Source organism: Salinivibrio sp. AR640, from assembly GCF_001995405.1.
Taxonomy (GTDB): Bacteria; Pseudomonadota; Gammaproteobacteria; order Enterobacterales; family Vibrionaceae; genus Salinivibrio; species Salinivibrio costicola.
The window spans coordinates 1-115,343 of sequence record NZ_MUFD01000005.1 but is presented as its reverse complement, the minus strand read 5'-3'; the positions used below and the strand labels follow the sequence as shown (position 1 = coordinate 115,343).

The window sequence follows — 115,343 nt, the reverse complement described above, 5'->3', positions numbered from 1 at the left end:
AATAAGCCCCGTCGGTCGCACCACTTGATCGATGATGTCTGACCCTGATTTCTCTTGCTCATAATTGCCCGGTGTCGCCGAGACATAAACTGTCTGTGGGGCAAGTGCTTCAAACTCATCAAACTTAAGTGGCCGGTTATCCAGCGCCGACGGTAAGCGAAACCCATAATCGACCAGTGTTTCTTTACGTGATCGATCACCTTTATACATGGCACCAATCTGAGACACAGTCACGTGAGATTCGTCGATAATCAGCAAGCCATCAGCCGGCAAATAATCAAATAGCGTCGGCGGCGGCTCGCCTTGAGTCCGGCCACTCAGGTAACGTGAGTAGTTTTCAATCCCGGAACAATACCCCAGCTCGTTCATCATCTCGATATCAAACTGCGTGCGCTGAGTTATCCGCTGCTCTTCCAACAACTTGTTATTTTCAAGCAGCGTTTTTTTGCGATCAGCAAGTTCCACTTTTATCTGCTCAACCGCTTCCAAGATACGCTCTCGCGGGGTGACATAATGCGTTTTGGGGTAAATGGTACAGCGTGGCATATCTTTGACGCTGACTTGACCGGTCAATGGGTCAAAAACGCTAATGGTTTCAACTTCGTCATCGAAAAGCTCAACTCGGATCGCGTCTTTGTCTGATTCGGCGGGGAAAATATCAATCACTTCACCGCGAACTCGGAATGTGCCGCGCTCAAATGCCAGATCATTACGGGTATATTGGAGTTCCGCGAGACGCTGTAAAATAGTGCGCTGATCCAGAATATCACCGCGCCGGATATGTAACATCATTTTCAGATACGCGTCGGGATCCCCCAAGCCGTAAATGGCCGATACCGACGCCACAATGACGACATCACGCCGCTCCATCAAGGCCTTAGTTGCCGAAAGCCGCATTTGTTCAACCTGATCATTGATTGACGCGTCTTTTTCGATAAAGGTGTCGGTTGAAGGCACATAGGCCTCTGGTTGATAGTAGTCGTAGTAAGAAACGAAATACTCCACCGCGTTATCCGGGAAAAACTCACGCATTTCACCATATAACTGAGCCGCTAGGGTTTTATTGGGCGCCAGTATCATCGTGGGTCGATTCAGTTCCGCAATCACATTGGCCATCGTGAATGTTTTACCTGAGCCCGTTACCCCCAATAATGTTTGATGCGCGAGCCCCGCATCGAGCCCCTCACATAATCGGTGAATGGCTTCAGGCTGATCGCCCGATGGTTGAAAAGCAGAATGCAGCGAAAACGTTTTACTCATGAGGCTGTCCTGTTGGGTCGTCTGACCAAGTCATCTTATTGTCCTGACTCACCTGACGGAGTCAACGACTCTGACTGCTTACTGGTTGCGTGTAAAATGCGATCTTTTTCGCGTAGAGTTCTTGATCTGAAAATCGGACCTAGGTAACCTGTCGGTCCTCTTTTGGAACCCTTACCCCTCCTTCCCGCAAAAAAATCGCAACATTCAATGATCATCACTGTATTTATCCCCGATACTCAATGACTGACGAAAAAATAATCTGTGCATAATATTGACATTCCGCCTTCGTCATACTCATGCGCACTTACCCATAAAAAATCAATAAAATCATAACCATAAAAACACAAAACAATTTCTTGATTATCGATGTTTTGCATAAAATCAACCATGTAGCGAGTTTATCAAGATTCACACACATGGTTATCCACAGAATCTGTGGGTAACCACTGAAAGCCCTTGCCTTACTGGGGTGAATAAAAGTCAAGTCCAAGTTCGCATCAATGCTTAATCGATCGCCATTGTGGTGCTTTTATCAACGCCAACGGCTAGCTTTTCAGCAGTCAGTTGAAAAGATGGATTTTCTTAGGGTTGATGAGTTGACACTTTTTCAGGGGCTCGCTAAGATTCGCCCCGTTCTCAAGGCAATTCCCCCATAGTTCAGTTGGTAGAACGGCGGACTGTTAATCCGTATGTCACTGGTTCGAGTCCAGTTGGGGGAGCCAACCTTGAAATCAAAAAGAATACATCAGTAAATCGATTCCCCCTTAGTTCAGTTGGTAGAACGGCGGACTGTTAATCCGTATGTCGCAGGTTCGAATCCCGCAGGGGGAGCCACTTCCTTCGTTTTAATTTTACTCTTTCCAAGTCACTGTCTGATCTGCTTCGCAGATTATGTCGCAGGACTGGGCGTCCCCGTTCAATCCCGCAGGGGGAGCCACTTCCTTCGTTTTAATTCTACTCTTTCCAACTCATTGTCTGATCTGCTTCGCAGATTATGTCGCTATTCAACCAAACGCTATTTAACCAACGTTGACTGAGCTGTCTGCGTAGCTTCGACTATTCTCTCCCGAAACAGCATTCTCATATTGATCGCCCCTTCTGTTCTACCACTACCCTTTACTAAGCCGGTCGCAAATCAAGCGTCACTGATAGCTTACAGCGGGTCAGGCAAAAACCCTGCTTGATGGCGGTTGTTATAGCCGCTTCAAAGGTCGATAATAGGCAGATCACAAAAACACTAAATGATTAAATAGCATGGTTGAGTATTTGTTGCTATTAGTGGGCACTGTCTTGGTCAATAACTTCGTTCTGGTGGAGTTTTTGGGCCTGTGTCCATTTATGGGCGTATCAAAAAAACTAGAGACAGCGATTGGCATGGGCTTAGCCACAACCTTTGTGCTGACCCTGGCATCGGTGAGCTCGTACCTGGTTGAAACCTATATCCTCATTCCGTTAGATCTTGGCTACTTGCGCACACTGAGCTTTATCCTGGTCATTGCCGTGGTCGTGCAGTTCACTGAGATGGTGGTACACAAAACCAGCCCTACGTTACACCGGTTATTGGGCGTTTTCTTGCCACTGATCACCTCAAACTGTGCGGTGTTGGGTGTTGCTTTGCTCAACGTAAAACAGCAGCACAGCTTTATTGAATCCATCATTTATGGTTTTGGTGCGGCTTGTGGTTTCTCGCTGGTGTTGATTCTATTTGCCGCGATGCGTGAGCGTATTGCCGCGGCTGATGTGCCGGCTCCCTTCCGGGGCGCGTCTGTTGCTATGATCACCGCAGGTCTGATGTCGCTCGCCTTTATGGGCTTTACTGGATTGGTGACCTTATCATGAGTGGAATCGTGATCGCAGTGATTGTTATCGCTGCCCTCGCCGCTATTTTCGGCGCAATTCTTGGTTTTGCCTCGATCCGCTTTAAAGTCGAGGCCGATCCCATTGTCGATCAAATTGATGCCATCCTGCCACAAACGCAATGTGGCCAATGTGGTTATCCTGGTTGTCGACCCTATGCCGAAGCGATTGCTAATGGCGATGAAATCAATAAATGTCCCCCTGGCGGGCAACAAACCATCGAGAACCTCGCCAACCTGATGGGCGTTGAAGCGACAGAATTGGCGCATGATGAAGAAAAAAGCATCAAAACCGTTGCCTTTATCCATGAAGAAGACTGCATTGGCTGCACTAAATGCATTCAAGCGTGTCCTGTTGATGCGATTGTCGGTAGCACTAAAGCCATGCATACCGTGATTGAACAAGATTGCACTGGGTGCGATCTCTGCGTAGCACCCTGTCCGACCGATTGCATTGAAATGATCCCCGTCCAGGACACACCAGAAACCTGGAAGTGGCAGCTCGACCAAATTCCGGTAGTAAACATAACCGACAATCAGGGGGCACGCGCCTGATGGAAAGTCTCATTGAACAAATTAAACACGGTCAGATCTGGGATTTTCACGGCGGTATTCATCCACCCGAGCACAAAACCCAATCTAACCAAAACGCGATTCTTGAGCACATACTGCCATCTGAACTGGTTATTCCGTTAAAACAACATATTGGCAGTAAAGGCAAACTACTCGTTAGCCAAGGCGATCAGGTCCTCGCTGGACAAGCTCTCACCGAAACCGACATTCAGCAATGTGTGCCGGTGCATGCTCCAACCTCAGGCACCGTGATTGCAATTGAAGATAGAACCATCGCCCACCCTTCTGGGTTATCCGATCGCTGTGTTGTGATTCAACCGGACGGTAACAATACATGGGGCGCAAAACCCGCTTTTGCTGAGTATCACACCCAAACACCTGAACGCCTGATTGACCATATTCGCGCTATGGGCATTGCGGGAATGGGGGGAGCGGGTTTCCCTACCGCCCGTAAACTACAAACCGGCCTCGCACGAACCGAGATACTGATCATCAACGCCGCCGAGTGTGAGCCCTATATCACCGCCGACGATCGCTTGATGCAAGATTGCGCCGATGAAATCGTCGCGGGCATCCAAATTCTCAACCACATTGTGAAGCCAAAACTGGCGGTGATTGGTATTGAAGATAACAAGCCCGAGGCGATTGCTGCGTTAAATGCCGCTGTCGACGCGGTGGAGGACGATATCCTCATTCAAGTTGTGCCGACCAAATACCCATCAGGGGGTGAAAAACAGCTCATCCAACTGATCACAGGAAAAGAGGTACCGGCCAAAGCCTTTCCGGCCAGCATCGGCGTGTTGATGCAAAATATTGGCACCACATACGCGATTAAGCGCGCCGTGCTAGACGGTGAGCCGCTTATCAAGCGCGTGGTAACCCTGACCGGGAAAACGCTCAAAACCCAGCAAAACCGCTGGGCACTATTGGGCACGCCGATTGGCGAACTATTAGCTCAGCACGGCTATAAAGCAGATAAAAAACAGCCACGGGTGATTATTGGCGGCCCGATGATGGGCTTTACGGTGCCTCACGCTAAGGTGCCCATCACCAAAACGACTAACTGTGTGTTGGTGCCAACCCGCAAAGAAATAGCACCAGCCAAACAAGAAATGGCCTGTATTCGGTGCAGTGCCTGTGCCGATGTGTGCCCCGCGCATCTTCTCCCGCAGCAGCTGCAGTGGTACGCGAAAGATCAAGACTATGACAAATGCCAAGACTACGATCTATTTGATTGTATTGAATGTGGCGCGTGTGCCTACGTCTGTCCTAGTGAGATTCCGCTGGTGCAATATTATCGCCAAGCCAAAGCCGAAATCCGCGAGATTGAAGCAGAAAAAGAGGCGGCCGAACGGGCGCGCCAACGCTTTGAAGCCAAAAAAGCGCGGATGGAACGAGAAAAACAAGAGCGAGAAGAAAAACACCGCCAAGCAGCGGAACGTCGCAAACAAGCCGCACAGCAAAATGCCGGCTCTGGCGATGCCTTAAACGCTGCAGTTGAACGGGTGAAGGCGAAAAAAGCGGCGCAATCGGCGGATAACGACGTGAAACCCGCAGTCGCCGCTGCGATTGCACGCGCAAAAGCCAAGCAAGCCGAGGCAGCGAAAACCGGCAGTGATGAGCCAGATAACAGTGAAATGATGAAGTTGCGCGAGGAGCGCAAACGGCAAGCCCGAGCGCGTAAGGCGGCGAAAGAGACGCAAAAACCCGCGCAAGCCATAGCGTCGCAGGCAGGATCAGAAAACACTGACAACCAAGATGGTAAAAAAGACGCCGTAGCGGCTGCCGTTGCCCGCGCCAAGGCCCGAAAAGCGGCGCAACAAGGCGAATCAAGCGCTGATTCCTCGGCTTCGGCTGAAAGCCAAACCGCAACAGCCAATAAAACGTCAGACACTGGCGAAGCCAGCGATAAAAAAGCCGCTGTCGCCGCTGCTGTTGCTCGTGCCAAAGCGCGTAAAGCGGCGCAAMAAGGCGAATCAAGCGCTGATTCRTCGGCTTCRRCTGAAAGCCAAACCGCAACAGCCAACAAAACGTCAGACACTGGCGARKCCAGCGATAAAAAAGCCGCTGTCGCCGCTGCCGTTGCCCGTGCTAAGGCCCGAAAAGCGGCGCAACAAGGCGAATCAAGCGCTGATTCATCAGCTTCGGCTGAAAGCCAAACCGCAACAGCCAACAAAACGCCAGACACTGGCGAGGCCAGCGATAAAAAAGCCGCTGTCGCCGCTGCCGTTGCCCGTGCCAAAGCGCGTAAAGCCGCTCAACAAAAACAAGATAATAAGGAATAATCAACGTGGCGTTTTTCATTGCAAGTTCACCACACGCCCACAATAAGCGCTCCACCAGCCATATTATGCTGACCGTTCTCCTGTGCGCATTACCAGGACTCGCGGCACAGTGGTATTTCTTTGGATGGGGAGTATTAATCCAGCTAACGCTCGCCGTGTTAACCGCCTGGACAACAGAAGCACTGGTGATGCGGTTACGTCGCCGCCCGGTGATGGCCTATTTACGTGACAATAGCGCGCTGCTCACTGCATTTCTTTTGGCCGTCGCGATCCCCCCGATGGCACCTTGGTGGGTGATCGTAATTGGTACCGCGTTTTCTATCATCGTTGCCAAGCATATTTATGGCGGGCTGGGTCAAAACCTGTTTAATCCCGCCATGGTTGGCTATGTAGTGTTGTTGATCGCATTTCCAGTACAAATGACCACCTGGCTACCACCCGAAAGCCTTGCCACCCATGCGTTAACCTTCGGTGATACCCTAGCCACTATTTTCAGTGGCTATACGTTGGACGGTTTTAGTGTTAACCAACTCCGTATGACCGTTGATGGTGCGACCATGGCCACGCCACTGGACACCATAAAAACCGCATTAGCCGGTGGACAAACCGTCAGTGAGGCCTTGCAACAGCCTATATTTTCTGCCGTTGGTGGCAAAGGCTGGGCCTGGGTGAATACGCTGTATCTGCTCGGTGGTTTGGTATTGATTCAACGCGGTGTGATCAACTGGCATATTCCGGTTGCGGTACTCACCGCCTTATTATCAAGCTCACTGTTGGGCCACTTGATTGCGCCCGATCAATTAGCGTCGCCGCTGATTCATTTGTTGTCTGGTGCGACCATGCTGGGGGCATTTTTCATCGCCACCGATCCAGTCTCCGCATCCACGACGGACAAAGGGCGCTTGTGGTTCGGCGGCCTCATTGGGGTGTTGGTGTACTTGATCCGCACTTGGGGTGGCTACCCCGACGGTGTCGCGTTTGCAGTGATTATCGCTAACTTATGCGTGCCTTTGATTGATTACTACACCAAACCGAGAACTTACGGCCATGCGAATAAGCGGGCAGAGAAGAAGTCACAGTCATGATTGAAACAATACGAAAACATGGGGGCATCTTGGCGATCGCAGCCCTCTTATCCACCGCATTAGTGGCGGTTACCAATGCGCTGACTGAAGACACGATAAAAGAGCAACAACAAATTCAGTTATCCAAAGCGCTCAATCAAGTAATCCCAAAAGCGCGCCATGATAATCCGCTTCACCAAAGCTGCCGCCTGGTGACAAACTCGGACGCACTCGGCACTGACGAGGCGCAACCTTTTTATGTCGGCACCTTGAACGATGAGGTGACCACGGTCGCCATTCAAACCATCGCCCCCAATGGCTACAATGGCGCGATAAAAGTGCTGATCGGGATGGATGCCACCAGTCATCAAGTCTTGGGCGTACGGGTCCTCGAGCACAATGAAACCCCAGGCCTGGGAGACAAAGTGAGCTTACGTGTGTCGGACTGGGTACAAAGCTTTAGCGGCAAGACAGTGACCAGTGAAGACGATAAACGCTGGGCGGTCAAAAAAGATGGCGGTCAGTTCGATCAGTTTACCGGTGCGACCATTACCCCCCGGGCGGTGGTTACCGCGGTAAAAAAAGCGGCCTGGTTTGTCAGCCAGCAACAAGCTACCTTGCTTAACCAACCTGTCAATTGCGGAGGTGCGTCGTGAACAGTGACCACAAAGCGCTGATGAAAAATGGCTTATGGAGCAACAACCCCGCCTTTGTGCAGCTGCTGGGGTTGTGTCCACTGCTGGCAGTCTCTGCCACCGTCACCAATGCGCTGGGCCTCGGCATTGCAACACTGGCTGTGCTGGTGGGTTCCAACTTAATCGTGTCGGTGATCCGAGAATGGGTGCCTAAAGAAGTGCGTATCCCAATTTTCGTGATGGTGATCGCCTCATTGGTCACCTGTGTGCAATTGGTGATGAATGCCTATGCTTACGGCCTTTATCAGTCACTCGGGATCTTTATCCCCTTGATTGTCACCAACTGTATTATTATCGGCCGCGCTGAAGCCTTTGCCTCAAAAAACCCGGTTGGCTTATCGGTTAGTGATGGGTTTTGGATGGGAACGGGCATGACCGCAGCGCTGGTGATACTCGGCGCGATTCGAGAGATTATTGGTAACGGCACCTTGTTTGATGGCGCCGATCTGTTACTCGGTGATTGGGCCTCGGTACTACGGATTGAAATTTTCCAATTCGATACCAAATTCTTATTGGCGATATTGCCACCCGGTGCATTTTTAGCGGTGGGCTTTTTGATCGCTCTGAAGAACATCATTGATACCCATCTTGCCAGTAAGACAGAATCCGAGCAGAAACCAGTGATTGAACGCGCGCGGATCACCGGCAATCAGTGACGGGATAGGGAAATGAATAAAGAAAAACGACAACAGATTTTAGAGCGGCTGCGGGACAACAATCCCACACCGCAAACAGAGCTGCATTGGTCTACCCCTTTCGAGTTGTTGATTGCAGTGTTACTGTCTGCCCAGGCCACCGATGTGAGTGTCAATAAAGCGACCGATAAACTCTATCCGGTGGCCAACACACCAGAGGGCTTATTGGCACTAGGTGTGGATGGGGTGAAGTCCTATATCAAAAACATCGGCCTGTTTAATTCCAAAGCCGAGAACGTGATTAAGACCTGTCGTGCCCTGATCGAACAGCACGGTGGTGAGGTGCCAGAAAACCGCGAAGCGCTGGAGGCCTTACCCGGTGTCGGGCGTAAAACGGCCAATGTCGTGCTCAATACCGCATTTGGTTGGCCCACTATTGCGGTCGACACCCATATTTTTCGAGTCTCTAATCGCACCAAGTTTGCGATGGGTAAAAACGTCAATGACGTGGAAGAGAAACTAAACAAGGTGGTGCCCAAAGCGTTTAAGGTCGATGTGCACCATTGGCTTATTTTGCACGGACGCTATACCTGCCTGGCACGCAAACCCCGCTGTGGCAGTTGCATCATTGAAGATTTATGTGAATATAAAGATAAAGTCTATCCAGACAGCTAACGCTATTTCAGGCGAGCACTGGCAAGTAATAAAGGAGCAACGTCATGTCTAACGGCAGAATTCTACACACCATGATCCGCGTCGGTGATCTGGATCGCGCAGTGAAATTTTACACCGACGTAATGGGTATGCGTTTGTTACGCACCAATGAAAACGAGCAGTATAAATATAGCTTGGCGTTTGTCGGTTACAGCGATGAGTCTGACGGTGCGGTGATCGAATTGACCTATAACTGGGGCGAATCGGAATACGATCATGGCAACGCCTTTGGTCATATTGCGATCGGTGTCGACGATGTTTACGCCACCTGTGATCAAATTCGCCAAGCCGGCGGCAATATCACTCGCGAGCCAGGCCCAGTAAAAGGTGGCAGCACTGAAATCGCTTTTGTCACTGACCCTGATGGTTATAAGCTCGAGCTTATTCAAAACAAGAGCGCGTCTGCTGGCCTAAACGGTTAACTGACACCTGCTCTCATGAAGCTCACACGCTTAACAGAGTGAGCCTTAGTGATAGCGACATAGCCAAGACAACAAAGCCCTGCTTTAACCGCAGGGCTTTGTTATTTCTGTCGCTCGGAACTAAGGTTCGCTTTTGGTTTGTCACCCCACCTCGGCTGAACGTCCGCCTACTCGCTGAACGTTGACTGTGCCTTATAACAAGGTCCTACCCAGAGAGATCACCACACGACGGTTTTTACTTCGGCCAATGGGATCCTCGTTATCGGCGACCGGCCGGCGCTCGCCATAGGCTTCAACGGTAATCCTGTCCTCAGGCAAGCCCAAAGAGGTAAAGTAGTCACGTAATTTCTTCGCCCGCCGCTCCGACATTTGTTGATTGGCGGCGCGTGTGCCTCGTGCATCGGAATAAGTGGCGACCAAAACCAAATCAATATCATCGCTATAGCGGACAAATTCGGCAATTTGGGTTAAGCGTTGGCGGCTCGCTTTGGTGAGCTCATCGCTGTTTTCTTGATAGCGCAACACGGTAAAGGAAATGTCCTCAAACGCGTAAGGCAATAAGGTGTTTAAGCATTGGCTAAATTCTTGGTACGGTGCCCCAAACGCCACCGCAGACAGGGCAACATCGATTTGACGCTGTTGGCGCCGCCAATCTTGAAAACTAAAGGTAGGAAAGCGACCTTCTTCCAATTCGCTCAACATCGACCAGGCCGTTTGGCCGCCGACATAACCATCAAACTGTTGGAAAAACTTAAGCTGGTCCATATATCGGGCCGGTTCACCGGGCATCCAATCGGCCGGCATGGATAGCAAAGATACCGGCGCTGTCTCACCCATAGGACGCTGCATCTCCAACTCGAAATCTACATTCATGTCTTTGCTGGCGCGCGAGGTAAACGACGCGAGCCCGTATCCAGGGATATTATGCTGCAGGCGGCACTCGATCGGTGTATCTATGGTCACCGCCCAGTTCGACTCGCCAAGCGATGCGACATATTGCTTGTTTGCATAAACATTACCCGCACTCAATAGACCCACGGTGAGGGCCAGCGCGCCCGGCAACACATTATTAATCAGGCATGGCTTAAAAAGGCGAGACGCCATTCTGGACTCCGAACTTCGCATGAGGCTCTGCACAGGCTTTATGATCCTTGGAGTGGCATATTTACACACCTAAAGAGGATGCACCCAGCAGTGAGAGACGGTTTAACCAACAAGAGTAACGATAAAGATATCGACCGGCAAGATGGTGACTTTAGCTTATCGTCCGGATTTGCGATAATCATGCTCTGATTATTGTAAGTAAAGTGACATTGCATGAGCCAAGAAAGCGATCTAAACAGCCTTAAGGCCCGATTCCGTGGTTACTTTCCCGTTGTTGTTGATGTGGAGACAGCCGGGTTTAACGCCAACACCGATGCATTACTCGAAATTTGCGCGGTAACCTTAAAAATGGATGAGCAAGGCTGGCTCGCTCCGGATAAAACATTGCATTTTAATGTCACGCCTTTTGAAGGCGCCAACTTAGAGCCAGCGGCCCTTGAATTTACCGGCATTCGTGATCCCTACAGCCCCTTACGCGGCGCGGTTGATGAAGGTGAGGCCTTAAAAGAGATTTTTAAACTGATCCGTAAAGAGCAAAAAGCGGCAGAGTGCCAGCGCACCATTATGGTCGCCCACAATGCCAATTTTGATCACAGCTTTGTGATGGCCGCCGCCGAGCGCGCGAAGCTAAAGCGTAACCCCTTCCACCCTTTTGCCACCTTTGATACGGCGGCTTTAAGCGGCTTGGCTCTCGGGCAAACCGTGCTGGCTAAAGCCTGTATAACCGCTGATATTGCTTTTGATAACAAAGAAGCCCATAGCGCCCTTTACGATACCGAGCGTACGGCCGAGCTATTTTGTGAAATTGTTAATCGTTGGAAGCGCCTAGGCGGCTGGCCTTTGCCCTCTGCGCCTGACGCGCAGGAAGAGACGCCCGAATCAAATCCGAGCGCGTGAGCCAATCCACGGTTATCCGTTGCAGCAATAAATGCATGCTTTAATTGTTAACAACTTGTTTGTTGTCACATTTTTGTGATCTTATTTTGGCCTCTATTTAGCCAGCATATTAACCACGATTAAACAGGCACATAAGGAGTGAGCGACAGAATTAATTTATCCATATTACGCCAAACACGGGCTGAGATGAGCAATAAACGCTTTAGAGTATTTACTTAAAACAACCGATAGAAACATTATCAGCCCAACCAGGTGACATCGTGCGGTATCCGTTTTGAAACCAACCTTTAACAAACGCGAAATTGGTGCCAGTATTGAACCTGTAGAACATCCGACCACTTCTCTCGCCCACGTAAGATGGGCTTTGAAGCGGCGGCCCCAAAGAACAAGAAGCTTAATTAACATAGGAGTGAGGCGCGTTATGTCATCACTATTTAAGAAATCGCTAGTGGCAACCAGTTTATCTTTGTTAGCCGTACAAGCACACAGTGCCGGCTTCCAAGTATCAGAAACCTCGGTATCCGGTTTGGGGCGTGCTTTTGCCGGTGAAGCCGCTATCGCAGACAATGCCGCCGTCGGCGCACGCAACGCGGCTGCCCTAACCCGTTTTAACACCACCGCATTCTCGGGCGGCTTAACCATTATCGATCCTGATGTTCACGCGGATGTAGACAATGTCGGGACTAAAAGTGCCGCTGCTTTGCAACAAGCAGGGCTATCGACAAATGAAAAAGATCTGGCTCCTACTGAGTATGTCCCGAACTTCCATTTAATTCAGCCGATTGATGATCGACTCGCCGTTGGCTTCTCAGCCTTTTCTAACTTCGGTTTATCAACCGAATATTCTAAAGATTTCGCAGCAGGACCCGCAGCGGGTGATACATCATTAGTCACCATGAACTTTAATCCCAACATAGCCTACAAGCTTAATGAACAGTGGAGTATCGGTGCCGGTATCAGTGCCATTTACGCCGATGCAGAGTTGAATCGATTTGCAGGCTCCGCCGCGGGAACACTACCTAGTACATCGTCACCAACGGATCGTATCGCGCACCTTAAAGGTGATGGTTGGGATTTTGGTTGGAATCTCGGTACCCTCTGGGAAGTGGATGAAAATAATCGCTTTGGTCTCACCTATCGCTCACAAACCGATGTAACCCTTGAAGGTGATTATCAGGGATTATCATCATCCAACCAAAAGGTCGATGGTGAACTGGAGCTCAGCCTTCCTGAGGTTATTGAATTCTCTGGTTTCCACCAACTGAATCAACAAATCGCAGTGCATTATAGTGCGATGTATGTTGGTTGGGACTCCTTTAAGGAACTAAAAGCAACAAGCAGCCAGTGCACGGATAAGAGCCCTATGTTAAGTGGCGGCCAGGCCATTAGCGGTCAGTGTTTGAAAAAAGAAGAAGGTTGGGATAACAGCTGGCGTTATGCGCTGGGTGCGACTTACACCATGGACGATCACTGGGCGTTCCGTGCGGGCTATGCCTATGATGAAAGCCCGGTGTCAGCAGAAAAACGCACGCTAAGTATTCCAGATTCTGACCGTCACTGGTGGAGCCTGGGTGCCACCTATACTGCCAATGAAAACCTCTCGATTGATGCCGGCTTTGCCTTCCTTGATGGTGATCAAGTCGGTGGTACCGAGGAACTAGTATCTGGTAACGCCGCAACGGCGACCGATTTTAGTGCCGGTGGCGATGCTTACATCTACGGTTTGCAGCTGAACTACTTGTTCTAAATACTGCTACCTAGCCATAACCCAACGAGCCGGCCTACATAGGCCGGCTTTTTTCGATCTAGTATCCCGCCCTAAATGACATTAGAAGCGATTGCTGGCCGCTATGATGGAATAACGCGAGCAAAACCGACAAGCATGAAAGAAAGTAACCAAAAAAAAACGATTTCCCCTCGACACAGACAAAATTTTGCGCAAACTGGGTAGCTTAATTACAAAATCATAGATAACCCCTGCGGCAATGCTGCAGTGATAACCCCTATAACAGGAACGTTTCCATGAACCCGGTAGTCATTTCAGTCTGTGTCATGCTGGCACTGGCCCTTATGCGCGTCAATGTCGTCGTCGCACTCACCTTTAGTGCTGTCCTTGGTGGCCTGGTCGGTGGGCTCAGTATTTCCGAGACCATCAGTGCCTTTGAAGGTGGCCTTGGCGGTGGTGCCACCATTGCGCTCAGTTATGCGATGCTCGGTACCTTTGCGGTCGCAATTAGCCGTTCAGGGATCACCGATGTTCTCGCGCATTCGGTGATCCGCAAGCTTAACGCACGCCCAACCGATGCCAATACCGCCACCTTTAAATATGTGGTCTTGGTCTTATTAGGCCTTTTGGCTATTTCGTCGCAAAACGCGATTCCGGTCCACATCGCTTTTATTCCTATTGTGATCCCACCTTTATTGCATGTGTTCCAACGCTTAAAGCTCGATCGTCGCCTGGTCGCCTGTGTGTTGACCTTTGGTTTGATCATGCCGTATATGGTGTTGCCGGTCGGCTTTGGCGGCATCTTTTTGAATAATATTTTGCTGAAAAACCTCAATGACAATGGCCTAAACGTGGTCGCCAGCCAGGTGCCGACGGCAATGTTATTACCGGCAGCCGGGATGGTAGTAGGCTTGCTGATCGCGACCTTTATCAGCTATCGCCAGCCACGCCAATACAGTGAAGGGGACGTCCTCACTGCTGAGCCGGAAAACCACGCCATTAGCCCCCGTAATCTGTGGGTCGCTGGGGTTGCGATTGTTGCCGCGTTAAGCGTGCAGCTGATGGCAGGGTCAATGATTGTCGGCGCATTGGCCGGCTTTATGGTGTTTACCTTTGGCGGCGTGATCCGTTGGAAAGACACCCAGGATGTGTTTACCAAAGGGGTACACATGATGGCGATGATCGGCTTTATTATGATCACCGCCGCTGGGTTTGCCGCGGTAATGAAAGCAACGGGTGGTGTGGAGTCCTTAGTCGCTTCTTTGTCAGGCTCGATTGGCGATAACAAACCGCTCGCGGCGTTTTTGATGTTGATTGTCGGTTTGCTAGTGACCATGGGGATCGGCTCGTCGTTCTCGACCATTCCCATTATCGCTACCATTTATGTGCCACTCTCACTGGCGTTTGGCTTCTCGCCGATGGCAACCATTGCCTTGGTGGGAACGGCCGCCGCCCTGGGCGATGCTGGCTCACCCGCTTCGGATTCTACTTTGGGTCCAACGTCGGGCCTGAACGCCGATGGCCAACATGAACACATTTGGGATACCGTGGTCCCCACCTTTATCCACTATAACCTGCCATTAATTGCCTTCGGCTGGTTAGCCGCGATGATGCTCTAGGGCGTGAACGCGCTATGTGAGTAAAAAGGCGGTATAGACAAGAAAAAAGCCACGTTTTATAACGTGGCTTTTTACCTGATACGGCTCGCTTCAGTGATACGGCGAGAGCCGGATAAACGCGAACAATTACTCGTTTTCACTCGCATCACGACGCGCGGCCGCTTCTTTGACCAGTGGCTGTAACTCACCTTTTTGGAACATTTCCAAGATGATGTCACACCCGCCAACCAGCTCTCCGTCAACCCACAACTGTGGGAATGTTGGCCACTGTGCGTAAACAGGTAGCTCTGCGCGGATCTCTGGGTTTTGCAACACATCCACGTAAGCAAACTTCTCGCCACACGACATCAGCGCTTGAGAGGCTTGTGACGAAAAACCACAGCTTGGTAGTTTCGGCGACCCTTTCATGTATAGCAGAATCGCGTTTTCTTCGATTTGCTGCTTAATTTTGTCCATTGTTTCCATTGCTTCCTCGAACACTGTCTGTGAATCTTATTTTGATTCTACTGGTTAACAGGCTGGAAAAAAATGCCTAAATGTTTTGTGGGATTAAGCGTAAAAATTTTGCTGCGATCCTTTTAATAAAGTAAAAACTTGCTAAACTAGATACAGCAAAACGAAAATAGTAGTCACACTCGATGGTTAGGTGGCGATAACGGCAATAGGTAGTCAGTGATCATCCGTTGTCAGTTATTCGTATTTGCCCCTGCATTGTCAGTGATCGACTACAGGAAGCACTCTCACGATAAAAACGGAGATATATAGCAATGTCATTCCAACTACCTGAATTACCTTTCGCAAAAGACGCACTAGAACCACATATCTCAAAAGAAACACTCGACTACCACTACGACAAGCACCACAACACCTATGTGGTGAAGTTGAACGGTTTGATCGAAGGCACAGATTTCGAAGGTAAATCACTCGAAGACATTATCAAGACCTCATCAGGTGGCGTGTTCAATAATGCGGCCCAAGTGTGGAACCACACCTTCTACTGGCACTGCCTGAGCCCAAATGGCGGCGGTGAGCCAACAGGTGACGTTGCAGACGCGATCACCAAAGCATTTGGTTCGTTTGACGAGTTTAAAACTCAGTTCACCAATGCTGCTGTGACTAACTTCGGCTCAGGCTGGACTTGGTTGGTGAAAAAAGCAGACGGATCAGTTGCAATCGTCAACACCTCGAATGCCGAAACGCCCGTGACTCACGATGGTGAAACGCCATTGTTGACTGTCGACGTTTGGGAACACGCGTACTACATCGATTATCGTAACGTGCGTCCAGATTACCTCGCTGCATTCTGGAAACTGGTTAACTGGGACTTCGTCGCGAAAAACTTCGCAGGCTAAACCAATCGCCAATAGACCGAGCGCGAAAAAGGTCTGTTGCAAGCCCTGGCTCTTGTAAACCCAGGCTTACCAATCACTAGGAGGCGTTTATCGCCTCCTTTTTTATGCCTGATACGCTTTGCAAACTCGCATTTTAGGCAAAAAAAAACCGCCAACTAGGTTGACGGCTTAACAGAACTTGATAAGTCCAAGAGAATTAATCTTGTTCTTTTTCCGACAAGATAATCCGCAGCGTGCGGCGTAGCGGCTCTGCCGCTCCCCATAACAGCTGATCACCCACAGTAAAGGCATTAAGGAAATCATCCCCCATCGCCAGCTTACGGAGACGACCCACTGGCACAGACATGGTGCCTGTCACTTTCGCTGGGCTCAGATCCGTCATGGTCACGTCACGCTCGTTAGGCACCACGCTCACCCAGTCATTGTGCGACGCAATCATGTCTTCAATCTCATCCATCGGCACCGCTTTTTTCAGCTTGATGGTCAGCGCCTGGCTGTGACAGCGCATGGCTCCCACACGGACACAAGTCCCGTCGATAGGAATCGGATTGTTTTGTAACCCTAGGATCTTGTTGGTTTCAACCGAGGCTTTCCACTCTTCCTTGCTTTGGCCGTTGTCACGCTTGACGTCAATCCAAGGGATCAATGAGCCTGCGAGTGGCGCACCAAACTGCTCGCTAGGAAAATCGCTCGAGCGTAGGGTTTGAGCCACTTTGCGGTCAATATCTAGAATAGATGTTGCAGGGCTTGCCAAGTCAGTGTTCACTGAATCATTGATGACACCCATTTGGCTGATCAGCTCGCGCATGTGTTTTGCGCCTGAGCCAGACGCCGCTTGGTACGTTTGCGCGGTCATCCACTCAACCAGACCGTTTTGATACAAACCGCCTAAGCCCATCAGCATCAAGCTAACCGTACAGTTACCGCCGACGAACGTGCGCGTGTCGTTATGGATCCCCGCTTGGATGTGTTTGAAGTTAATCGGATCCAAGGTGATGATACTATCATCTGCCATTCGTAATGATGACGCTGCATCAATCCAATAGCCTTTCCAACCTGATTCACGCAGTTTTGCGTAAACATCGTTGGTGTAATCGCCGCCTTGGCAGGTGATAATAGCATCGAGGGTTTTGAGCGTTTCAATGTCATAGGCATCTTGTAACATGCCTGCATCTTTGCCGTAATTCGGCGCTGCAATCCCGACTTGTGAGGTGCTAAAAAACACAGGTTCGATATGGTCGAAGTCTTTTTCTTCTACCATGCGCTGCATCAGCACCGATCCCACCATGCCGCGCCAGCCAACTAAACCTACTCGCATCATAATTTTCACACTCCATGTTGTGTGACCGCCGTTAACAACAGCATATGGTTGCCTGACAGTCAGTGAAAAAACGTTTTTGATACTAACACGTCTTATCACGGTCGTCAGGTTAACGCCTCTGCCTGCTTATTAAATGACCTCATTTTCAAGTTTCCGTCACCTATGTCTAACTTGATTTAACGTACAGGCGTCTAAAAAACAAACTGAAAAACACAGACAAAACAAAATTTTGAAACATTTAAACACCCTTAAAATAACCATATATTAACTAATTATGTCAGGATGTAACTTAATTCGCGCGCGACTCACATAAGCGACAAAAATGTTTCCCATCACTTTACTCTGTTAGCTAGAGTAGGGCCCCTCACAAATGGAACAAAGGATACTGAAACAAGGACAGTGATGTGAGTTTGGTTGTTGCTTAAGGCATCGCTAAATCGCGCAGGGAGTAGTCGCGCAATCACAGACGATCCACCTTCCGATAATGATATTGACTCGCTCAACGCTATCGGTAACCCGCAAGCGACCGGTTACCCAGCAAGCGACGTGAAGAAGGTTAAGTTATGACAACACAGCAAGCTCGATTACCCTCCATCATTCAGGTGGTATTAGCACTTGGCGCCTTTTTGGCGCTCGCGTTTTCGTTTACCGCCAAATTAGACCTCCCCATTCAACTGGCCTTATTTATCGGCTGGTTTGTGATTATGGGATTGGGGTTAAAACTTGGCCATCAATACAAAGATCTTGAAAGTGCTGCCACGAAAGGAATTTCTAACGGCTTAGGCGCCGTTTTAATACTTCTATCGGTTGGCGCATTGGTAGGTACCTGGATTGCAGGCGGGATCGTCCCCACTATTATTTACTATGGTCTTAAAGCTATCCACCCTTCTATCTTCCTTTTAGCGACCATGTTGATTTGCTCGTTAACCGCTTTAGCGACGGGCACCTCTTGGGGGGCTGCCGGAACCGCGGGTATTGCCATGATGGGGATTGGTCAAGGCCTTGGGATCCCTGCCCCAATGACGGCAGGTGCGGTTCTTTCAGGATGCTACTTTGGTGATAAAATGTCGCCATTGTCTGATTCAGTGATCCTTGCCTCGTCAATGTCTGGCGTCGAAATCGTTGAGCACATTAAAGGCATGCTGCCGATTGCACTGATCAGTTACATCATTACCGGTATTCTGTTTACTCTGATTGGCTGGCACTACGCAGGCAATGTGGATATGAGCCAAGTAGAGATGGTAAAGCAAGCGATGCAGGATCAGTTTGTGATTTCACCACTATCCTTTGTGCCGGTGCTGATTGTCCTCGCGCTGCTGGCAATGCGATTACCGTCTTTCCCGGTCATTAGTTTTGGTTCATTACTGGGTGTGGTTTGGGCCGTAATGCTGCAAGATATGACCCCCGTGAACGCCATTAATACCGCGTGGGCGCCGTTTTCTATCTCATCGGGTGTCGACTTTATCGATGCCATTCTCAACCGCGGTGGCATGTCTTCAATGCTCGGTTCCGTGGCTGTGATTGTGTTTGGTCTGGGTTTTGGTGGCTTACTCGAAAAAGTCGGGGTCTTGCATACCATTGCCAGCTTGTTTGAGCGTCGCGTTAACAGTGCAGGTAGCTTGGCAACCTCCACCATCGGCACCGCCTTTATGGGGAACGTATTCGGCTCGGCCATGTATGTGTCGCTGATCTTAACCCCTAAAATCTGTGCCAAAAACTACGACAGACTGGGTTATCAACGTAAAAACTTGTCTCGTAACGCTGAATTTGGTGGCACGTTAACCTCAGGCATGGTGCCATGGAGTGATAACGGTATTTATATGGCCAGTATTCTTGGTGTCGCCACCTTGTCTTATGCACCCTTCATGTGGTTAAGCTTTGTGTGTATTGCCGTCACCATCGTGACCAGCTACTTCGGTTGGTTTGTCGATAAGGTTGAGCCAAACCAGGCCGCACAAGCGCAAGAAGATACAACCGCAATAGCGTCTGCGCCAGAGCGTGCCTAACGAGCAATAAAAGCGCTTAAAATAAAGCGGGACACGTTAGCCGTGTCCCGCTTTTTTTATTCATCGTCTCGACTGGATAAACGGCGTTGTAGTTGGTCACGCAAATTTGGGGGCGTCCCTTTTATGGTGAGGGTGTCTGTGTCTGGATCGTAGAACACGCGCTCCCCCATCAACATGGCATCAAAGTTGACCGATAAGCCACCCCCCGATCCGACAAATTTAGTTAACTTGCGCATGGTGGTGCGGTCGGCAGGAAACTGCGCTTCCAGTTCATAGCCTTGCTGGTTGGTGTATTGATAAAAGTCCGTTCCTTCGGGAGTCGCTGGCAATTCCTCCGCGAGCTCTTTGACCACCACTTCATCACCCGCTTTAAGCTGATCGTTACAGTAGTCATACACCTGCTTGCGGTAGTTGTTCTTCTCTTCTTTATCCAAACGGGCATCATCACAGTAATCCTCAACTGCCTGCATCAGCACTTGGTTTTGCTGTTTGCTGTCCATGCCCACTTCCGCTTGCAAAAAATCAAGGAAGAAGTCTGCAACTTTGCGCCCAACTCGCCCTTTGATAAACGACAAGTAACGATTTGATGCCGGATCCGTCTCCCAGGTAGACAAATCAATCCGTGCCGCGATATCCATTTTGCTGACATCTAAGTATTCGGTGGCGTTAACGTCAAGCTCGTCCGTGACGCGTAAACTGTGCTTTGATTCCACCACACCAATAAACACGTAGTCAGTGGCTAAGGCACGGTAATGCGCCATCACCAAGGTGCCACTATCGGCAAATGGGTATTTCGCGAGCTCAGCGCGCAGACGTTCAACGGCGCGTTCAGAAAAGGCTTGAAAGTCCAGTTCGTCAGCGCGGTAAGCCTTTAACCATTGCTGGAATTCACTCTCGGTGTCGAACAACGCAAACCCTTTGCCTGCTTTTGCGTGATAAACCCGATGTACATCGGCCATCAGATTTTCGGTTTGTTCGTTGAGCGGTAATGGTCCGTCGCGAAGCTGAACATTAAGCGAATCATCAGCTTGTTTGACAATTTGATGTAATATTACGTTAGAAAGCGTGAGGGTCATGATTGAAAAGATTTTCAGTAAGACTAAAGTGTGGGTTATTATACGCTGCTTTGGTTTTAAGAAGACAAGACGATTTTATGCCTGTAACCTCAAAATATGATGATAAGCAAGTGGAACGTATTATCAGTGATGTTGTCAATGTGTTAGAGCAACACGATGCATCGACGGATTTATCACTGATGGTGATTGGGAATGTCGCCACCAATATCCTTAACCACAATATTCCTGCCGCACAACGTCAGGCATTTGCCGAGAAGTTCGCCCAAGCATTAATGGCATCCATCGATAACCAATAACGCTTGCAGCAGTATCTAATCAGAGAAGAATAAATTTGTATGGTTGATAGCGGAACATCGTATCGCGACAAAGTATCCCAGCTGATCAGTTGGGGGCATTGGTTTAGCTTTTTCAACATCATTGCCGCTATGTTGCTGGGCACCCGCTATATCAGCCAATCTGGGTGGCCAGACACCCTATTAGGGCAAAGCTACTTGATCTTTAACTGGGTCGGCCACTTCGGCTTCCTGGTTTTTGCGCTCTATATTCTGATCATTTTTCCAGCCAGTTTTATCATCCCGTCTCAGCGTCTTATGCGGCTTTTTGCGGTAATAGTCGCGACTGTCGGAATGATGGTATTGCTGCTGGATATTTACGCCTATCAAACCTTACACCTACATCTCAACCCCTTGGTGTGGGAGCTGCTTTTAAGCGGCGAAAAAACCGATATGAATGCCCACTGGCAGTATTTATTTATTGCTGGGCCGGTGATCTTTATCTTAGAGCTGGTCATGGCCGAGTGGGTGTGGCGTAAGCTGCGTAAATTAACCCGTAAACGCGTTGGTGTTCCGGTTGCCAGCGTGTTTGCTCTTTGCTTTATTGCCAGCCATTTAATCCATATCTGGGCCGATGCGTTCATTTATAGTCCAGTCACGGCGCAGCGTTCGACCTTTCCTGTCTCGTATCCGATGACAGCAAAAACCTTTATGGAAAAGTATGGCTTGCTCGATCGACAAGAGTATCAACGCCTACGCGAGCAGCGCGGCCAAGAAACCAGCGAGGTGATTCGTTATCCGTTGGAGCCACTGTCATTTGCGCCAGATGCCAACAGATACCGCCCAAACTTATTGGTGGTGATGGTTGAAGGGTTACGTGCCGATATGCTTAACCCAGTCACCATGCCTCACCTGCATCGTTTCGCTACCGATAATCTGTGGTTTAAGAATCACTTCAGTAGCAGCAACGATGATATGGCCGGTTTGTTTGGTTTCTTTTATGGACTGCCGGGCAGCTATGCGCAAAGCGCGCGAACTGAGGGTTTGCGTCCTGTATTGATGGATACGCTCAATCAACGTCGCTATCAACTCGGGCTGTTCAGTGGCGATAACTTTTCTAACCCCATTTACTATCAAAGTATTTTTAGTCGCGCACTCGACCGTGATACACAGTCAGAGGCGCCGGCTTGGCAGGCCGATGCCAGTGCGATCACCTCGATGCAAAGCTGGCTACAAGCGCGCCAAGCAAATACACCTTGGTTTGGTTATTTAGAGCTCGCCACGGTGAATGAATATGAGCAAGGCGGCGACTATGCGCAACCTTTCCAACCGGCGCTTAACAGTGGAATGGCCGGTGTCGACCAGCAAACAGGCTTGGTCCTCAAAAATAGCTATAACAATGCCGCTCACTATCTGGATGAGCAATTGGGCGAACTGATTCAACAGCTTGAGACTTCGGGAAAGCTAGCCAATACCGTAGTGATGATTACGGCAAACCACGGCATGGAATTTAATGAAACCGGGATGAATAGTTGGGGGTCGAACTCAAACTACAGCCGTTATCAGCTTCAAGTACCGATGGTGATGCACTGGCCTAATCAACCGGCCGAGCAGATCAATCATTACAGTAGCCACCTTGATGTGGCACCGACATTGATGGAGTCGATGCTATCGGTGAGCTCACCCGCCAACAGTTACAGTAGCGGTGTGAATCTGTTTGAACTCGAAAGCCAATCACGCAAATGGGTGTTGGCCGGTGACAGTCGCGATATTGTGGTGATACAGCCACAAAAAACCACGGTGGTGGATAAATTTGGCAATTATAAGGTCTATGATCGCCACTATACCCCACTTCCCGAAGGTAAGCCCCAGTTGTCACTATTAATGCAAGTGATGCACGAATTAAAGCGTTTCTATTATCCTGAGGATCACGAGCCGCAATAATGGCCAATAAGTGGCGCATAAGTAGCCAAACAATTGAAAAACGGGGAAACAACCGCGTTTAGCAATTGACAGCCATTAGGTCGATTCGTAATATAGCGCTTAGTCGGTCTGTAGCGCAGCCTGGTAGCGCACTGTCATGGGGTGTCAGGGGTCGCTGGTTCAAATCCAGTCAGACCGACCAATACATATAAGCCCGTCGCTCAATGAGCGACGGGCTTTTTCGTATGGTACGTTCAACAAGGATAAACATCCTGTTCGCGGCGGGCACTTATTCGGCTTGACGCCCGACAAACGCGGCAACAATGGTGTCTTCTCCATATTGCCGGGAAAAGACATACGCGCCTGGTTGAGGGATCACTTGGTGCGCGCCCGCACCTACCGCAGGGTGGCGTTGCCTAAACTGCCCCACTTTTCGCCAATGGTTTAATAACCCCGCCTGCATGGCGTTACGCTGCCACACCATATCCGAGCGTGTTCCTTGGTGAAAGTCATCGCCGTAAGGGCCTAAATCACGTCCAACTTCATCACCGTAATAGACTTGCACCGCACCGGGCGCCAGAAGTAATGCGTTGGCAGCACCGCGCTGCATGCTGGCATCTTTAAAACGGCTAAAAAAGAGCTCGGTATCATGAGACGACATATAGCTAACCGGAATGAAATCCGCTTCTGTTTGCATGGTCTCAGCGTACGCGTGATACGTGGTTTCCATTTCACTTAAACAATACGCCCCTTTGTCCATCCGCTTTTGCAGATCAAAGTTAATCAGTGCATCAAAGCCTTGGTCAAAATAAGGGCTCCGGTAGGCATTGTGCCCCCATACTTCTCCCATCATCCAAAAGGGCTCGCCCGTTTGATTATTAGCGGCGCGCCAGCTTTTCAATGCCTCTGAGGCGTGTGCTTTTAACGCTCGCCAAACCTCACCATCAACATGCTTGACGGTATCAACACGAAAACCATCAATACCAAAACGCGCAACCCACTGGGTTTGCCATTCGAGTAAGTAATCACTCACTGTGTAATTGTCTCGCACCTTTACCCGCGTGCCGGGATTGTTGAGCAACCATTGTGGCGGGGTCACCGGTTGCGAAGATTCAGTTTTAAAGTCAGGCAATCCGGCTAAGGTCAGCGTTTTATCGCTGCTGCCAGGCTCATCGTACCCCGGTAATCCTGCGCGTACCCAGTCTTTTCCCCACCACTGCTGCCAATTCGTGCTCTTATAATCAATCGCATCATGAAAGTCATGCCAGCTTTGTCCGTCACCGGGCTGCCAATTTTGCCATTGCGCCGGTAATTCAGTGTCATTGACTACCTCAATCCCGTCTTGCTGTAAATCCGCGAGCGTTGCGTAACCTGGGTGATTGACGACTGCGTCCAGAAACACCTTTAGTCCGCGTTGATGCGCTTCGTCGACCAATTTTTTTAGTGTGGCATCATCACCAAAGTTGTTGTCTACTTGGGTAAAGTCACGCGACCAATAGCCGTGGTAGGCATAAAACGGAAAGTCCCCTTGACTGCCACCACCGACAAACCCGTGAACCTGCTCTACGATCGGCGATAACCAGATTACATCGGTGCCGAGCGCTTGGATATAATCCAATTTGTCGATCACGCCTTGTAGATCTCCGCCATGAAAGGTACCAATGTTTTGCGCTTTATCCTGACGCCGCCCATAGCTGTGATCATTACTCGGATCGCCATTGCTGAATCGGTCCACCATGACAAAATAAATGTTTGCATTGCGATAGGTAAAATCTGGCTCTGGTGCTGTAACCGGGGCGAGCAACACCAACCCGCCACTTTCAGAGGCTGGGGTGAGCGTCACGCTGTGATTTTTCACCGTGACAACCTGCCCACTGAGCGCCTCTTTTAATTGCGTGCCATCGGCAAAACTCTCTCCCAAAGAGAGGGTGACCGGCCCACCTTGATAGCGGTGACACTGGACATCGGGCAACGGGCGTTTAAACCTTGATGCGGTCTTTTTCGGTTCACGTTTAACGCGGATTGTTTGCGTCTCTGGCTGATAATAAAACCCATAATCCCCAGCAAAACGCACGGTAAGTTCAAAGTTTGTCTGATCTTGGCAAGAAAGCGGAATAGGCGTATTAAATTTCGCGTTCTCGGGAGACGCGGCCTGACAGTCACCTGCTATCCCTTCCACACTGATTTGGTAGGTGTTCTTACCTAACGAGAAGACCGCTGGGGCGTTGGGATCAAGCGGTCGGTCAGACTGTGTCGTTGCTGTGGTTACCGTGATATGCGGGGCCGCCGCAGTGGAAAACGACGCTGCCATAGTCAACGAGGCCGCTACCGCGATGGCCAGCCGCTGTCGAGGAAAGAAAAAAGTCATGATTGTGCTCCTTGCCATTTTCTATCAGGGTAAAAAAACAGCAAGGCATTGACATCATTCCTGCCTCTGCGCCCTAAAACTGTGAGCGATGACAGTTAGAGGAGGAGCCGATTACGCGCCGCACTCTCCCTCCGGATCCAGGCCTAACAATTCGCTCATCTCCACGGCAGGAATAGGACGGCGATAGAGAAACCCTTGACCAAAGGTGCAGCCCAATTCATGCAAAATCGCCTGTTGATGCAAGGTCTCAATGCCCTCAGCAACGACCCCCATCCCAAGGCTATCGGCCATGGCAATCATAGCCGACACAATTGCCACTTCTTGTTCATCGGGCGATTGGCTTTGTATGTCTTTAATGAAATGACGATCAATTTTTAATTTTGAAATGGGGTAGCGCTTGAGATAAGCCATCGATGAATAGCCAGTACCGAAATCGTCGATCGCAATCCCAACCCCTTTATCACGTAATTGCTCCAGCACTTTTAACGCGTTGGCTTGGTTTTCTATCAAGGTATTTTCGGTAATTTCTAACTCTAAAAAGCGCGGATCGGCGCCGGTGCGGTCCAAGGCCTCAAACACCACTTGCGTAAAGGCCACGTCGGCAAGGTTGCGCGGCGAGATATTCACCGCCATAGACACGTTGAGGCCCGCATCCTGCCAGGCTTTTAATTGCTGACATCCAGTCTCAACCACCCACTGCGTGATATCGTGGATAATCGAGCGCTCTTCGGCGACATCAATAAAGTAAAACGGTGATAACAGCCCCCGCTCTGGGTGATGCCAACGCAATAACGCCTCGACGCCAATAATATCGCCGGTCACCAGATCGACCTGGGGTTGGTAATATAATTCTAACTCTTCATTTTGCACACACTGACGTAGCTCGACCGCCAAACGTAACTTGTGATTCGCTTCTACCGTCAACGCATCATTGTAAAACGCATAGGTGTTTCGCCCCGATTTTTTCGCGTGATACATCGCCGAATCGGCAAAGGTCAGCAGATCATCGGTACTCGCGGTATTCTCTGGATATTGGGCAATGCCGATACTGACACCGATTTGAGCGTCGATCCCACCTTTGAGCATAAACAGGCGATTCATGGCATGGATCACATCTTCAGATAAGCGAATACAGGCATTATCATCAGCATGAATCACCCGTAGGATCACAAATTCATCGCCACCGAGACGGGCTAAGGTATCGCCCTCTTCTAACAGACCCTCTAAGCGCTGACTGACTAATTTAAGGAGCTCATCACCGACGGTATGGCCATGGCTATCATTGACGAACTTAAACTGGTCAAGATCGAGAAACATCAACGCCAGCTGGTTACGCTGGACCGATTGCCTATTCATCGCTTGACGAATGCGCGACGTAAGCAGCAGGCGATTCGGTAATCCGGTTAGCGAGTCATTGTGGGCCAAATCAATCAGTTTTTTTTCTGAGTCTTTAAGCTGGGTGATATCAGAGAAAACACCGATATAATTCACCACGTCACCGGCGTCATCTTTTACCACACTGATCGAGAGAAGCTGTGGATACACGATACCATCTTTGCGGCGATTCCAGATTTCGCCTTTCCAATGTCCCTCTTGATGTATCTGCTGCCACATTTCGGCGAAAAAATGTGCGTCATGACGGCCCGAATTCAGAATGGATGGCATTGCGCCGACGACATCTTCTTCTTGATACCCGGTGATCGCACTGAAGCCACCATTGACGGCGACGATAGCACCTTGCGCATCCGTGATCAGCACCCCTTCGCTCGATTGCTCAAAGATTTTCGCATTGAGCATCAACTTACGTTCAACCTCTAACCGTTCAGATACATCGTGGATAACCGAGAACAGCAGGCGGGCGTTACCAACGGTGATCGGGGATGAATGAACCTCGACATGGCGACTCTCACCGTTTTTTAGCCGATGTTCAAAAATAAAGCAGTTTTTCTCGCGCTGTCTCGCCTGTGAAAGGCTTTGTTTGAGGGTGCTGTCGACTTGTGTATTAATCTCGCTGATACTCATCGCTGTGAGCGTTGCATGGTCATAGCCATAAAAACGTTGGGCACTGTCATTAGCATCTAAAATTTCGCCACTTTTGGCATCCAGTAACATCATCACCGCATCATGGCGTTTAAAGATACTCCTAAAGCGGTAACTATCATCAACCATGCGACCAATCGACTGCGCAAAGCTGCGTCCAGCATTTAATCGAGCATATAATCCGCCGATCCAAAACCCTAAGATAATCAAGCCAACCCCCCATACCGTGGGGTGAGGATGCAAACTTTTCCAACCGTCTTGCGGGATCCCCAATAAGCGCCAGTGGCCGGAGGGTAAGCTCACTGCGACGGATTCAGGGGACTGCGCTAAGATCGAAGGCTCACCGTAAATGGGGGTAAACCTCCCCTCGGCGGTCGATTTTTCTTGCAACACCACACGCACTGGATACGCCTCGCCCTCGGCAAAGCTTGCGGAGAAAAGGCTATCAATATCGAGCACCGTGGATAACACGCCCCAGGGTAACCCTGTGTTTTGATTGATGATCGATTGACGTGCAATTAAGGCGGTTCCGCCTTGAAGAAGATCGACCGGCCCTGAAATCACGGGCTCACTGGAGGCATACGCCGCACGTACACTGGCTAATTGCTCAGGCACATCATGGTAACGCGTCCCGACTAAGATACGCTTTAACGACGCAGGATACACATGACTGATCACCCAATTTCTGGCAGCGGCAAAATTGAGGATATGAGCAGATTTGGCTTTTAACTGGCTGGCAAAGCGGGAAAATTGGTCTTGCGTCAGATCTGGATTTAAGCTGATATAGGTGGTTAGTCCATGACTTAAATCGACATTCTGCGTCACTTTGAGCTCAATCCGCGAGCGGTAGGCCAACAAGGCGTTACGAACGTCTTTTACTTCTTGGTCATGGGCTTGTTGATATAACCAAAACTCCACGGAAACCACCGCAAACATGAAGACCATCACGGAGATAACCACATTATAAATGAATCCGACTCGCGCCGAGCGGCGGGCGACTTTATCAAGTGCCGATGGAACAGCTTGCTGCATGACCTGGTACAACCTTATCTCGCTCTGTATGGAGCGAACATTAACCAAAAACCTCAGGTGTAGCACGTGATTATAAAGGGCATAGAGAGAATCGCCAGTGTTACCGGTCAGTTTCACCGCATTACACAGGCTCTGTATGCGTAGGATCAAACGGTTACATACACATATTGGCGATACAATCAAACCGCCTTTATCCAAAAAACACAAGAGATTGCAAACAAGGAGCGTGTATGGCAATCAGCCTCGAATACAGTTTTATCTTGGTGGTTTTGGGCGTGATCGCCGGGATTATCAATACCCTCGCGGGTGGTGGCTCTAACCTAACATTACCTGCATTGATGGTGATGGGCATGCCTGCCGATGTCGCCAACGCCACCAATCGGGTGGCGGTATGGCTACAGTGTGCGTCAGGGATGAGCGGGTTTCGCCAACATAACAAGCTCGATACTCAGGATATCATTCCGGTATTGATACCGAATTTAATCGGGGGCTTGTGCGGCGCATTGGCCGCTGCATGGTTGCCAACGAGTTGGGTCAAACCCTTGCTACTCGGTACCTTGCTGACCATGACGGTAGTGATGCTGGTTAAGCCAGCCACTTTTGGCCCCCCCGCCGGTACGCCAGTCAAAAAGGTGGCTGATACACCCACCGCATGGTTTGGCCTTATGCTCGCTGGCTTTTATGGCGGATTCGTACAAGCAGGGGTCGGATTTGTTTTGCTCGCCGCGCTATGTGGCACCTTACACTACGACTTGGTCCGTGGTAATGCACTCAAACTGGCATGCACCTTAGCTTTCACCTCTCTTTCACTGCTGGTGTTTATTGCCGATGATCTGATCCGCTGGGCGCCAGGGCTGATCCTGGCGATAGGGACCATGGTCGGGGCACGGATTGCGGTACGATTTGCTATCTCCGCGAATCCCAAGCTATTAAAACTCTTTTTGTTTGTGATGACGTTGGTCGGTTGTCTCGCCGCCTATTTATTTTAGTGGCCGCGAGTCTATTATCGGGCGATCACTGCATTTTTTGCTCGAGTATACTGGTGCGGTTATTGTGCCGCGGTCTTACCCGTTGATTTCGCCGCTCCTTTACGACGACTGCTGGTGCGCCGTGTTTTACGTTTAAATGTTTTTGCCGGCGCAGCCGGTAAACCTTGCAAAGAGGCAGGCGGTGGTGAGGTTTTTACACTTTCAATCAAGCCCGAGACCTTGTCGGTTAACGCTTGCATAAAGGGGTGATACGCGCATTGTCGGTCCGCCATATCTTGCAGCTGCCGCTCCCAATCAGCGGTCATATCCGGGTAGGTCGCACTGTCGGGTAAGGCATCAATTAATCCCGTTCCACTGGCTGTCGCGTGAAGTGTTTTTCCTTGTCGATTCAAAAGACCACGTTTTACCAACAGCTCAATAATCCCAGCCCGAGTGGCTTCGGTCCCGAGCCCATCGGTTTCTCGTAGTATCTCTTTCAGTGCTTTGTTTTGCACATAGCGGCCAATGCCGGTCATCGCTTGTAACAAACTGGATTCGGTAAACGCAGCCGGTGGCTCGGTCATGCAGTCTTTAATGTCGCCACGCTCACACTGCGCTTGCTCACCTTTCTCCATTAAGGGCAAAGGCGTAGCGTCACTGTCTGCGGTTTGCGTGGAGGGCAATAGCGCGCGCCAGCCCGCTTGAGTGAGCACCTTGCCTTTGGCAATAAAACAGCCACCGGCAATATCAAACACCAGTTTTCCTTCTGCATACTCGGCAGGCGGATAAAACTGCATCACATATTGGCGCGCTACCAGCTGATAAATTTTCGCTTCATCGCCTGACAAGCTCGCAGGCGCAGCTTTCGCGGTTGGAATAATCGCATGGTGCGCACCGACTTTGGCATCGTTCCATGCTTTGCCTTTGCGTTTTGGATCCGCACTGTCACAAGCCTGGATCAGTGTCTGACACCCCTTTTTAATCGCTGCCAACACCTTGGGCGCCTCAGCGAAGTGCCCTTTAGGTAAGTAACGACAATCCGATCGCGGATAGGTAATGATCTTGTGGCGCTCATACAGTTGTTGGCACACATCCAGGGCTTTTTGGGCGCTAAAACCAAATCGCTTTGATGCGTCTATTTGCAAGGCTGACAAGTTATAAGGCAGTGGCGCCGCTTGCTTTCGCTGCTGACGTTCCGCGTCAGTGACCGTGGCTGGCTGCCCCGTAATTCGATTGGCGACATTGTCGGCGAGTGACCGAGAAAGTACGCGCCCTTGCTCGTCTTGCCATTTGGCGCAGGCGTCACTGGGCTGCCATCGCGCGCGTATTTCACTCCCTTGATGAGCAATGATGGCGTCGAGCTGATAATACGGATGGGGAATAAAATGTTTGATTGCTTGATCGCGTCGCACCACCAGACCAAGCACCGGCGTTTGTACCCGCCCGACCGACAATACGCCTTGATAACCGGCCTGTTGCCCTAGCAGGGTATAAGCACGCGTCAGGTTCATCCCATAGACCCAATCGGCACGTGACCGAGCTAACGCGGAAACAGATAAGGGCATGTAACCCTTATTGTCTTGCATGTTGCTTAGCGATTTTTTCACCGCAGCCAGGTTTAAATCACTGATCAAAAGGCGTTTTATATTGGCTTTTTTGCTCTGACTGACCTTCGCATAGTCAATCACTTCATCCACCAGCAGCTGCCCTTCGCGGTCTGGGTCGCCGGCATGAACCAGCTGATCAAATTGCTTAATCAGTTTTTTAACCACGGACAGCTGGCCTGAGGCGGCTTTGCGCGGGCGCAATTGCCATTGTTGAGGCACAATAGGAAGGTCAGCCAGATGCCATTTTTTATAGCGGCTGTCATAAGCCTCGGGCTCGACTTGTTCGAGTAAGTGGCCAATACACCAAGTAACCACATCTCCCTGCCCTGTTTCAATGTATCCTTTCTGATTTTTATGAGGCTTAGGCAGGCCTGCGGCAATTGCGCGCCCTAAACTCGGTTTTTCCGCAATAAATAATCGTGCCATGACAGAGTCTCTTTATCAGTCGCTGTCCGCATGGTATGCAAAGCACGATCGAGGCGCAATAAAAAACCTGTACATATGCACAGGTTTTCTCGATTAACCAAGCCCTTCTCGTGGCTTAAAGATAAGAGACAAACTGGCTAGTATCGCGTTTAGGCGCATTAGCCGCCGCACAATCAGGCGTTCCTAAGTACAAAAAACCCACGATATGATCATCGCCTTCAACGGCTAACGCCTCTCTCACGGCAGGGTGGTATGCAAATGCGCCGGTGCGCCAAAAGCCCTGATACCCTTGTGCGACCGCTGCCATTTGCATCGCATGCGTCGCACATCCCGCAGAAATATGCTGCTCAATGGTCGGAACTTTGTCATGCACACGTGTACGCGCAATCACGGCCACCACCATCGGGGCCCGAAAGGGTGCGTTTTTGGCATTTTTCACTGCCGTTTCATCCGCGCCGTTGGCCTGTGCTGCCTCGGCTAAAATGGTTGAAAGCCGCGTCAGCCCATCGCCCTCGCAAATCACAAACTGCCACGGCGTTAGTGCGCCATGATCAGGGGCTCGTAATCCTGCTTGAATAATGTTTTCTAGTGCTTCACCGCTCGGCGCTGGCGCTGCTAATCGTGGCACAGAGCGGCGCTTTAATAGCAAATCAAGTGCGTCCATGGTTTATCCTTTTTAACCGTTTAGTGCTCACTGCATGAGCGATATCAGCATATTAGCACAGACTCCCGCCGCTAAAGCGCCAAGGCTGTCTCAATCCCCTGGCGAATGGCTCGCTTCGCATCGAGCTCTCCCGCATGCTCGGCACCACCAATTAAATGGTAAGAGACACTGGCATCATCAAGCTGCTCGGCCAACGTATTCACCGATTCTTGCCCCGCACACAAGATGATCTGGGTGGCAGGGATCAGGTGTGCTTCTCCTTTAACACTGATATGCAGGCCTTCATCGTCAATTTTATGGTAGCTCACGCCACCGACAAGATTCACACCACGCTTTTGTAACGTTTTTCGATGGATCCAACCGGTGGTTTTGCCCGGACCTTTTCCGACTCGTCCTTCGCGACGCTGCAATACCCACACCTGCTTGTCGCTAAGCGTATCGTGCCCAGGGTAGAGTCCGCCTTCGTGGGTAATAGTCTTATCGATTCCCCACTCATTGAGCCAAGCGTCCAAACTTTGATTTTTGGGTTCGGTAATCATGGTCGCGACATCAACGCCGATCCCTCCGGCACCGATAATGGCGATATGGCTCCCCAACTCAGGCTGTTCACGAATAAAGGTTTGATAATCGATGACGCTCGGGTGATCAACGCCTTCAATGGCGGGACGGCGTGGCTTCACACCCGTGGCGACAACAATATCGTCAAACGCACGCAATGTATCGACATCAGTGGCTTGATTAAGCTTGACCGTCACGCCTGCTTTTTCCAATCGTCTGAGGTAGTAGCGAATAGTTTCTTTAAATTCTTCTTTTCCCGGAATCGTCATCGCTAAATTAAACTGGCCGCCGAGCCGATCCGCTTTTTCGAACAAGGTCACGTCATGTCCGCGTTCAGCCGCTTCAGTGGCACAGCTTATCCCGGCCATTCCGCCACCAATTACCGCCACTTGTTTCACTTGGCGTACAGGCGTTGCCACGAGCTCGGTTTCATAACAAGCTTTAGGGTTAACCAAACAACTGGCACGCTTGCCTTTAAAGACATGGTCCAGACAGGCTTGGTTGCAGGCAATACACGTATTAATGTCATTCGACTGGTCGGCTTTGGCCTTCGCAACGAATTCAGCATCGGCTAAGAATGGGCGCGCCATGGAGACCATATCCGCTTGCCCCTTGGCGAGAATCGACTCGGCAACCTCTGGGGTATTAATACGGTTACAGGTGACTAACGGCACCGATACCTCGCCTTTTAGTTTTTCAGTGACCCAGCTAAATGCGCCTCGTGGCACCTGGGTCGCGATAGTAGGCACTCGCGCTTCATGCCAGCCAATACCGGTGTTAATAATAGTGACGCCTGCTTTTTCTAGGCCTTTCGCGAGCGTGACCACGTCTTCAAAGGTATTGCCTTGCTCGACCAAATCCAGCATCGACAGACGAAAAATAACGATAAAGTCATCACCGGCCGCTTGACGCACCGCTCGCATCACTTCAACCGCAAACCGCATACGATTGTCGACTGGCCCGCCCCATTGGTCATAACGGCGGTTGGCGCGGTGGCAGAAAAACTGATTGATCAGGTAGCCTTCAGAGCCCATGATCTCGACCCCGTCATAGCCAGCTTCGCGAGCAAGCGCGGCACTGCGGCCAAAGGCTTTAATCGTACGCCAAATCGCCCGCTCGCTCATTTCAAACGGGGTGAACTTACTGATTGGCGCGCGAATCGCTGACGCACTTTGGGCAAACGGATGAAAGGCATAACGACCGGCATGAAGTAATTGCAGCGCGATTTTGCCGCCATTTTCATGAACAGCTTCGGTGATCGCGCGATGTGCACGCGCCGCGCGTCCAGAGCTAAACTGGGCACTAAATGGGGTTAGACGGCCACGAAAATTAGGCGAAAATCCGCCTGTTACAATGAGCCCCACCTCACCTTTGGCTCGCTCAGCATAAAAGGCCGCCAATTTTTTAAAACCATCGTTTGCTTCTTCAAGCCCGGTATGCATTGAGCCCATCAAGACACGATTTTTCAGGGTAGTAAACCCAAGATCGAGCGGGGCTAGCATGTGGGGATAAGGGTGCTGTTCCATCGCTTGCTCACTTATTGTTGTGGTCTGACCAGACTATAGCGCTGACGGACACGTGATTTCAAACATTCGTTTACAAGCTGGCAACATGAAATCGTGAATTATTGATCTGGGTAGGACTTTCGCTCGGTATTATAGAACAATGACGCGGTTGATAGCCTATCGATCTGAGCTCTGATCAGCTAGGATATCAGCGACATGCACCGATGGACTCACGTATGAAAAAACTGTTTCGCTTTATTGCATCCCTATTCCGATGGTTGTGGCGTATTCTCAGTTTCGCCCGCCAACTTTTGTTAAACGTCCTTTTCATAGGCGTGATCGTGGCAATCTACTTTGCTTTTACTGCCGATACGCCGCTGACCTCAAAGGACCCCGCTACCGCAAAAGTGGCGCAAAGTGAGCCAGAGCCACGGGCGCTCCTACTCAATATTGACGGCCCTATTGTTGAACAACAACAGCGCTTAAGTCCTGTTGATACCTTATCTCGCAATGCGCTCGGACAACCGATAGAAACCGAGAACGTGTTGTTTGATATTGTTGATACCGTGCGCCATGCCGCGACGGATGAACAGGTTAATGGCTTAGTTTTAAGCCTAGGCGATATGCCTTCTACCAGTCTGACCAAGCTACGATACATCGCCAAAGCCATCGAGGACTTCAAAAACAGCGGTAAACCTGTGATTGCAATTGGCGGCACCTACAGTCAAAGCCAGTATTACTTGGCCAGTTATGCCGATGAAGTCCTGATGTCGCCCGATGGTATGGTGATGTTGCAAGGTTACGGCAGTTACAACTTATATTGGAAGGACCTACTCGATAAGCTCGATGTGAGCACACACGTGTTCCGAGTCGGTACTTATAAGTCATTTGTGGAGCCATACACACGCAACAATATGTCAGACGCTGCCCGAGAAGCCAATCAAGCTTGGTTATCTCAGCTGTGGGATGCCTATGTCGGCGATGTGGCGAACAATCGTGGCATCGAGCCGAGTGTACTGTCCCCGAGCGCGAAGCAATTACTGGCCTCATTGCGTGACTTTGATGGCGATTTTGCCGCCCTCTCTGAGCATCTTGGCATTGTCGATAAGCGCATGACGCGTCAGCAAATTCGTCGCTATTTGGCCGATAAATTTGGCAGTGACGGTGAAGACAGCTTCGAATACACCGGCTATTACGATTATCTGCCAAAAATACAAAGCGGCTTTAGCCTGCCAGGCAGTGATAATATCGCCGTCGTGGTCGCCAGTGGTCCGATCATGGATGGACGTCAGCGCCCAGGGACCGTGGGTGGCGATACCACTGCCGCTATGCTACGCGATGCCCGCCTTGACAGCAGTGTGAAAGCGGTCGTGCTTCGCGTCGATAGTCCAGGGGGCAGTGCATTCGCCTCTGAAATTATCCGTAATGAAGTGGATGCGCTACGCGAAGCGGGTAAACCTGTGGTGGTCTCGATGTCGAGTGTCGCCGCCTCTGGCGGTTATTGGTTATCTGCCAGCGCCGATCGTATTATCGCTCAGCCCACCACGATTACCGGCTCAATCGGTATTTTTAGCTTGTTCACCACCTTTGAGAACACGCTGGGTGATCTCGGCGTGCAGTCTGATGGTGTCGGCACCACACCGTTTGCAGGGGTTGGCGTAACGCGGGCACTGCCAGACGAGGTAGGAGATATCATGCAGTTAGGCATTGAGCATGGTTACCATCGCTTCTTGTCATTGGTCAGCAACCATCGCGATATGTCGATGGAAAAGGCAAACCAAGTCGCTCAAGGTCGGGTATGGACGGGACAAGATGCCTTGAGTTTGGGATTAGTTGACAGCTTGGGTGACTTTGACGACGCCGTGTCTGCCGCCGCTGAACTGGCTAACCTCGAAAACTATCAACTAGATTGGATGCAACAGCCACTGACGCCGTTTGAGCAATTTATCAACGAAGTGCTGGGGCAAAGCGCCAACGTGCTCGGTGAAGCGGTGCAAGCGACAATGCCATCGATTGCGCGCCAGTTGACGGCATCGCCTCAGTGGCAGTCGTTAACCTTGCTGGAAAAGTTTAACGATCCGCAAGGTCGTTACTTATTCTGCTTAAACTGTGAGTATCAGTAGGAACCACTCGCCCTGGCCGTTCGGTCAGGGCCTCTTCTCTGTTTTTCTTCTATTCTGTGTGTCGCTCGGTATTACCGATGTAATCGTTACATGTATACTGTGCTCACGCTCATTAAATGCAGATTTGACATGATGGAACGTAAACATATTTATATTGCTTACACTGGTGGCACGATCGGGATGCAAAAATCTGATCATGGTTATGTCCCAGTGTCCGGCTTTCTCCAGCAACAGTTGGAAAACATGCCTGAATTCCATCGTCCAGAAATGCCGCTTTTTACTATCCATGAGTACGAACCACTCATTGATTCATCGGACATGACGCCAACGGATTGGCAACGGATTGCGGACGATATTGGCGAAAATTACCACGCATATGACGGCTTTGTGATATTGCATGGCACAGATACCATGGCATACACAGCATCGGCGCTGTCATTTATGTTAGAAAATTTAGAAAAGCCGGTAATAGTCACCGGCTCCCAGATCCCGATTGCTGAGTTGCGTTCCGACGGGCAAGCCAACCTGCTCAACGCACTGCATATTGCATCGAATTATCCGGTGAACGAAGTGACGCTGTTTTTTAACAACCAACTTCTGCGCGGCAATCGGAGCACTAAGTCGCATGCTGACGGGTTTAACGCGTTTACCTCACCCAACTTGCCAGCGTTGCTTGAAGCTGGGATTCATATTGAGGTAAAAGCGGACAAGCTCAATCAACCTTCGCAAGGGCCGTTTAAGGTCCATACTATTAGCGATCAACCGGTTGCCGTGATCATGATGTATCCGGGCATTTCGCCAGACGTTGTCAGAAATGCGCTTAAACAGCCCGTCAATGCGATGATCTTATTAACCTTTGGGGTCGGCAACGCACCACAAAATCCCGAGTTACTCGATTTACTCAAACAGGCTACGGATCGCGGTGTGCTGGTGTTGAATCTCACTCAATGCTTGGCGGGACGGGTCAATATGGGTGGCTATGCGACCGGCTGTGCGCTGGCCGATGCGGGAGTACTGAGTGGTTATGACATGACACCCGAAGCGGCGTTAGCCAAGCTTCACTTCTTGCTCAGTCAGTCATTACCCTTTGAAACCTTGCGAACTTGGGTGCAAAAAGATTTACGTGGTGAGCTCAGCTATTATTAGCGTGTGAACAGAAGTGACAGTGAACGCTATTGTGACGATTACGCCGGCCGAATGCCGGCGTTTACGCTTTAGCGAGGACACGTTCAGCAAACCATATCCCACAAGGCGTGCCGCCCAATCTATTCGATCAGCATTGGTGCTGATTGGGTTAGCACTAGTGCTTGGTCTCAATATCGATGCGCTGCCCATCTTGACCGGCAAATTCACGCTTGAGCTCGGCTTTTGATTTCCAAGTCACCTGACCCCCTTTCGCGACCGTCATATGTTGAGGCTGGCTGTTATGACGTGATTGATAAAGCATAACGGCTTGCAAGGCTTGATCGCGTTGTGCTTGATTAAGGCTGGTACCATCAGGCCATTTACCGGTTTCTACCGCGTAACACAAACGATCGTATATTTCAGGCGTCATTGCTTTTAAGACTTGTTCTATATCCATGATTACCTCTGTGTGGTCCGGGTCCGACTATTATGCCTGATCTTGGTCGGTAGACGGCATGTTTAGCACAGTGCGCTTTATCACGCTTTTACGCATCAACTACACTCAAAGATAACGTATACTCGACGTAGTTGACTCAGGGTACGACAAATAATGAATTTACGATTACTTACTCGCTACGTTTATCGTCTCGGTCTTGTCACGAGTTTACTGCTACTCGTCGGCTGCGATGGACAACCGACCACCAATCAAGTGTGCGAAACGCACCCCGAATTATGCGAAGGGCTAAACATTGGCGACGGACAATGCCGATTTGAGCGCTCGGACCTGATTTTCGATCGTTTGGCGGTTGACCAAAAGCCAACCGATCTCAATAAACTTACCGAACTCAAGCAAACAAAGGCGTACTTGCGCTGTATGGAGCTGGTAGCTGAAATTGAGCCTACCACACTCAAACAACGCAAAACCAAGCGTACGGAGGCGGTCTACCATGCTTATGATGCGATTGCTCGTTTGGAAGATGAACTGGAAGCCTCTTATCAACCACCGGTGATTTACTACCGTTGGTCTCAGGGTGACAACGGCGCCCTACCCCAGTTTTTAAAGCTTGAAGGCACTCCCCATCTGGAAACGCCCCAGTTACAACTTGGTCTGGCGACCTATTATGTCTCACGGGATAAAGCTAAAACCGTGGAGATTTTATTGCACGCGTTGGAGCTGTATGACGGCCGCGATCTCACCGTAAAGCAAGACGTGATTCCAGAGGTGATTAAATCACTCGCCACCACCAATCATGCGCTTAAACGCTTTGAACATGCGTATTTGTGGGCGAAAGTGGGGCAAAGTTACAATCTTCCCATTGCCAACAGTGATCGTTTGTCTCGACTTTACACACTGAGCGAACAACAGGAGACGTCACTGCAGCGATTGGCATTTGAAATATCAGCCGCGATCGACGATGGCAATTTTCAAGCGTCATTGCTCGCACCCATTACTCAGTAAAAGGCAACCACTCAGTAAAAAGCAACGCTCAATCAAAGGTAAACCGGTCACGTCAAACTTGTCGTACCAGTTTGCCTTTCGTAATTGCCCTTCTGCTTCTACGCTATCAAGTACCAGTTGTTGCGCCAAGCCTGATTGTTCTTTATCCACGGTTGATTAAAGACAACACAGGCATGGCCGTAAGGGCGCCAAATGTTTAGGCGATGTAAAAAAAATCCGTACTTTTTTTTGATTTTAGACAATTTTGGCTGCGATTACCCTTGCATGGCGGGGTCCTATTCTGTAATTTTACTACCAGTTTAATCTCACTAGAAATTAAGTTGTGGAGCAACATAATGACTATCAAAGTAGGTATTAACGGTTTTGGCCGTATCGGCCGTTTCGTATTTCGTGCGTCTGTAGAACGTAACGACATCGACGTGGTAGCAATCAACGATCTTATCGACGTTGAATACATGGCTTATATGCTGAAATACGATTCAACTCACGGCCGTTTCAACGGCACCGTAGAAGTTGAAGGTGGTAACCTGATCGTTAACGGCAAAACCGTACGCGTAACAGCAGAACGTAACCCAACAGACCTTAAGTGGGATGAAGTGGGTGTTGACGTTGTTGCTGAAGCGACCGGTATCTTCCTAACTGACGAAACAGCGCGTCAACACATCCAAGCGGGTGCGAAGAAAGTTGTTCTAACTGGTCCATCAAAAGACGCAACGCCAATGTTCGTTATGGGTGTTAACCACAGCGATTACGCGGGTCAAGATATCGTTTCTAACGCATCTTGCACCACGAACTGCCTAGCGCCTGTCGCGAAAGTACTGAACGACAAGTTCGGTATCGTATCTGGCCTGATGACCACTGTTCACGCAACCACTGCGACTCAGAAAACCGTTGACGGTCCTTCTGCGAAAGACTGGCGCGGCGGCCGTGGTGCATCTCAGAACATCATCCCATCTTCAACAGGTGCAGCCAAAGCGGTTGGTAAAGTACTGCCAGAGCTTAATGGTAAACTGACTGGTATGGCGTTCCGCGTGCCAACTGCCAACGTTTCAGTGGTTGACTTGACTGTTAACCTAGAAAAAGCAGCGTCTTATGACCAAATCTGTGCGGCAATGAAAGAAGCGTCTGAAGGCGAGCTGAAAGGTGTACTTGGTTACACTGAAGATGCAGTTGTTTCTCAAGACTTCATCGGCGAAGTACAAACTTCAGTATTCGATGCTAAAGCAGGTATCGCGCTGACTGACAACTTCGTGAAAGTGGTTTCTTGGTACGACAACGAAATCGGCTACTCAAACAAAGTACTTGACCTAGTTGCACACATCTCTAAGTAAGTAGCAATTACAATAGTATCGATAAAGGCGGCCTAGAGCCGCCTTTTGTGTATCTGGCGCCTATCCAATGAGCCGGTTTTTGTTCGTAGACACTCCCCGAAGAGGTTTAAGCTATGTCCATGTCTTTGCTTTTTGAACGTCAACTCTCCGCCTCGGTCGATTTATGCTATCGGCAATCGGTCCCGATTCTTCGCGTGAGTCACCCATCGTGCGCCGCCACTATCAGTCTTTTCGGCGGCCACTTACTCTCCTTTGCGCCTACAGGTGAATCCTCACTGGTTTGGATGAGTCGCAACGCCGTCTACGATGCGCAAACACCATTACGAGGCGGCGTCCCTATTTGTTGGCCTTGGTTTGGACAATCGGGCTCGCCTTCGCATGGCTTTGCGCGTCGACAGATGTGGCAATTGGCGCAGGTTGACGAGCAACCGGATGGCGTGATTGTGCAACTGAAGCTGTCTGAATCTGCCCAGTCAATGGCACTCTGGCCCCATCGTTTTGAAGCAACCGTCACTTTCACCCTGACACAAAAAGCCACGATTTCCCTCGCCGTCACCAATACCGATCAGCATGATTGGACGATGGGCGGCGCATTACACAGCTACCTGACCGTCGCGGACAGCGAGCAGGCTTATGTAGACGGGGTTGGTAATCAGTACCTCGATAATTTCAGTGCCGGTGCGGCTCAACCTGCTCCGGGAAAGGTCACGTTTGAAAGCCCCGTGGATCGCATTTATACCGGGGCGCGCGATACACTGTCACTCACCGATCCGGCCGGTAACCGTCGCGTTTATGTCACCAACCAAGGCGCGACCAGCGCGGTGATATGGAACCCTGGACAAGCTGCCTCAGTACAAATGGCAGACATGGATGACGATGGCTATCAACATTTTGTTTGCATTGAGGCCGCGCTTGAGCAACCAGATACCCTGGTATCGCCAGGGCAAACCTATACCCTGGCCACAACGTTATGTGATGAAAAAGCGCGACGCTAAACAAAGCGGCCACCTTGGTATAAGGTGGCCGCGTTGTTACATAGAGACTTTTTTATATAGAGACTTGGTTACATAAAGACTTGGCTACATAAACACTTGGCTACATAAAGACATAATTAACACCGAGATAGCCGGAAGCGGCGGTAGATTGGTCCACCATTGGGCTGTTCGCTATTTCATCATCGAGGTTGGTATAGCGCACGCCACCAAGCAGTTGGATGCGCTCGGTCAGCATAAAATAGCCACTGGCACCAACAAAGTAATGGCCCGCAGAGCCTGGCTCATACGCCTCAATGCCTGAAACACGCGATGCTTCAGTGGCGCTGACCCCATAAAGGTGCTTATTTAACTCATGGCTATTGTAGGCATACCCTACTTCCGGAGAGACGCCCCAACGCGGGTGATTAAATCCATATTTCCAACTCACTTCGCCATATACCCCGTCCCTATCATGGGTCACGCCTTCGCCAACAGCCGCCTGAAAACGTCCGATAGGTGAATGGTATTGGTAGGCAAGCGCTGCCACAATCGATGCATCGCGCTTGTCGAGCTGGCTCAATTGCGGATCGTCGGTATCGGCAGGATCGAAACGACGAGGGTCATAGGTCGCTGATACGACGAGATTGTGTGTCGAGTCTTTCGGTGCCAGACGTGCGCCGGCAGTGAGACCGCGAAAGTAAAAGTGGTCGGTATCAAGGTTGACTGTCGGTACCACAAGTGGGTCGGTATCCGTGTCTTTGTACACCTGGGGTGAAAACGCGCCGATCACCCCTGCTGATACCCGCGTGTCTGCATAAACATTGCCGGAAGTCAGTGCCAACGCACACACTACCCAAGCCGTTTCTCTTGCTATATTCATCATCCTTTCCTTTATTGTTTAACGGCTGGCCAATGTAAGCCCAGTCCCCCTAGCTGGCAAAATAATCACCACCAGCATATCTCACTAGCTTGAACACCCGCTGTCAATATATTGGCAAGACAGGCATACAAATCACTCAACAAAAATTATCGAAAAAACAAACAATTCTTTCACGCAAGATCGAGCAATGCGGTCTAACCTTATAAAAAGGAAAGGGAACATCCAGCCAACTTTGCGCCTTTTCTTTTCGAGTTATCAGACGATTTAGGGGGCAAGACCATGACTATTTTTGATCACTATCGTCAGCGCTACGAAGAAGCGAAAGACGAAGAAATGAGCCTTCAAGCATTCTTGGATCTATGCCGAGATGATCGCGGCGCGTATGCCAATGCCGCGGAACGTTTGCTGATGGCGATTGGCGAACCGGAAAAGGTTGATACTTCGCTCGACCCTCGGCTCAGCCGACTTTTCTCTAACCGTGTCATTTCACGTTACCCAACGTTCAAAGACTTTTATGGTATGGAAGATTCGATCGAGCAAATCGTCTCATACCTTAAACATGCCGCTCAAGGCTTAGAAGAGCGCAAACAAATTCTTTACTTACTGGGCCCTGTCGGTGGGGGGAAATCGTCATTGGCCGAGAAGCTAAAAAGCTTGATGCAGCAGATGCCGATTTATGTACTAACCGCCAATGGCGAACGTAGCCCAGTGAATGATCACCCATTTTGCCTGTTTGATGCGACTGAAGATGGCCACCTACTCGAACAAGAATATGGCATTCCACAGCGCTACGTTCAACATATTATGTCGCCTTGGGCCGCTAAGCGATTAAAAGAATTTGGCGGCGATATCAGCCAATTTAAAGTGGTTAAGCTCCGTCCCTCTATTCTCAATCAAGTTGGCGTTGCCAAAACGGAGCCAGGCGATGAAAACAACCAGGATATCTCTGCCTTGGTTGGTAAAGTGGATATTCGCCAACTTGAACATTATTCACAAGATGATCCTGATGCCTATTCTTACTCCGGTGCGCTTTGCCGGGCTAACCAAGGCATGATGGAGTTTGTCGAGATGTTTAAAGCACCGATTAAAGTGCTTCATCCCCTACTCACGGCAACGCAAGAAGGTAACTACAACGGTACAGAAGGGCTTTCGGCATTGCCATTTGACGGCATCATTTTGGCCCACTCAAATGAATCCGAATGGCAGTCATTCCGCAATAACAAAAATAACGAGGCCTTCCTCGACCGGGTTTACATTGTCAAAGTACCCTATTGTTTGCGAATTTCGGATGAAATCCATATTTACGACAAATTGTTGGCGACCAGTGAATTACGCCATGCGCCTTGCTCGCCAAGCACACTCGATATTCTGGCGCGCTTTACGGTATTGTCTCGCTTAAAAGATCCTGAAAACTCAAGCATTTATTCGAAGATGCGTGTGTATGATGGGGAAACACTCAAAGATACCGATCCAAAAGCCAAGTCTTACCAAGAATACCGAGATTTTGCTGGGGTCGATGAGGGTATGGATGGACTATCAACCCGTTTTGCCTTCAAGATTTTGTCACGTGTTTTCAACTTTGATCACGCCGAGGTCGCGGCTAACCCTGTGCATTTGTTCTATGTCCTGGAGCAGCAAATCGAGCGGGAGCAATTCCCACAAGAGGTCGCCGAGCGCTATTTAGAGCACTTGAAGGGCTACTTAATTCCTAAATATATCGAGTTTATTGGCAAAGAGATCCAAACCGCCTATCTCGAGTCTTACTCTGAGTACGGCCAGAATATTTTTGACCGCTATGTCACGTATGCCGATTTCTGGATTCAAGATCAAGAATTCCGCGACCCAGATACTGGTCAGCTGTTTGATCGTTCAGCGCTTAATGGCGAGTTGGAGAAAATCGAAAAGCCAGCGGGTATCAGTAACCCGAAAGATTTCCGTAACGAAATCGTTAACTTTGTGCTCCGTGCTCGAGCGAATAATGAAGGCAAGAATCCGGCGTGGACCAGTTATGAGAAGCTGAAAACCGTGATTGAGAAAAAGATGTTCTCCAATACGGAAGATCTGCTGCCGGTGATTTCGTTCAATACTAAGACCTCAAGCGACGAGCAGAAAAAACACGACGACTTTGTCGCCCGAATGATGGAAAAAGGCTATACCCGCAAGCAAGTTCGCTTGCTCGCCGAATGGTATTTGCGCGTGCGTAAATCGTCGTAGCCTACGGGTTGACGCAGATGACGGGAGAAAGTTATGGCGCATTTTATTGATCGTCGTCTCAATGGCAAAAATAAAAGCACTGTCAACCGGCAGCGCTTTCTACGCCGCCACAAGCGGCAGATAAAAGAGTCCATTGCCGACGCCGTCAACAATCGCTCGATCACCGATATCGAAAGTGGTGAGGACATTTCGATTCCATCACGCGACATCCGTGAACCCACGTTTCACCAAGGTAAAGGGGGACAGCGGGAGGCTGTCCACCCGGGTAATGACCAATTTAGTCCTGGCGATCGTATCGCTCGCCCACCGGGTGGCGAAGGCGGCGGCGCCGGTGAAGGGCAAGCAAGTCCAGATGGTGAGGGACAAGACGAGTTTGTTTTCCAAATTTCGAAAGACGAATACTTGGATCTGTTGTTCGAAGATCTCGAACTACCGAATCTAAAAAAGAACCAGATGGCGAAAATGGTGGAGTACAAAACACACCGCTCTGGGTATACCTCAAACGGCGTGCCTTCCAATATCGCTATCGTCCGTTCTTTACAAAATTCGCTTGCGAGGCGAACGGCGATGTCAGCCGGAAAACGCCGCGAGCTCGCTGAGCTTGAACAAGCACTCGGACAGATTCAACGTGCTGAGCCTGCTCAACAGTTAGAAGAAAAACGCCTCGAAGAAGAGATCGCGGCACTCAAAAACAAACTTGCTGCCGTGCCGTTTATCGACACCTTCGATTTACGCTACAAAAACTACGAGAAGCGACCTCAGCCAAATAGTCGGGCGGTGATGTTTTGCTTAATGGATGTGTCTGGTTCGATGGACCAAGCCACCAAAGACATTGCTAAGCGTTTTTATATTCTGCTGTATCTGTTTCTCTCACGGACTTACAAAAATGTCGAGGTGGTATTTATTCGCCATCACACGCAGGCGAAAGAAGTCGACGAACATGAGTTCTTTTATTCGCAAGAAACCGGCGGCACCATTGTGTCTAGCGCCCTGCGACTGATGGATGACATCATCAAAGACAGGTACAACCCGACAGAATGGAATGTTTACGCCGCTCAAGCCTCAGATGGCGATAACTGGGCTGACGACTCACCGGGCTGTCGCGAGTTGTTGCAAAAAACGCTGTTACCGGTGAGCCGCTATTACGCCTATATTGAAATAACACGTCGTGCGCACCAAACACTGTGGCGTGAGTATCAGTCACTCGCCGAAAGCCATGACAATTTTGCTATGCAGAACATTCGCTCCGCGGAAGAGATTTTCCCCGTATTTCGCGAATTGTTTAAGCGTCAGGTCGAAGCCTGACGCCATACCGGCATAGACGCATTTTATCAGGGAGGCATGGTATGGCTGTCACCAAAGGTAAACACAAGACTCCACTCCACGATGGGCCGGATTGGACCTTTGACCTGCTTGAGCAGTATCACAAGGAAATTAAACGGGTTGCCGAACACTACAAGCTCGACACCTATCCCAATCAAATCGAAATCATCGCCGCCGAGCAGATGATGGATGCTTACTCCAGTGTGGGAATGCCCATCAACTATAACCACTGGTCATTCGGCAAAAAATTTATTGAAACCGAGCGCAACTATAAGCATGGGTACATGGGGTTGGCGTACGAGATTGTGATCAACTCGGACCCGTGTATTGCCTACCTTATGGAAGAAAACACCATCACCATGCAAGCGCTAGTCATGGCGCATGCCTGTTATGGTCATAACTCTTTCTTTAAAGGCAACTATCTGTTCCAAACCTGGACCGATGCCGGCTCGATCATTGATTACCTGCTGTTCGCCAAACACTACATTAGCGAGTGTGAAGAAAAGTACGGCCTCGCGGAAGTCGAAAACCTGATCGACTCCTGCCACGCGCTGATGAACTATGGCGTCGACAGGTATAAACGTCCGCAAAAGATCTCACTTGCCGAGGAAAAAGCACGCCAGAAAGCACGAGAAGATTATCTGCAAACCCAAGTTAACGAACTGTGGCGGACCATCCCAGGCGGGAAAAAAGAGCAGGAGGCAGAAACGCGCCGTTTTCCATCAGAGCCACAAGAAAACCTGCTGTACTTTTTTGAGAAACATTCCCCACTCCTAGAGCCTTGGCAGCGTGAGATTGTGCGGATCGTCCGTAAAGTGAGCCAATATTTTTATCCGCAAAAACAAACGCAAGTGATGAACGAAGGTTGGGCGACCTTCTGGCATTACACCATTCTTAACCACCTTTATGATGAAGGCTTGGTCACGGATAGCTTTATTATGGAGTTTTTACATAGCCATACGAATGTGGTCGCGCAGCCGCCCTACAATAGTCAGTTTTATTCCGGCATTAATCCCTACGCGCTAGGGTTTGCCATGTTTCAGGACATTCGCCGCATGTGCGAAGAGCCAACCGATGAGGATAAATACTGGTTTCCTGACATTGCCGGCAAAGACTGGCTTGAGACGGTCCATTTTGCGATGGCAAACTTTAAAGATGAGAGCTTTATTAGTCAGTTCTTGTCCCCCAAGGTGATGCGGGATATGAAATTTTTTGCGGTCAATGACGACGATCGACAAAACTATATTGAAGTCACCAGCATTCATAATGAACAAGGGTATCGTCAGCTACGTGAAGACTTATCAGCACAATATAACCTGAGTAATCGCGAGCCAAACATTCAAGTCTTTGATGTCGATTTGCGCGGTAATCGTTCACTCACACTGAGGTATGTGCCGCATAACCGTATTCCGCTCGCTAACTCTCATGAAGAAGTGTTAAAGCATGTCCACCGACTCTGGGGGTTTGAAGTGGTTTTGGAAGAAGAAACCAGCGAAGGACGTGGAAAAATTCTTAGCAGTTGTCCCAAGCGTCCCCAGTTTGATCCTGATATGTTAATGGGTAGCCATTAGGAACAGCCCCCAGCCTAAGGGACATCCAGCGCCATTAAAAAAGCCGCCCTGATGCTTTCATCACGGCGGCTTTTGTTATGCACGCTCAGGTTTATGTGCCTTTACGCTCAGGTTTATGCTTCTTCTTCAGCCATGTGAGAGGCAATGGTCTCGCGGTTACTAAACCATAAGCCCCCGCACTCACGTCCGTATTGTTTTACCCGGTCACCAATGGCTGGATGTTGGTTATTGGCCACCATTTGGCGTAGATCACTATAAAAGCTCAGCGCATTTTCACAGGCACGGCGGTCCATAAAGTAATAGCCCCCCACGCGTGAATAAATTTGGCGCATACCATTAATCGTCAACACATAGACTTTATTGCCAGAGAAGTGCGCCATGCCTTGGAACAAGCGATAATCGAAATGATTAAAAGCACGGCCCATACAAATACGCTCACACAGCTCAGGATCCTGCTTACCATATTTGTCCTGAATTTTTTTGACGTCTTTCAGAACTTCGCTTTTCTCATCAATCAGATCTAAGAACTGTTCAAAGCGCTCGCACTCAAGCACTTGTTGGCAGCGCTTAATAACCAAATCAATTAGGTCCAAGCAGTCTTGCGGGCGATTTTTAGCTGCATAACGCATATAGACACCGCTGATGTCTGTCCGCGCCGCAAGTAAATCCTCGAGAACCCCGTGCACGTCCTGCCCTTCCAGGGTCACCAGCGTATCAAGAATACTGAGCCCCGACGTTCGCATGTAATCATTGACCCGAGTAGGTTTGCCATGTTGAATGGTTAACCAACCATCGCGGGCGAGGCGCTGAAGCACCTCCCGTAACGTGGTGCGCGTCACGCCAATGAGTTCAGACAATTCACGCTCTGCGGGTAAAATAGAGCCCTTTGGGAAGTGATTGTTCCAAATACTTTCAATTATATATTTTTCAGCAAATGTTGCTGGGCTATCCGCCTTTATAACCATTGAATCTAAATTCCAATTTGCTTCTTGCTCYGATTAATAAGTCATCATACCACTAGTCATGAGTTGCAGAAACAGCTCTGTGATATCGCCACCAATCGCGTGACATCTGCTATCTTTTTGTACCAGATCAATGAAAATTTGGGCATAACTCGCAAAACTACGTCATACAAGATGTAACAAAATATGTCTAAGGCAAACTGGCGCACACTTACTGTCTGACAAGGCTATCCTTCGTTGCTCTGAACGGGTAACTCATACCGATAGTCGTACCGTCACTTTTAACTGTCACCCTCTCGCGTGCGAGCTTTATGGGCTCACCACACTAAGCGATGTAGCACGTAACTCGCCCATCCGTGCGCGTTAAGAGACATAGATAACAATGAGACTATCATTATGGCTAAGACCATTACGCTCAGCACCGCGTTTTTAAAGAACTTTCTCGGCAAAGCCCCTGATTGGTACAAGCTGGCCATTGTTGGCTTTTTAATTATTAATCCGATCGTTTTCTCGATTAACCCTTTCATGGCCGGTTGGCTACTGGTGGTCGAGTTTATTTTTACTCTGGCCATGGCGTTAAAATGCTACCCACTTCAGCCTGGCGGGCTATTGGCGATTGAAGCGGTCGCGATAGGGATGACCAGCCCAGATCAAGTTAAGCACGAGCTGGTAGCCAACGTAGAAGTTCTGCTGCTGCTTGTTTTTATGGTCGCCGGCATTTACTTCATGAAGCAGTTGTTGCTTTTTATTTTCACCAAAATACTACTGGGCATTCGCTCTAAAATTGCCCTTTCATTAGCATTTTGCAGCGCGGCTGCAGCGCTTTCGGCCTTCCTTGATGCCTTAACCGTGATCGCGGTGGTGATCAGTGTCGCCGTCGGCTTTTACTCTATTTATCACCGCGTTGCCTCGGGGAAGGAGCTTGGTGCCGCCCATGACCACACCTCAGATGACAGCTTAAGTGATGAGCTTAGCCGCAACGATCTGGAGAATTATCGTGCCTTCTTACGCAGTCTATTGATGCATGCCGGGGTGGGAACTGCACTCGGGGGCGTGATGACGATGGTCGGTGAGCCGCAAAACCTGATTATTGCCGATCAAGCTGGCTGGCATTTTGGTGAATTTATCCTACGCATGGCACCGGTGACCCTGCCCGTTTTCTTTGCTGGTTTGTTAACCTGCATAATCGTTGAAAAGTTTGGCTGGTTTGGATACGGGGCAAAATTGCCGAATAACGTGCTAAACATATTGGTCGAGTACGATAAAGTACAACGCGCCAAACGCACGCCACAAGATGTGGCCAAACTCGTGGTTCAAGCGTTGATCGCCGTTTGGTTGATTGCCGCCCTTGCCCTTCACTTAGCCGCAGTCGGCTTGATTGGTCTCAGTATTATTATCTTGGCCACCTCGTTTACCGGGGTAATCGATGAACACCATATCGGCAAAGCGTTTGAAGAGGCACTCCCTTTCACTGCGCTATTGGCGGTCTTTTTCTCAATAGTCGCGGTGATTATTGACCAGCACTTGTTTGCACCGGTGATTGATCTGGTGCTGTCATTGGAAGGCCATTTGCAACTTACCATGTTTTATGTAGCAAACGGCTTGCTGTCCATGGTGTCTGATAATGTCTTTGTGGGGACCGTCTACATCAATGAGGTGAAAACAGCGCTCCTCAATGGGGTCATTGATCGCGAGCAGTTTGATATGTTGGCGGTCGCTATCAATACAGGGACTAACTTGCCGTCCGTTGCGACCCCTAATGGTCAAGCTGCGTTTTTGTTCTTGCTTACTTCGACGCTGGCTCCCTTGCTACGCCTGTCATACGGGCGCATGGTTTATATGGCACTGCCCTATACCATTGTGATGGGCTTATTGGGCGTGATGGGTATCGAGTTCTTTTTGGTGCCAGCAACCGAGTGGATGCTACACCAAGGCTGGATATCTGAAACCATCCATATGACCCAACAAGCGATACCCAGTGCGCACTAACGCATTTCTATCATTGACCTTCGTCTCAACAAACGATTGAATAGCAAGGCTCTCAGTGTAGAGCCTTGTTTTTTATCAGGAGTGAGTTATGTGGCGCGCCTTAAATCAATTTTCTCGCAGCCGAGCGTCCTGGCTGTTGTTGCTTCTCTGTGTGGTTGGCCTCGAAGCAACCGCGCTGTATTTCCAACATGGCCAAGGACTTGCGCCCTGTGTGATGTGTATTTATGAACGTGTCGCCTTATTTGGTGTGGGCACGGCAGCGTTACTCGGACTGATTGCTCCCGAGGAGCCCTTTTGGCGCACCCTAGGGTTGCTGGCCTATGGCATCACCGCCGCTTGGGGGCTAAAGCTTTCATTAGAGCATGTCAGTTATCAATTCCCCGATCCTAACCAACTCTTTGGCCCCACCTGTGATGTGGCGGTAAACTTCCCTTCTTGGGCCCCTTTAAACCAGTGGCTGCCTCAGGTGTTTGAAGCGTCTGGCGATTGCAGTAAAGTGGTCTGGCAATGGTTAGGTTGGTCCATGCCACAATGGCTGGTGGGCATCTTCTCGGCCATGCTCGTGATCTGGGGGCTGGTGGTTATCGCCCAGTTTATCGGTCGCCCACCGCGTCGGATTTTTTCTTAATAACACGCGGCTATACGCTAGGCACTAGGCACTAGGCACTAGGCACCAAGATAACCGGATAAAAAAAGAAAACGCCGATTTACTCGGCGCTTTGCATGAGTTGATGGTCGCTTACTGAATGACACAGTTGACGTATTAACGGCCGATCTGCGGCGCTAAATACCCCGGGGTCAAGCCGCTGGGGGTCGCTCCAGTACACGGCCTGATGCTGTTTCAACGTTAATGGCGTATCCAGGATCTCGCACCAATAGCTGCACAGTAAAATCACCTTGTCACCATAATCGTATTCGGTTTCGACGATGGGTGCGCCGACGTTGATTTCAACGCCGAACTCTTCAAGCCATTCACGCTTAAGTGCCTGCTGGTCGGTCTCGCCTTGCTCGACTTTGCCGCCAGGAAATTCCCACCAGCTGATAAAATGCGAATCTGGCTGTCGTTGCGCCACTAAAACGTGGTGACTGTGCGTGGCTACACCGGCCACTACGCGAATTGCAGTCGTCTGCGCTGCTGATATCATCCGATTAACGCCCGCAGCATTTTTTGAACTTAGCGCCACTACCGCACGGGCAGGCATCATTACGACCAACCGATTTGAACGGATTCACCTGATGCGCACCGTGCGTTCCTTGTTGTGCTTCATCGGCCGCTTTCGCGACTTCTTGGATCATAAGATCTAATTGCTCTACATATTGGCCAGGCTCAACATCAATCCCTACCTCTTTCATTTGCGCTAAGGTACCGGCCTCGTCATGCAGTAGCAGCATAGTAGTCACTAATGCGGAAAGCATGCGGCGGCTACCATCATTGAGTGTGACATCATGCCAATGCGGCTCAATATGGGGCCATACGGCAAGAAACCCTTCTGAAAAGGCTTGTGCGAGCTCGCCGCGCATCGCAATCATTAACGCGTCAGGCAAGGTGTAATCATTACGCATCAACGCATGATATTGCTGCTCCAGGTGCGCGAGTATGGCCTGCTTGTCCTTGTCATTAAGCGCCACGACTTCATCGTCTTCAACCCCGGCAGTCACTAACACCGACAACCAAGTATCTGGGTCCATCGGCACAGGACAAATGTTGGCAGCCAGCAGCGCCCCTTCAACAAAACTGGCCGGCATGCCGTCCCAGTCATCAGAGAGTGTCATAAGTGTTGACATAAGGTTTCCTATTTTATGAATTCTGTTTGCGCACGCGCGTTATCGAGCGCTCTGGCTATCTCATCAGCGCGATTAAGGACGCGAATAACCTTAAAGCACGCGTCAGCCTGCGGATAATACTGACGCAAATACTTAAACCATTGCTTAATACGGTTAGGGAAATACACCGCCTTGTCTCCTTGGCGCTCCTGTGCGCTATAGCGCACTAACAAAGCCAACACCGCAGGCCAATCCATGGGCTCAACATTGTCACGAATATGTTGACCCAAGTTGGGCATATTTAGCGCGCCACGGCAGACCATTAATGTGTCACAGCCTGTGAGTGCTTGGCACTTAAGCGCGTCATCCCGTCCCCAAATATCACCGTTTGCCGTTACAGGGATCGCAAACTGTTGGTTAATCTCCGCAATTAAATCCCAACGAATCGTCCCTGCCTTGTAACCGTCGCGCTTGGTACGGCCATGGACCACCAGCTCGTCGGCTCCCGCATCATTAACCGCTTGGGCAATGTCTAAATAGTCATCCAGATCATTGAATCCTAAACGCACTTTTGCACTCACCGTATGTTCAGGCGCGACGCTTTCACGCACCGCTTTCACCACCTCGTAGATATGCTCAGGCGTCTTTAATAACGCTGCGCCGCCGCGGTTGCCATTCACCGTTTTAGAGGGGCAACCAAAGTTAATGTCGATCCCTTGCGACCCTAACTGAATCGCGTGCTGCGCGTTACTGGCCATCGCATCAACATCTTGCCCCAGTAGTTGGACCCGAACCGGCGTCCCCGCATCGGTAAAGCCACCTTGATGTAACTCAGGGCAGAAGCGATAAAAGACTTTTTCCGGTAAACGCTGATCCACCACACGCACAAACTCGGTCACGCAGAGCTCATAGTGATTAATCTCAGTCAGTAGCTTACGCATTAAGGGATCAAGTACGCCCTCCATGGGGCCTAATACAATGCGTGGTGATTGATAATTCGTTTGACTCATGCCGTACCTTTACCGTTAAGGCGCGCTATTTTGCCAGCTTTTCCTCCAAATCGCAGCACACAAAAAAAGCCAGTCATCTTTTGACTGGCTTTCAAATAGTTAGCGAGTATCACTCACGCTTAGCCTTCTTGTTTGGCCGCCTTAACCATGGCTTCTAGCTGTGGATAGGGTAGATAGCCAGGTGCAACTTGATCGCCAATAATCATCGCTGGTGTACCACGCAACCCAAGCTCCATGAAGGCGCGGTAGTTGTCAGCTACCGCTTCTCCGGTTCGCTCTTTGCCCGCAAGCAGTGATTCGGTATTGGTTTTTTGCGCAATTTTCTCTAAAGAACGAGCATCATGCATACCGCGCTTTTTCATCAATAATTCATGAACCTGCGCAAAGGCCTCAGGTTTTTCCAGCCACACATTCATCGCATACACGGCAGAGTTGGTATCAAGCGATTCGATATTCTGTTGTTTTAGCGGTACGGCAATATTAATCACCTTCACATCGTCGTGGGCGGCAACCAGTTTCTGTAGTTCGTCTTCAAGCTTTTTACAGTATGGGCAGTTGTAGTCCATAAAGTTAACCACGGTGACCGTCGGATCCTCCGCGCCAATCCAGCTGTGGGTCTCAGACTCAAACCAGTCTCGGCGCGCGGCGAGGTTTTGTTTTAATGTCTTTTGCTGCTCAACATATTTTTGCAAGCTTTGGTTAAGATTCGCAATCAGCGCAGGGTTCGCTTCGAGCAAATCGACGATTTCATCCAGCTGTGTTTGCTCCGTATCAGATAGCGTATTAGCACTCACCGGAAAAGCCAGCATAAAAAGCACCAGCCAAGGTGCAAAAAAACGAGATAGGGACATTCGGTTTCCTTTTTTAACGTTTGTCGTCATCACAACATTCTTAACCATAGGCCAAGCGGTGTCGTGAAGCCTGTTGTGATTGACGTGATTTTTCCTTGCTCAACCACCATTACCGTCGGCGTCACTTTCACTGACAATCGACGTGAGAGTTGTCCATCTGGATCATTGACGACCGAAAAATCGTAACCATGATGAGCAAGGTATCCATTTACTTTTTTCGCTGAGCCCGAGCGTAACGCGATCGAGACCACCTGCGCATGATCACTCAACCAATCTACCGAGGGAGTCACAAAACGGCATACACCGCACCAACTCGCCCATACATAGATAAGCACGGGTTCGTGCTGCGACATGGCGAGCAAATCCTGTTGGCGGCCATCCAGCAAGCGGACCGTGTCCACAGGAAACTGACTGGTGTCGATATCACGGCTTCGCCACCAATCGACGGCAGTGCTAGATATCAGCACAAACACGATGAGCCAGCACACGTCACGCGCACCACGTTTGACCCGCTCACGCCACGACCGTTTCATTTTACTGCTCGTCATGGTGTTTTTGCCTGCTCAAGCGCGCTCATGACGGCCTTATCGGTCAAAATTACCGGCAGTGCAATGCCGTTTGGTGCACCTGGACCATAAACAATATTAAACGGCACACCATAGCGCTGGTGCTTTTGTAAATATTGCGTCACACGTTCACTGGGTCGGGTCCAGTCACCTTGCATTGCTACCACATTAGACGCGGTAATGGCGTCATAAACGGGCGATTGCAATATCACACCCACTTTGTTGGCATGACAGGTAATACACCAATCCGCGGTGACATCGACAAACACCAGCTTGCCCTGGTCCACCGCTTGAGCGATCACAGCTTCATCCAACGCCACCCAATCCGGATCCGAGTTCATCGGCGTTGCCCAGCGCTCTGCCGTCAAGGAGGCGCCAACAATCGCTAATACCATAACGGCCAATAGTCCAGCTGCGCCTTTAATCGCGGCAAGCTTACCAAGGGTACGATATGTCAGCCACACACTGGTAGCAAGCAACAGTGCCCCCACTGCGATAGCGCCAACAACGCCCAGATAAGGCATCCACAGCCAGAATAGCCACACCGTGGTAGCAACCAGCAAGAGCGCAAATACCCGTTTCACGTGATTCATCCACGGACCCGGTTTAGGCAGCGTGCGAGTTAATCCAGGGAAAACCGCCACAAGCAACCACGGCAGCGCCATCCCGACCGCCAGCGCGGTAAAAATCAGCCAGAGCGCGGTCAAGGATCCCCCCAGTGCATATGCCACCGCAGTGCCTAAAAAAGGTGCCGAGCATGGTGTGGCTAGTAAGGTGGCAAATACCCCTTGGACAAAGTGACCGCTTGTTGTGTGGCCACCGCGTGTCGCAAGCCAAGTTTGCCAGCTTGATGGCAAATCAATACGCAGCACATCAAACAAGCTCAGCGCGAATAGCCAAATGACCAGCGTCATGACGCCGATAAAGATTGGACTTTGAAACTGGACGCCCCAACCCACGGCTTGCCCCGTTAGCTTTAATGTCATCAGCAGCCCAGCTATCGCCCAAAACGACACCAGAATACCGGCAGCAGAGGCCAGGAACTGGCTACGAACCGCCCGACGGGTGGCATTCGGGTTGGCGACAATGCTGTTAAGTTTGAGTCCAAGTACAGGGAGCACACAAGGCATCACGTTCAAAATCAGCCCCCCCAAGAGGGCAATGCCACCAATCACCCAAACAGATAATCCGGCTTGCGACGCGACACTTCCGGCACGCACTGTGGTGCTACGCTCAGCCAGAAGCTGCTCATCAATAACAGTGACTTGAATCGGTTTACCGGTCAGCTTGGGGGTTTCTATCCAATTGGTGACATCAAAGGTCGCGGTCAGGGTGTCGCCATCACGGTGGAGACTGGGTACACCAAAGGTGTCATCAATAACCGCCTCGCCATCCACCAGCATATCTGGCTGTTGCCAAGCTTGGTTACCGGTGACAGTGACGGCGAGCTGCTGCTTGTTAGCATCCCAGACCGCAGACTCAACCTGCACACTGGGTAGCGGCTTAGGCACCTGACTCATCGCTTGGTTGAACTGATACATCCGCTCACCATCAGCCTTCAGTGCGCTGGGCGTCACGTCGAGCGAGATGGGGTAGTCAGTGATCACGCACACACTGGTGCACGAGGACAAGCGCAAGGTAGCATCGAGCGACACCGGCTGTTGCCAGGTTTCAACCTCAAAGGTCAGCGGGAAAGTCACCTGCCCCTTGTAGCCCAACATGGTCAGGCCAAGTAGCTCGTGGCGCTTCGGTGCTGGCCAATGCCAGGTAATATCGTCCAGGTTTTGGCTATCGTTAATGATAAGCTCTGGGGCGACCCCGCCCTCGCCTGGCGAGCGCCAATAGGTTTTCCAATCGCCTTGTAAACGGACGGAAAGCAAGCCATCGAGGTGGTGAGTCTCTGGATTACCTTGACCAGTGAGCGCTAAACGCACCTCAACGGGAGGGTGATCAGGGTTAGACAGCCAACCTGTATCGGGTGTATTTGCCAGTACAGAAGGGCTGAGTAACAGTAAACATAAAGACAAAAGCGGTAGTAAGACCAAAGCTTGCCATACGCTACTTGGTGTTACGCTGCGCCAATAGTGATTGATTCGAGTCATAAATCTGTTCCTTGTTGAAAATAAATACGCCATGGAAAGAAAAGGCGCTTTATTCTCGGAACACACAAAAGCAAAGATGCCGCCGTCGATACGTGGGTGGGTCATGCGTGGGTAATACCACCGCGAGGCTGACGGTTGCCATAACGGCAAGCAACACAATCAACCACCAAAGTGGAGAAGGCAGCCAATCTAGGGTCAGAACAGAAGGATGCATCAATTGCTCAGACAGCGAACATTTCTTGCCCACTGTATTGACCTCATCACCATGCTCTCCCAAGTTGCCAACTTGGCAGGCAGCTTGCGCCCCTGATTGCAGGCTAAGCTGATTTTGCAAGGCACACACTGCCAGAACCCATAACGCTATTGCGAGGGCCCAGCCAGCTTTAGAACGACGCGTGTACCTTTGCATTCCACCTCCTGTCGAATTGGCACTCATTATGCCCCACGCTCGAAAATAAACAATGGGTTAGCCTTGATGCCAGGCAAACGGGAGGCTAACGGTTCGCATCCCTATCTTGGCCGCGTGGTGAGCTGAATATGATCTTCCCAGTCAATCACATCAATTTCATACACCACGCTGTCTTTGACCGAAATACCCGCTTTGTGCATTGCCGCTTTTGATCCGGTGATCAGCGGGTGCCAATCAGGTAGCGGTTTATCTTCTGCCAACAAACGATAGGCACAAGTTTCTGGCAGCCAGTAAAACTCGTCGATTTTGTCGCGGGTAAGCTTCAAACAGGACTCTTCATACGAGAAACGATTAGGATAGTCTTTGCATGAGCAGGTTTTATCATCCAACAAACTGCAGGCAACGTTGGTATAGTAGAGTTCATCAGTTTCTTCATCGATCAACTTATGCAAACAACAACGGCCACAACCGTCGCATAACGACTCCCACTCCTCATCGCTCATTTGCGCTAAGGTTTTTTGTTGCCAAAAGGGTGTGCTCATGATGCTGACTCTCTTTTTATAATAAAACCGCGCGGAGCGGCAAGACATTGCGCCGCTGTTATAACCATCATAGCGATAAAGTGCAAGCAGGCATTGGGATGGGTTGGAGAGTGTGCAGCCGAATGATAAAGTGCCCGCCCCTGCACATTGAGGAAGCCGATAATATGCCCACTGCATCGACATTTTCGTGCCGCCTAGGCTGTGGTGCCTGCTGCATCGCGCCTAGTATTTCATCTCCTATTCCAGGTATGCCTTACGGTAAACCTGCAGGCACTCGCTGTGTGCAGCTCGATGACAACAATTTATGCCAGCTTTTCGGTACGCCCGACCGTCCAGGCGTTTGCGCCGCATTTGACCCCGACCCGGATGTCTGTGGCGATCATTACCAACAAGCGTTCGACAACTTGATATATCTGGAAGCGGCGACATAAAAAAGCGCTACCTCACTACAAGCTAGCGCTTTCATCATATTGGCTTGTTTTTACCGCAGTACTAGCCTTTCTGTATTATTGGCGCTTTTCTGCAGAATTAGCTTTGGATACCCACAATCAGCCAAGGCGCATTGGCTTGGGCCAAGTCACGCTCAAGATGCCAGATATCAGTAATATCTTCTTCGACACCCTCCACACGGTCACAATAACGGCCGGTGAATTTTAAGCTTAACTGTGCGCGACGGCTGTCGTGATCAGCACGGACAATCTCTGCATCGACGTACATCACTTCGGTATGTTGCTCAGTACCTAAGCGCGCGCGTTCTGCCGCTAAGTCGTTGTATAGCTCAGGCGTGACGTATTCTTGGATCTTTTCTAATTCGTTGTGGTTCCATGCACCTTGCAAAATACGATAGTGCTCACGCGCACCACTTAAAAAACTTTGCATATCGAACTGTGGCGGAAAGTTAAACGGCACATCATTTTGCGTGTCGGCACCAAAACCACCTGTCGCAGCCCCGCTTGAGCCATCAGCCGCATGGTTTCGAAAGGCATTAGGTTGCTGATGATAATAACCTTTACTCTCACCTGCATAGGCTGGCCCTTGTGCTTGGGCACCCGCTTTCGCTTGCGTCAATCCGCGTAAAAACTTCAGTGCAAAGTAGGCAATCAGACCCATGATCAGGATGTCCATAAACTGGATCCCCTCAAAGGCGCCGCCAAAGAAGGCCGCGAGCAGGCCACCAGCAAGCAAGCCACCCAGCAGACCACCCGCGAGCCCTTTTTTGCCGCTTTTGGTGGTATTTTGCTTGAGCGTGTTAGTGTTTGTGGTGTTATTTTTTGGCGCTGGCGCCGTTTTGAAGCTTTTACCGAAGGACTTGCCGCCGCCAAAGCGCTTCGCTTCTGCATAAGGCGCTGTGACAACAAAGACAAACATCAAAGCTGCAACAGAGAGTAATTTTTTCATGATCGCATCATCTGTGGTTTAAGACGCTTCTCATGCTAGAGTCTTTATCGATGAAGTCAATTAAAGGGGGTAAAGAAATTGTTACCAAACATCACCTCTTCGCCGTTGTTTTTGCGCGTTGAGGAACTATTTGACGCCACTGCACTCCAAGCCATTATCTAACTTAAAGACACATACGGGCCCGAACCATGAATGATACACACAGCAAAGTCGTCGGTTACCTACTCTGGATCTTTGGTTTTCTTGGCTCACACCGCTTTTATTACGGTAAACCGGTGACCGGCACTATTTGGTTTTTTACTCTAGGGCTGTTTTTAATTGGTTGGATTGTCGATTTGTTCTTAATTCCGGCCATGGATAAAGAAGCCGACCTTCGTTTTCGTAGCGGTTCGACTGACTTTACCATTGCTTGGCTTTTGCTGACTTTTCTAGGGGTCTTAGGCATTCACCGTATGTATATGGGAAAGTGGATCACGGGGATTATCTACTTGTTTACGGGAGGCTTTTTCTTAGTCGGTATTCTCTACGACTTTTGGACCTTGAACGAGCAAGTCTCGATTAAAAACATGCAAACCTTTTCGTAATCATCGCTAATCCCCCGCTAACGTTATGACGGCGCAATCTTTAATGGGTTGCGCCCTCGCCTCGCATTGCTAGTATAACGCGCTGACCGCCTTGCTAAAATGGACCAATGCACTCATGAGCCAACAGTTTCAACTTTTGCGCGAGCGACGCTTTTTGCCTTATTTTATTACTCAGGCACTGGGCGCCTTTAACGACAACGTTTATAAAAACGTATTGGTGATCATGGTCGCGTTTGCCTCGGCAGATCAGCTCCCTATGGATGCCACCTTATTTATCAATGCGGCTGCCGGGCTGTTTATTCTTCCCTTTTTCTTGTTTTCAGCGTTTGCCGGTGAGCTTGCCGATAAACACGATAAAGCGTGGATTATGCGACGAGTAAAGTGGCTGGAAGTGCTGATTATGTCTTGTGCAGCCGTCGCACTGTATGTCCAAGCATGGATCGTCCTCTTGGCGCTCTTGTTTTTAATGGGCACTCAATCGGCCTTTTTCGGTCCGGTGAAATATGCGCTGTTACCGCAAACCTTGAGTGATAAAGAGCTGGTCTCTGGCAATGCGTTGGTAGAAACGGGGACATTTTTATCCATTCTGCTCGGGACATTATTAGCGGGCTTTATCGCCCATCATCCTGATTCCAATCTTATTGCGGGAATTGCGGTACTCGTCTTTGCTTTACTGGGGGTGCTCTCCGCTCATGCTATCCCCCCCGCGCCAGCAGGTAACCCCGGACTCAACTTACGCTACAAACCCGTGTCACTGATGCGGCAAACCTTGCGCTTTGCGCGTAAAGATAAGGTAACCCTGCAAGCGATACTAGGCATAAGCTGGTTTTGGTTTTTAGGCGCAAGTTATCTCACACAATTTCCGAAATACACGGCACTGCTCGGGGGTGGTGAAACAGGTGTCTCGTTTTTATTGACGCTATTTTCGATTGGGATCGCGGTCGGCGCATTATTGTGCGACAAACTCTCTGGCCATCGTATCGAACCTGGGATTGTGCCATTGGGCAGCATTGGTTTAACGGTGTTTGGACTGCACCTATTTTTTGCTACTCCGGCCAACCCAACACCTCACGCCGATTTGCTCGCTTTTGTCACTGACCCGGCGTTAACTTGGGTGTTTATTGATCTGCTGATGATCGGCGTTTTTGGTGGCATATTTATTGTGCCCCTGTATAGCTTGATGCAACAACGCGCCGATAAAGCCGCACGTGCGCGTGTGATTGCCGCGAACAATATCTTTAATGCCTTGTTTATGGTGGCCAGTGCCATACTGGGGATCACCATGTTGGTGGTCGTTGAGATCTCGATTGCGGAATTTTTCCTGTTGCTCACCTTACTCAATCTAGTGGTCGCGCTTTACGTCAGTAAGCTCGTGCCTATTTTTGCTCTACGCTTTTTTACCTGGATGATCACGCACACCTTATACCGTGTGACGCACAAAGATCTGCACCATATTCCCGAAAAAGGGGGCGCACTGCTGATTTGTAATCATGTCAGTTATATGGATGCCCCTTTACTCGCGGGCGCCTGTCATCGCCCTATACGCTTTGTGATGTTTGAAGACTTATACAAGATCCCGGTTCTCCATTGGTTTTTCCGCACCTCAAAAGTGATCCCCATTAGTCATCGTGGCCGCACAATTCGTACCGCGATGAATGAGATCCAACGTGCGCTGGATAATGGCGAAGTCGTGCTCATTTTCCCTGAAGGACACCTTACTTATGATGGGGAGGTTGATCAGTTCCGCCGGGGTATGGACATGATATTGCAACGCTCACCTGTCCCCGTTGTGCCCCTTGCATTGCAAGGATTGTGGGGCAGTTACTTCAGCCGCCATGGCGGCAAAGCGATGTTAAAGCTTCCAAAACGGTTTTGGTCTAAGGTGACGGTTGCCGCCGGGCCAGCGGTTGAACCTGAGCAAGCAAATGCTGACTATTTGCGTGACGAAGTGATTCGCCTCCAAGAAGATAACGCTTAACCCTTCATATAAGCTTGCGCCCATTGGGCCAAAGCGTGACGAGACGGTTTGATTTGGCCGTCTTGTTGCGTCTCAGGCCAACAAAGGTAATGTGCCGGGCGCTGATACGGCGCCAGTGAGGCACAATGCTCGGCCAACACTCGGGGCGAAAAAGGGCTCGCGCTCTGCACAATGGCTAGTGGGCGATGACCGAATTCGCGATCAACAATCGGGACAACCATCGCTTGCGTCACGCCTTTCAACCGCTGTAAATGCGCTTCGATCGCTTCAGGTTGAACATTCTCGCCGCCGCAAATAAATTGATTATCTAGACGTCCGACAACGCGTAGTACCGACACCGCCTGCCGGGTCTGCCAACGGCCGAGATCCCGCGACGCAAGGCCTTGCTCGACATTTAAGGGGTTTAGCTGGCCCGCTTGCCAATATCCCAAAGCTAACGTCTCACCACGATGGATAATCTCACCATCGTCACGTATCTGCACATCACGATAAGGCAGCGGCGCGCCGACATCATCTTGACCATCGGCACGCTTTAACGTCACGGTTGATGCCGTTTCCGTCATACCATAGCCGCACCAGCAGGCAATGCCCATCGCTTCGGCGTCTTGGGTTAAAGCGGTAGGGATCGCCGCACCACCTAATAATACATGGGCCAAACGCCGAGCTTCGGCCTCGTCCTTCAATGCGGGCAAGACACGATAGAGCTGGGTTGGGACTAGAGATGCATGGGTCACCCGTTTTAACGCATTGACTAAATGCTCGCCTCGACATGGATAAATGCCAAGCTCCCCCCCGGCTAACAACCAACGCCACACAATGGCAAGACCAGAGACGTGATAAAGCGGTAAAGAAAGCAACCAACGATCCGGCGCTTGAGAGGCACGGACGCCTGTAAACGGTAACCGCTTTGTCAGACCGGCAGCACTGGCAAGATGCTGACGCGCGCCGTGTACCACCGCTTTGGGCGCGCCAGTCGATCCTGACGTCAAAGTAAGGGTTAACGGCATGTCGATATGCCAAGGCGCCATATTGCGTGCCGATTGCGCGTCAGGCACCGATTGGTGAGCGTGGGCCCATTGAAAAGGACCTAGATTATCGAGCACTGCCGTTTGTACATCCGCACTTAATGCCTTATTTAATACCAAGGTTTGTTTACCGGCTTGCCAAGCAGCCAACAAGGTGACCACCAAAGACTGCAGGGCATCGTGGCTATTTAATACCACCATTGGCGCATCATTGAACGTCCGCTGCTGGGCATCGACTAAAGCACGCAACGCCTGCCATGTGAGGGGGGTCTCGCTATCTATCGCGATGGCATCAGGCGCGTCAGCCGCCCAGTAACGCCACGGCCAGGTGTTAAAAGCAAAGCATGGCGACGTCACAAGGTATTGACCCAAATTAACGGCTGGTCATCGAGTGGAATCAAAGGCTGATTGGCGCCAGGCCAGGTTCGATCCAGCTGTTGTTCAAACACGCACAAGGTATCGAGCCCAGGCACAACATTCGGGGTGAGCGAGCTGGCAACGCGCGATAATTGCGTCAGTCCCAAGCTGGTTTCAAGTGATGAGCTAATAACGGCTATTTTACCGAGTGCGTGTGCGCGTGTAACGGATTGATTCACCTGCGCGAAATCACCCATCATTGTTGGTTTGATCACCCAAGTCCTTACATGATCACTTTCTTTTAACCCTGTGTCGTCGCTATCTCGCAAGGTTTCATCCCATGCTAATGGCACCCCTAATGCCTCTGCTTGAGCAAGAGACTGATAAGGATCACAACAGGGCTCTTCAATCCAGCTTATTCGCGCTTGATGCGCCTGACTCAGACCACACCAAAAGGCCGCAAATTGTTCAGGCCGCCAACGACGGTTAGCATCAAGACGCAACCTAAGGTGAGGAATGGCATCGAGCAACGTGGTCACCATTAAGCGATCACGCGCCACTTCATACTCACCCACTTTAACTTTGGCTTCATCGGATGGGTCCTCCGAGTGCGGGCCATCCGAGTGCGGGCCACCCGAGTGCGGGCCACCCGACACATGTCCCAGTGCGGCGAATAGCGCATCCGGATCCCCGGTACACACGGGCACCGTCTGAAACGAGGACGGGGTCGGCAAGCGTTGATCCAATTCCGCTTGGGCAATGCTTAACCCCCATGCAACCGAAGGTGGCAATTGGGGCATGGCGATATTACGGTGATCACACCAAACAGCAGTCGCGGCAATCAGAGCGTGCCGTGCTTCGGCGAAGGTTTCCTGACTAAATCCAGGCAAAGGGGCAATTTCGCCCCACCCGCGTTGTGCGCCTTCGCTTAATTCCACCACCAAGCCTTCACGCTGGGTTAAACGCTGGTCACGTAAAAATAGACCGGCAGTGACCGGCAAGGTGTATTGATATATCCGTGCCTGTCTCATAAAGACCTCTATGGGTTGCGTGGGAAACGATCAAACTCTGGCCGACGTTTCTCGTTAAAGGCATTTCGCCCTTCTTGCCCTTCGTCGGTCATGTAAAACATCATGGTGGCGTTGCCGGCTAATTCTTGAAGCCCTGCTTGACCATCGCAATCGGCATTGAGTGCCGCTTTTAAACACCGCAATGCCATTGGGCTATGCTGCAGCACCTCGCGACACCAGCGTACGGTCTCTCGCTCGAGCTCGTCCAAGGGCACCACTGTGTTGACCAGTCCCATGTCCAACGCTTCTTGCGCATTGTAAAAACGGCAAAGGAACCAGATTTCACGCGCTTTTTTCTGCCCCACAATCCGCGCCATATAAGAGGCCCCCCAGCCGCCGTCGAAACTGCCTACTTTGGGGCCTGTTTGACCAAATTGGGCGTTATCGGCCGCGATGGTTAGATCACACATCATATGCAGAACATGACCACCACCGACAGCATAACCGGCAACCGCAGCAATCACAGGTTTGGGGCAGGTGCGGATCTGACGCTGGAAGTCGAGCACATTCAGGTGATGAGTGCCTTCGTCGTCTTGATAGCCGCCATAATCACCACGTACCGATTGATCGCCCCCAGAGCAAAATGCTTTTTCGCCTAAACCGGTCAGAATGATCACGCCTACTCGACTGTCATAGCGCGCATCGGCGAGCGCTTGCATCATTTCTTTAACGGTTTGCGGACGAAACGCATTACGAACCTGAGGGCGGTTAATGGTGATACGCGCAATACCATCGGCAGATTTGTGATACAAAATATCGCTAAACGTTAGTTCAGTCGGCATCCAGTCAATGGGTGCATACAGTTCTTGTTCGGTCATTCCCGGCGTTACAGCCATGGCTTTCCCCTTAATTGGTTGATGGGGTACAAGGCCCCGAAAATTGGAAGATAAAAATCGTTACGCTGATAACCGGTCGTTATCTGATAGCACCTGCACAAACGACGACGGATTGGCCCAATGACAATTATGTCCCGCCCCTTTTATCAAAGTGAAGGGGATCCCGGTTGTGCGCTGTAGCGAGTGGGCCAACGAGATAAACTTAGGATCTTGCTCCCCACAAAGGTAGTCAATCGACAACCCTTGTCGCAACGCATCACCTAATGCGGGACGCAGATCAGCTTGCCGACCGAGCGATGTGGCATCGAGCATAGCGGCAATCGCGGGCCCATGGTTGTCACCACGCACTGTCATCAGTTTGGCGCGCTGCGTCGCATCAAGGGATTGAAACACCGATTGCTGATACCAATCGTTTAATACCATCGAGAGCGGCTCATGCGTAAAGCGCTGAGCCCAGGCTTGATCGTGGGCCAACCGTTGATGACGTTCATGGCGATGCAGTAAACCAGGGTGTCCCGCTTCGAGGAATACGCCCTGCCAACGAGCTGGATACGCGGTGGCTAAATGCATCGCGATGCGCGCACCAAGCGAATACCCCACTAAATACGCTGGCTGATTACCCCACACCTGGTCACAGGTCTGGCGCACCGCGTCGACAGTAGTGGCAAAATCAACGCTTGGACAATCAACACTGTCACCATGGCCGGGTAAATCAAGACAGAGCCAGTGACAGGCTTTTAAGCGCGAGGTAACACCTTGCCAATCTTGTTGACTCCCCAGCAAACCGTGCAAAAAAACCACCTTGGGACCGTCCACCTTGCCCCCCTGCTGATACCCCAGCATCACCCCTCCTGCGCTGCCATATTGGCAAGTTGCTCTGTTAAGATTTTCCCCGCTTCACCCGCGGGCGTCACCACTTCAATCACATCAGTCCCTGGTGTATTAAACGCTTGGACGAGCGCAGCCGCGAGATCAGATTCGCAGGTTGGTTGTTGATAGTTCAAGGAAAATTGCGCGGCAACCTGCTCAAAGCGCAGACCGTGCGGCATGCGATAATAGGCGTCACAAAGCTGCGGATCGACTGGCAAGGAATCAAAAATGCCGCCGCCATTGTTATTGAGGATAAGCATGGCTGCCGGGGCAGCCGTCTCACGCCATAGCGCAAGACTATTAAGATCGTAAAGCGCGCTCGTGTCGCCAAGCACCACCAGCATCGGCTGACGTCGGCATCGCTGAACGCCTGCAGCGCAGGCAAATAGCCCGTCAATGCCTGACGCACCGCGATTGGCAAACACCGGATAGGCGCCAAATTGCGACCAAATATCCGCCAAACGAATCGCTAGGCTGTTGCCGATAAAAATATCGACGTCCTCGGGAAGCATCGTGGGTAATTGTTGAAATAAGCGATGCTCTGACAGCAATGAGGGAGAGAGCCTGTCAGTCGCTTTCTCCATCTGTGCTCTCGCCTCATTCGTCAATGTTTGTTGCCAAACAAGGGGCGAGTCCGCCGACGCAGTGAGCTCTTCAGACGTTGAGCACGCCGCACTCACCTGGTCAGTCAGTGCATCAAGCCATAACGACCAGTGGCGCTTGTCGACAACACACTGTTCAACCGCTCGATGATGAGGATCAAGTGGCTGCGCATTATCCGTCACCAACCAATATTGCGCCGAGGTTTGCGCCAACCATTGTCCCAAGCGTTTTGACACTAAACGCCCGCCGAGCTGGATCACCCATTGCGCCTGAGACAACTGCGTCTGCAAGTTGGGATGGTTTAACCAAAGATCGTAGCCAGGTGCTGTGCTCGTGATGCCCGATTGCGGGTCGGCTAATACCACCGCATTCAGCGCTGCGGCTAAGCGGTTAACCGATGCTGATAATCCGTGCGGCAGCGCACCCGCCACAATCACCGTTTTTACGCGGCGCTCGGATGGCAAACAGGGCGGGAGGCTATCTTGCTCCATCGACGTAGAAAACCGTCCATGATGGCGCATATAGCTTTGTTGGCTTTGATACCAGTTAGCAATCGGCGCACGGATCTCAGCCTCAAGCGCTGCATCTCGTTCGCCATAGAATGGCTCTCGAAACGGGCAATTAATATGCACACTGCCACCACATGCCGCTTGATGGGCAAGCGCTTGATCCACCTTGGTCAATAAAGCACTCAGTGGCATCCCCGCGTCTGGCGTAGGTAAATCCAGTTGGGCAGTAACATGGGACGAAAACAGATCGCGCTGCACAATCGCTTGGTTCGCCCCGCAATCGACCAATTCAAACGGACGATCTGCAGACAGAATAATTAATGGTTCACCGGTTAATCCGCTCTCGACTACTGCAGGCAAACAATTCGCCACCGCGGTTCCGGAAGTGACAATCACCGCCACCGGTGCCTGTCCGGCTTTGGCTAGGCCTAAGGCAAGATAACCAAGACCACGTTCATCAAAGTGACAATGTAAGGTCACCGGACGCTGGGGATGCTGACTTTGTTTCACGGCGGCCAGTGTGAGCGGCGTCGATCGCGATCCTGGGGCAATACAAATATGTTTGACGCCCGAGCGCGATAACTCGTCGATAAGGGTTTCGGCCCATATATGCGTGAGTGTCAGCGACATTAACACACTCCAACAATGGCGTCGTCGTGCTCGTGGGCATGACGATAAGGGAGACACTGACGCATGGTCGTCAGTTTGTTATCTAACTCTTGCCACTCAGCCTCAGGATCAGAGCCGGGAACAATTCCTGCTCCCGCAAATAAATCCACCGTATTATCGGTCAATTGCGCGCTTCGGATCGCCACACAAAATTGGCTTTCACGTTGTGAAATATAGCCCACGGCTCCACTGTAACGACCGCGTGTGATCCCTTGTTCGGCGAGAAACGCGCGGGCCGTATCACGAGGAAGTCCCGCCACCGCAGCAGTCGGTTGAAGCGCGCCCAAGATCACACTGTCATCGACACCAGGACCAACGATGGCACTAATACGACGACGCAAATGCTGAAGATGACGGAGCACAATCAAATGGGGTTCAGGATCAACGGTAATCGTTAACGAATGACGCCGTAAGCCGGCAAAAATATCATCAACGACCAACTGATTCTCATGAACGTTTTTACTGTCGTTTAGCAACCACTCACCGAGATGATGATCTTCACTAAAGCTCGCGCCGCGACGTACGGTGCCCGCGACCGCTTCTGTGGTCACGCGACAATCTCGACGCCGATAGAGTCGCTCTGGGGTCGATCCGACAAAAGCATCTTCAGGTCCCGTTGCGAACAGAAAATGGAAACTCTCGCTGTTATGTTGTTGGCTGTGGCTAAGAAGCTGTCCACCGCTCACCGCCCCGTCCAAGGTTAAACGGGTTTGCCGCGCAAGCACCACTTTTTTCAGCTCAGTGTGGGCCATGTTTGACAATGCATGCGTCACCGAGTGACACCATTGATGATGGTTTGGGGTATGTACTTCTTGACGGATCCGTCCAGCCATCGGCGCGAGGGGTCGGCCTTGCCAGATAATTTGGCTGAGAATAGCTTGGCTGTCGGTTTCAGCGATAAGATTGACACAAAGCTGCCACTGCTTATCGCGACGAATAAGCTCCACCACGGGAAGAAAGAAATCACCACTGCCTGGTGTATCATCAAACGCAACGCATCCCCAGATTCGCTGCTCGGGTAATAAGCTAGCCTGCGCCTGCTGAATTTGCGTAAACTGACGACAAGCGCCCAGTACTAGCACCTCTTCCCGGCCATCACGCGACTGCCAATAGCTTTTCGGGTAGACAGGCTGGGCGTCTAGCCACGCAATCGGTGATAAATCTCCTGGCCAAGTAAAATCGGTTTGCAACTGTGTTGGCGCTTGACTGATCGCCAACTGGCTTTGCAAGTGATTGGCCGCTTGAATCAAGGTAGTCACGACATCCTCCAACCGCCTAGGCGGCAGTCCTATTCGCAAGTCTGTACCTGCTGCTATTTATGTAGCACGTTATTCTTGCTTGTCAGTCTAACCTGTCAGGGCATAAGACAAATATGCGCTAGATCAGTCTTCGGTTAAAATTGGCTGATTTTTTGCCGACACAAGCGAAACAGCACTCGATTCAACCAATACTGATCAAATCGATCAACCATCTTTCGAAGAGGGTGAGAAATAGTGTAAGTTACTTAAAAAGCCTAATAACAATTTTCACCTTTGATTGACAGGAAGGGTAATGCAACCAATCGGTATGTCCGCCAAGCTGGATAATGTCTGTTATGACATTCGCGGTCCAGTGATGAAAGAAGCCAAACGCCTGGAAGAGGAAGGCCACCGGATTTTAAAGCTCAATATCGGCAACCCTGCGCCGTTTGGTTTTGATGCCCCAGACGAAATCCTGGTCGATGTGATTCGGAATTTGCCGACCTCGCAAGGATATTGTGATTCGAAAGGCCTTTATTCAGCCCGAAAAGCCGTTGTACAGCACTACCAAAAGCGCGGCTTGATGGATCTGGATGTCGAAGATGTCTACCTGGGCAATGGCGCCTCCGAACTGATCGTCATGGCCATGCAAGCGTTACTGAATAATGGCGATGAGCTACTCGTGCCCTCGCCGGATTATCCCCTTTGGACAGCCGCAGCATCGTTATCAGGCGGTAATCCGGTCCACTATCTGTGTGATGAGGAGTCTGATTGGTATCCAGATTTAGACGATATCAAGCGCAAAATCACGCCAAAGACTCGCGGACTGGTGCTGATTAACCCCAATAACCCGACCGGCGCCGTCTATAGCCGTGACTTTTTGTTGCAGGTTGTCGAGCTGGCCCGCCAGCATAATTTGATCATTTTTGCCGACGAGATTTACGATAAAATTCTCTATGATGGGGCGCAGCATTATTCTATCGCTACCCTCGCTCCCGATGTGCTTTGTTTGACCTTTAACGGTTTGTCTAAAGCGTATCGAGTCTGTGGTTTTCGTGCCGGTTGGATGCTAGTGACCGGGCCCAAACAGCATGCGCGTGGTTATATCGATGGGCTTGAAATGCTGGCGTCGATGCGCCTGTGTGCCAACGTACCGATGCAGCATGCGATTCAAACTGCGCTCGGCGGCTATCAAAGCATTAACGAATTGATCCTGCCGGGCGGTCGATTACTGGAGCAGCGCGACAAAGCCTATGAGCTGATCAATCAGATCCCTGGTGTCAGTTGTAAAAAACCCAAGGGAGCATTGTATTTGTTTCCTAAAATCGACACCAAGCGCTACAACATCCATAACGACGAAAAGCTGATGCTCGACTTTTTGTTGCAAGAAAAAGTCCTCATGGTGCACGGCACCGGCTTTAACTGGCAACAGCCGGACCATTTTCGGTTAGTCACGCTCCCGCGGGTGGATGATTTGGAAATGGCAATCAGTCGTTTTGAGCGTTTTCTCTGCGGTTATAGCCAAGCTACCTAACGGCTTAATCGACCTTGCGTTTATTATCAAGCAGCGGTAAAACGCTGCTTGATTCCGTTATTAAACAGTGACCATCATGTCTCGATACTGCTCATCTTGCCATAAAGCGAAAGCCATTTGCGTATGCGATGCCATTACACCAATCACCAATACAATCCCGGTGATTATCTTGCAGCATCCCGATGAAGTCTCGCACCCGAAAAACAGTGCTTGTTTACTCGCGTTAGCATTAGAGCATTGTGAGCGTTGGATAGGAGAAGATTTTAGCGAGCACCGCGCGCTGAATGAAAGGCTCGCACGGTCCCAGCGCCGCTATGCAGTGTTATATCCGGGCGAGCATGCTATCGCTCTATCATCGCTGACCAAGCCATTAGCATCAGCCAAAGAAAGCGGCCGCGAGATACCATGGGGGATCATATTACTCGACGGAACATGGAAAAAAGCTTACAAACTGTATCAGTTATCAAAGAATCTCCATGATTTACCCACAGTCAAGATTACCACCATGCCACCGAGCCAATACACCATCCGCAAAAGTAGTAAGCTAGGGGCCCTTTCGACCCTTGAGGCCGGATTTGCTGCACTGAGTGAGTTAAGTGGTGATCGTGAACATTATCAGCCCTTACTCACAAGCTTTGAGGCGATGATCGAACGCCAGCTTGCCTTTATGCCGGCATCATCCAATCATCCCCGTCCTAGCGAATAGCGTACAAAGGACCGTTACTCGCGGCGGTAAACATGGTGCTGTGTAGCTTCTGAGCAAAACTGTCTGTCATCGACGATAAGTAATCGGCAATCACGCGCATGCCCGACTCCCCTGCGGTTTGTGCTGTTAACCAATCTTGTCGATAGTCTTTAGGCAACAGGCGCTCGGGATCAGAGGCAAAGGCGTCAAACAACTCCATCACCAATTGCTGACCTTTATACTCAACCACCTGAAGCTCAGGCTGCTTCACGACAAATTCACTGACAAATCGCTTCAGTACCTCCAGCACGCCAGCCATCACCTCGGTTAGATAGGCGTTCCAGGCTAACAAAGGAGACGTAAAGCGGTAGGTACCATCTTGAACCGTCGGGGCCACCTCGACGGAGGTTAATAAGGTGTTGACCAAGGCCCCGATCGCATCTTTGCGCTCATACGGAGGACCGAACATTTGTTCGCTCAGTTCACCAATATTGGCTTCTAACCAAGGATCGCCGCATTCAGCGATATAACTTGCCACGGCCTCTTGCCACTGCTCACGGGTGACCAATCCCATCACAATTGCATCTTCCAGATCATGGACACCATAAGCGATGTCATCCGCTAACTCCATAATGGAGCAATCCAACGACTTATAACGCGTCTTGCGATGCTGGTCAGCAGGCGTGTTGTCTCTGAACGTCAAAAATAACGCCCGATCGGCGGCACTGAACGGCTCAAGTACCCAGTTTCGGCGTACACTGTCATGATCATAAATACCTTTAGCAGGTTGCCAATCACGCGCTTTGAGATGACGAAAGTCGCTGACAGGCGTTGGCTGTGAACCATTGTGTGCGGCGCTAATAAACGCGGGGTATTTCATTACGCCCAGCAAAGTACGACGCGCCAAGTTCATGCCATGATGTTGGGTATAAGGTTCAAGCAGCGTCACGATCCTAAATGTCTGGGCATTGCCTTCGAAGCCACCGTCGTTTCGCATCATATAATTTAATGCCACTTCACCACCGTGCCCGTATGGCGGGTGGCCAATGTCATGGGCAAGACATAAGCTTTCCATCAGCCCAGTGGACGGTAAAAGTGGCCGAAACTCAGGCTGTCTTTCTTTAAGCTGCGCAACAATGCCGGTGCCAATTTGTGACACCTCGAGCGAGTGGGTTAAACGGGTGCGATAAAAGTCGCTATGCTCAGCCCCCAACACCTGTGTTTTGGCTTGTAAGCGGCGAAATGCGGCTGAATGTAAAATACGCGCACGGTCACGCTGATAAACGGTACGCTTATCATGACGGCGCTTCTTGTTCTCATTGCTCATCTGGCGTGTTTGCCAGGTATCTGGTAGTTCAAAATCCATCGTCACTGATCTCATCCAGCGATAAGGTGAAGCTATCCACGAAGGTGGCCATAAAGTAATCGGTGGCTGGCGAACGACGCTTTTCTAGTGATGCTTCAAGTCGCTTCTTAGCTTGCTCAAATTCATGATTACCGGCAGCGATTTCTTCCAGACACTTTAAGTAAGCACATAAAATATCCGCTTGTTTCACCAACAAATAATCATCTGGATCAATATGGTCTGAATCAATCAACCCGCTGTATTCATCCTGCAGCTCTGGCGGCAGCATGGCGATCAACTTTTTCTCCGCCATTTTCTCGATTTTTTTATATTCAGCGGCAATCGACGGATTAAAGTATTTGACCGGGGTGGGTAAATCGCCTGTGATGACTTCGCTACAGTCATGAAACATCGCCAGTACCGCAATACGTTCTGGCTGGTACTGCCCTTCAAAACGTTTATTGTGAATAAGCGCTAACGCGTGGGCGACAAACGCGACTTGTAAACTGTGCTCAGAGATATTTTCGACGGAAACATTGCGCATCAAAGGCCAACGGTAAATCAGCTTCATCCGGGCAAGATGAGCAAAAAAGTGACTTTGTTTGTGAGTCATTGCGTCCTGCTACTTTCCTACAACCAGATTTCATTGTGTGCATTCCGGCCGGCAGACACAAGGATTATTCGCGCAAAGACGGTGACGCCTTTGCGCTGAACTCTCCATCACTATGACGACACGTTAATCCGGTCGCGGTTTTTCTCCAATGTCGATGCGCCAATGCCTTTTACTTCGACTAAATCGTCTGGTGAGGCGAACTTTCCGTGTTTCTGGCGATAGTCGACGATGGCTTTCGCTTTGGCAGGGCCAATACCGCGGAGCTGCTCTGAGAGGATTTGTACACTGGCAGTGTTAATATCCACCGAGCGCGCCTCAACCTGTTCAGAGGACTGAGACGCATCTTGACTGGCGCTTAGCACCGTGGGCGCAGTCACCAGTGCCAACACAAATAGAATACTGGATAGTAGGTGTTTCATTTTTGATCTCCATGTCATCAATATCGCCGACACGGTAAATCACTGCTTGCGCCTTTTCATGTCCCCGCAAACAGAAAAACGACGCAGGACAAAATCCTAGCGTCGTTTTTCTATTTTCACACAAACCAATGCGAGAGACGTCTAACTCTCTGCGATCCTGTTAAGCGCTCACGCTGAGCGCTTTCTCGCGTTTAAACGCTCACTACACTCGCTTATTGTTGTGCGTCAACCTCTGCATAAGTCACATCCACTTGCTCACGCAGCGCTTCGAGTGTGGCAGACAAAGACATATTGCTCATCGCACGTGCAACGCGATCCGCCATTTGGCTTTGTGGGCTAATGTCTGGCATCGCAGGGTTAATCACGTTATCCAGCGCAACCACCACAATATCGCCCTGACGGTTCTGCGTTACCCCATAACTTGCGCCTGTATCGTTAGGCTGAGGCAACGAGAAAGCGAGCTCCGACACCGCTTGCTGCTGAGAAACACGATTGATCACTTGCGCATCACTGAACACATAATCACCCTGATCTAGCGTACCGGTCTGCTCAAGTTGCGCGACCAATTGGTCCGCTTTTTCTTGCGCCTGCTGACGGCCTTTTTCTGCCGCGAGCGTCGCCTGCACCTGGTCTTTTACTTCGGCAAAACTCAATTGCTTTTCAGGCTTCACGTCGTCGAGACGCACCACAATCGCGTGCTCACCTGACAGCTCAATCAGCTCAGAGTTAAGGCCATTTTCACGCACATCATAGCTATCAAGCGCTTGCTGGATTTGAGGGCGCGCCATTAAGCCTTGGGCATTATCGAGCGCAAAGTAATCCGTAAACTGCACCTTCGCATTCACCGCCTCTGCGGCTGGCTCAAGGCCATTCGCCTCTTCAAACGCCACTTCAGCCAGTTGCGTTGACTGTGCATAGAAACGATCCGCCGCTTGCTCTTGTTGCAGAGCAAGACGAATGTCGTCTTTTACGTCAGACAATGGCGTAACATCGGCTGGGTCAATATCATCTAAGCGAATGATATGATAGCCGAAATCAGATTTAACTAAGCCACTAATATCGCCTTTTTGCGCCAGTGCGTAAGCGGCTTTTTCAAACGCAGGATCCATCACACCGGGTTCAATCCAATCCAATGATCCGTTTTGCTCGGCACTAAAGGTGTCATCAGAAACTTCCTTGACCAAGGTCGCAAACGCTTCACCTTGATTGAGGCGATCTAACGCTTGTTGAGCACGAGCTTTGGCGTCGTCTCCTGTTCCTTCAATTAAGATGTGGCTAACCTTACGGCGCTCTTGTGAGCCATACTGAGATTGGTTGTCTTGGTAGTAAGTGGCAATGTCTTCATCCGTGACTTGAATATCACTGGCTAGCCCTTCACCGGTTAATTCCACATACGCGACTTTCACCATACGTGGTTGAATATAATCATCACGATTCGCTTGGTAATAGGCTTCCAGCTCCTCATCCGTTAACGACACCTGGTTGGCAAAGTCCTCAACTGGCAAGGTTAAAGTGCGCACTTCACGGCTCTGTGCTTCGAGACGGTATAAGCTTTCCAGTTCGCTAGGTAATACGAATGCGGTTGTTTGTAAGCCATTGACCAACTGCTGGCGCATTAAATCCGTGCGCATATAGTTAGCAAATTCATCTGCACTCATACCGGTTTGACGCAATGCCGCTTGATAACGCTCGTTATTAAACTGACCCGCCTGACGGAATTGAGGCATGGCACGGATCGCCGCTTTCACTTGTGCGTCACTGACGCGTAATCCTAATTCACTGGCTTCGTGCTCTAAAAGCAAGTCATTCACCATACGATCAAGAATATTTTGGCGAAAACGTTTTACGTATTCGGGGTTACCGAGAAGCTGATTGAATTGCTCGCCCGCTTGTTGCTGCATGCGTGCACGCTCATTTTGATACGCGCGATCCAGTTCCGCTCGGCTAATTTCTTTATCACCGACGGTTGCAGCAGGCGGTGTGGATCCACCGGCCAGATAACTACCGACACCGGCAAAAGCAAAGGAAAAGATAATAAGGCTTAAAATGATCTTAACCGGAAGACTATTGGTGCCTTCGCGTATACGTTCCATCATAACGGGCCGGTACTCCAACTGGTTTGGACTGGTTGTTTTTCAACTAAAAAGGCGCATCTTTTGATGCGCCTTTACGCTCTTGTGCACCGAATTATACGCGGTTGTTAGTGGCTTTGCAGCTCCAACACCCTGTCAAACGCGAATAATTCGGCACGACCTCACGTGATAATTACTCGTTTACCGCGTCTTTTAACGCTTTACCGGCTTTAAAGCCCGGTACTTTTGCAGCAGCGATATCAATTTCAGCACCGGTTTGCGGGTTGCGCCCCTTACGTGCGGCACGTTCGCGCACTGAGAAGGTACCAAAACCGACGAGTGCGACTTGATCACCTGACTTGAGTGTGTCAGAGACAGAGTCTACGAACGCATCCAGTGCTCGCCCCGCCGAGGCTTTAGAAATATCAGCACTCTCTGCAATATGATCAATCAGTTCCGACTTATTCACTTTTTCATCCCCTTAAATAACTTCTCCGCAAATCCTATGCGCATTGCGGTTTCAATAACAGACGCTTTGTCGACGCAAGACGTTGTAAGCAACTGCCTGCCCCATGCAGACAGTACGCCAGAGCAACGTTAGCGAGCAAAAAAAACGCTGACAAGCCTTTTGCGGTCTGTCAGCGTTTTACGTTGCTTAATTTTGCTGCATGTCACTCTTTTCAGCGTCAACTAGCTCAATCCCAAGCGGATTATTCACTAATGCAATGGTTAACACGTCATCAATCCATCGTACTGGATGAATCGATAATTCTTCTTTCACATTGGCTGGAATGTCTTCCAAGTCACGCTCATTTTCTTTTGGAATCACCACCGTTTTGATCCCACCGCGCCGTGCCGCTAGCAGCTTCTCTTTCAATCCACCAATCGGAAGCACTTCGCCGCGCAGCGTGATTTCGCCAGTCATCGCCACGTCGGAGCGCACTGAGTTACCCGTGAGGCTTGAGACCAAAGCTGTACACATCGCGATGCCCGCGCTGGGGCCGTCTTTCGGTGTCGCACCTTCTGGAACGTGCACATGGATGTCACGCTTTTCATAGAAGTCGCTATTAATCCCCAACTTATCGGCTCGGCTACGCACAACTGTCATGGCCGCTTGCACCGATTCTTGCATCACATCACCCAATGAGCCGGTATGTGTCAGTTTACCTTTACCAGGCATGGACTCGGTTTCAATCGTTAACAGATCACCGCCCACTTCGGTCCAAGCGAGACCGGTAACTTGACCGATACGATTTTGCTCATCGGCTTTACCATAATCGAAGCGACGCACACCCAAATAGTCGGATAGATTGTCATTGGTGACCGTGACTTGCGTTAGATCTTTATCGAGCAAAATTTCTTTAACCGTTTTACGGCACAGCTTAGAAATTTCACGCTCTAGATTACGCACGCCCGCTTCACGAGTGTAGTAACGAATAATGCCGATAATCGCCGAGTCTTCGATAGTGATCTCGTGCGGCTTCAAACCATTCCGTGAAACTTGTTTATCCACTAAATGACGCTTGGCAATATTCAATTTTTCATCTTCGGTGTAACCCGATAGACGAATCACCTCCATCCGATCCAACAATGGACCAGGGATATTCATCGAGTTCGATGTTGCTACAAACATTACATCAGAAAGGTCATAGTCCACTTCTAAGTAATGATCGTTGAAGGCGTTATTTTGTTCGGGATCCAACACTTCTAACAACGCAGAGGAAGGATCGCCACGCATGTCAGAGGAGACTTTATCGATCTCATCCAACAAAAATAGTGGGTTACGCACGCCAACTTTTGACATTTTCTGGATCAATTTACCGGGCAACGAACCGATGTAGGTACGACGGTGACCTCGGATTTCCGCTTCATCGCGAACCCCGCCCAGTGCCATACGGGTATATTTACGTCCCGTCGCCCGAGCGATAGATTGCCCCAAAGACGTTTTACCGACCCCCGGAGGACCGACTAAACAAAGAATCGGACCTTTTAGTTTTTTCATCCGGTTTTGAACCGCAAGATACTCCAAAATCCGGTCTTTGACACGCTCAAGGCCGTAATGATCGGCATTCAATACTTCTTCAGCGCGCGCTAAATCTTTCTTCACTTTCGAGCGTTTCGCCCAAGGTACGCTGATCATCCAGTCAATATAACTGCGTACCACTGTGGCTTCGGCAGACATCGGCGACATCATTTTAAGCTTTTGCAGTTCTTGCTCGGTTTTTTCCCGTGCTTCCTGCGGCATTTTTGATTCTTCGATTTTCTGCTTCAGCGTTTCAAACTCATCCGGCGCATCGTCTAGCTCACCCAGTTCTTTCTGGATGGCTTTCATTTGCTCGTTGAGATAATACTCGCGCTGGCTTTTTTCCATCTGTTTTTTGACGCGACCACGGATCCGCTTTTCGACTTGCAGCAAGTCAATCTCAGATTCCATCATCGTCATCAGATATTCCAGACGCTCGGAAATATCAACAAGCTCAAGAACTTGTTGCTTATCTTCAAGCTTAAGCGGCATATGGGCCGCAATGGTATCGGCGAGACGGGCCGCCTCTTCAATCCCATTTAGCGACGTCAGTACTTCCGGCGGAATCTTTTTATTGAGCTTAATAAAGCCTTCAAACTGGCTGATCGCCGTCCGTACCAGGACTTCTTGCTCGCGCTCATCCAAACTTGGCGTGGTCAGATAATCAGCTTGCGCGGTGAAGAAATCGTCTTCACTAAACTGGTCAATACTTGCACGCTGCATCCCTTCGACCAGAACTTTTACCGTTCCATCTGGAAGTTTAAGAAGCTGTAGGATGGTTGCTACCGTACCAACGGTATATAAATCTGAGATACTTGGGTCATCGGTTGCCGCATCTTTTTGCGCCACCAATAGAATCTGCTTATCGTTGTCCATCGCCGCTTCAAGGCAGCGTATCGACTTTTCCCTTCCCACAAAGAGCGGGATCACCATGTGAGGATAAACCACCACATCCCGAAGTGGCAGCACCGGAATGTCAATGCGCTCGGAACGCTCCAAGTTCATATGCTTCTCTCTTCCGTTCAATCTGATTAAGAGTATATGGGGTCTGTTGGACAGGTTTCAACGGCTCAACCGTCAGAAAATAAAAAAGGGAGTGATAACTCCCTTTTTTCTTTATCGCTGATAAAACAAGTGAAAGCGTTATTCACCGCCTGCGGCTTGATTCTCAGTGTGCTCATACATCAATAGAGGTGCGGATTCGCCTCGGATCACTGAGTCATCAATGACGACCTTGGTCACCCCTTTCATGGATGGCAGATCATACATAGTATCTAGCAGCACAGATTCCACAATCGAACGCAAACCTCGTGCACCTGTTTTGCGGGTCATCGCTTTTTTGGCGATCGCACGTAGGGCGTCATCACGGAACTCAAGCTCGACACCATCCAGCTCAAGCAGCGCACTGTATTGTTTGGTGATGGCATTTTTTGGCTCACGCAAAATCTGTACGAGTGCGTCTTCGTCAAGCTCTCTAAGCACAGCAGTCACTGGCAAACGGCCGATAAACTCAGGGATCAGGCCATATTTAACCATATCTTCTGGTTCTACTTTACCGAAGAACTCATCGACTGACCGTTCAGTCGCGCCTTTTACTTGCGCGCCAAAACCAATGCCAGAGCCGGTATCAACACGCTGCTCTATCACTTTGTCTAGTCCTGCAAACGCACCACCACAAATAAATAGAATTTTCGAGGTATCAACCTGGAGAAACTCTTGTTGTGGATGTTTACGTCCACCTTGTGGCGGGATCGATGCAACCGTTCCCTCGACCAGTTTAAGCAGGGCTTGCTGTACGCCTTCGCCAGAAACATCACGGGTAATCGATGGATTATCCGATTTACGTGACACCTTGTCGATTTCATCGATATACACGATGCCGCGCTCTGCTTTAGCGACGTCGTAGTCACACTTTTGCAGCAGCTTTTGGATGATATTTTCGACGTCTTCACCCACATAACCGGCTTCGGTTAATGTCGTTGCGTCAGCCATCGTAAATGGCACATCCAAGAAGCGGGCGAGGGTTTCAGCCAGCAGTGTTTTACCACTCCCTGTGGGGCCAATCAGCAGGATATTACTCTTACCTAGCTCCACGCCCTCGGCGCTTTTATCGCCGTTTCGCAAGCGTTTATAGTGGTTGTATACCGCAACCGAAAGCACTTTTTTGGCTTGCTCTTGGCCAATGACATAATCGTCCAGATGCTCGCGAATTTCGCTTGGCGCAGGCAAAGAATCACCTTCACGCTTCGGCATCACTTCTTTGATCTCTTCACGGATAATGTCATTACATAGGTCAACACATTCGTCACAAATGTAGACCGATGGCCCAGCAATTAACTTGCGAACTTCGTGTTGGCTCTTACCACAGAATGAGCAGTAAAGCAGCTTTCCGCTTCCACCGTCTTTTCGCTTGTCTGTCATTCGCTAACCTCTTTGGGGCACTTGCCCGTCGTTGCCTTATGTTGAGTTTACAACAAATCGGCCACTTTTTCCGACCCAACAACCATCAAGCCTTGGCTAATGAGCGAAGTTTGTCTCATTTCAACGCTCTGCGGCGAATTGGGTTTAGTCTCGTTGACTCAATACGGCGTCAACTAAGCCATAGTCCACCGCTTCTTGCGCCGCCATGAAATTATCACGGTCAGTATCGCGCTCGATCACTTCCATCGGCTGGCCAGTATGTTCAGCCAATATAGTGTTGAGACGGTGCTTCGTTTTGATCATTTCCTGCGCATGAATTTCAATATCAGACGCCTGGCCTTGGAAGCCCCCTAGCGGCTGGTGAATCATCACGCGCGAGTTTGGTAAACAATAACGCTTACCTTTGGCGCCACCCGCAAGCAGGAAAGAGCCCATCGAACAGGCTTGGCCTGTACATAAGGTGCTCACGTCCGGTTTAATAAACTGCATGGTGTCATAAATCGCCATCCCCGCAGTCACCACGCCGCCTGGTGAGTTAATATACAGATAAATGTCTTTTTCTGGGTTCTCAGATTCCAAGAACAGCATCTGCGCCACAATCAAGTTCGCCATTTGGTCTTCCACTTGCCCTGTCAGGAAGATAATGCGTTCTTTGAGTAGGCGAGAGTAAATATCGTAAGAGCGCTCACCGCGCGAGGTTTGTTCCACCACCATAGGGACAAGGGCGTCCGTAATGGGTGGCATGGCATTTCTATCTTGATGGCTCATAACGTAATATCCCTAATCGAATTTGTTATCACTCTTGCCTTAACCAAGGTTTAGCACAAAATGCTGTAACAGGTCACTAAAATCTTATATCGGTGTATGCAGCTTGATGATCCATCGAGAGTTTTTACTTAAAAACAAGGCTCTCTAACGTCGATTGGCTTCATCACCATTGCGACCAATAGATGGAAAAAATGGCCCGAATGACAAGTCATTAGGGCCATTGTAAGCAGATACGTTTACGCAGTGTCAATAAAACACAGACGTTTTTTAATCCGAATTACGCTTGCTGAGAAGCGTTCATTAGATCACTGAAACCGACTTCAGCTTCAGTAACGGTTGCTTTTGCTAATAACGCATCGATCGCTTGCTCTTCAAGCGCAACGTTACGCATATTTTCCATCAGCTTCTCGTCTTTTTCATAGTAAGCGACAACTTCTGATGGGTCTTCATACGCAGACGCCATTTCTTCGATCAATGCTTTAACGCGCTCATCATCGGCTTTAAGCTCTTCAGACTTGATCACTTCGCCAAGCAGTAGGCCGACGCTAACACGACGCTTCGCTTGCTCTTCAAATAGCTCACGCGGTAGCTGAGAAGCGCTATCCATGTTGCCACCAAAACGTTGTGCCGCTTGCTGACGCAATGTGCCAATTTCTTGGTCAATCAAGGCTGACGGTACGTCGATTTGGTTTTGCTCAACCAGACCGTCCAGTACTTGTTCTTTTACCTTGTTTTTGATCGCTTGCTTGAGTTCGCGGTCCATGTTTTTGCGTACTTCCGCTTTCAGGCCTTCAACACTGCCATCTGCAATGCCGAAGCGCTGAACGAATTCTTCTGTTAGCTCAGGCAGCTCTTGCTCTTCAACTTGATGCAGTTTAATCGCGAACTGAGCCGCTTTTCCTTTCAAGTTTTCAGCATGGTAGTCTTCAGGGAAGTTCACGTCGATGGTGAATTCTTCGCCCGCTTTTTTGCCAACAAGACCGTCTTCAAAGCCTGGGATCATGCGACCCTGACCCATTTCTAGCTGGAAGCCTTCGGCTTTGCCGCCTTCAAATTCTTCACCGTCGATGGTGCCGACGAAGTCCAGCGTCACACGGCTGTTATCTTTCGCTTCGCCTTCTGCTTCTACCCAGCTCGCTTGTTGCTTGCGCAAGGTGGTGAGCATTTCTTCAACGTCGCTTTCTTGCACGTCCGCTTTTGGCTTTTCGACGCTGATCGCGTCTAGGCCTTGTAGCTCAACCTCTGGATACACTTCAAAGTCAGCTTTAAATACCAGATCTTTTCCTGCTTCGTTCTCTACAGGGGTAAAGGTTGGTGCGCCCGCTGGGTTCACTTTTTCTTGGATCATCGCTTCAATAAAGTGACGCTGCATCACTTCGCCCAGCACGTCTTGACGCACGGTAGCACCGTACATACGTGACACCATTTTCAATGGCGCTTTACCTTTACGGAAACCATCAAAACGACGATTCTTAGCGATATTGCGTAGCTCTTTAGTGACTGCATCATCGATATTGGCAGCAGGCACTGTGATGGTCATTTGGCGCTTAAGGCCTTCGGTGGTTTCAACGGTAACTTGCATTATAAATTTAACCTCAAATTTACTCAGGGGTACTGAGTGATGTTTACCAGTTTGACTGGTGGCATCATCCGAGCTATGAGTCCGTCATAGCCCCTGCGAATCCGGATACACGCAATTGGCGTATCGAGCTATCTCATCCGAGACTGAAAATTAAGACGCGCTATTATAGCGGCACCCGTCAACTGAGTCGAGACAAGGGGCAACCGATGGCGTTTCAATATCGAAATTGGGGTGATATCTCACAATTCAACCGCGTAAGATCACAGATTTTACTGTTTTATGCGCGATTGATTATTTTCAGAGCACTCAGACAAGGCAAATACGGGGAGACGCATAAGAATGGCGCGCCCTACAGGATTCGAACCTGTGACCCACGGCTTAGAAGGCCGTTGCTCTATCCAACTGAGCTAAGGGCGCAATAACGATATGCAGCGTGGATTATAAAGCGACGTCAGGTCCCGTCAACGCTTTTCCCTAAAATGTTGACCTAGTTGCTCAAAACCGCGCCATTTTATTGTCAATCACCGTCTATCGCTTTTTTGGGCCACTTTGCCAACCTAATGACGCGAAGGGCTAGACAATGACGTGATATTCTCTCTCAATAGGATATCTGGCATATTCCGCCATCAAAACCAAAGCAAACGTTTGCGTAATAGCTTTTAGCCGCGATTTTTGTCACAATACTGACGAATATTGCTTTAGCCAAAGGATAGTTATGGCCGCACAATTGATTGATGGAAAGCTGATCGCGCAAACGGTGCGTCGTGAGGTCGCTGCACGCGTCGCCGCCCGCACAGAGGCAGGTCGCCGCGCACCTGGTTTAGCCGTTATTTTGGTCGGCTCGGACCCTGCATCACAAGTTTACGTGGGGAGTAAACGCCGAGTCTGTGACGAAGTCGGATTTGTATCACGCTCCTATGACCTCCCAGCCTCTTGCTCACAGCATGAGCTACTCTCGTTGATTGACACTTTGAATGACGATGACTGCATTGATGGTATTCTCGTTCAACTGCCGTTGCCGGCGGGGATTGATGCCACGTCCGTATTGGAACGAATCCGCCCAGATAAAGATGTAGATGGTTTTCATCCTTTTAATGTGGGCCGCTTGTGCCAACGTATGCCGACACTACGCTCGTGCACGCCGAAAGGAATTATTACTCTTCTCGATCGTTATAATGTACCGCTACGTGGTAAACATGCTGTGGTTGTGGGAGCATCCAATATTGTCGGTCGCCCGATGACGTTGGAGCTGTTGCTCGCCGGCTGCACCACCACCACCTGCCATCGATTTACCCAAGATTTAGAAACGCATGTTCGACAAGCCGATGTGCTCGTGGTTGCGGTCGGTAAACCTAAGTTCATCCCTGGCGATTGGATAAAACCCGGGGCAATCGTGATTGATGTGGGCATCAACCGCATGGATGACGGTAAATTAATCGGGGATATTGAGTACGATGTCGCGTATGAAAGAGCCAGTCATATCACCCCTGTTCCTGGCGGGGTCGGCCCTATGACAGTCGCCACCTTGATTGAAAACACACTCATGGCGTGCGAGCAGTATCACGACGTTGGCTAGCATCACAAGGTGGCGAAGTCAATTTGATTAGCTTTCACACATTGATTTCGCCCATCTTTTTTGGCCTGATACAACGACCTATCGGCACGTTCTACGACGCGTAAGTCGCTTAGCATGACGCTTTTATATCTGAGTTATTGATCCGTAATTCTGTTTGTTGGTTGAGTATTTTGATTAAAAGGATACAGCGTTTTTCGCCGTCTTTTTCTTTAAAAATCGCTTCAGCCCCGGCAAACTGGCCACTCTCAACGGTTACTTTTTGACCAGGCTTGAAGCCTTGATACAGTAATTCTCGTTGCTCATCACTGTCTTCCATCATCATCAAGTGTTGAATTAATTGAATATCGACGTGGATTGGCTTCGCACCTTGGCGAACAAAATCAACAACGCCACGTGTAGAGCGAACAGACGTGTATTGAACCCATTCAGGATCAAAACAAGCAAAGATGTAATTCGGAAAGAGCGGTTCTTCAACTTGCCGGTATTTGCCTCGACGCAACTTTTCGACTGTGACTATCGGGTAGTAACAGTCCACGCCTTGCCGCTTCAAGTTTTGTTCCGCACGTTGTTGTTCCGTGCGTTTACAATAAAGTAAATACCAATGTTTCATGCCGATCTGTCCCTGATATCTATCGAAGGTAAGGTAACAACCCATCCAGAGCGACGTGAGTATACGGATGTAAATCATCACCAGCAAGCAGAGCGGGACGTGCATCGCTTGAACTGGTGATATGGAGATGACGGGACACCACAATCATTGATGGCCTATATTAGGCAATCTTTTGAATATCAACGCTAAAGCTATTCAGGCCGACTTCGTTTAAAGACACACGCGCATCGCCTGATTGCATATCCACAGTTTGGAATTCACTGCTAAAGGCATCGCGACCTAGCCAATGCTCACTACGAACTAATTTCGTGGTTCCGCTACTATCAATCGTGGCTTTTAAACCTGCTGGCAGAATATCAAGTTGGCTATCAACCATGTTTAAGACACCAAACATGGCACGGACCGGTGATGTATAAGCCGATGCACGAATCGCATCTTCAATCCGTTTTACCAGCGTCAGGAATCCGCGTTCATTCACATCACTTGAGCGGACAAAATCATTAAAAAAGGCCCGAATCATCAAAGTCGTTGCCGTCCCATCTTCTTCAGCTGACGCTGAGTCAACTACATAGAACGCCATTTTCCCGCCGAGCAGCCAAGCATAATCGAGCACAATAGGGTTGGCGTCTGCCGATTGCAGCGAGTGATATGACAAACGCCACGCGCCTTGTTGTGAGTCTGGATCAGGCATCAACCCCATCAGCAACTCTCGCGCACTGCCAGGATTATGACGTAGCGCATCAAGGTGCCATTTTAGTTCGCTTTCTGAGGCGCCTTTGTCCGCATCTTCACTCACTTTAAACCACTGTTGACTAAAGTCATCACTGGCATGCACATCATCGTTGGCATCATCAATCACCGCTTCAATGGCTTTTTTAACCGATTTGATGTCTTCAATGGGCTTGAGTAAAAAATCCTTTACTCCAAAGCGAAGCGCCTGGGCAACGTCGGCCATGCCTCCGGTACCTGAAATCACAATCATGGGCAGCATCGGGTATTCGAGGCTCACTTCCTCAACGAACTCAAGCCCCGTCATGACCGGCATGGAAAGATCGCTGATCAGTAAATCAGGGATGGATTGCCTCAATGCTTGTAGCCCTTCTAGCCCATTTTCTACTTCACGGACCGTCGCACCTTCTCTTTCAAGAAACGAGGCAATCATTCGACTAAAGACGGGATCATCTTCAACAATTAAAATATCTTTACTGTGCAACACGACGCTCTCCTCCCGGACTGCAAAGCAGCGGCTGTTTTAAATCGCTCTGTACTAATCGTAGCTGAACTCAGACACCCCGTGCCTGCTTATGATATTTAATTTGATAGCGAACAATAAACAGCTGTTTAAAATAACAATTTTATCAATATAAACGCACATGCATCTTAACGTACAACAAGGAGTACGATAAAAAACACTTAAAAATCAGCAACACTCCAGGGTACGCCACTCTGTATTAAAAGTGAGATGTTCAACAATTAATACATGACAATCATCACATAATGCATATTTTCCTCGCTTTATTTCCGAGCGACTTCGCCCTTTGCCTCGTGAGGAAGGTTGTTATAGCGCACAAAACTTGCCAATTATGATGTCAAGAGCTATTCGTTAGGTAAGGAAAGAAGATTTGGGCATCTGTCTTCGCACAGCCGAGCTAGCCGTTACCCAGCTGTCGTGCGCCGACCATTGCACCTTTGTTTATATTTAGGGAATAACGAGCGGGGTTACTATGATTTTAGGTCACTTAGTCGGGTTATATACCCATCCCAAAAAAGAATGGAAAACAATTGGCGAACGACACGAGGGCGTTTCAAGTAGCATCGGACATGCGCTATTGTTGGCGTTGATCCCACCTGTGTGTGCCTACTACGCGAGTGTCAATATCGGCTGGCAAATCGGCGCGGGAGAGCCCATTTTCATGACGCCACAAAGCGCGCTTTTTATTGCCAGTGCCATGTATTTAGCGTTACTCGGTGGGGTTGCTGCCCTTGCCTACCTAACCTTGTGGATGAGTCGAACATTTGGCTCTGCGCCTAATTATACGCAATGCCTTGAGCTGGCCGCCTACACGGCGACGCCGATTTTTATGGTCGGGCTTGCAACGCTCTATCCGGTGGTATGGTTTGTCATGATTGTCGGCTTGATCGGTGTCGCTTATTCCGTTTATCTGCTGTATACCGGCGTGCCGATACTCATGGAGATCCCTGAAGAGCGCGGTTTTATTTATGCAAGCTCTGTCGTCACCTGCGGCTTAGTCCTGTTGGTCGCTATCCTTGCCGCCTCCGTGATTCTGTGGAATGTCGGCATGGGGCCTGTTTTCACACACTAAGGCCTTCGCTCGCTAAAAAGACAAATACGCCGCGATAATCTCGCGGCGTATTTGTTTAATCTTCGTTATGTATCTCTAAGTTCGCAAGCTCTTGTTGCTGCTCTCGTACAGTTTTAGCATCATCACTACGTAAGCTTTGTAAATACTCGAGGTACGCCTGATCCACATCTTGGGTGACATATTCGCCACTAAACACCGATGTTTCGAAGCGCTCAATCGCTGGGTTAGCCTCACCAACAGCGGCGACGAGATCAGGCAGATCTTGATACACCAAGCCATCGGCACCAATTAATTGGCCAATTTCATCCACTTCGCGACCATGAGCAATCAACTCGTTGGCGCTCGGCATATCAATGCCATAGACATTGGGGAAGCGTACTTCGGGGGCCGCGGAGGCCATATAGACTTCTTTGGCGCCTGCTTCACGTGCCATCTCGATGATCTGCTCTGAGGTTGTGCCTCGCACGATCGAATCATCGACCAAGAGTACGCGTTTGTCTTTAAACTCTGAACGGATGGCATTGAGTTTACGACGTACGGATTTTCGACGCATCTGCTGCCCCGGCATAATAAACGTACGACCTACGTAGCGATTTTTAACAAAGCCTTGGCGGTAGGGTTTACCTAGCACTTGCGCAATTTCTAACGCGATATCACAAGATGTCTCAGGGATAGGAATGACGACATCAATATCCACGTCTTCCCACTCGCGCTGAATTTTAGCGCCAAGCTTTTGACCCATACGAATACGGGCCCCATAAACGGATACTTTATCGATAAATGAGTCGGGACGAGAAAAGTAAACGAACTCAAAGATGCAAGGGTTAAGACTCGGTGAGTCCGCACACTGACAGGTATGAAGTTGTCCCTCTAAGGTGATATAAACCGCCTCTCCGGGTGAGACATCACGCACGAAATCGAAACCCACGGCATCCAATGCAACGGTTTCAGACGCAACCATATACTCGGTACCTGTTTGCGTATCGCGCTTCCCTAAACAAAGCGGGCGAATGCCTTTAGGATCACGAAAAGCGATAACGCCATGCCCAATCACCATTGCCACAACGGCATAAGCGCCGGAGACTTGTCGATGGACCGCTTTCACCGCGGTAAACATATCATCAACAGTAAGAGGATGAGAAGTCGCAGTCGACAGTTGATGGGCAAGGACATTGAGGAGAATTTCAGAGTCAGACGTTGTATTAAGGTGACGACGATCTTTTTCAAATAAAGATTGGCGCAACGCCTCAGCATTGGTCAAGTTACCATTGTGGGCGAGAGTAATCCCATACGGCGAGTTGACATAGAAAGGCTGTGCTTCTGATGCACTAGAGCTGCCCGCTGTTGGATACCTTACATGCCCTATTCCAACCTGGCCTTGCAAGCGCTGCATATGCTTCAGTTGGAACACATCCTGGACTAACCCATTGGCTTTTCGAAGCCGGAAACGATTGTCATCGATAGTGACAATGCCGGCTGCATCTTGTCCTCGATGTTGAAGCACAGTCAGTGCATCGTAAATGGACTGATTGACCGGAGTGTTACCAACGATTCCAACAATACCACACATGTCAGCGATTCCTTGTTACGCGAATATCAGCCTAAGATCCTGCGATCTCAGGTAAGAAACTGGAACTGTTCTCGAGATAGTGGAAGAACCATTCGATCACTACCGCAAAGTTAGGAATAAGTTGCGATTGTCCCCACGCTTGGTTGTTAGCGACCGATGTAAAGGCATCGAGGAAGAAAAGCACCGCCGCGATGATTAACACGCCGCGCACACTGCCAAACACCATACCAAGCACTCTATCCGTGCCAGACAATCCCGTTTTTTCTACTAACTGGGCAATCACATAATTGACTACTGCGCCGACCAATAAGGTGGCAATAAACAACAAGGCGATGGCACTACCATTACGGATAACCGCATCTTGGATATTGGTCAAATACACCGCTAGCTGCGTGTAGAATTGGCTGGCAATAAAAAACGCTCCAAACCAAATCACTAATGACAAGGCTTCTTTTACAAAGCCTCGAATCACACTCACTAACGCCGAAAAACCAATGACGCCAATAATAAGATAATCAATCCAATTCATCGTATTCACTTGCTCGAGACGTGCGCATTCTAACAGAAAAAATGCTCACGCAAACGTTTTCTTATTGGGTAAGTGGGTCAAATTTGCGCAACTGTCCTTTCAATCCTGTCAGCGATTGCAGATCAGTCAGTTGCGATTCGAGTGTGGTTTTAGAAACATGTGGCCCGACGACCACTTTTGCTAAGTCACCGGGTTGAATGTCTCTGGGTAAGATATGTGCTTGATACCCTTTGTCACGTAATTGCTTAACCAAGCGACGAGCATTCTCTTGGTTACGGAAGGTCCCCAAACGGATCATCCATGCGCTGTCTCCGTCGTTGACTGACGCTGTACTTGATGGCGTGGGCGTTGGGTCACTTTTTTCCGTCTCAGCCTGCGCATTTGTGTCAGCTGAACGCGTATCGTTTACCTGGGTATCGGGCGCTGTCACCTCAATCACCTCGGGTTCTTCAACCGGCATTTGGCTCACTGTGCCATCAAAGTCATCCCGCAGGGGGATGCTTTGATAGTTTTCTTGGTAATGCTCTTTTTTGCCATCGAGCACATCAGGTAGCACTATCACACCGATAGAGACTAACACTAGGGTGCCGACCACTCTTTTTTGTAACTTACTGGCCACAATGACTCCGTTTTAATTAAGCGTTTCCATCACCTGCCCAACGGTATGGAACGACCCAAATACGACCACACAGTCTCGCTCAGGTTCAGCCTGACTCAACGCATGTTGATAGGCGTCACTCGGTGAGCTGAATTGCATTGATGCCACCACCGGCAATTTATCGGCTGACGCGCCACGAGGTACGGCTAAAGAAGCGGGGTACCAGCAATCCACAATGCCATCAAAACAGGCTAAGGTACCCTCTATATCTTTGTCTGCTAACATCGCCACCACAGCATGCACGCGTCCTGTCAATCTCGCTTTTTGCTCAGCGAGTTTCTTTGCTAGGTAAGCGGCAGCATGCGGATTATGGGCGACGTCAAAAATCGTGTAAGGGGCGTCAGCAATAACTTGCATCCGACCAGTAACCGCGACAGACGCTAATCCCTCAGTAATGTGTGTATCAGCAATGTCGAGGTCAGCGACGCCCAGCGCCATTAAAGCCGTTGCCGCATTTTGTAGCGGAATAGCCGGAATAGGTAGCTCTGTCAGTTCAAAAGCACCGGCCGCCCAACGCCACGTATCGCCTGTCATGGCATAGTGGTACTGATAGCCTAACTGATTTAATTGCGCGCCAATCGCATCAGCATGCGCAGCAACACTCGCAGGTGGCGCAGGCTGACCACATATCGCCGGTTTATCTTTCCGGAATATGCCTGCTTTTTCATAGCCAATCTGATTAATGTCATTGCCCAGCCAATCACAATGATCGAGCGCGAGACTGGTGATCACTGATACGTCATGATCCACCACATTGGTGGCATCTAAACGGCCACCGAGACCCACTTCGAGGATCACGACATCAAGCGCATGCTGTTTAAATAGCTGTAACGCGGCTAAGGTACCAAATTCAAAAAAGCTCAGACTGGTTTGGCCACGTGCCTGGTTAATTACCTCAAACGCTTGAGTATGCTCACTATCGGCCAGCACGTCGCCATTGACACGGACCCGCTCATTGTAATGAATAAGATGTGGTGAGCTGTAAACCCCCGTACGGTAACCCGCGTGCTGTAATATTGCCTCTAATAAGGCGCAGGTGGTCCCCTTGCCATTGGTCCCTGCAACGGTAATCACTTTAGGCGCAGGCTGGGTCAATTGGGCGTGCTCCGCAACTGCCGCGACGCGTTCAAGGCCAAGATCGATGGCACTGGTATGGATATTTTCTAGATAAGACAGCCACGTATCCATTGAGGATGTGGCTGTTGGATGCTGTAGTTCAGACATTGACTTGGTCAGTTACTCGATGATGGGCAAATGATACCAAGGATAACGCCATGGAACACGGTCAATTATTGCTCTTGAGAGGAAGGTGCCACTTCAGGCTCTTCTGGAGGTTGAGGTTTATCTTGCTCAACATCGACGACTAATGGCGACTTAATGTTACCCAGCTTCGCCAATAGGCCCGCCAAACGCTGGCGCATCTCACGACGATCAACAATCATGTCGATCGCACCATGCTCAAGCAAGAACTCACTGGTTTGGAAATCGTCTGGCAGATTCTCGCGTACGGTTTGCTCAATGACACGACGGCCAGCAAAACCGATAATCGCTTTTGGCTCTGCGACATTAATGTCTCCGAGCATAGCAAAGCTCGCGGTCACCCCACCGTAAGTTGGATCAGTGAGTACCGAGATGAATGGCAAGTTGTGACGCGATAAACGCTCAAGTGCCGCACTGGTTTTCGCCATTTGCATCAATGACATCAAGGCTTCTTGCATGCGCGCCCCACCACTGGCCGAAAAACACACCAGGCCACAATGGTTTTCGATCGCGTGCTCGACCGCTTTAACAAACCGAGCGCCGACGACTGCGCCCATCGAACCGCCCATGAACTTAAATTCAAACGCACAAGCAATCACGGGCACGTCTAGCACACTGCCTTTCATGACCACGAGTGCATCTTTTTCCCCACTGGACTTTTGCGCGGCTGACAGGCGATCTTTATACTTTTTCGAATCACGAAATTTTAATACGTCTTTAGGCTCCAGTTCACCGGCAATCTCTTCACGTCCTTCAGGATCCAAAAAAACATCCAGACGACGGCGTGCTGGCATACGCATATGGTGGTCACACTTGGGACAAACTTCCAAATTACGTTCGACATCAGCGTGATAAAGTACTTGATCACACGACGTACACTTGGTCCAAACCCCTTCAGGGATCGACGCCTTGCGTGATGAACCAATATTACTTTTGGTTAATATTTTCTCTAGCCAGCTCATGGACAACCTTTACTTAGTCATGGCTATCACAATTAGACAACCATCTTGGATTCGTAACAAATTAGACCGAATTAAATCACAAGTCTGCCAGACTTGGGATAAAAAACTGGTACTACCTATTCTGTCTCCGTACGCTTTGCGCCGAGTATGCTCTCGGATTCCATCACCTGATCGGGCAAAAACAAAGGCCCTATCGGCGGGCGTGGTAAGCCATATTGATCCGGATAATCCACCTCGACCAAATACAAACCTTCCGCTTTGGCCGTCGCGGCCGCCAAGGTGCGATCTTTCTGTGCCAGTAGCCATGCGATCCACTCTGGCGGCTGTTCTTTACGACCGACAGCCATGAGGCTGCCCGCGATATTGCGCACCATGTGATGCACAAAGGCATTCGCTTTTATATCGATCACGATAAACCGCCCCTGACGCGTGACAGATAAATGCATCACATTCCGCCATGGCGAGTGAGATTGACATTGTGCCGCACGAAATGACGAGAAATCATTCTCACCTAGTAAGTACTGACCCGCTCGCGCCATTAAGGTTTCATCCAACTCGCTATGATAGTGACTGACACCTTTACCCAGTATCGCTGGGCGCAAAGAGTGGTTGTATATCACATAGCGATAGCGGCGTGCTGTCGCACTGAATCGCGCATGAAAATCGTCTGGAACAGGCGTGGCCCAACGTACGGCAATCGCATCAGGCAAGTTTGCATTCACTCCCATCGTCCAGGCTTTTAATGGCCGTTGGCTATCGCTATCAAAATGCACCACCTGTCCGGTGCCGTGGACTCCCGAATCGGTACGCCCCGCACATTGTACTGCCACAGGGTGATTAGCGACGGTCGACAAGGCTTTTTCCAAGTGTTCTTGGACACTGGTGACTTCTCGTTGCCTTTGCCAACCGTAAAACTGGGCGCCGTCATATTCAATGCCTAACGCGAATCTCATGCCTGTGCCTTTTTAGTTACTGCTCAACAAGGCGCAGCATTATACCCATAAAGCCGGCCTGTTGCAGGTCTTAACATCGACTGTCTATTCTGAGGCCTAATAAGCAATCAGGTAGCCTGTGCTACCTGATTGTGGTGTTACCTAAGTTGTTCAAGCAGTTGCCGAGCCTCTTGCTGCAAGGCCTTATTGCCTGACTGAATCACTTTTTCTAATAAGGAAATCGCGCCATCCATATCATTCATTTCCAAGTAAGCTTTCGCCAAGTCGAGATTGGTCGATGCCTCTGTGCTGGCGGTGTCGCCATCAACATCAATCGCACTAATGTCTTCTAACACATCAGGGAATTCATCCAACCCTACGTCAAGGTTCATCTCCGCCTTGTCGGGATCAATATCTGGCGTCGAGCCGTCATCGCGCATAAGCTCTTCGATACTAATGTAGTCGTCACCTTCCTGCTCTTCGCCGATAAGTTCACTTTCAGCTTCACCCTCACCGAGCAGATCATCATCCAAGGCCTGTTCCAGTTCAAAGGTTTCAAGCGAGGCCGGATCAATGGCGGGTTGTTGGCTCCAATCTTCACTTTCGGCTTCTGGCTCTGGCTCATTATCGGCTTGCCAAACCGCTGCTTCTTCGTCGGATAAAGCGGAAAGATCGAGAGGCTCATCGTCATCGGATTCCGATAGCAAGGCCTCCATATTCAGACCACCTACCTGGTGATCATCGTCATCCAGATCACTGATATTGCGTGTATCGCGCTCGGGCGCCTCAGAGGTTGGCGCATTGTCTTGCTGCTCATTGAGATAAGACTCGAGCTCTCGTTGTTCGTCGAGTGCCGCCCCTCTGGCTCTGGCTCTGGCTCTGGCTCTGGCTCTGGCTCTGGCTCTGGCTCTGGCTCTGGCTCTGGCTCTGGCTCTGGCTCTGGCTCTGGCTCTGGCACGCTATCAAGTGCAGCTTGTTCTTCTTCGTCAACCGGTTCTGCATCTGCCAGTGCGGCTTCTTCGTCATATTCAGGCAGATTGGTTAAATCGAGTAAATCTTCCTCTTTAATATCATCGAGGTTTTCGCCTTGATCAGGCTGCTCGTCGGCGACGGGCGCGTCATCCTGTGCATCGTCGTCAGTATCGGGCTCTGCAGTGTCATCGGCTGGCGCTTCGTCCTTGTCATCTTGTGCGTCGTCCTCAGTCTCGGATCCCGCAGTGTCCTCGGCCGGCTCTTCAGGTGCAGTGTCGGGTGTGTCTTCAACCTCAGCGGCGTCATCCGATTCAGCCGTTTCTTCGGGATGAGCGTCTACTGGCTGATCATTCGCGATTGGCTCTTCGCCCACGTCATCCTGTGCATCGGATTCAGCGGTGTCATCGGCTGGCTCTTCAGGCTCAGCGTCGAGTGTGTCTTCAACTTCCGCGGCGTCATCCGGCTCAGCCGTTTCTTCGGGTTGAGCGTCTACTGGCTGATCATTCGCGATTGGACCTTCGTCCACGTCATCCTGTGCATCGGATTCAGCGGTGTCATCGGCTGGCGCTTCGTCCGTGTCATCCTGTGCATCGTCCTCAGTCTCGGGCTCTGCAGTGTCATCGACTGACTCTTCAGGCTCAGCGTCGGGTGTGTCTTCAACCTCGGCGGAGTCATCCGATTCAGCCGTTTCTTCGGGTTGAGCGTCTTCTAGCTGATCATTCGCGATTGGCTCTTCGTCCACATCATCCTGTGCATCGTCCTCAGTCTCGGGCTCTGCAGCGTCATCGACTGGCTCTTCGGGCACAGTGTCGGATGTGTCTTCAACCTCGGCGGCGTCATCCGGCTCAGCCGTTTCTTCGGGTTGAGCGTCTACTGGCTGATCATTCGCGATTGGATCTTCGTCCGTGTCATCCTGTACGTCATCGTCAGTCTCGGGCTCTGCAGTGTCATCGGCTGGCTCTTCAGGCTCAGCGTCGAGTGTGTCTTCAACTTCCGCGGCGTCATCCGATTCAGCCGTTTCTTCGGGTTGAGCGTCTTCTGGCTGATCATTCGCGATTGGCGCTTCGTCCACGTCATCCTGTGCGTCGTCCTCAGTCTCGGGCTCTGCAGTGTCATCGACTGACTCTTCAGGTGCAGTGTCGGGTGTGTCTTCAACCTCAGCGGCGTCATCCGATTCAGCCGTTTGTTCGGGTTGTTGGTCTGCTAGCGACTCGTCGGCGACGGGTGCTTCATCTGTATCGTCCGGAGCGTCAGCTTCGACGGTGTCATCCGGCTCAGCCGTTTGTTCCGGTTGTTCCGGCTGTTGGTCTGCTGGCGACTCGTCGGCGACGGGTGCTTCATCTGTATCGTTCTGAGCCTCGGCCTCGGGTTCCGCGGTATCCTCGGCTGACATTCCATCCGTATCATCCTGAGCTTCGGCCTCGGGCTCTGCAGTGTCATCGGCTGGCGCTTCATCCGTGTCACCCTGTGCATCGTCGTCAGTCTCGGGCTCTGCGGGCTGTTCTGCTTTACGGGGATCAGGCTCTGGTTCACCCTCTGATTCATAAAGCAGTTTTTCGAGTTCCGCTTCATTAGGATCGCTGTCTTCAGCTTCTTCCCATAGTGCAGGATCATCTTCCTCCGCAAGTGGATCGGATTCGTCGTCGTCACCTAACACTTCCTCCAACAAGGCGTCAGAGTCTTCAAGGTGCGGATCATCGTTGTCTAATACTTCATCCAGTAAAGCATCACTGCTTTCATCAAACTCAGTCTCCGTATCATCTTGATCATTCAACCAGCTATCATCATCGTCATCATCATCACCGACAAGCTCATCAAGAAGCTCGGTCGTGTTGTCGAGCGAAACGCTGTCTTCGTCGTCATCATCTGATAAATCAATTTCTTGGCTGAGATCTAACGCTGGCTCATCGGCAAGGGCTGAGTCAAATAATGCATCATTCGGTGCTTGCTCTTCCGACGCTTCGCTTGATTCAGGATTATCATCCGATGTCGCCTCAGTATCACTCTCTACGTCTGCTTCTGATTCACGCGTGGACTCAGAGGGTTCCTCCGGCGCAGATTCAGTGCCCGATTCCCCGGCGAGCAAGGCATCAATGTCATCTACATCACTGTCGTTACCTTCTTCTAGCGCTTTCGCCCACTCTGCTGCAAGCGCCTCGTCTGCACTCATTTCCTCTTCAGGGAGGGCTGCGTCGTCGGTTTCACTTTCGCTGCCGGTCGACGTTTCGGTATCGGCAGGCGGTGTATCCGCCAATTCATCTAACGCACGCTCCATGTCCTCGAGTCCAATGGCATCGTCACTGGTTGGCGCAACGCTCGATTCGTTACCAGACATGTCGTCCAGTTCATCGTCAAGATTGAGATCATCAAGGTCCGTGTCATCACCGAATACCGTGTCATCACCAAATGCCACGTCTTCATCACTACGACCATCCTCAGTGATCTCTAACTCATCGTCAGATTGATCTTGGTGACTCTCCCCTTCCTGCTCATCTTCAGGATCGGGCACCATGATAACCGGCATATCATCTAGCTCATCATGGTCGAGTGAGGCGGGCTCGTCATGCTCTTCGTTTTGTTTCTTACGACGCGCCAAGAAGAAGAAAACCCCACCGGCAATTAACGCGCCAGGAATGATCGCGAACATGGCGAGCAGGAGTGGATTATCCAATAAAGAGTCGACCGCAGAGGGAGGCTGCGTCTCTTGTTTCGCCTGCTGCTGACGTTGTTGTTCTAGGAAAGCACGTATTTCCTGATTCAACTCGTCATCACTGCTCATTTTTTCTTTCAGCGCATTCAGTTCGTACTGAACTTCGGATAAGCGCACTTTGAGCACATGATTACTCTCAACCAAGCGGGTCATTTCTTGATCTGAGTTTTGTAGCTGCGATTGCAACGTTTCTACCACTTCAGGTTGTGGTGTCTCAGGCTCACTCGCGTCAGCGTCCTGTGCTTGCTCTGTTTCTGAGGCGCTTTGTTGCGATTCTGGTTCAGCTTGCTCGGGTTCGACTTGCTCTGATGCTTGAGCGTCAGGCTGGGTGACTTGATCACTCAATGGTGTCGTCGTTTGTGCTTGCTTACGTGCGTCATCAATTTCAAGACGATTTACGACATCTTGCGTACTTTCTCGTTCGATTTGCTCCAAGGTTGGCATCACTAATGTGCTACCTGGCTGCAAGCGATGGATATTATTATTGGCAAACGCGTCGGTATTGAGACGGAAAATCGCGCCCAATGTTTGGTAAACACTGACTTGTGTATTGGGACGCATTTGCGTCGCAATCGACCACAAGGTTTCGTTTGCACCTGTTGGGCCATATTGCTGCGCGGATTGCACCGTAGGCGGTTGTTGTGCGGATGACGACTCAGTCGTCATTTCCTCTTGCGGGCCCAGAATACGAATGGCCGCCTCGACCGGTAAGGTAGACACACTGACGAGACTGATCGCCAATAACCCCACGACGGCAAGAAGATGCCGCCTCACTGTGTGCGAGATTATCGTCAATCGCGTTTGAGAAGAAGACTGTTCACTTTGCTGTGCGTTGGACACACCCGCACTCCCTATGGCAGAAATGGCCTCACTAAATATCTAACTATATCGGAAGCCATGCGAAAAACTGTAGTTTGATGATATAAAAGTGTGTTGTGCGATCAAACTGTGGGCGCTCTGCCTCAGTTTTGCCTCGATGATAGCATGCCCACACTTCGCGTATCGTCATCTGTGCAAATTTAATGCCTAAAAAAATACCCCATCAACGGATGGGGTATCAATCAAACTGACATGGTGATGCGTGGACCATCACGCTCTTGTCATCGTCACACGCTGTCGATTAAAGATAATCGCGCACTAAGACTTCAGCAATTTGTACCGTGTTGGTTGCGGCACCCTTACGCACATTGTCAGCAACCACCCAGAGGTTTAAACCATTTGGATGGCTAATGTCGTTACGGACCCGTCCCACAAGCACCTTGTCTGATCCCGTCCCTTCTTTGACTTGGGTTGGATACTCTTCGCCTTCAAAGACTTCAATATGCTCGTGCTGGCTAAGGATTGCCATCGCCTCTGTTGCGTCAATGGGTTGACGGCATTCGATATGCACCGCTTCTGCATGGCCATAAAAAACAGGCACACGCACACAAGTAGGGTTAACCCCAATCATCTCATCAGCGAAAATCTTTTGCGTTTCCCACACCATCTTCATTTCTTCTTTGGTGTAGCCGTTATCCATAAATTGATCGATCTGAGGCAAGCAATTGAAAGCAATTTGTTTGCTATAGAGCGAAGGTTCGGCATCTTGGCTATTGAGTAGTTTCACCGTTTGGCCCGCGAGTTCGTCGACACCCGACTTTCCAGATCCTGACACCGATTGATAGGTAGAGACGTTAATACGTTCGATCCCCACGGCGTCGTAAATGGGTTTTAATGCGACCAGCATCTGAATCGTTGAGCAATTGGGATTTGCAATAATATTGCGGTTACGAAAATCACCAATCGCGGCTGGATTGACTTCCGGCACCACCAAGGGCACATCGAAATCATAGCGGAATTGTGAGGTATTATCGATCACCACCACTCCTGCTTCTGCGGCAATAGGCGCCCAATGTGCGGAGGTTTGCGCGCCTGCCGAAAACAGGCCAATTTGAACTTGGGTCCAATCAAAGGTGTCGACGTTTTGCACACGCAAACTTTCGCCTTTGAAGGTAATGGTTTCACCGGCACTGCGCTCGCTGGCAAGCAGGTGGAGAGTGCCAATAGGAAAATCGCGCTCTTCTAAAATGTCGATAATGGTACGGCCTACCGCACCTGTTGCGCCCAAAACCGCAACATCAAATGCTTGTGTCATGCGTGCTCCTCAATACTAAAGCCCAGCTTAGCCAGCGACTGTAACCCGAAATCAGCGTGTCCGGCTACCGTGATCGCACTGTACTCACGTCGATCCCAGTAATTTTTTCGTAATTGGTCAAAGGCTGTACGCTGTGCCGGTTTGTTCTCCCCTGCTTGTGTCATCGCTCGGCGAAAATCACTATCGTCGCGACGGATATCATAAACAAGTTGGGTTAACGCCATAAGATCAGTCTGCTGCCAAGGCGCGGCTAGTTGCACAGAAGGAATGGGCGCTGTCGGCAATAGATCGGCGGCGTCAGCGCGCTGTGGTAACGATAAATGTTGGCATAAGGCATTAAACACCATGGTGGTACCGCGTGCTTTTCCTTCCAATCCATAGCCAGCGATATGTGGCGTTGCAAAGGTTAGCCGTTCGACCAAAGCAAGATCGACCTCGGGCTCATGCTCATACACGTCCAAAACTGCATCCATATCGCCTCGTGCCAGCCGTGTCTTAAGCGCTTGATTATCAACAATCGGGCCGCGTGCGGCATTAATCAAAATGCTTCCCGGTGCGAGTGCATTTAAACGAGCGTGATTCATCAAATGATGAGTAGGGTGCTCACCAGTCGACGTCAGAGGCGTATGAAAGGTCACCACATCCGATTGTACAATCAGCGTATCAATATCCACCATATCCGCGCGATTCTCACGCGCCTGACGCGGCGGATCGCAGAGCAAGGTTTTAATGCCCAGTGCAGCTAAACGATCAGCTAAGTAACTCCCAACGTGACCGACACCGACAATACCGACGGTTCGGTCGGTCAATTTAAATGCTTGCTGTTGCGCCAACACCAATAAGGCACTGATCACATATTCCGCGACCCCAACTTTGTTGCAGCCCGGCGCTGCCGTGGCATATACGCCTTGTGCTTGCAGTGCATCAAAATCAAGGTGATCTTCTCCCGCGGTAGCCGAACCGACAAAGCGTAATTGCTTGGCATCTTTAATCAACGCGTGATTAACATGCGTGACACTGCGCACCAACAAAGCGTCGGCATCTTGGATATCTTCCGCACCGATCGCCCGGCCAGGTAAGGCAACGACTTCACCTAATTGGCTAAACAATGCCTGGGCATAGGGCATGTTTTCATCTACAACTATTTTCACGGTCAGCATCCTGTTTTTAACGTCGCGTACGAGCGCTGAAAAATAACGCCCATTGTATCGCCCTACCTGTAAGAAAACATCCGCCAAAAAGCATGCCCCCACGTCGGGCCAATAATAAAAAACCCGGCCGTGGCCGGGTCCATTGAGAACCTGAAAATAAGCGCGATATTAGCCGCGATACTTTTCAATCACCAAGGTGGCGTTCGTTCCGCCAAATCCGAAGCTGTTTGACATAACACGAGTGAGTGCTTGCTCACGTGGTTGTGTCACAATATCTAGCCCATCAGCGGCCGGATCCAAGTTATCAACATTGATACTCGGGGCGACAAAGCCGTGCGCCAGCATTAGCGTCGAGTAAATGGCTTCATGCGCCCCGGCAGCACCGAGTGCATGGCCTGTCATCGACTTGGTCGCCGAAATAGCAGGGCTCTTACCACCAAAGACTTCTTGGATGGCACCAAGCTCTTTGACATCACCCACTGGCGTTGACGTGCCATGGGTGTTGATATAATCCACCTCGCCATCAACATCTTGCATCGCCATATTCATACAGCGCACCGCCCCTTCGCCGGATGGCGCGACCATATCATAGCCGTCAGATGTTGCCCCATAGCCGACAATTTCACCATAAATGGTGGCACCACGCGCCAGCGCATGCTCAAGCTCTTCAACCACCAGCATACCGCCGCCGCCAGAAATCACGAAACCATCGCGATCGGCATCATAGGTACGTGACGCTTTTTGTGGATCATCATTGTATTTGGTTGAGAGTGCGCCCATGGCGTCAAACATCATGGTGAGTGACCAATCAAGCTCTTCGCCGCCACCAGCAAACACGACGTCTTGTTTACCCAATTGAATCAGCTCAAGCGCATGGCCAATACAGTGTGCCGATGTCGCACAGGCCGAGCTCATGGTGTAGTTGACCCCTTTAATTTGAAACGGGGTCGCCAAGCACGCTGAGACCGTGGATGACATAGTACGTGGCACCATATAAGGGCCGACACGTTTTACACCTTTCTCGCGTAAGGTATCAACCGCCGTGACTTGGTTGACCGATGATGCGCCCCCAGAACCGGCAACTAGGCCCGTTCTCGGATTAGAAACTTGCTCAGGGGCTAAGCCTGAGTCTTCAATCGCCTGCTCCATGGCTAAATAGGCGAAGCCAGCCGCGTCCCCCATAAAGCGCATTTTTTTACGATCAATGTGGTCGGCTGGGTTAAGTTTGAGATCCCCCCAAACGTTGCTGCGCAGCTTCATATCTGCAAACTGCTGAGAGAAGTTAATGCCAGATTTTCCCGCTTTGAGCGACTCCAGCACTTCTTTGACGTTGTTACCAATACTGGAAACAATCCCCATGCCTGTAATGACAGCTCGTTTCATGATTCTTTCCTAGACGTTAATTTCGCAGTGGATGATAGCGTTTTTAAAGCTGATAAGTGGTCAGCTTTCCTTTCTATCAGTACAATTTCCATCTTCTGTTTCCTGTGTATGAGGCATTTGTGAGCACTCCCTCAATCGACCATGCAAAAATCAGCTGGAATGATACAGGTACGCCTGTTGCTGATCAGTTCGACGACGTCTACTTTTCCAATCACGACGGCTTAGCTGAGACGCGCTACGTGTTCTTGGGGCAAAATCAGTTACCCGAACGTTGGCATACGGCAACTCAGTCACGCTTTGTGATTGCAGAAACCGGATTTGGGACCGGGCTAAACTTTCTCGCCACCTGGCATGCCTTTGACCAATTCCGCCATGCTAACCTTGATAGCACCGTCACGCACCTCCACTTTATCAGTTTTGAAAAGTACCCTTTGACCGTAGAAGATCTCGCGCGTGCCCATCAAGCTTGGCCAGAGCTTGCAAACTATGCTGAACAACTTCGCGCCCATTACCCCGTACCGTTAGCGGGTTGTCAACGTATTGTATTAGCTGATGGTCAGATTACACTCGATTTGTGGTTTGGGGATATTAAAGATTGGTTACCACAAGTACCAACAGGTCAGAAAGGGATTGTTGATGCCTGGTATTTAGATGGTTTTGCCCCAAGCAAAAACCCTGAAATGTGGAACCAGGATCTATTTAATGGCATGGCAAGACTTGCGCGAGAGCAGTGTACCTGCGCGACTTTCACCGCGGCCGGCTTTGTCCGCCGTGGACTGATTGACGCCGGCTTTGACATGAAAAAGGTAAAAGGCTTTGGTCACAAGCGAGAAATGTTAGCGGGCGCTTTGCCTGCTCGCCAAGCCACTGCCAGCCATCCACCTTGGTATGCGCGCACACCCGCCGCAACAGCGGATGACATTGCCATTATTGGCGGTGGTATTGCCAGTGCAGCCTTGATTAGCGCGTTACTTCAGCGGGGCAAGCAAGTCACGCTTTATTGCCAAGACCCGCAGCCAGCGGCAGGCGCATCCGGAAATCAGCAAGGAGCGGTTTATCCACTCCTTAATGGTAACAACGACAACTTGAGTCAGTTTTTTGCGCCCGCTTTTTTATTTGCTCGGCAGTTTATTCGCCAACAGGCTGAACAAGGCATCGCCTTTGAACATGACTGGTGTGGTGTTACCCAACTAGGCTATGACGAGAAAAGCGCCTCTAAGCTCGAAAAAATGCTTCATGGCGCATTTCCTGAGGCACTGGTCATGCGCGTAAGCCAAGACGCAGTGACAGAAAAAGTGGGAGTAGAAACTGGGCATGCCGGTGTGTTTTACCCGCTGGGCGGCTGGCTCAGTCCGCAACAGTTTACCGCAGGCGTGATTGGTGCCGCTATCACCCGCGGACAGCTAAGCGCGCATTTTGATTGTCACATCAATGCGTTAACACAAACGGACAATGGTTGGACCCTGAGTACCGCCAACGGTGAGCTGTGTCACCAGAACGTGATTATCGCCAATGGGCACCAAGCGGATAACTTTGACCAAACGGCGCCCATTCCGGTTTACCCCGTGCGCGGCCAAGTGAGCCATGTCCCCACCAATGCTGACCTCCGCGCACTGAGCACGGTGTTATGTTTTGAGGGCTATTTAACACCGGCGAATCAGGCTGGTGAACATTGCTTAGGCGCAAGCTATGCGCGCAACAATGCCGACCTTGAATTTCAATCGGCCGATCAGGTTGAAAACCAGCAGCGCTTAACCGACTGTATTGACACTGATTGGGCGCATCATGTGCCTGTTGCCGAAACAGGACGCGTTGGTGTGCGCTGTGCCAGTCGCGACCACCTGCCATTTATCGGCAATGTGTGTAATTACGACGCACTGCTTTGGGCCTACCAAACCCTGCAAAAAGACAAGGAAAAAGCCGGTTCCGTCCCTGTTTACCCTGGGCTATATTGCCTTCTGGGGCTTGGTTCTCGCGGTCTTACCTCCGCGCCTCTCGCCGCAGAAATCCTCGTCGCTCAGTTATGTGATGAGCCCTTGCCTTTGCCACAGTCAGTACTCGATACCCTGCACCCGGGACGCATGTGGGTCCGCAAACTGCTAAAAGGTAAAGCGGTGTAGCGAATCGTTAGTTATATATCAGTAAAAACAAGAACGTGTGGGGAAAAACAACCAAGCCATCGTCGAGGCGATGGCTTGATAATCACTCGATACCGCAGAACAGGAGTTGAAAAGCGCAGTTATTGAGAAGCGCCGTATTGCAGTGTTACGCCGATTTTTCGACTTGTTGCTGAAGCAGATCCCAAAGCGCCCCGACCAAGCGTTGATCGCCCGGTGAGAGTTCACTCGCATTTTTCGACAAGCTAGTGTCCACGCGCGCTTTTAATGACGCCACTTCATCCATGCCCTCTAACTCACAATCCGCAGCCGCCAGCGAGACGTGGCCGCGTAAATAGCCACTCGCAAATAATTCATCGTCTGAGGCAGTGTCTACCATCTCATCGATTAATGCCAAAATGCGTGCTTCATAATCTTGAACTTTCATCTTATTAACCTTAGCTGGGCAACGTAAAGTCATCGGGCCCCAGAGCAGAGACACCGTAAAAGTCTCGCAAGGTATCAGAAAACTGCTTAGCGCGCACGGGCAAAGCCGGGCTTGCCTCCGCGTCAGATAAATAATCAATGACTTGATGACGGACTTTGCCCGCAAAGGCATGGCGATCGGGCTCTACACCACTTAAGTTGTCGCAGCTGACTTGAAAACGAAAGCCACAGCTTGCCGCAAGGATCCACTCAATCGCTTGAGGCTTCACTTCTACCGCTTCAAACGCGGCTTGCGTGTCAGCATCGCGGCCATCGGGGTGATACCAATAGCCATAATCTTCCAGTTGACGGCGTTTCTCACCGGCAATGGTCCAGTGTGCGATTTCGTGTAGCGCTGAGGCAAAAAAACCACGCGCAAAGATCACGCGGTGATGCGGGTGATTTGAATTCGCCGGCAGATAAATAGGCTCATCGCCGCCCAGTAACAGCTCGGTGTTAAAAGTCGCGAGAAAGGTTTGGTTAAACAGTTGAATTAAATCGTGATAGTTATGAGTCATAGGGGAAAGTTACAAACATGCCCCGCCAACGAATGGCGGGGGGAGCGTCAACAAATAACAAGATACATGAGGTGTGTGTGAATTGGCGGGCCGGCTTTTAACGGCCAACTTGCCCACGATGACGGAGCAAATGGTCCATCAGTACGATTGCCACCATGGCTTCGGCAATCGGCACCGCGCGGATCCCCACACAAGGATCATGACGGCCTCGGGTCACCACATCGGCAGCGTCACCATGAACATCAATACTCTTACCCGGTACTGTGATGCTAGAGGTGGGCTTTAATGCCAAGTGCGCGACCAGTGGCTGCCCTGAAGAGATACCGCCAAGAATGCCTCCCGCATGGTTCGAGGCAAACCCGTCCGGGTGGATTTCATCACGATGCTCACTGCCACGCTGATTCACCACGTCAAACCCATCTCCGATTTCGACCCCTTTCACCGCGTTAATCCCCATCAATGCATGGGCAATATCGGCATCTAAACGGTCAAACACCGGCTCGCCAAGGCCGACAGGAAGGTTTTCTGCCACCACGGTGAGCTTGGCACCGATTGAATCTCCGTCTTTTTTCAGTTGACGGATCAGCGCATCCAATTCCTCAAGTTTATTCACATCTGGGCAAAAGAAAGGGTTTTGCTCAACTTGCGCCCAGTCGACGGTATCGATAGTGACCTCGCCCATTTGCGCCAGATAAGCGCGCACTTGAATGCCGTGCTCTTGCGCAAGGTACTTTTTAGCCACCGCACCGGCTGCCACGCGCATGGCTGTCTCACGCGCCGACGAACGACCGCCGCCACGATAATCACGGACGCCATATTTATGGTGATAGGTGAAATCAGCATGGCCTGGACGAAACACATCTTTGATTTTGGAATAATCTTTTGAGCGTTGATCCGTGTTTTCAATCATCAACCCAATCGATGTGCCGGTGGTTTGTCCCTCAAACACACCAGAGAGAATTTTGACCGCATCGGGCTCACGGCGCTGCGTGGTGTACTTAGACGTGCCCGGCCGGCGACGGTCCAGATCCTGTTGCATGTCTGCTTCCGTCAGCGCTAACCCCGGTGGGCAGCCATCAATAATAGCGCCTAACGCCACGCCATGACTTTCTCCAAAGGTGGTGACGCGAAAAATTTGTCCAATCGTATTGCCTGCCATGCCTTCCTCTGTTTGCCTGATGGGCATTGTTGTGTTTTTGCATACTTTGTTAGCAATTAACCATAAAGCAACCAAAGACGCAAAAAAATCCGCAGACTCGCCCCCTAAATAGAAAAAAGCCAGCACAAGGGCTGGCTAAGTAACACGAGCAAAGGCACGCATTAATCGCGATAAAGGGCAAATTCATCGGCACAGGTGACTAAATCGCGACGCGTAATCATAAAGACACCATGGCCTCCCTGCTCGAATTCAAGCCAATGCAAGGGCAAATGACCATACTGCTCTTGCATATGCACCATGGAGTTGCCCACTTCACAGATCAACACACCGTCTTCGCTAAGATAATCCGGCGCATTGGCAAGCATTCGACGCACTAACTTCAATCCATCCGTCCCCGCGGCGAGGCCCAGTTCTGGCTCATGACGGAACTCATCCGGTAAGTCGTCCATGTCTTCTGCATCGACATAAGGCGGGTTGCTCACAATTAAATCGTATTTGTCTTGTGGCACTTCTTTAAGCAAATCGGAACGGATTGGGATCACTTGCTCTTCCAAGCCGTGATCCTGAATATTGATTTCGGCAACATCGAGCGCATCGGTGGAAATATCAACCGCGTCTATCTCGGCATCGGGGAAGGCGTAAGCACAGGCAATCGCGATACAGCCACTGCCGGTACACAGATCCATTATTCGGTTCGGTGCATGCGGCAAAATACCGGCAAACTCTTGTTGGATGAGCTCACCTATCGGAGAGCGAGGCACCAATACCCGTTCGTCGACAAAGAACTCTAAACCACAGAAATAGGCCTTATTGGTCAAATACGCGACCGGCGTTTTATCGTTAATACGCGCAATCACACGCTCAACAATACGATGCTTTTCACTGGTTGTTAGGCGAGAAAAACGGGTTTCAGACGGGACATCAATAGGAAGATATAAGGTCGGGAGTACCAGCTGAACCGCTTCATCCCAAGCATTGTCAGTGCCATGGCCGTAAAATAACCCTGCCGCATTGAAACGACTGACTGTCCAGCGCAGCATGTCTTGCAGCGTATGTAACTCACTGACCACTTCTTCAGTAAAAATCGTATCCACATTGGCCTCCATCGGCTTCATGCAATTTGGGGTCGCCCTTTGACGCTAGGTCAGTACAATAAGCAGCATTTTGAGCTGGCTGATTGTACAATGAGCCTATTACCTCGGAGACAGTTTTTTTATGAGCAAAAAACCATCGATGACGGAAGAGGAGTTAGCGCTATTCCGTGATGCCGTCAAAGGCGCAAAAAAGTTGGAGCAGGATACCATAAACCCGCCACAACGCCAGATGAGCAAACCACGTAAACAACGCCAGTTTGAGCGGCAAAGTAGCGACCATGCCTTTTATTTCTCCGATCAGTTTGAGCCACTTTTAACGGAGTCAGGGCCCATGCACTATGCGCGGCAAGACGTCTCTAAGTACGAAGTCAAACGGCTTCGTCGTGGCGTCTATGTGCCCGATATCTATTTAGATTTACATGGCATGACCCAAACCGAGGCAAAGCGAGAGCTCGGGGCGATGCTCGCCGAGTGCGTCAAAGAGGGGACCGGCTGTGCCAGCGTGATGCACGGCATTGGTAAAGGCATCCTCAAAGAAAAAATCCCCCTCTGGCTCGCCCAGCATCCCAGCGTGATGGCGTTTCATCAAGCGCCACGCGAGTTTGGTGGCGATGCTGCCCTCTTGGTATTAATCGAAGTGCCTGAGCGTTAGCGTCCGAGCTGACGTGGCGACATCAGGGTAGCCAGTGACGCCTGTTGCGTCGCTGTGTCAACGTCAATGATCGCCATTGCCGAGGTGGCAAACATTGGCGGTTGGCCCTCTTTTACCCATTCATTGGTCAAGTAGCCAACCAGCGGCAAATGTGAGATCAACAAAATCACACCGGGATTATCTACCTCTATCATCGCGCTTAGATACGTATGGACCTGATCGCTGTTTCCATACGGCGTAATACCCTCTTCAGTGAGTACTTCGCCAGCGGCAGGCAATAGAGGCGCACATGCTTGCCATGTCTGTTGCGCGCGTAAATAAGGACTGACGAGTACTTTATCAATGGCCTGCCCGTTAAGCTGCTGCTGGAGCCAGGTTGCCATTTGTTGGCTTTGTTGCTCGCCATGCGCGGTCAATCCGCGTTCACTATCACTGGCCGCGAAAGCTTGTGCTTCGCCATGACGCATTATGATCAATTTCATCGCGTTAATACCCACACTTCTATACTGAGATTTGCTGCATGCTACCAAGGTAAAACACCAAAGACCAAATAAGTGGTTTGCGACTCTGGTCAGTGGTAGTCATACTTAACCTTAACTTATTTACTTTAAAAGTGAGTTGCTTGTGTACGTCAGCCCAAACGACAACAAACACTACCGTTATATCACGCTGCCTAATGCATTGCGTGTTTTACTGATCAACGATCCACAGGCGCATCGCAGCGCTGCGGCCTTGTCGGTCAATGTGGGACACTTTCATGATCCGGTAGACCGACAAGGGCTCGCTCACTTTCTCGAGCACATGCTATTTTTAGGCACTGAGTCTTATCCAGTGATTGGCGATTTTCAGCGATTTATCAGCCAACATGGTGGCCATAACAACGCCTGGACGGGGACAGAAAATACCACCTTCTTTTTCGATATTCGTCCCAATCAGTTCGCCCCCGCCTTAGATCGCTTCAGCGCTTTCTTTATTTCACCGCGTTTCGACGCAGATGCCGTGGATAAAGAACGTCAATCAGTTGACGCTGAATATCGCATGAAGCTCAATGATGATGTGCGACGTATCTATCAAGTTCACAAAGAAACCATTAATCCTCAGCATCCGTTTGCCAAATTCTCCGTCGGTAGTGTAGAAACATTGGCTGACCGTCCGGATCAATCAGTGCGCGATGATTTGATCGCATTTTATCACGCCAATTACAGTGCGAATTTGATGACGGTTGCGCTCACCGGACCACAATCGCTCGATGACCTTGAGGCACTGGCCCAGCAATATTTTGCCGCGATTGCTAATCATGATTATCCCGTGCTTACCGTTGACTCACCGCTAGTGACCAAGGCCGAGCGCCATCAATGGGTCACCATTGCGCCGCTTAAAGAGGTGCGCAAACTCACCCTCGCTTTCTCCGTGCCAGAAAGCCCTGATCAATATCGTACCAAGCCTTTATCTTACATTGCCCATCTGCTCGGTTATGAAGGCCCGGGTAGCCTGATGTCATTATTAAAAAATAAAGGCTATATCAACACACTCTCAGCAGGCGGCGGGATCAGTGGGCGAGACTTTCGCGAGTTTACACTTGGCTTTGCGCTCACCGAATTGGGCTTAAACCACATCGACGATATCATCACCCATGTTTTTGAAGCGATCGCATTGATTCGACAGAACGGTGTCCAAGCTTGGCGCTATCAGGAAAAGCGGCAAGTGCAAGAGTTAGCTTTTCACTATCAAGACGCACTTCGCCCTATTGATACCGTGAGTCAGTTGGTCATGAATATGCACCATTACGCACCGGCCGATCTCTTGTATGGGGATTATATGATGGCCGGCTTCGATCACACTCAAATTCAAACCATGTTGCAGCATATGAGCGTCGATAACGTTCGAGTGATGCTGGTGGCAAAAGGCTTTAGCCATGATCAGCAAGCAGACTGGTATCAAACGCCTTATTCCATCAAACGGTTTTCTGCTAAGCAAATCGCACAATGGAAAACAGACTCGATATCGCCAGCGCTCGCCCTACCGGATCCAAACCCCTACATTGCCGATGCACTGCACCCGCTCCCCGTTGAGCCCGACCAAAGTGACACCCCGCACTTAATCGAGACGTTGCCAGGCTTTCGTCTCTGGCATGGCCAAGAGCCACACTTCCGCGTGCCGAAAGGGCATGTCTATATTGCCATTGATAGCCCACATGCGGTCGCGACGGTTAAAAATATTGTCATGACCCGGCTTAGCGTTGAGATGTTATTAGAAGCATTGAATGAGCAAGCGTATCAGGCCGAAATTGCGGGCATGAATTACAATTTGTATGCGCACCAGGGCGGCGTGACCTTAACCCTCAGTGGCTTTAACGATAAGCAACCTTTATTACTTAAGCTGATTTTACAGCGATTTTCTCAGCGCAGTTTTAATCCCGAACGCTTTGAAACGATTAAAGCGCAGCTAAAACGAAGCTGGGAAAATGCCGAGAAGAATAAACCACTCAGTCAACTATACAACAGCATGACTGGCTTACTACAACCCAATAACCCACCGTATCATGCCCTTTTAAGCGCTTTAGAGACGGTGACGTTGCGCGATCTGCCTGAATTTGTCGAGGCCATGTTCGCTACCCTCCACGTCGATATGTTTGTTTATGGCAATTGGCACCTAAACCATACGCAAGCACTGGCCAACACCGTGAAAGATGCGCTACGCGTAGAAGGGCAAGCCTATCAAGAATCAGTGCGACCGCTGACCTTGCTCGACGGTGTGGGCACCGTCAGTTATGAGCGCACACTTGGACACGCGGAGTCCGCACTCTTGGTGTATTATCAAAGCGCATCTACCGACCCAGAGGCGGTGGCGACCTATACCCTCGCGAACCATCTCATGTCGTCCGCTTTTTTTAACGAATTACGGACTAAACAACAACTTGGTTATATGGTTGGCGCGAACAATTTACCCCTCAATCGTCACCCTGGATTGATTTTTTACGTGCAATCGCCGTTGGCAGGCCCTGAGTTATTAATGGGGGCGATTGACGATTTTTTGAATGCGTTTTTTATGGTGCTCTTGGAAATGAGCGAATCGCGTTGGCAGAGCAGCAAACAGAGCCTACTCGCCCAGGTGCGAGAGCCAGATAATAATTTACGCGCGCGTGCGCAACGTTACTGGATCAGTATTGGCAACAAAGATTATCACTATCAACGTCGCGAGCAAGTGGCCGACGCCATGGCTGAGCTCACACGCGCTGATATGGTACGCTTTGTGGTCAATACCTTAAAACCAAGAACCGCCGATAGACTAGTGATGCACAGCTGTGGCATTGACCACCAAGACGATGCCACCTTAGACGGCGCTTACCCGATTACCGATATTGAGGCTTTCCGCGCACAGTGTCGGCGCAGTGAAGACTAACTTACCGTTAAAATATAAAAAAACAGGGCCGCGCTTTATGGCCCTGTTTTTTGCTTGGCGCTCGCTCTTTTTTAAGCGACGCGCTTATTCGGTATCGGGATAGAAGACATCGCCTTCTTTCGCCATTGCCAACAAGCGTTCACAAGGCGCAAACCGTTCACCGTAACGATTTTGATGCGCTTGGAGCAAGCTCACCACACGTTCGATACCAATATGATCCATGTAGCGGAACGGTCCGCCCAAAAATGGCGGGAAGCCAATGCCAAAGATCGCACCAATATCGCCATCTCGTGCCGAGCGAATGACACCCTCGTCGAGGCAACGTGCCGCCTCATTCAGCATCATTAGCGCGCAACGCTGGGCCACTTCATGACCCGACAAACTCGCATTGAGTTTAATGTCCAATAAGCTATAGATCTTTTTATCAACCTGCTTACCTTTGCTGCCTTTTTTACTGGCATCGTAGCGATAAAAGCCTTTACCGGTTTTGCGCCCTTTACGATCATCATTTAACAGCACATCAAAGACATCCGGCGCTTCAAAGCGCTTACCCAGCTCTTGCGTGAGAATTGGCGCAATTTTAGCCCCAATATCAATCCCCACTTCGTCAAGCAACGTAATAGGACCGACCGGAAAACCAAAGTCGAGCAATGCATTATCGATATGTTCAATCGTTTCGCCAGCCAATAACACACGCGCCGCCTCGTTCATGTACGGGGCAAGAATCCGGTTCACATAGAATCCAGCGCTATCCCCCACCACAATCGGTGTTTTCCCCTGTTTGCGAGCAAGCTCGACCACGGTAGATATCGTCTTATCACTGGTCCCTTGGTGTGGAATTACCTCGACTAAAGGCATTTTTTCCACCGGGCTGAAGTAATGCAAGCCAACAACCTTCTCTGGCCGCTGGCTGCCTTCGGCAATGTGGTGGATAGGCAATGAAGAGGTATTGGTGGCAAAAATAGCGTCTTTACTTGTTATCGACTCCATCTCTTGCACCATGCGGTGTTTTAGCGATAAATCTTCAAACACCGCTTCAACCACCACGTCAGCATTCGACAAGGTCGTGGCTTGTGTGTCACCAGACAGTTGCATCATGGTGGCTTGCAACTCAGCTTTACTGATTTGCTTGCGCTTCCGCTTTTTGTTGAGCAACGCGTAACTGTAGCGAAGCGCGTTTAAAATGCCGTCTTCACTGACATCTTTCACTCGCACGGGGTAACCGGCTTTGGCAACGGAGACATGGGCGATGCCCGCCCCCATCAAGCCACCACCGAGAACACCGACTCGTTCAACCTGACCTGGCTCAGCGTCCGCGCCATTTTCTTTTTTCATCGCAGTCGTTGCAAAGAAGAGACTGCGTAATGACTTTGATTCAGGCGTCATCACCAGCTCGCCAAACTGTCGAGCTTCTTCCGCGAAACCTGTTTTTAGTCCTTTATCTAGGCCTTTTTTGACCACCGCTAAGATAGCATCCGCTGCCGGATAATTACCCCGCGTTTTGGCACGCGCTTTTTTACCCGCTTGATCAAAGACGAGGTTACGCCCTACCGAATTTCCGCTTAACATCCAGCTTTGCCATGTCCGGCTGCGTTTCGGCTTAGACTTTTGCGCCAACGCTTCGGCGACATCAAGTAGAACCGTATTCGGAACACAATCATCAATCACGCCGAGTTTTTTCGCTTTCTTCGCCCGAAGCTGCTTACCGGTTAGCATCATGTCCAATGCATCGGGGACGCCTATTAAGCGCGGTAAACGCTGCGTACCGCCCGATCCGGGGAGTAGACCAAGTTGCACCTCCGGCAAACCCAGTCGCGTTTTATCCCAATCAGTAGCAACCCGACTGTGACAGGCAAGAGCTAACTCTAACCCACCGCCTAAACAAGGACCATGAATCGCAGCCACCACATGAAAAGGCAGTTTTTCAATGCGTGAGAATAAGGCTTGTCCTTGTCCCGCTATCTCACTCGCTTGTTCGGCACTTTCACACGCCTCTAGCATGCGCACGTCAGCGCCTGCGACAAAATTGTCCGGTTTGCCAGAGTGAATCACCAGTCCTTTAACCGATTTATTGCCCTCGAGTTGATCCAGCACCGCTGAAACGCCCTCGACAAAACTCGCTTGCAAGGTGTTCATGCTCTCGCCAGGCACATCAATGGTCAGCCAAGCAATGTGATTATCAGCAATCGTTAGCGTAAAGGCTTGCGTATTATCGGTTGTCATTATTCTGCCTCCAAGATCATTGCAGCACCTAGCCCACCGGCCGCACACGCGGTATTAAGCGCTAATCCTCCACCACGACGTTTCAGCTCACGCAGTGTTTGAGTGATCATGCGCGCGCCTGTAGCGGCAAAGGGGTGGCCGTAAGCAAGCGAGCCCCCCAGCACGTTGAATTTGTCCATATCAATTTCACCAATGGCGCGATCACGATTGAGGTGCTCACGGGCAAAGGTATCAGAGGCAAACATTTTCACATTCGATAGGGTTTGCGCGGCAAACGCTTCGTGCATATCAATTAAGGTGAGATCCGCCAACGTGATCCCCGCGCGGTCTAACGCCATCGGGGTCGCATACGAAGGGCCCATCAACATATCTTTTTGTACGCCAATCGCCGAAAACGCGTAGGAGCGTATATAGCCTAAGACCTCGAGTCCAAGCGCTTTAGCACGGCTTTCTGGCATCATTAATACTGCCGCCGCACCATCAGTGAGCGGCGTACTGTTTGCCGCGGTCACAGAGCCATGTTTACGGTCAAATGCAGGGCGTAATTTGGCATAATCTTCCAGGGTGGAATGGGGGCGCAAGTTATTATCTTGTCCAATCCACGCTTTGTATGGTTCAGGGTACGCCGTCATGACTTCATCACTAAGCAAGCCTTCATCCCACGCTTTACTGGCAAGCTGATGAGAGCGAAGCGCGAGTGCGTCTTGATCGCCTCGTGAAATTTGATGTGACTTCGCCATTTGCTCAGCGGTCTGCCCCATGCTGAGGCCGGTTGAGTATTCGGCGACGGCCGGTGGTACAGGGGCTAAATCTTTAACCGATAGCTTACTGAGCAGCTTTAAGCGCTGACTCATGGTTTTCGCTTTGCTTAAATCTAACAAGGTACGGGCGAGCTTTTTGCTTACGCCAATCGGCAGGACCGATGACGAATCCGCGCCCCCGGCAATTCCCACTTGGATATTGCCTGCAATCATGCTTTCTGCCACATTGGCGACGGCTTGAAAGCTGGTCGCACAGGCACGGGTGACACTGTAGGCATCGGTGTGAATGTCCATCCCCGTACCCAATACAATTTCTCGCGCAATGTTGGGGGCTTCAGGCATTTGCACTACCTGCCCAAACACCACTTGATCAATGTCTTTTGGGGAAATACTGCTGCGGTTCAGCAGTTCTTGTACCACCATTTTGCCCAAATCAACCGCTGGCACATCAGTGAAAGCGGTTGATTGGCGCGCAAATGGCGTACGCAGCCCAGACACAATGGCAATACGATCGCCATTGCCGGTTTTAAGATGTTGCTGAGACGTCATCACTGCTCCTTAGGATGTTCTACAGGTCTGACCAGGATTGTAACCAAATTGTTACTAGCTTAAAACACCCGTTTTAATTGATTGGTAAGATTGCCAACAAGCGCACAGTTCCGTGTACCCTGTACCGAGAGTGATTTAATAACAGCAGATTGAAAAGAAACTACGGCATAAAAAAAAGGGGCTACACGCTAGCGTGAGCCCCAAAAAAGATTGGAAAGCAAAACGATAATCTGGGAAGTGTGCAGTGCTTTTCCCGCACCCAGATCCGAACAGAAAGTCATATCATTCAAAAAGGAAACGCCGTTCACTCAACCTCACGAGTGTCGACACATGGCCGATAACGACAGGGTTAACTTTACCGATTTGCAGGGATTCAATATTGAAACAGATCAAACTTGTGCCGATTTTTCACCTAAGCTGAAATTAAATGACAAATCACTCGGTCTATAGACGGACGCATCGATAAAAAAGGTTCATCCTGCATGACTCGACAAGCCCGCTACGAGGCATTGGTACGCGCTTGGCACCGTGATCTCTACCGGTATGCCTATTGGCTGGCCAAAGATCCACATATCGCCGAAGACTTAGTTCAAGAGACGTGCCTGCGTGCCTGGCGATCCTTGGACAGTTTGCACGACGAGAAGGCAGCGAAAGCCTGGTTGATCACTATTTTGCGCCGAGAAAACGCACGACGTTTTGAGCGCAAACAGCACGATCATATCGATATACAAGACGGAGAATGGGAAGATAAAACCCGTCCCAGCCAAGAAGCTTCAATGGAGCAGCGCTGGTTACATCGACAAATTGCCGCCCTCGCCCCGGAATATCGCGAACCATTGGTGCTACAAGTGATTGTCGGCTTTAGCGGTGAGGAAATTGCGCAACTGTTAGATTTAAATAAAAACACCGTGATGACACGCTTATTTAGGGCCCGTGCACAACTCAAAGAAGCGCTTGATAATCCAACAGCAGGAGGCCAACAGTATGGACGATCTTGAATTTCGACGCCGTCTTTTGGCCGACCCGTCTGATCCCGAGCTACAGGCATCGAAGGCGGCCTCTCCCCGTCATCAACGCTACGCCGAGGATGTCGCCAATCTCGATAGCAAAATAGACCAAGCGCTTCGCGTTGATGTGCCTGAGGACTTAGCCGATAAAATTCTATTTTCACAAACCAACGATACCGAGCAACCCGAGCGCCGAACTCGCGGGTACCTTGCTATGGCAGCATCCATTGCGTTTGTGTTTGGACTGACACTCGGCCAGTTAAATTGGGGCATTACGACGCCGGATCTAAATCGTACTGCACTGGATCACTACTATCATGAACAGACATTTATTGCGGGCATCAACGAAGCCGCGACGGTTGAGCAAGTGAACGCCAAATTACAACCTTTTGGCAAAGCCTTCAGTAAGTTGCCAGGCGAGATCACCTATATTAATCATTGCAGCTTTGGTGGCCAACACGCACTGCATATGGTGATGCGAGCCAGCGGGCAGACCTATACGGTGTTTGTGGTGCCATCGGCCAGCCAAGCGCCAGCCGAGAAAAGCGATGGCACAATGCACTCGGTCAGCCTGCCGGTACAATCGGCCAATGTCATTGTGGTGGGCAAGACCAGCGGCCAGGCCGCTCCACTGGCTGAGCAGCTACAGCAACAACTCACGCCCACTGCAATCTAGTATCAAGCTGCGGATAATCAGCGACAGCTTACGCTGTTAACAGACAGGCTCCTGGACAACCAGGTGCCTGTTTTTAGCGACGATTCCCATCATCGACGTTAGCCAACCCGCTAACTCCCCTCTCTTTCGTTACAGCTGTTCGCTGAGTTTCCTTTCACCTGATGCGAATCCCATCAATTTATTAGAT

The 115,343-nt window shown here is 50.2% G+C and carries 96 protein-coding genes and 4 tRNA genes (1 of these 100 running past the window's edge); 41 read left to right on the top strand and 59 right to left on the bottom strand.

Features of this window, described 5'->3' with window-relative positions; translation table 11 throughout:
- On the bottom strand, positions 1–1,260 hold the 5' portion of the coding sequence (uvrB, locus tag BZG75_RS04700; RefSeq protein ID WP_021022317.1) for an excinuclease ABC subunit UvrB. The gene continues 768 nt to the left of window position 1, outside the view; the window shows 1,260 of its 2,028 coding nt (coding positions 1–1,260); the start codon lies at positions 1,258–1,260; the stop codon falls past the left edge of the window.
- 646 nt (positions 1,261–1,906) lie between these two features.
- Between uvrB and BZG75_RS04695 the strand changes: the two genes are divergently transcribed.
- The 10 genes from BZG75_RS04695 (at position 1,907) to gloA (ending at position 9,504) form a co-directional block, all read left to right on the top strand.
- Positions 1,907–1,982 (top strand) — tRNA-Asn (locus tag BZG75_RS04695).
- A gap of 36 nt (positions 1,983–2,018) precedes the next feature.
- Positions 2,019–2,094, top strand: a tRNA-Asn gene (locus BZG75_RS04690).
- 420 nt (positions 2,095–2,514) lie between these two features.
- Positions 2,515–3,099, top strand: coding sequence for an electron transport complex subunit RsxA (gene rsxA, locus BZG75_RS04685; protein ID WP_021022315.1), 585 nt, complete (start codon positions 2,515–2,517; stop codon positions 3,097–3,099).
- Positions 3,096–3,671 (top strand): electron transport complex subunit RsxB, encoded by a 576-nt coding sequence (gene rsxB / locus BZG75_RS04680; protein WP_021022314.1) that lies wholly within the window; start codon positions 3,096–3,098, stop codon positions 3,669–3,671. Before rsxA ends, rsxB begins: the two co-directional genes overlap by 4 nt.
- The gene (gene rsxC / locus BZG75_RS04675; RefSeq protein WP_077576314.1) at positions 3,671–5,974 is read left to right on the top strand and encodes an electron transport complex subunit RsxC; all 2,304 of its coding nucleotides are present in this window, start codon (positions 3,671–3,673) and stop codon (positions 5,972–5,974) included. Before rsxB ends, rsxC begins: the two co-directional genes overlap by 1 nt.
- A gap of 5 nt (positions 5,975–5,979) precedes the next feature.
- Positions 5,980–7,059 carry an electron transport complex subunit RsxD gene (gene rsxD, locus BZG75_RS04670; protein ID WP_077576313.1) on the top strand — a complete coding sequence of 360 codons (1,080 nt, stop codon included), beginning with the start codon at positions 5,980–5,982 and terminating at the stop codon, positions 7,057–7,059.
- On the top strand, positions 7,056–7,694 hold the full coding sequence (gene rsxG, locus BZG75_RS04665; protein WP_077576312.1) for an electron transport complex subunit RsxG: 639 nt from the start codon (positions 7,056–7,058) through the stop codon (positions 7,692–7,694). Before rsxD ends, rsxG begins: the two co-directional genes overlap by 4 nt.
- The gene (locus tag BZG75_RS15375; protein WP_021022310.1) at positions 7,691–8,389 is read left to right on the top strand and encodes an electron transport complex subunit E; all 699 of its coding nucleotides are present in this window, start codon (positions 7,691–7,693) and stop codon (positions 8,387–8,389) included. Before rsxG ends, BZG75_RS15375 begins: the two co-directional genes overlap by 4 nt.
- Positions 8,390–8,401: 12 nt before the next feature.
- Positions 8,402–9,043 (top strand): endonuclease III, encoded by a 642-nt coding sequence (gene nth, locus BZG75_RS15370; protein ID WP_021022309.1) that lies wholly within the window; start codon positions 8,402–8,404, stop codon positions 9,041–9,043.
- Between the two features lie 44 nt (positions 9,044–9,087).
- Positions 9,088–9,504, top strand: coding sequence for a lactoylglutathione lyase (gene gloA, locus BZG75_RS04655; protein WP_021022308.1), 417 nt, complete (start codon positions 9,088–9,090; stop codon positions 9,502–9,504).
- Between the two features lie 192 nt (positions 9,505–9,696).
- Here the strand turns inward: gloA and motY are convergent, their stop codons facing one another.
- Positions 9,697–10,608: a flagellar protein MotY gene (motY, locus tag BZG75_RS04650; RefSeq protein ID WP_021022307.1), complete on the bottom strand. Its 912-nt coding sequence runs from the start codon at positions 10,606–10,608 to the stop codon at positions 9,697–9,699.
- A gap of 213 nt (positions 10,609–10,821) precedes the next feature.
- On the opposite strand from motY, the gene rnt reads away from it, so the two are divergent.
- From rnt to BZG75_RS04635, 3 genes are all read left to right on the top strand, one after another.
- On the top strand, positions 10,822–11,505 hold the full coding sequence (gene rnt / locus BZG75_RS04645) for a ribonuclease T (RefSeq protein ID WP_077576311.1): 684 nt from the start codon (positions 10,822–10,824) through the stop codon (positions 11,503–11,505).
- 421 nt (positions 11,506–11,926) lie between these two features.
- Positions 11,927–13,252, top strand: a complete 1,326-nt coding sequence (locus BZG75_RS04640; RefSeq protein WP_077576310.1) for an outer membrane protein transport protein — start codon at positions 11,927–11,929, stop codon at positions 13,250–13,252.
- Positions 13,253–13,527: 275 nt separating this feature from the next.
- Positions 13,528–14,850 carry a Na+/H+ antiporter family protein gene (locus tag BZG75_RS04635; protein WP_077576309.1) on the top strand — a complete coding sequence of 441 codons (1,323 nt, stop codon included), beginning with the start codon at positions 13,528–13,530 and terminating at the stop codon, positions 14,848–14,850.
- 126 nt (positions 14,851–14,976) lie between these two features.
- Here BZG75_RS04635 and grxD read toward each other — a convergent pair whose 3' ends face one another.
- Positions 14,977–15,315: a Grx4 family monothiol glutaredoxin gene (gene grxD / locus BZG75_RS04630; protein ID WP_021022303.1), complete on the bottom strand. Its 339-nt coding sequence runs from the start codon at positions 15,313–15,315 to the stop codon at positions 14,977–14,979.
- 302 nt (positions 15,316–15,617) lie between these two features.
- Here grxD and sodB point away from each other — a divergent pair, with 302 nt between their 5' ends.
- Positions 15,618–16,202 carry a superoxide dismutase [Fe] gene (gene sodB / locus BZG75_RS04625; protein ID WP_021022302.1) on the top strand — a complete coding sequence of 195 codons (585 nt, stop codon included), beginning with the start codon at positions 15,618–15,620 and terminating at the stop codon, positions 16,200–16,202.
- A gap of 196 nt (positions 16,203–16,398) precedes the next feature.
- Here sodB and asd read toward each other — a convergent pair whose 3' ends face one another.
- Positions 16,399–17,523 (bottom strand): aspartate-semialdehyde dehydrogenase, encoded by a 1,125-nt coding sequence (asd, locus tag BZG75_RS04620; RefSeq protein ID WP_021022301.1) that lies wholly within the window; start codon positions 17,521–17,523, stop codon positions 16,399–16,401.
- A gap of 563 nt (positions 17,524–18,086) precedes the next feature.
- Here asd and nhaC point away from each other — a divergent pair.
- Positions 18,087–19,529: a Na+/H+ antiporter NhaC gene (gene nhaC / locus BZG75_RS04615; protein ID WP_021022300.1), complete on the top strand. Its 1,443-nt coding sequence runs from the start codon at positions 18,087–18,089 to the stop codon at positions 19,527–19,529.
- A 56-nt stretch (positions 19,530–19,585) separates the two neighbouring features.
- Here nhaC and yejK read toward each other — a convergent pair whose 3' ends face one another.
- On the bottom strand, positions 19,586–20,605 hold the full coding sequence (gene yejK, locus BZG75_RS04610; protein WP_077576308.1) for a nucleoid-associated protein YejK: 1,020 nt from the start codon (positions 20,603–20,605) through the stop codon (positions 19,586–19,588).
- 77 nt (positions 20,606–20,682) lie between these two features.
- Between yejK and BZG75_RS04605 the strand changes: the two genes are divergently transcribed.
- From BZG75_RS04605 to BZG75_RS04595, 3 genes are all read left to right on the top strand, one after another.
- Positions 20,683–20,901: a YejL family protein gene (locus BZG75_RS04605; protein WP_021022298.1), complete on the top strand. Its 219-nt coding sequence runs from the start codon at positions 20,683–20,685 to the stop codon at positions 20,899–20,901.
- A gap of 39 nt (positions 20,902–20,940) precedes the next feature.
- On the top strand, positions 20,941–22,821 hold the full coding sequence (locus BZG75_RS04600; RefSeq protein WP_077576307.1) for a DUF3413 domain-containing protein: 1,881 nt from the start codon (positions 20,941–20,943) through the stop codon (positions 22,819–22,821).
- A 104-nt stretch (positions 22,822–22,925) separates the two neighbouring features.
- A tRNA-Pro gene (locus BZG75_RS04595) sits at positions 22,926–23,002 on the top strand.
- A gap of 87 nt (positions 23,003–23,089) precedes the next feature.
- On the opposite strand, the gene BZG75_RS04590 is transcribed toward BZG75_RS04595, so the two are convergent.
- Positions 23,090–25,168: an alpha-amylase gene (locus BZG75_RS04590; protein WP_077576306.1), complete on the bottom strand. Its 2,079-nt coding sequence runs from the start codon at positions 25,166–25,168 to the stop codon at positions 23,090–23,092.
- A gap of 111 nt (positions 25,169–25,279) precedes the next feature.
- The gene (locus BZG75_RS04585) at positions 25,280–28,240 is read right to left on the bottom strand and encodes a bifunctional diguanylate cyclase/phosphodiesterase (RefSeq protein ID WP_077576305.1); all 2,961 of its coding nucleotides are present in this window, start codon (positions 28,238–28,240) and stop codon (positions 25,280–25,282) included.
- 230 nt (positions 28,241–28,470) lie between these two features.
- On the opposite strand from BZG75_RS04585, the gene BZG75_RS04580 reads away from it, so the two are divergent.
- The gene (locus BZG75_RS04580) at positions 28,471–29,229 is read left to right on the top strand and encodes a sulfite exporter TauE/SafE family protein (RefSeq protein WP_077576304.1); all 759 of its coding nucleotides are present in this window, start codon (positions 28,471–28,473) and stop codon (positions 29,227–29,229) included.
- Positions 29,230–29,288: 59 nt separating this feature from the next.
- Here BZG75_RS04580 and BZG75_RS04575 read toward each other — a convergent pair whose 3' ends face one another.
- The 3 genes from BZG75_RS04575 to BZG75_RS04565 form a co-directional block, all read right to left on the bottom strand.
- Positions 29,289–31,241 (bottom strand): DNA topoisomerase III, encoded by a 1,953-nt coding sequence (locus tag BZG75_RS04575; RefSeq protein WP_077576303.1) that lies wholly within the window; start codon positions 31,239–31,241, stop codon positions 29,289–29,291.
- 115 nt (positions 31,242–31,356) lie between these two features.
- Positions 31,357–31,905, bottom strand: a complete 549-nt coding sequence (locus BZG75_RS04570) for an NAD(P)H nitroreductase (protein ID WP_021022292.1) — start codon at positions 31,903–31,905, stop codon at positions 31,357–31,359.
- 71 nt (positions 31,906–31,976) lie between these two features.
- A complete protein-coding gene (locus BZG75_RS04565) occupies positions 31,977–33,989 on the bottom strand; it encodes an NADPH-dependent 2,4-dienoyl-CoA reductase (protein WP_077576302.1) in 2,013 nt (670 codons plus the stop codon).
- A gap of 215 nt (positions 33,990–34,204) precedes the next feature.
- On the opposite strand from BZG75_RS04565, the gene sppA reads away from it, so the two are divergent.
- Together sppA and ansA are read left to right on the top strand one after the other, a co-directional pair.
- Positions 34,205–36,091, top strand: a complete 1,887-nt coding sequence (gene sppA / locus BZG75_RS04560) for a signal peptide peptidase SppA (protein WP_077576301.1) — start codon at positions 34,205–34,207, stop codon at positions 36,089–36,091.
- Between the two features lie 132 nt (positions 36,092–36,223).
- Entirely contained in the window at positions 36,224–37,237 is a 1,014-nt protein-coding gene (gene ansA / locus BZG75_RS04555; RefSeq protein WP_077576339.1) for an asparaginase, read from the top strand.
- A 154-nt stretch (positions 37,238–37,391) separates the two neighbouring features.
- Here the strand turns inward: ansA and BZG75_RS04550 are convergent, their stop codons facing one another.
- A complete protein-coding gene (locus BZG75_RS04550; protein WP_077460372.1) occupies positions 37,392–37,673 on the bottom strand; it encodes a YeaC family protein in 282 nt (93 codons plus the stop codon).
- Between the two features lie 153 nt (positions 37,674–37,826).
- On the opposite strand from BZG75_RS04550, the gene BZG75_RS04545 reads away from it, so the two are divergent.
- Complete coding sequence (locus tag BZG75_RS04545) at positions 37,827–38,675, top strand: DUF2989 domain-containing protein (protein WP_077576300.1); 849 nt, start codon at positions 37,827–37,829, stop codon at positions 38,673–38,675.
- Here BZG75_RS04545 and BZG75_RS15305 read toward each other — a convergent pair.
- Positions 38,649–38,825 (bottom strand): hypothetical protein, encoded by a 177-nt coding sequence (locus BZG75_RS15305; RefSeq protein WP_158009962.1) that lies wholly within the window; start codon positions 38,823–38,825, stop codon positions 38,649–38,651. The genes BZG75_RS04545 and BZG75_RS15305 overlap by 27 nt on opposite strands.
- Before the next feature lie 185 nt (positions 38,826–39,010).
- On the opposite strand from BZG75_RS15305, the gene gap reads away from it, so the two are divergent.
- Both gap and BZG75_RS04535 read left to right on the top strand, forming a co-directional pair.
- Entirely contained in the window at positions 39,011–40,006 is a 996-nt protein-coding gene (gap, locus tag BZG75_RS04540) for a type I glyceraldehyde-3-phosphate dehydrogenase (protein ID WP_021022285.1), read from the top strand.
- A gap of 113 nt (positions 40,007–40,119) precedes the next feature.
- Positions 40,120–41,001 (top strand): D-hexose-6-phosphate mutarotase, encoded by an 882-nt coding sequence (locus BZG75_RS04535; protein ID WP_021022284.1) that lies wholly within the window; start codon positions 40,120–40,122, stop codon positions 40,999–41,001.
- A 100-nt stretch (positions 41,002–41,101) separates the two neighbouring features.
- Here BZG75_RS04535 and BZG75_RS04530 read toward each other — a convergent pair whose 3' ends face one another.
- Positions 41,102–41,860, bottom strand: a complete 759-nt coding sequence (locus tag BZG75_RS04530) for a MipA/OmpV family protein (protein ID WP_158009961.1) — start codon at positions 41,858–41,860, stop codon at positions 41,102–41,104.
- 279 nt (positions 41,861–42,139) lie between these two features.
- Between BZG75_RS04530 and BZG75_RS04525 the strand changes: the two genes are divergently transcribed.
- Genes BZG75_RS04525 through BZG75_RS04515 form a run of 3 tightly spaced genes read left to right on the top strand, consistent with a single transcriptional unit; the run spans position 42,140 to position 46,968 of the window.
- The gene (locus BZG75_RS04525; RefSeq protein WP_021022282.1) at positions 42,140–44,074 is read left to right on the top strand and encodes a PrkA family serine protein kinase; all 1,935 of its coding nucleotides are present in this window, start codon (positions 42,140–42,142) and stop codon (positions 44,072–44,074) included.
- Between the two features lie 33 nt (positions 44,075–44,107).
- Positions 44,108–45,379: a YeaH/YhbH family protein gene (locus BZG75_RS04520; protein ID WP_077576298.1), complete on the top strand. Its 1,272-nt coding sequence runs from the start codon at positions 44,108–44,110 to the stop codon at positions 45,377–45,379.
- Positions 45,380–45,420: 41 nt separating this feature from the next.
- The gene (locus BZG75_RS04515) at positions 45,421–46,968 is read left to right on the top strand and encodes a SpoVR family protein (protein WP_077576297.1); all 1,548 of its coding nucleotides are present in this window, start codon (positions 45,421–45,423) and stop codon (positions 46,966–46,968) included.
- 113 nt (positions 46,969–47,081) lie between these two features.
- On the opposite strand, the gene fadR is transcribed toward BZG75_RS04515, so the two are convergent.
- Positions 47,082–47,933 (bottom strand): fatty acid metabolism transcriptional regulator FadR, encoded by an 852-nt coding sequence (gene fadR / locus BZG75_RS04510; protein ID WP_077576296.1) that lies wholly within the window; start codon positions 47,931–47,933, stop codon positions 47,082–47,084.
- A 393-nt stretch (positions 47,934–48,326) separates the two neighbouring features.
- Here fadR and nhaB point away from each other — a divergent pair, with 393 nt between their 5' ends.
- Positions 48,327–49,919, top strand: coding sequence for a Na(+)/H(+) antiporter NhaB (gene nhaB / locus BZG75_RS04505; protein WP_077460365.1), 1,593 nt, complete (start codon positions 48,327–48,329; stop codon positions 49,917–49,919).
- An 88-nt stretch (positions 49,920–50,007) separates the two neighbouring features.
- Positions 50,008–50,547 (top strand): disulfide bond formation protein DsbB, encoded by a 540-nt coding sequence (gene dsbB, locus BZG75_RS04500; protein WP_077460364.1) that lies wholly within the window; start codon positions 50,008–50,010, stop codon positions 50,545–50,547.
- A 79-nt stretch (positions 50,548–50,626) separates the two neighbouring features.
- Here dsbB and BZG75_RS04495 read toward each other — a convergent pair whose 3' ends face one another.
- The 8 genes from BZG75_RS04495 to BZG75_RS04460 all read right to left on the bottom strand — a co-directional run bounded on the left by BZG75_RS04495 (position 50,627) and on the right by BZG75_RS04460 (position 57,163).
- Positions 50,627–51,064, bottom strand: a complete 438-nt coding sequence (locus tag BZG75_RS04495; protein ID WP_077576295.1) for a (deoxy)nucleoside triphosphate pyrophosphohydrolase — start codon at positions 51,062–51,064, stop codon at positions 50,627–50,629.
- A gap of 4 nt (positions 51,065–51,068) precedes the next feature.
- A complete protein-coding gene (locus BZG75_RS04490; protein ID WP_077576294.1) occupies positions 51,069–51,704 on the bottom strand; it encodes a YecA family protein in 636 nt (211 codons plus the stop codon).
- An 8-nt stretch (positions 51,705–51,712) separates the two neighbouring features.
- Positions 51,713–52,693: a tRNA dihydrouridine(16) synthase DusC gene (dusC, locus tag BZG75_RS04485; protein ID WP_077576293.1), complete on the bottom strand. Its 981-nt coding sequence runs from the start codon at positions 52,691–52,693 to the stop codon at positions 51,713–51,715.
- Between the two features lie 119 nt (positions 52,694–52,812).
- The gene (locus tag BZG75_RS04480; RefSeq protein WP_158009960.1) at positions 52,813–53,544 is read right to left on the bottom strand and encodes a DsbA family protein; all 732 of its coding nucleotides are present in this window, start codon (positions 53,542–53,544) and stop codon (positions 52,813–52,815) included.
- A 29-nt stretch (positions 53,545–53,573) separates the two neighbouring features.
- On the bottom strand, positions 53,574–54,092 hold the full coding sequence (locus BZG75_RS04475; RefSeq protein WP_077576292.1) for a protein disulfide oxidoreductase: 519 nt from the start codon (positions 54,090–54,092) through the stop codon (positions 53,574–53,576).
- On the bottom strand, positions 54,089–56,212 hold the full coding sequence (locus BZG75_RS04470) for a protein-disulfide reductase DsbD family protein (RefSeq protein ID WP_108742881.1): 2,124 nt from the start codon (positions 56,210–56,212) through the stop codon (positions 54,089–54,091). Before BZG75_RS04470 ends, BZG75_RS04475 begins: the two co-directional genes overlap by 4 nt.
- 49 nt (positions 56,213–56,261) lie before the next feature.
- On the bottom strand, positions 56,262–56,621 hold the full coding sequence (locus BZG75_RS04465; protein WP_077460358.1) for a hypothetical protein: 360 nt from the start codon (positions 56,619–56,621) through the stop codon (positions 56,262–56,264).
- Positions 56,622–56,722: 101 nt separating this feature from the next.
- Positions 56,723–57,163, bottom strand: a complete 441-nt coding sequence (locus BZG75_RS04460; RefSeq protein ID WP_021022268.1) for a YcgN family cysteine cluster protein — start codon at positions 57,161–57,163, stop codon at positions 56,723–56,725.
- A 164-nt stretch (positions 57,164–57,327) separates the two neighbouring features.
- Here BZG75_RS04460 and BZG75_RS04455 point away from each other — a divergent pair, with 164 nt between their 5' ends.
- The gene (locus BZG75_RS04455; protein WP_077576291.1) at positions 57,328–57,594 is read left to right on the top strand and encodes a YkgJ family cysteine cluster protein; all 267 of its coding nucleotides are present in this window, start codon (positions 57,328–57,330) and stop codon (positions 57,592–57,594) included.
- A 97-nt stretch (positions 57,595–57,691) separates the two neighbouring features.
- Here BZG75_RS04455 and BZG75_RS04450 read toward each other — a convergent pair whose 3' ends face one another.
- A complete protein-coding gene (locus BZG75_RS04450) occupies positions 57,692–58,561 on the bottom strand; it encodes a Tim44 domain-containing protein (protein WP_077576290.1) in 870 nt (289 codons plus the stop codon).
- A gap of 188 nt (positions 58,562–58,749) precedes the next feature.
- Here BZG75_RS04450 and BZG75_RS04445 point away from each other — a divergent pair, with 188 nt between their 5' ends.
- Both BZG75_RS04445 and BZG75_RS04440 read left to right on the top strand, forming a co-directional pair.
- Entirely contained in the window at positions 58,750–59,145 is a 396-nt protein-coding gene (locus BZG75_RS04445) for an NINE protein (RefSeq protein ID WP_021022265.1), read from the top strand.
- Positions 59,146–59,260: 115 nt separating this feature from the next.
- A complete protein-coding gene (locus tag BZG75_RS04440; protein WP_077576289.1) occupies positions 59,261–61,123 on the top strand; it encodes an MFS transporter in 1,863 nt (620 codons plus the stop codon).
- Here BZG75_RS04440 and BZG75_RS04435 read toward each other — a convergent pair.
- From BZG75_RS04435 to BZG75_RS04410, 6 genes are read right to left on the bottom strand one after another with little or no spacing between them, the layout of a single operon-like run.
- A complete protein-coding gene (locus tag BZG75_RS04435; RefSeq protein ID WP_077576288.1) occupies positions 61,120–62,505 on the bottom strand; it encodes an AMP-binding protein in 1,386 nt (461 codons plus the stop codon). The two genes, BZG75_RS04440 and BZG75_RS04435, sit on opposite strands and share 4 nt — an antisense overlap.
- On the bottom strand, positions 62,502–63,536 hold the full coding sequence (menC, locus tag BZG75_RS04430) for an o-succinylbenzoate synthase (protein ID WP_077576287.1): 1,035 nt from the start codon (positions 63,534–63,536) through the stop codon (positions 62,502–62,504). Before menC ends, BZG75_RS04435 begins: the two co-directional genes overlap by 4 nt.
- An 8-nt stretch (positions 63,537–63,544) precedes the next feature.
- Entirely contained in the window at positions 63,545–64,411 is an 867-nt protein-coding gene (gene menB / locus BZG75_RS04425) for a 1,4-dihydroxy-2-naphthoyl-CoA synthase (protein ID WP_077576286.1), read from the bottom strand.
- Between the two features lie 60 nt (positions 64,412–64,471).
- On the bottom strand, positions 64,472–65,254 hold the full coding sequence (gene menH, locus BZG75_RS04420; RefSeq protein WP_077576285.1) for a 2-succinyl-6-hydroxy-2,4-cyclohexadiene-1-carboxylate synthase: 783 nt from the start codon (positions 65,252–65,254) through the stop codon (positions 64,472–64,474).
- Positions 65,254–67,023 carry a 2-succinyl-5-enolpyruvyl-6-hydroxy-3-cyclohexene-1-carboxylic-acid synthase gene (gene menD / locus BZG75_RS04415; RefSeq protein WP_077576284.1) on the bottom strand — a complete coding sequence of 590 codons (1,770 nt, stop codon included), beginning with the start codon at positions 67,021–67,023 and terminating at the stop codon, positions 65,254–65,256. Before menD ends, menH begins: the two co-directional genes overlap by 1 nt.
- Positions 67,023–68,321, bottom strand: a complete 1,299-nt coding sequence (locus BZG75_RS04410; RefSeq protein ID WP_158009959.1) for an isochorismate synthase — start codon at positions 68,319–68,321, stop codon at positions 67,023–67,025. The genes menD and BZG75_RS04410 overlap by 1 nt, the downstream gene beginning before the upstream one ends.
- A 292-nt stretch (positions 68,322–68,613) precedes the next feature.
- Between BZG75_RS04410 and BZG75_RS04405 the strand changes: the two genes are divergently transcribed.
- Both BZG75_RS04405 and BZG75_RS04400 read left to right on the top strand, forming a co-directional pair.
- Positions 68,614–69,834, top strand: coding sequence for a pyridoxal phosphate-dependent aminotransferase (locus tag BZG75_RS04405; protein WP_077576283.1), 1,221 nt, complete (start codon positions 68,614–68,616; stop codon positions 69,832–69,834).
- Positions 69,835–69,910: 76 nt separating this feature from the next.
- Complete coding sequence (locus tag BZG75_RS04400) at positions 69,911–70,540, top strand: tRNA-uridine aminocarboxypropyltransferase (protein WP_077576282.1); 630 nt, start codon at positions 69,911–69,913, stop codon at positions 70,538–70,540.
- Here BZG75_RS04400 and BZG75_RS04395 read toward each other — a convergent pair.
- The 10 genes from BZG75_RS04395 to BZG75_RS04350 all read right to left on the bottom strand — a co-directional run bounded on the left by BZG75_RS04395 (position 70,530) and on the right by BZG75_RS04350 (position 82,179).
- A complete protein-coding gene (locus BZG75_RS04395) occupies positions 70,530–71,885 on the bottom strand; it encodes an anti-phage deoxyguanosine triphosphatase (RefSeq protein WP_021022255.1) in 1,356 nt (451 codons plus the stop codon). The two genes, BZG75_RS04400 and BZG75_RS04395, sit on opposite strands and share 11 nt — an antisense overlap.
- Positions 71,875–72,477 carry a 5'-deoxynucleotidase gene (gene yfbR / locus BZG75_RS04390; RefSeq protein WP_021022254.1) on the bottom strand — a complete coding sequence of 201 codons (603 nt, stop codon included), beginning with the start codon at positions 72,475–72,477 and terminating at the stop codon, positions 71,875–71,877. Before yfbR ends, BZG75_RS04395 begins: the two co-directional genes overlap by 11 nt.
- 110 nt (positions 72,478–72,587) lie before the next feature.
- Positions 72,588–72,896: a ComEA family DNA-binding protein gene (locus BZG75_RS04385; protein WP_077576281.1), complete on the bottom strand. Its 309-nt coding sequence runs from the start codon at positions 72,894–72,896 to the stop codon at positions 72,588–72,590.
- Positions 72,897–73,108: 212 nt separating this feature from the next.
- Complete coding sequence (gene ppiD / locus BZG75_RS04380; RefSeq protein ID WP_077576280.1) at positions 73,109–74,992, bottom strand: peptidylprolyl isomerase; 1,884 nt, start codon at positions 74,990–74,992, stop codon at positions 73,109–73,111.
- A 169-nt stretch (positions 74,993–75,161) separates the two neighbouring features.
- A complete protein-coding gene (hupB, locus tag BZG75_RS04375) occupies positions 75,162–75,437 on the bottom strand; it encodes a nucleoid-associated protein HU-beta (protein ID WP_077460346.1) in 276 nt (91 codons plus the stop codon).
- A 186-nt stretch (positions 75,438–75,623) separates the two neighbouring features.
- Complete coding sequence (lon, locus tag BZG75_RS04370; RefSeq protein WP_077460345.1) at positions 75,624–77,996, bottom strand: endopeptidase La; 2,373 nt, start codon at positions 77,994–77,996, stop codon at positions 75,624–75,626.
- Between the two features lie 138 nt (positions 77,997–78,134).
- Positions 78,135–79,412, bottom strand: coding sequence for an ATP-dependent protease ATP-binding subunit ClpX (gene clpX / locus BZG75_RS04365; protein ID WP_077576279.1), 1,278 nt, complete (start codon positions 79,410–79,412; stop codon positions 78,135–78,137).
- A 144-nt stretch (positions 79,413–79,556) separates the two neighbouring features.
- Positions 79,557–80,180: an ATP-dependent Clp endopeptidase proteolytic subunit ClpP gene (gene clpP, locus BZG75_RS04360; RefSeq protein WP_021022248.1), complete on the bottom strand. Its 624-nt coding sequence runs from the start codon at positions 80,178–80,180 to the stop codon at positions 79,557–79,559.
- Between the two features lie 277 nt (positions 80,181–80,457).
- On the bottom strand, positions 80,458–81,762 hold the full coding sequence (tig, locus tag BZG75_RS04355) for a trigger factor (protein ID WP_077576278.1): 1,305 nt from the start codon (positions 81,760–81,762) through the stop codon (positions 80,458–80,460).
- Positions 81,763–82,102: 340 nt separating this feature from the next.
- Positions 82,103–82,179, bottom strand: a tRNA-Arg gene (locus BZG75_RS04350).
- Between the two features lie 298 nt (positions 82,180–82,477).
- Between BZG75_RS04350 and folD the strand changes: the two genes are divergently transcribed.
- Positions 82,478–83,338 carry a bifunctional methylenetetrahydrofolate dehydrogenase/methenyltetrahydrofolate cyclohydrolase FolD gene (folD, locus tag BZG75_RS04345; RefSeq protein ID WP_077460343.1) on the top strand — a complete coding sequence of 287 codons (861 nt, stop codon included), beginning with the start codon at positions 82,478–82,480 and terminating at the stop codon, positions 83,336–83,338.
- 109 nt (positions 83,339–83,447) lie between these two features.
- Here folD and rfaH read toward each other — a convergent pair whose 3' ends face one another.
- Together rfaH and BZG75_RS04335 are read right to left on the bottom strand one after the other, a co-directional pair.
- Positions 83,448–83,948: a transcription/translation regulatory transformer protein RfaH gene (rfaH, locus tag BZG75_RS04340; RefSeq protein WP_077460342.1), complete on the bottom strand. Its 501-nt coding sequence runs from the start codon at positions 83,946–83,948 to the stop codon at positions 83,448–83,450.
- Positions 83,949–84,108: 160 nt separating this feature from the next.
- A complete protein-coding gene (locus BZG75_RS04335; protein WP_077576277.1) occupies positions 84,109–85,164 on the bottom strand; it encodes a response regulator in 1,056 nt (351 codons plus the stop codon).
- Positions 85,165–85,672: 508 nt separating this feature from the next.
- On the opposite strand from BZG75_RS04335, the gene BZG75_RS04330 reads away from it, so the two are divergent.
- On the top strand, positions 85,673–86,272 hold the full coding sequence (locus BZG75_RS04330) for a Yip1 family protein (protein WP_077460340.1): 600 nt from the start codon (positions 85,673–85,675) through the stop codon (positions 86,270–86,272).
- Between the two features lie 55 nt (positions 86,273–86,327).
- On the opposite strand, the gene purF is transcribed toward BZG75_RS04330, so the two are convergent.
- The 11 genes from purF to fabB form a co-directional block, all read right to left on the bottom strand.
- Positions 86,328–87,842, bottom strand: coding sequence for an amidophosphoribosyltransferase (gene purF, locus BZG75_RS04325; protein WP_077576276.1), 1,515 nt, complete (start codon positions 87,840–87,842; stop codon positions 86,328–86,330).
- 31 nt (positions 87,843–87,873) lie between these two features.
- The gene (locus BZG75_RS04320; RefSeq protein ID WP_021022877.1) at positions 87,874–88,371 is read right to left on the bottom strand and encodes a CvpA family protein; all 498 of its coding nucleotides are present in this window, start codon (positions 88,369–88,371) and stop codon (positions 87,874–87,876) included.
- Positions 88,372–88,432: 61 nt separating this feature from the next.
- Complete coding sequence (locus tag BZG75_RS04315) at positions 88,433–88,990, bottom strand: SPOR domain-containing protein (RefSeq protein WP_021022876.1); 558 nt, start codon at positions 88,988–88,990, stop codon at positions 88,433–88,435.
- A 12-nt stretch (positions 88,991–89,002) separates the two neighbouring features.
- Positions 89,003–90,253 carry a bifunctional tetrahydrofolate synthase/dihydrofolate synthase gene (gene folC / locus BZG75_RS04310; RefSeq protein WP_077576275.1) on the bottom strand — a complete coding sequence of 417 codons (1,251 nt, stop codon included), beginning with the start codon at positions 90,251–90,253 and terminating at the stop codon, positions 89,003–89,005.
- A gap of 65 nt (positions 90,254–90,318) precedes the next feature.
- Complete coding sequence (gene accD / locus BZG75_RS04305) at positions 90,319–91,251, bottom strand: acetyl-CoA carboxylase, carboxyltransferase subunit beta (RefSeq protein ID WP_077576274.1); 933 nt, start codon at positions 91,249–91,251, stop codon at positions 90,319–90,321.
- A 116-nt stretch (positions 91,252–91,367) separates the two neighbouring features.
- Entirely contained in the window at positions 91,368–92,204 is an 837-nt protein-coding gene (gene truA, locus BZG75_RS04300) for a tRNA pseudouridine(38-40) synthase TruA (RefSeq protein ID WP_077460335.1), read from the bottom strand.
- Positions 92,205–92,341: 137 nt separating this feature from the next.
- Positions 92,342–92,899: a FimV/HubP family polar landmark protein gene (locus BZG75_RS04295; RefSeq protein ID WP_077576272.1), complete on the bottom strand. Its 558-nt coding sequence runs from the start codon at positions 92,897–92,899 to the stop codon at positions 92,342–92,344.
- An 11-nt stretch (positions 92,900–92,910) separates the two neighbouring features.
- Positions 92,911–96,705, bottom strand: coding sequence for a FimV/HubP family polar landmark protein (locus BZG75_RS15525; protein ID WP_131825131.1), 3,795 nt, complete (start codon positions 96,703–96,705; stop codon positions 92,911–92,913).
- A gap of 280 nt (positions 96,706–96,985) precedes the next feature.
- Entirely contained in the window at positions 96,986–97,999 is a 1,014-nt protein-coding gene (locus BZG75_RS04285; protein ID WP_021023109.1) for an aspartate-semialdehyde dehydrogenase, read from the bottom strand.
- Positions 97,996–99,150: a 4-phosphoerythronate dehydrogenase gene (locus BZG75_RS04280; protein ID WP_077576269.1), complete on the bottom strand. Its 1,155-nt coding sequence runs from the start codon at positions 99,148–99,150 to the stop codon at positions 97,996–97,998. Before BZG75_RS04280 ends, BZG75_RS04285 begins: the two co-directional genes overlap by 4 nt.
- A gap of 168 nt (positions 99,151–99,318) precedes the next feature.
- Positions 99,319–100,533, bottom strand: a complete 1,215-nt coding sequence (fabB, locus tag BZG75_RS04275) for a beta-ketoacyl-ACP synthase I (protein ID WP_021023107.1) — start codon at positions 100,531–100,533, stop codon at positions 99,319–99,321.
- Between the two features lie 119 nt (positions 100,534–100,652).
- On the opposite strand from fabB, the gene mnmC reads away from it, so the two are divergent.
- On the top strand, positions 100,653–102,653 hold the full coding sequence (gene mnmC, locus BZG75_RS04270; protein ID WP_077576267.1) for a bifunctional tRNA (5-methylaminomethyl-2-thiouridine)(34)-methyltransferase MnmD/FAD-dependent 5-carboxymethylaminomethyl-2-thiouridine(34) oxidoreductase MnmC: 2,001 nt from the start codon (positions 100,653–100,655) through the stop codon (positions 102,651–102,653).
- A gap of 145 nt (positions 102,654–102,798) precedes the next feature.
- On the opposite strand, the gene BZG75_RS04265 is transcribed toward mnmC, so the two are convergent.
- The 4 genes from BZG75_RS04265 to prmB form a co-directional block, all read right to left on the bottom strand.
- On the bottom strand, positions 102,799–103,077 hold the full coding sequence (locus BZG75_RS04265) for a YfcL family protein (RefSeq protein ID WP_021023105.1): 279 nt from the start codon (positions 103,075–103,077) through the stop codon (positions 102,799–102,801).
- Between the two features lie 10 nt (positions 103,078–103,087).
- Entirely contained in the window at positions 103,088–103,633 is a 546-nt protein-coding gene (locus BZG75_RS04260; RefSeq protein ID WP_077460331.1) for an elongation factor P hydroxylase, read from the bottom strand.
- A gap of 97 nt (positions 103,634–103,730) precedes the next feature.
- Positions 103,731–104,792 (bottom strand): chorismate synthase, encoded by a 1,062-nt coding sequence (aroC, locus tag BZG75_RS04255; RefSeq protein ID WP_021023103.1) that lies wholly within the window; start codon positions 104,790–104,792, stop codon positions 103,731–103,733.
- Between the two features lie 161 nt (positions 104,793–104,953).
- Positions 104,954–105,886, bottom strand: a complete 933-nt coding sequence (gene prmB / locus BZG75_RS04250) for a 50S ribosomal protein L3 N(5)-glutamine methyltransferase (protein WP_077576335.1) — start codon at positions 105,884–105,886, stop codon at positions 104,954–104,956.
- 121 nt (positions 105,887–106,007) lie between these two features.
- On the opposite strand from prmB, the gene smrB reads away from it, so the two are divergent.
- Positions 106,008–106,538 (top strand): endonuclease SmrB, encoded by a 531-nt coding sequence (gene smrB / locus BZG75_RS04245; protein WP_021023101.1) that lies wholly within the window; start codon positions 106,008–106,010, stop codon positions 106,536–106,538.
- Here smrB and sixA read toward each other — a convergent pair.
- Positions 106,535–107,020: a phosphohistidine phosphatase SixA gene (sixA, locus tag BZG75_RS04240; protein WP_077576265.1), complete on the bottom strand. Its 486-nt coding sequence runs from the start codon at positions 107,018–107,020 to the stop codon at positions 106,535–106,537. The genes smrB and sixA overlap by 4 nt on opposite strands.
- A gap of 142 nt (positions 107,021–107,162) precedes the next feature.
- Between sixA and BZG75_RS04235 the strand changes: the two genes are divergently transcribed.
- Positions 107,163–109,940, top strand: a complete 2,778-nt coding sequence (locus BZG75_RS04235) for an insulinase family protein (protein ID WP_199878846.1) — start codon at positions 107,163–107,165, stop codon at positions 109,938–109,940.
- An 84-nt stretch (positions 109,941–110,024) separates the two neighbouring features.
- Here the strand turns inward: BZG75_RS04235 and fadJ are convergent, their stop codons facing one another.
- Positions 110,025–112,163 carry a fatty acid oxidation complex subunit alpha FadJ gene (gene fadJ / locus BZG75_RS04230; protein WP_077576263.1) on the bottom strand — a complete coding sequence of 713 codons (2,139 nt, stop codon included), beginning with the start codon at positions 112,161–112,163 and terminating at the stop codon, positions 110,025–110,027.
- Positions 112,163–113,473: an acetyl-CoA C-acyltransferase FadI gene (fadI, locus tag BZG75_RS04225; RefSeq protein WP_077460329.1), complete on the bottom strand. Its 1,311-nt coding sequence runs from the start codon at positions 113,471–113,473 to the stop codon at positions 112,163–112,165. Before fadI ends, fadJ begins: the two co-directional genes overlap by 1 nt.
- A gap of 482 nt (positions 113,474–113,955) precedes the next feature.
- Here fadI and BZG75_RS04220 point away from each other — a divergent pair, with 482 nt between their 5' ends.
- Together BZG75_RS04220 and BZG75_RS04215 are read left to right on the top strand one after the other, a co-directional pair.
- Positions 113,956–114,471 (top strand): sigma-70 family RNA polymerase sigma factor, encoded by a 516-nt coding sequence (locus BZG75_RS04220; RefSeq protein WP_077460328.1) that lies wholly within the window; start codon positions 113,956–113,958, stop codon positions 114,469–114,471.
- Positions 114,458–115,156 (top strand): DUF3379 family protein, encoded by a 699-nt coding sequence (locus BZG75_RS04215; RefSeq protein WP_077576262.1) that lies wholly within the window; start codon positions 114,458–114,460, stop codon positions 115,154–115,156. Before BZG75_RS04220 ends, BZG75_RS04215 begins: the two co-directional genes overlap by 14 nt.
- Positions 115,157–115,343 lie beyond the last annotated feature (187 nt).

What these genes read in the sequence shown, in the direction of transcription:
- rsxA (WP_021022315.1), top strand. Translation starts at nt 2,515, where the DNA reads ATGGTTGAGTATTTGTTGCTATTAGTGGGCACTGTCTTGGTCAATAAC.
- rsxB (WP_021022314.1), top strand. Translation starts at nt 3,096, where the DNA reads ATGAGTGGAATCGTGATCGCAGTGATTGTTATCGCTGCCCTCGCCGCT.
- rsxG (WP_077576312.1), top strand. Translation starts at nt 7,056, where the DNA reads ATGATTGAAACAATACGAAAACATGGGGGCATCTTGGCGATCGCAGCC.
- nth (WP_021022309.1), top strand. Translation starts at nt 8,402, where the DNA reads ATGAATAAAGAAAAACGACAACAGATTTTAGAGCGGCTGCGGGACAAC.
- gloA (WP_021022308.1), top strand. Translation starts at nt 9,088, where the DNA reads ATGTCTAACGGCAGAATTCTACACACCATGATCCGCGTCGGTGATCTG.
- motY (WP_021022307.1), bottom strand. Translation starts at nt 10,608, where the DNA reads ATGGCGTCTCGCCTTTTTAAGCCATGCCTGATTAATAATGTGTTGCCG.
- rnt (WP_077576311.1), top strand. Translation starts at nt 10,822, where the DNA reads ATGAGCCAAGAAAGCGATCTAAACAGCCTTAAGGCCCGATTCCGTGGT.
- BZG75_RS04640 (WP_077576310.1), top strand. Translation starts at nt 11,927, where the DNA reads ATGTCATCACTATTTAAGAAATCGCTAGTGGCAACCAGTTTATCTTTG.
- BZG75_RS04635 (WP_077576309.1), top strand. Translation starts at nt 13,528, where the DNA reads ATGAACCCGGTAGTCATTTCAGTCTGTGTCATGCTGGCACTGGCCCTT.
- grxD (WP_021022303.1), bottom strand. Translation starts at nt 15,315, where the DNA reads ATGGAAACAATGGACAAAATTAAGCAGCAAATCGAAGAAAACGCGATT.
- sodB (WP_021022302.1), top strand. Translation starts at nt 15,618, where the DNA reads ATGTCATTCCAACTACCTGAATTACCTTTCGCAAAAGACGCACTAGAA.
- asd (WP_021022301.1), bottom strand. Translation starts at nt 17,523, where the DNA reads ATGATGCGAGTAGGTTTAGTTGGCTGGCGCGGCATGGTGGGATCGGTG.
- nhaC (WP_021022300.1), top strand. Translation starts at nt 18,087, where the DNA reads ATGACAACACAGCAAGCTCGATTACCCTCCATCATTCAGGTGGTATTA.
- yejK (WP_077576308.1), bottom strand. Translation starts at nt 20,605, where the DNA reads ATGACCCTCACGCTTTCTAACGTAATATTACATCAAATTGTCAAACAA.
- BZG75_RS04605 (WP_021022298.1), top strand. Translation starts at nt 20,683, where the DNA reads ATGCCTGTAACCTCAAAATATGATGATAAGCAAGTGGAACGTATTATC.
- BZG75_RS04600 (WP_077576307.1), top strand. Translation starts at nt 20,941, where the DNA reads ATGGTTGATAGCGGAACATCGTATCGCGACAAAGTATCCCAGCTGATC.
- BZG75_RS04590 (WP_077576306.1), bottom strand. Translation starts at nt 25,168, where the DNA reads ATGACTTTTTTCTTTCCTCGACAGCGGCTGGCCATCGCGGTAGCGGCC.
- BZG75_RS04585 (WP_077576305.1), bottom strand. Translation starts at nt 28,240, where the DNA reads ATGCAGCAAGCTGTTCCATCGGCACTTGATAAAGTCGCCCGCCGCTCG.
- BZG75_RS04580 (WP_077576304.1), top strand. Translation starts at nt 28,471, where the DNA reads ATGGCAATCAGCCTCGAATACAGTTTTATCTTGGTGGTTTTGGGCGTG.
- BZG75_RS04575 (WP_077576303.1), bottom strand. Translation starts at nt 31,241, where the DNA reads ATGGCACGATTATTTATTGCGGAAAAACCGAGTTTAGGGCGCGCAATT.
- BZG75_RS04570 (WP_021022292.1), bottom strand. Translation starts at nt 31,905, where the DNA reads ATGGACGCACTTGATTTGCTATTAAAGCGCCGCTCTGTGCCACGATTA.
- BZG75_RS04565 (WP_077576302.1), bottom strand. Translation starts at nt 33,989, where the DNA reads ATGGAACAGCACCCTTATCCCCACATGCTAGCCCCGCTCGATCTTGGG.
- sppA (WP_077576301.1), top strand. Translation starts at nt 34,205, where the DNA reads ATGAAAAAACTGTTTCGCTTTATTGCATCCCTATTCCGATGGTTGTGG.
- ansA (WP_077576339.1), top strand. Translation starts at nt 36,224, where the DNA reads ATGGAACGTAAACATATTTATATTGCTTACACTGGTGGCACGATCGGG.
- BZG75_RS04550 (WP_077460372.1), bottom strand. Translation starts at nt 37,673, where the DNA reads ATGGATATAGAACAAGTCTTAAAAGCAATGACGCCTGAAATATACGAT.
- BZG75_RS04545 (WP_077576300.1), top strand. Translation starts at nt 37,827, where the DNA reads ATGAATTTACGATTACTTACTCGCTACGTTTATCGTCTCGGTCTTGTC.
- gap (WP_021022285.1), top strand. Translation starts at nt 39,011, where the DNA reads ATGACTATCAAAGTAGGTATTAACGGTTTTGGCCGTATCGGCCGTTTC.
- BZG75_RS04535 (WP_021022284.1), top strand. Translation starts at nt 40,120, where the DNA reads ATGTCCATGTCTTTGCTTTTTGAACGTCAACTCTCCGCCTCGGTCGAT.
- BZG75_RS04530 (WP_158009961.1), bottom strand. Translation starts at nt 41,860, where the DNA reads ATGAATATAGCAAGAGAAACGGCTTGGGTAGTGTGTGCGTTGGCACTG.
- BZG75_RS04525 (WP_021022282.1), top strand. Translation starts at nt 42,140, where the DNA reads ATGACTATTTTTGATCACTATCGTCAGCGCTACGAAGAAGCGAAAGAC.
- BZG75_RS04520 (WP_077576298.1), top strand. Translation starts at nt 44,108, where the DNA reads ATGGCGCATTTTATTGATCGTCGTCTCAATGGCAAAAATAAAAGCACT.
- BZG75_RS04515 (WP_077576297.1), top strand. Translation starts at nt 45,421, where the DNA reads ATGGCTGTCACCAAAGGTAAACACAAGACTCCACTCCACGATGGGCCG.
- fadR (WP_077576296.1), bottom strand. Translation starts at nt 47,933, where the DNA reads ATGGTTATAAAGGCGGATAGCCCAGCAACATTTGCTGAAAAATATATA.
- nhaB (WP_077460365.1), top strand. Translation starts at nt 48,327, where the DNA reads ATGGCTAAGACCATTACGCTCAGCACCGCGTTTTTAAAGAACTTTCTC.
- dsbB (WP_077460364.1), top strand. Translation starts at nt 50,008, where the DNA reads ATGTGGCGCGCCTTAAATCAATTTTCTCGCAGCCGAGCGTCCTGGCTG.
- BZG75_RS04495 (WP_077576295.1), bottom strand. Translation starts at nt 51,064, where the DNA reads ATGATATCAGCAGCGCAGACGACTGCAATTCGCGTAGTGGCCGGTGTA.
- BZG75_RS04490 (WP_077576294.1), bottom strand. Translation starts at nt 51,704, where the DNA reads ATGTCAACACTTATGACACTCTCTGATGACTGGGACGGCATGCCGGCC.
- dusC (WP_077576293.1), bottom strand. Translation starts at nt 52,693, where the DNA reads ATGAGTCAAACGAATTATCAATCACCACGCATTGTATTAGGCCCCATG.
- BZG75_RS04480 (WP_158009960.1), bottom strand. Translation starts at nt 53,544, where the DNA reads ATGTCCCTATCTCGTTTTTTTGCACCTTGGCTGGTGCTTTTTATGCTG.
- BZG75_RS04475 (WP_077576292.1), bottom strand. Translation starts at nt 54,092, where the DNA reads ATGACGAGCAGTAAAATGAAACGGTCGTGGCGTGAGCGGGTCAAACGT.
- BZG75_RS04470 (WP_108742881.1), bottom strand. Translation starts at nt 56,212, where the DNA reads ATGACTCGAATCAATCACTATTGGCGCAGCGTAACACCAAGTAGCGTA.
- BZG75_RS04465 (WP_077460358.1), bottom strand. Translation starts at nt 56,621, where the DNA reads ATGCAAAGGTACACGCGTCGTTCTAAAGCTGGCTGGGCCCTCGCAATA.
- BZG75_RS04460 (WP_021022268.1), bottom strand. Translation starts at nt 57,163, where the DNA reads ATGAGCACACCCTTTTGGCAACAAAAAACCTTAGCGCAAATGAGCGAT.
- BZG75_RS04455 (WP_077576291.1), top strand. Translation starts at nt 57,328, where the DNA reads ATGCCCACTGCATCGACATTTTCGTGCCGCCTAGGCTGTGGTGCCTGC.
- BZG75_RS04450 (WP_077576290.1), bottom strand. Translation starts at nt 58,561, where the DNA reads ATGAAAAAATTACTCTCTGTTGCAGCTTTGATGTTTGTCTTTGTTGTC.
- BZG75_RS04445 (WP_021022265.1), top strand. Translation starts at nt 58,750, where the DNA reads ATGAATGATACACACAGCAAAGTCGTCGGTTACCTACTCTGGATCTTT.
- BZG75_RS04440 (WP_077576289.1), top strand. Translation starts at nt 59,261, where the DNA reads ATGAGCCAACAGTTTCAACTTTTGCGCGAGCGACGCTTTTTGCCTTAT.
- menC (WP_077576287.1), bottom strand. Translation starts at nt 63,536, where the DNA reads ATGAGACAGGCACGGATATATCAATACACCTTGCCGGTCACTGCCGGT.
- menB (WP_077576286.1), bottom strand. Translation starts at nt 64,411, where the DNA reads ATGGCTGTAACGCCGGGAATGACCGAACAAGAACTGTATGCACCCATT.
- menH (WP_077576285.1), bottom strand. Translation starts at nt 65,254, where the DNA reads ATGCTGGGGTATCAGCAGGGGGGCAAGGTGGACGGTCCCAAGGTGGTT.
- menD (WP_077576284.1), bottom strand. Translation starts at nt 67,023, where the DNA reads ATGTCGCTGACACTCACGCATATATGGGCCGAAACCCTTATCGACGAG.
- BZG75_RS04405 (WP_077576283.1), top strand. Translation starts at nt 68,614, where the DNA reads ATGCAACCAATCGGTATGTCCGCCAAGCTGGATAATGTCTGTTATGAC.
- BZG75_RS04400 (WP_077576282.1), top strand. Translation starts at nt 69,911, where the DNA reads ATGTCTCGATACTGCTCATCTTGCCATAAAGCGAAAGCCATTTGCGTA.
- BZG75_RS04395 (WP_021022255.1), bottom strand. Translation starts at nt 71,885, where the DNA reads ATGGATTTTGAACTACCAGATACCTGGCAAACACGCCAGATGAGCAAT.
- yfbR (WP_021022254.1), bottom strand. Translation starts at nt 72,477, where the DNA reads ATGACTCACAAACAAAGTCACTTTTTTGCTCATCTTGCCCGGATGAAG.
- BZG75_RS04385 (WP_077576281.1), bottom strand. Translation starts at nt 72,896, where the DNA reads ATGAAACACCTACTATCCAGTATTCTATTTGTGTTGGCACTGGTGACT.
- ppiD (WP_077576280.1), bottom strand. Translation starts at nt 74,992, where the DNA reads ATGATGGAACGTATACGCGAAGGCACCAATAGTCTTCCGGTTAAGATC.
- lon (WP_077460345.1), bottom strand. Translation starts at nt 77,996, where the DNA reads ATGAACTTGGAGCGTTCCGAGCGCATTGACATTCCGGTGCTGCCACTT.
- clpX (WP_077576279.1), bottom strand. Translation starts at nt 79,412, where the DNA reads ATGACAGACAAGCGAAAAGACGGTGGAAGCGGAAAGCTGCTTTACTGC.
- clpP (WP_021022248.1), bottom strand. Translation starts at nt 80,180, where the DNA reads ATGAGCCATCAAGATAGAAATGCCATGCCACCCATTACGGACGCCCTT.
- tig (WP_077576278.1), bottom strand. Translation starts at nt 81,762, where the DNA reads ATGCAAGTTACCGTTGAAACCACCGAAGGCCTTAAGCGCCAAATGACC.
- folD (WP_077460343.1), top strand. Translation starts at nt 82,478, where the DNA reads ATGGCCGCACAATTGATTGATGGAAAGCTGATCGCGCAAACGGTGCGT.
- rfaH (WP_077460342.1), bottom strand. Translation starts at nt 83,948, where the DNA reads ATGAAACATTGGTATTTACTTTATTGTAAACGCACGGAACAACAACGT.
- BZG75_RS04330 (WP_077460340.1), top strand. Translation starts at nt 85,673, where the DNA reads ATGATTTTAGGTCACTTAGTCGGGTTATATACCCATCCCAAAAAAGAA.
- purF (WP_077576276.1), bottom strand. Translation starts at nt 87,842, where the DNA reads ATGTGTGGTATTGTTGGAATCGTTGGTAACACTCCGGTCAATCAGTCC.
- BZG75_RS04320 (WP_021022877.1), bottom strand. Translation starts at nt 88,371, where the DNA reads ATGAATTGGATTGATTATCTTATTATTGGCGTCATTGGTTTTTCGGCG.
- folC (WP_077576275.1), bottom strand. Translation starts at nt 90,253, where the DNA reads ATGTCTGAACTACAGCATCCAACAGCCACATCCTCAATGGATACGTGG.
- accD (WP_077576274.1), bottom strand. Translation starts at nt 91,251, where the DNA reads ATGAGCTGGCTAGAGAAAATATTAACCAAAAGTAATATTGGTTCATCA.
- truA (WP_077460335.1), bottom strand. Translation starts at nt 92,204, where the DNA reads ATGAGATTCGCGTTAGGCATTGAATATGACGGCGCCCAGTTTTACGGT.
- BZG75_RS04295 (WP_077576272.1), bottom strand. Translation starts at nt 92,899, where the DNA reads ATGGAGGCCTTGCTATCGGAATCCGATGACGATGAGCCTCTCGATCTT.
- BZG75_RS04285 (WP_021023109.1), bottom strand. Translation starts at nt 97,999, where the DNA reads ATGACACAAGCATTTGATGTTGCGGTTTTGGGCGCAACAGGTGCGGTA.
- fabB (WP_021023107.1), bottom strand. Translation starts at nt 100,533, where the DNA reads ATGAAACGAGCTGTCATTACAGGCATGGGGATTGTTTCCAGTATTGGT.
- BZG75_RS04265 (WP_021023105.1), bottom strand. Translation starts at nt 103,077, where the DNA reads ATGAAAGTTCAAGATTATGAAGCACGCATTTTGGCATTAATCGATGAG.
- BZG75_RS04260 (WP_077460331.1), bottom strand. Translation starts at nt 103,633, where the DNA reads ATGACTCATAACTATCACGATTTAATTCAACTGTTTAACCAAACCTTT.
- aroC (WP_021023103.1), bottom strand. Translation starts at nt 104,792, where the DNA reads ATGGCAGGCAATACGATTGGACAAATTTTTCGCGTCACCACCTTTGGA.
- smrB (WP_021023101.1), top strand. Translation starts at nt 106,008, where the DNA reads ATGAGCAAAAAACCATCGATGACGGAAGAGGAGTTAGCGCTATTCCGT.
- sixA (WP_077576265.1), bottom strand. Translation starts at nt 107,020, where the DNA reads ATGAAATTGATCATAATGCGTCATGGCGAAGCACAAGCTTTCGCGGCC.
- fadJ (WP_077576263.1), bottom strand. Translation starts at nt 112,163, where the DNA reads ATGACAACCGATAATACGCAAGCCTTTACGCTAACGATTGCTGATAAT.
- fadI (WP_077460329.1), bottom strand. Translation starts at nt 113,473, where the DNA reads ATGACGTCTCAGCAACATCTTAAAACCGGCAATGGCGATCGTATTGCC.
- BZG75_RS04220 (WP_077460328.1), top strand. Translation starts at nt 113,956, where the DNA reads ATGACTCGACAAGCCCGCTACGAGGCATTGGTACGCGCTTGGCACCGT.
- BZG75_RS04215 (WP_077576262.1), top strand. Translation starts at nt 114,458, where the DNA reads ATGGACGATCTTGAATTTCGACGCCGTCTTTTGGCCGACCCGTCTGAT.